Here is a 115,343-nt window from a genome sequence, read left to right on the forward strand (position 1 = left end):
AAGAAGATTAAACCGATTAATAATACTTTTACAATAGAGAAAGGTTCTCCGAAGATGAAAATCTCTGTAAGAACGATTCCGCCAGCTCCAATTCCTGTAAAGACTGCGTATACAGTGCCGACAGGTAAATCTTTATAAGCTCTAAATAATAAAACGAAACTTATTGTAATTAATAATGTAACACCAGCCCATTCAAGTGGTGCCTCTGCGTGTTTTAATCCAATTACCCAAAAGATTTCAATAATACCAGCTAAGATTACATAAATCCATGCCATATGTCATTTCTCCTTCCTACCAGTCGTTAGGTAAAGGGCTTAAAAACGACGCATTGCAAAGGAGCAATCCGTCAGTTTGAAAGTCCGCGCCAAAATACTTTCCAAGAAGCGTCTAAACGTGTCTCAAAACGATTTAAACCTGCGTATAGTAGTTCAACCATAAGACCGTCAAGTAAGCATAGAAAAGCCTCTAAGGCATCTTTTATTTCAATGTTATGCAGCTCATCTTTCTCACTTGCCCTTTTAAATACAGGGAATAAAAGTTTTCCAACGTTCTCAATGTGTACATTTGCTTTATCAATAATTTGTTCGCGAAATGCATCAGGCGGAAAATAAGAAGTTCGTAACCAAAACATTGATTCTTCACTTTCACCAAATCGTTTTGCGTAACCTTTTAATAAATGTAAGAGCAATTCTTCAGTGGACGAATTTGAAAATTTTTCAATATCATCTGTGAAGCTCTGTACATCTTTTTGAAGAGCAGCCTCTAAACATGTAAAGTATAACTCTTCTTTTCCTTTAAAGTGTGCGTAAATCGATGGTTTTTTAATCCCAACTTCTTGAGCAATATTTGCTAATGAAGTTCCTTCGTAGCCGTAGCGTGCGAAATGAGAAAGTGCTACAGCTTTAATGCGGTTTGCTGTCATTTTCATCCCCTACCTACCGTTCGTTAGGTTCATTATATGAGATGGAAAATATAAAGTCAATAGGGGAAAAGCTGAAAAAGAGCGTTATAGGTAACGCTCCTTTTTAGACTGTTTCTCGCTCAATTAAATGGAATGAAAGTTCTTCTGCGCTGCCGATAATTTGCTCACTTTGAATTTGTTTATGGAATAAAGAAAAAGCATGTGAGCCCATTGTGAGCCCGGGATGTTCAATAGTTGTAATTTCTAATGCTTTTGAAATTTCATGGTTATCAAATCCAAGGATAGCGAGGTCTTCAGGTATTCGAATGCTATGTTTTCGCGCCTCTGTTAATAAACCAGCTGCAACTTGATCGTTTGCTGTAAAAATAGCGGTTGGACGATTTTTCATGTTTAAAATACGATGAAGTATTTTTGCCCCGTCCTGCATCGTATAATATTGATGAAAAATCCAATCAGGGTGCACTGTTTTTCCTTCGTGACGAAGAGTATCGGCGAAAGCTTTTTTACGCTCGATTGAATTAACGCTTGTTTCTCTTGCTAAACAAATGCCGATTTTTTCATGGCCCTTACGGAGTAAATAGGAAGTACCAAGGCGGAATCCTTCATAATGATCTACAAAGACAGATGAAATGAGTGGATGTTTCATTTTTTCACATGAAATAATGGGGGCAAATTTTGCGAACGGTTCAATTTGTTCCCATGAACTCGTTCGAGAACAAATAATCATCCCGTCGAATTGTTTCATTTTCATCATTTCAAGAACACGAATTTCTTCAATGCTATCGTAATTCGTTTGGCATAAATTAATATGATATCCAGCTGCTAATGCTTCGTTTCCGATTCCTTCAATAATGGTACTGAAGTATGGAACATTAATGAAAGGGAGCATAACCCCGATTGTATATGTTTTTCCCTTTATTAAATGAATAGCATTAATATTTTTTGCATAGTTCAATTCTTCAACTGCATCTAGAACACGCTTACGTTTTTCTTCTTTTACGTAAGGGTGATTATTAAGGACGCGGGAAACAGTTGCTATGGATACACCAGCAGTTTTTGCAATCTGTTTTATATTGGCCATATGTATCACCTCTTTACTTAATTATAAGGGGAAAATAATAAGAATGAAAAAATCTTGACCTGAAAAGCTTTTCACAAACTATGTTATAAACATGACTTCTGTTATTCGCGTAACCTTTTTATTTGGGCGTGAGAGTAGCGGGGTCTTTTTTTGTATGTATGCAAAGAAGTTTTGTCAAAATGTGTGAGAATAACGTGGAAAGTTTTCGGAGGAGGCGTTTCATAACGAAGCGAATAGAAGAGAGTATAAACGCTTCGTTCGTTAAGAGAGCGGTATGAAAGGGCGGAAACAAATTGAAAAAAGGAATCGTTTGTTTCGTGTTTTCTAGTGTATTACTTAGCTCATGTTCATTTCAGCAAACAATGCAAGAAGAAAAAACATTTGTGGGAACAATAGGAGCGGCTAAGGACCGTGTTACGGATCCGATTCCGCTAAAGGAACTTCCAAAATATTTTCCGGCGAAGTTTAAAGTTCCAACGTTTTTACCTTATGACATTACGAGTGATGTGCATGGAGAGGTAAGAACGATGGGAAAGAAGAATGCTGTCTTAACGATTAAATATAAGCAACAAGAGAAAGAAAGGCATGATTATATAGAATTAACAGTGGCCAACTTTTCTTACAGTTTTCCATACCTCGTAGAAGAGAATCGATTTCAAGAACAAATGAAATTGAATAATGGAGCGCCTGCTTATTTTAAAAATAAGGATGATTACGAGCGAGGGGACGAATTTGCTACGCTTATATGGAAAGAGAAGGGGATTGAATATCAGCTATTATATCGTAATGTAGATGAGAAAGATGAAGATGTGATTAAACAAAATCTACTGTACATTGCGAACAATATGGAATGAAAAAAACTAGCTGAATTATACAGCTAGTTTTTGTATGTTATTTCTTTTTAATTTTGCCTGACCAAGATTTAAATCCACCTTTTAATTGGTAGAAATCTTTGTAGCCTTGTTTCTTTAAGTATTGAGCTGCACGACCTGTACGGAATCCGCTTTGGCAATATAAATAAACAGGTTGATCTTCGCGGAGTTCTTTGTAGCGAAGGCGAATTTGTGATAATGGAATGTTACGCGCGCCTAAAATATGTCCCGCGTTAAATTCATCTGCTTCGCGAATATCGATAAGCTGTGCTTTACGGTAGCCAGCGCGAAATTCTTCTTCTGAAAGTGTTTTAATTAATTTCTTCTGATAGAAATACATCCATACAGTGTAGCCGATGAATGCTGCAATTGCGGCTAGTATAATAATCAAGTTTGTTGACACGATGCTATCGCTCCCTTTTTTCTAATCCTACTTTCAATATTATAATGCCCATATGTATTTATGCAACAGATTCATTCGCATATAAGAAGAAATTTCGTATTCTTTCACAAATTTTGTCGAATTTGGTAGACTAGAGAATGTGAAAAATAATTGGTTATATGAGGTGCAGGATGGGAAAAGAAAAATGGTGTTATATTAACTCTGGTCAATGTTCACCAGCATTTAATATGGCGTTAGATGAATGTTTATTAAATTGGCAAAGTGAAAAGAAAATGTCGCCAACAATTCGTTTTTATGAATGGGAAGTGCCGACATTAACAGTAGGGTATTTTCAGCGTGTTGAAAAAGACATTAATATGGATGTAGTTAACGAAAAAGAATATGGTTTCGTTCGTCGTCAAACAGGCGGCAGGGGTGTATTACATGATAAAGAATTAACGTACAGTGTTATTGTGTCTGAAGATCATCCAAATATGCCAAAAACAGTTACAGAAGCGTATCGCGTTATTTCACAAGGGTTATTAGACGGTTTTAAGGCATTAGGATTAGAAGCGTATTATGCAGTTCCGAAAACAGAAGAGGATCGTGAGAATTTAAAAAATCCGCGTTCAGGAGTATGTTTTGATGCACCATCTTGGTATGAAATTGTAGTTGAAGGAAGAAAAATCGCAGGTAGTGCTCAAACACGTCAAAAAGGTGTTATTTTACAGCACGGTTCGATTCCGTTAGAAATAGATTTAGATGAGTTATACGATCTATTTTTATTCCCGAATGAACGTGTAAAAGAGCGTATGAAAAATATGTTTTCTTCTAAAGCGGTAGCGATTAATGAATTAACAGATCGTACATTTACGATTGAACAGTTAATTAAAGCGTTTGAAACTGGATTTGAAAAAGGATTAGATATAGAGCTTGTTCCGTATGAACTAACAGAAGAACAGCTTCATGAAGTTCAAACATTAGCAAAAGAGAAGTATGAAAGTAACGAATGGAATTATAAAAAATAAGGAGATGGCGACCGCCATCTCCTTATTTTTTATAGTAAATTAAGTACTTTTTCTACTTTGATTCCTTTATCTTGTAAAGAACGAAGGCGATTTACAACGTCCATAATTTCTTTGTCGAATGTAACGCTAATACCTTGGCTTTGTAGCTCTTCTTTTAATCCTTCAATAGAATCATCTATGTCGATGCCAAGCTCGTAATCTTGACAAACTTCAATTGTCTTTTTCACAAGTTTAACATAATTTTCTTGTAGTTTTGTATTTGTTTCAGTCAAAGCAGGTTGCTTCGGTTTTGCAGGAGTAACCGGAGCTGTCTCTTGCTTTTTAACTGGAGTAGGTACTGTTTTTTTCACAGGTGCTGGAGTAGATAATTCTACAGCTGCTTCAACACTTACTGGCTTCGGCGTTGGTACCGGAGTAGGTTTAGGTGCTGCAGCAGGTGTTTCTACTCGCGTAACAGGCTTTGGAGCTGGTGTAACTGCTTTTGGAGCTTCTACAACTACTTCTTTTTTCGGAGTAGCTTCTACAACTGTTTCTTCTTGCTCAGCAGCTTCTTTATTTTCTTTGCTCCACATAACGCGTTCAACTTCTAGAGAAACATTGTTTTTGTTCATCGCTGTTAATGTAACTTTACCAACCTCAGCGTTCCCAGTGAAATCAACAATTTTATAAATAACACTCTTGTTCCAATCCACGTTTCCGCTCAAAAATAATTCTTCGTTACATTTTGGCGTTAAGCCCTCGATTTTAATTTCTGCGTTTACACCGTTTTCACTATATACCATAATTAGCGAAGCATTTACATCTTCGTCTGCTAACATTAGTTCACGTACCATTTTGCCGGTGCGTACTTGCGTTTTCTTCTTAACTGACATCAAATTTCTCCTCTCAAAAATTCAGTAATAATAAAAAAATCGTATAACGAAAAATAATTGCTCACGAAGATTTATGATACCGATAATAAAAGCATCACGTCAACAATTAACTTTAATTATTTTGCATTTTTCTTATTTTCTTTATGAAATTTTTCAATTTGTAAAATTAGACAGAAGAAAAACAGCCTTTTGAAAGGCTGTTAAAATTTAGATGTTTTATATAAAAATTTGTACAGAATATAAAAAGAAAGTGTAATAAGAGCACCTTGCAAAATAGACAAATTATAAAAAAAGTATGGTTGTGTTTTGAAAAATACATTTGCAAAAACTGATAAGACAAAAGGTATAAATACTGATAATAAGAGGAGTGCTTTTTGTTTCCAGGAAACTAATATTGTAAAAGAGAAACGTCTAAATAAAGAAAAAGTTATGAAAGCACCAATTGTTAAAACGATAGCAGATAATATTGTTCCAGGAATACTAAATGGAATTCCTGAAGTATTTGTATTTGAAAATAGTTTTTGTATAAGAGTAGTGAATGTATCGTATCCAATTTGAACAGCTAATAATAAACTAACTGCAAACCCAATAACAGCAGCTTGTTGGAAAGAGTTTTGATGTTCCGAAGAGTTAATTAATTCATCGCAGTAAGCTTTTAAATCCTCTCCGAAAATATCATGTGCAGTTTTACCGTATTCTTGCGCTTCTAAAAGATGATCCAATATTTCTAGAAGTAATTCTTCCATTTGTTTTTGTGGAACGCTAGTAAGGCGTAAATAAATAAGCATATCACCATAAGCAGCTTCGTTTTCAGCTGTTAATAACTCTCTCTTTTCATTGTTTAACTTAACCATTTCTTTTTCAGTCATCATATCGTTACTCCTTTTTAAAGTCTAAATATTCTTTTTTGTAGAAGAGTTTATATAGTACATAGCAAGAGATGGCCAGTAAAGTGCCGATCCAAGGTGAGATTTGTAATGTAGTATAGGGCTGTTTAATAAATAAAAAGGAAATACCGATTAATAGTACCCATAGGCTATGGCGTATTAAAAAACTTCCTATGTGCCTCCAAATAGTTGTTTTATTTTTAAATAAGTCAGTGTTAATAAAGTCAAAGACAAAACGTATGATGAGATGTATGGACAGTATAAATGCAAGCAGATAAATGAAATCAATGTGTACAAATTTAAAACGGGTTTCATTTGAAAATAAAGGGAATACCAATGCAATTACGGAAGAAATTGCAAAGTATATTGCTAACAAATAACTAGTTATAAATAAAGGAATCGATAATTGTTCCCATAAACTTGGCTTCGGTAGGGCAGCAATTAGTTCGTCACAGTATGCCTGTAAGTCGTCGCCGAAAATATCATAAGCAGTTTTTTCTTCTTGCTGCGCTTCAATAAGGTGATCTAGAATTTCAATTAGCAGTTCTTCCGCATGGTATTCTGGCACTTTAGCCAAGCGGATGTATATTAACATGTCACTATAGGCGCTTTCATTTTCTGTAGTTAATAATTTACGCTTTTGGTTATTGAGTTCAATTAAATCCTTCGCCTTCATCGCTATCACTCCCCTTGTAATAAATTGTTTACCGTCGTTGAAACCATTCCCCAGCTTTGCTTAAATTCTTCAAGTTGTTCTAATCCCTTATCAGTTACGTGATAATATTTTCGCTTCGGTCCAAGAGAGGAAGCCTTTAATGTACCTTCAATAAGTTTCTCTTTTTGCATGCGTAACAATAACGGATATATGCTTCCTTCGCTTACGAATGTAAAGCCATGTTTATTTAATTTTGTACTCAGTTCATATCCGTACACTTCTTCTTGTGAAATGATGTATAGAATACACCCTTCTAGTACACCTTTTAACATTTGGCTGTGCATGATTTCACCACCTTTTATCCAGGTAACTTGCGTTGCAAGGTAGCTGATATCCAAATTATAACATTCAGTAACTTGCAACGCAAGTTACTGAAGTGGAAAACTTTAATCTGTGTTAATTTTACTTTGTTTCCCATACTAACGAGAGGAGGGAAGCATATGAAACCATTTATGCCAAAACTCGTTTACTTTGAACCGAGAGCACTCGAATATCCGATTGGAAAAGAGCTTTATGAGAAGTTTACGAAGATGGGATTAGAAATTCGTGAAACGACATCACACAATCAAATTAGAAACTTGCCAGGCGAAAATGAATTGCAAAAGTATCGTAATGCAAAAGCGACACTAGTCGTTGGGGTGAGGAAGACATTAAAGTTTGATACATCAAAGCCATCAGCTGAATATGCAATCCCGCTTGCAACAGGGTGTATGGGACATTGTCATTATTGTTATTTGCAAACGACACTTGGTAGTAAACCTTACGTAAGGGTGTATGTGAATCTAGATGAAATATTTGAGAAGGCAAAGCAATATATGGATGAAAGGGCCCCTGAAATAACAAGATTTGAAGCGGCATGTACATCAGACATCGTCGGAATTGATCATTTAACACATGCATTAAAGCGGGCGATAGAGTTTATCGGAGAAAGTGAACATGGACGTTTACGTTTCGTTACAAAATATTCGCACGTTGATCATTTATTAGATGCAAAGCATAATGGGAAAACGCGTTTCAGGTTTAGTATTAATTCACGTTATGTGATTAAAAATTTTGAACCAGGGACATCACCATTTGAAGAACGAATTGAGGCTGCACGTAAAGTAGCGGGTGCTAATTATCCTCTTGGTTTTATTGTTGCTCCACTTTATATGCATGAAGGGTGGGAAGAAGGGTACCGTGAATTGTTTGAACGATTGTACAATGCGTTAAAAGACATGACGATACCAAATTTAACGTTCGAATTAATTCAACATCGCTTTACGAAACCGGCAAAAAAGGTCATTCAAGAGCGTTATCCAAATACAAAGCTTGAAATGGATGAAGAGAAGCGGAAATATAAATGGGGACGATACGGTATTGGGAAATATGTATATCAAAAGGATGATGCGGAAGTATTAGAAGAAACAATACGAGGTTATATACATGAGTATTTTCCTGATGCAGAAATTCAATATTTTACATAAGGGGAATCTGTATCTGAATATGGATTCTTTTTTTGTTTTATATATTTAGGCTCGTTTCCACCTTGTCACGTTATTCTTTCTGGTGTATCATTTTATTGATTGCTTCGTACGGAATAAGCAAAATGAAATTGGATGGAGGAAACCGATGCCTACCCCTAGTATGGAAGATTATATTGAACAAATTTATTTGTTGATTGATGAAAAGGGTTATGCCCGTGTATCTGATATTGCTGAAGCGCTTAGTGTACATCCATCCTCTGTAACAAAAATGGTACAAAAATTAGACAAGGACGAATATCTAATTTATGAAAAATATAGAGGGCTTGTATTAACATCAAAAGGTAAAAAAATCGGAGAACGTCTCGTATATCGTCATGAATTGTTAGAACAGTTTATGCGCATTATCGGTGTGGATGAAAGCAAAATTTATAATGATGTAGAAGGAATTGAACATCATTTAAGTTGGGAATCAATTGACCGTATTGGTGATTTAGTACAGTACTTTGAACAAGATAAAGTTCGAGTAGAAACACTTCGTGGTGTTCAAAAAGCAAATGAAGAGAAAAGTAATTAAGGGGAACGTGTGGCGTTTCCTTTTTTATTTCAATCGAAAAGGACGGGAGAATAATGAAAGCAATTATTTTTGATTTTGATGGATTAATTGTGGACACAGAAACAATATGGTTTCACTCTTTCAGAGATGCTGTTCGTGAATACGGCGGCGAGTTACCTTTAGAGGAATTTGCAAAATGTATTGGAACGACAGATGAAGTACTTTATGCATTTTTAAAAGAGCAATTAAAAGAAAATTTTAATGAGCATACATTAAAGGAAAAAGTAACAATTTTACATAAAGAGAAAATGAAAATACCAGAAGCGCGTGACGGGGTAAAAGAATATTTAGAAGAAGCGAAAGAAATGGGATTAAAAATCGCATTAGCCTCTAGCTCATCTAGAGAGTGGGTCATTCGTTTTTTAGAAGAGCTACAGATTAGAGAGTATTTTGAAGTAATTAAAACGAGAGAAGATGTCGAGAAGGTAAAACCAGATCCAGCTCTTTATAAAGTTGCGATAGAAGAATTAGGAGTTGAACCATCGGAAGCTGTTGTGTTTGAGGATTCATTAAATGGATTGAAAGCAGCGATTGCAGCGGGATTAAAATGTGTCGTCGTACCTAATGATGTGACAAGAAATTTGCAATTTGAAAACCATCACCTTCGTATCGAAAGTATGAAAGAAAAAAGTTTGAAAGAAGTACTTCAACATATAAAGTGAAACTTTAATCAGTCGGGGCTTTTCTCATCCCCACTGATTATTTGCCCGTACTAATTGAGATAAAAAAAGACCGTATTTCCTAAAAGGAAGCACGGTCTTTCTTTTTGTTTTTTTTACCTTCAATGACAGTTAAATGAGATTGTTTTCTTTTTCTTTTCAACGATGGAGAATTACCCTTTTTCCCCTTGTCATCAGAAGCATTTCGTTTCAAGAAAGAATTACTTAGGGGTGCTACATTTTGTTTCCCGTGTTTGCGGTTCGATTGTTTCGCTGCACGCTTATATGAGCTTTGCGAATTTGCAGAACCACTAGAGTTTGTAAACATTTTGTAGAGTAAGTAAAAGATACCGACGACAGCTAACATGATACCAATGTTTTTCAATACTCCCATTGGATCTGTAATAACAGATGAAACAAGGCCGAATATTGCTAATCCGATAATAAGCACAAATATAGCGAATGTAAACGAACGACCGTTCATAAGGGACACCTCCTAAAAACATATATTAAAATTAGTATATTAACGATGAGGAAAGGAGTTGAACACCATTTTTAAATAATTATTGTTTGTTTTCTAAACGTAATAATTCTTCAAACGATGCGATTGCAACTTCCGCTTGATCATCTGTTGGTTCTTTCGTTGTTAATAGTTGCAGCCATAATCCTGGATATCCAAGTACTCGCAAAACAGGGACATCTCGTAATCGATTGGTAAATTGTAATACTTCAAAAGAAATGCCGAGAACAACTGGAATTAATAAAATTCGGTTTACTACCCTTGCCCAAAGTGGATCTGTAGGAACTAGGAAATAAACAAACATTCCAATAATGACTGTAAATATTATAAAGCTACTGCCACAGCGATAATGGAGGCGAGTTTGCTTTTGAACATTGTCTACAGTTAGTGGAAGATTATTCTCATAAGCATTAATTACTTTATGCTCTGCACCGTGGTACTGAAACACCCTCTTAATAAGTGGGGTTAAAGAAATAAAGTATATATAGCTCAATAGTAACATGAGCTTAATGACACTTTCGACAATGATTTGCCCTGTATGAGATGGGAAAATCGGTCTCGTTAGTTCAGCTAATAGTGCAGGAACTGCTGTGAAAATTACTTTACCGAATATGAATGATAAAACGCCAACTGCTGCAACTCCTAATACCATCGTTAATTTTGATTGTTCTTCTTTTGTATTTGCAATTTGTTCATCTTCTTCTGGGTGGACATCAAATCGTTCTGAAGCAAAGTTTAAATGCTTCGCTCCATTCGCACTTGCGTCCACGATAGCGGCAATACCTCGTATAAATGGAATCTTCTTTAGGATAGATAATGCTCTATTACGAACGCGTGGTAATCGATAAAATTCAATCGATTTATCTTTACGACGAACCGCTGTAACAGTATATTCTCTACCGCCAAACATAACTCCTTCTATGACTGCTTGCCCGCCATATATTTGTTTTGACTCTTCTGCCATGTTAACACCAACCTGTATTTGTTTCTCTCTTATGTAGAAAAAGAGGTAATTGTCATACTTGGTCCTGCCATTTTGAAATAAGACAATCACCGAGTTTCCTTTATTTTATCGACAAATACAAGCAGATGACAAGGGGAAATGTTACGAGAGTAGGACATTTCTTCTTCTTTTTATAGACAAATTTCGCAGAATTTAAACATGCTTCAAAATAGTTTCGGGCATACTATTGAGCGGAGGTGTCAATGTGAATCAAGAACAATCAACGATAAGGAACTTTGTACAAATTGGTTTATTTGGTGGCTTGTTTTGGGGAAGTATATGGTATTTCCTTCATATATTCTCGTTTACAGAAGCTGGACCTAATTATTTCCTTTTACCGTTTGCATTTGGAGATTGGAAAGAAGGGGTTTGGGGAAATGTACTAGGCATCGTTTGTATGGGACTTCTTTCAATTTTAGTGGCCTTGCTCTATAAAGCTTTTTTTAAAAAGTTTGAAGGCGTATTACCTGGTATACTATACGGTTTATTTTGGTGGGCATTATTATTTTTTGGAATGGGGATAATGGCACCAGTTATTAAAAGTGCACTTCATTTACCGAAAGAAACAATCATAACAACAGCATGTATCTTTATATTATATGGTGTCTTTATTTCATACTCTGTTGCATTCGAAGCGAACAATACAAATAGAGGAGAAGGGCTCGAGAAGACAAACTATTCAAACAAGTGATTCGTATGTTAAAATGTCGTATAGACATTCTTTAATATTAAGGAGTTTTAAGAAAATGAAAAAGTTACTCCTCGTAAATGGTCCTAACCTAAATCGCCTTGGTGTCAGAGAGGTAAATGTATATGGAGAAGGAACGTTAGCGACGCTTGAAACAGATATGAAACAAGAAGCAGAGAAAATGGGAGTGGAGTTAGAATGTTTTCAATCGAATCATGAAGGAGCTATTATTGATATTATTCATGAGGCTGATGACATATATGAAGGAATCATTCTAAATCCAGGTGCATTTACGCATTATAGCTATGCGATTCGGGATGCTATCGCAAGTGTTTCGATTCCAGTTATTGAAGTACATATTTCTAACATTCACGGGCGTGAGTCGTTTCGTCATGAGTCTGTGACAGCGGCTGTTTGTGCGGGGCAAATTGTTGGATTTGGTTTTTATGGTTATAAGCTAGCGTTATTTGCATTAATGGAGAAATTGAGGGAGGCATAAAGTAATGGAAAAGATCGAGAGATTAAGAAGTGCGTTTGATGATGCTGGTATTGACGGTATCGTATTAACGAATGAACATAGCCGTAGATATATGGCGAATTTCACAGGAACAGCTGGTGTTGTACTAATTTCAAAAGAACGTGCTCTATTTATTACAGATTTCCGTTATGTAGAGCAAGCTAGTAAGCAAGCGGTTGGGTATGAAATCGTGCAGCATGCAGGATTGATTCTTGATGAAGTTGCGAAACAAGTTAAAGAACTTGGAATTCAAAAACTAGGATTTGAACAAGATACCCTTACATATAGCTCTTACGTAACGCATAATGAAGCGATCGAAGCTGAATTTATCCCAACTTCTGGGCTTGTAGAAAAGTTACGCTTGATAAAGACTGATTCAGAGATTAAGATATTAAAGGAAGCTGCACAGATTGCAGATGCTGCCTTTGAGCATATTCTATCATTCATTCGCCCGGGAGTATCTGAAATTGAAGTGTCAAATGAACTTGAATTTTTCATGAGAAAACAAGGAGCAACATCTTCTTCGTTTGATATTATCGTTGCTTCAGGTCTTCGTTCGGCATTACCGCACGGCGTGGCATCTGAAAAAGTGATAGAAATAGGAGATTTCGTTACATTAGACTTCGGTGCTTATTACAAAGGATATTGCTCTGATATTACTCGTACGATTGCAGTCGGTGAGCCATCTGATAAATTAAAAGAAATTTATAATATCGTTTTAGAAGCACAACTACGCGGTGTGAACGGTATTAAAGCTGGTTTAACGGGCCGTGAGGCGGATGCATTAACGCGTGATTACATAACGGAAAAAGGATATGGTGAATACTTCGGACACTCTACTGGTCATGGAATCGGTCTTGAAATCCATGAAGCACCAGGTTTAGCGTTCCGTTCTGATACAGTACTTGAACCAGGTATGGCTGTAACAGTAGAACCAGGTATTTATATTCCAGGTGTTGGCGGGGTACGTATTGAAGATGATATCATTGTAACAAGTGAAGGTAATGAAGTAATAACGAAATCACCAAAAGAACTTATTATTTTGTAATACACAGGAGGATTTTTTTACATGATTTCAGTAAACGATTTTCGTACAGGTTTAACAATCTCAGTGGACAATGCCCTTTGGCAAGTAATGGATTTCCAACACGTAAAGCCAGGTAAAGGTGCTGCATTCGTTCGCTCTAAACTACGTAACCTTCGCACAGGATCTGTTCAAGAGAAAACATTCCGTGCAGGTGAAAAAGTAGAAAAAGCACACATCGAAAACCGTCGTATGCAATACTTATACGCGAGTGGTGAGTCTCACGTATTTATGGATAACGGAACTTATGAGCAAATCGAACTTGGTGAAAACCAAATTGAGCGCGAATTAAAATTCCTAAAAGAAAACATGGAAGTATCTATTATGACATACCAAGATGAAGTACTTGGTGTTGAACTTCCGAATACTGTTGAATTAAAAGTGTCAGAGACAGAACCTGGTATTAAAGGTGACACAGCTTCTAACGTAACAAAACCAGCTACATTAGAAACTGGTCTTGTTGTACAAGTACCAATCTTCATTAACGAAGGCGAAATGCTTATCATCAACACTGGTGAAGGTAAATACGTTTCTCGTGCATAGTAAAAAAGCACTCGTGATCATCACGAGTGCTTTTTTTATAGAAAGTAGGGTAGATAGTAAATGGCAGTTATAACAAAACTAACTAAGACAAGTGAAAGAGTACCCGCGATATATGGAGTGAAAATAATTTGAAATGGTTTTATTTCACCAGTCTCCACACCAGTTAATGTCTTACTTATTGCGTGATCTGTAATATTGTTTCTATGGTTACTCATAATAATTAACCACGTAATTGCAAATATTGCTAAGCTTCCTAGGAAAAAACTCTCCATAAAGGACCAAGAGACCATCTTGGAAAAAAGATAAATAATGGCTAATTCTACTATAATTGTTAAACTAATTTTTAATACCTTCATATTTTCCCCCCTCATTTTGTACGTCCAGCCAATTTAAAAAATTCTTGCGTGATACGACATGTAGTGAGCAAGGTGACTTTACTTCTTTCTCAAGTGCAGTATGTTCGCCTGGAAACTTGTTTTCCACATGCAATGAAATATAAGGTAGTTTTTCTTGTGCTCTTAACGAGCGAATGTTAGTCGTTTTAGCACCAGCGAATACGTATGTAAGTTGTAAGTCTAAGAAAGCGACTTTAAAGATTTCTTTTTTAGCGGCCTCATTATATCCTTTTCCCCAGTATGGATAGCCAAGCCAACTGCCAATGTGAGAGTGCTTTTTCTCATAATTAATATGTTTAAGTGTGGTGAGGCCAATTATTTCATTTTCTTCATTTACAATCACTCTCGATAAAGACTTCTTTTGGCGCTCTTCTTCTATTGCAAAAAGAAGAAATGCCTTCGTGTCTTCGACTTTTTCTACCTGTATTCCTAATGCATTTTTTACGTGTGGTTCACTTGATAGCTCAAAAATCACATTTGCATAGCGTAAATCAAGTGGTAATAAAGTAACGTGTGACATCGTTTATACCCCTTTTAAATTAAATATATCATAATACACCATAAAAAAATAAGAATATTCAGATTTAAACAAAGACGTTAGAGAAAAATTATGTTTTTACTTCTGAAATAGACAACCTCTGCATATGGTTGTACAAATATATTCTTTTTGAGCATACGGCAATAGTAACCGTTATGGGAGAAGGTGGGAGAATGAAACAGTGGCTAGCGGCAATGGAAACATCCGTGCTTGTGATGGGGTTACTTCGGTTGTTTTCAGGAAGCGCGGAAATATTCGCCGCTTTGCTTATGCTTTACGTGAATGATGCGAAAAAAGCATTGTTTATAAATGGTATGTTGGCGTTTGTTGGACCAACCGTATTAATTTTAACAATGACAATTGGCATAGCGAGTGTAGCAAGTGAAATTTCTTTCCTGAAACTCTTTTTTCTAGCGCTTGGAATTGGCTGCATTTTTATCGCGTTGTTGAAATAGTAAGTCGAGTATAGTGGGGAGAAGCTTATGAAAGAAGTATTAGAGGTATTACCAAAAACGATGAAACAGTTAGTTGAAGGTTGTAAGCAATACGATTCTCTAGAGGAAATTCGCGTTCGAATTGGAAGGCCACTAGAGTGTATCGCACATGGTGAAGTGTTTTTTTATGACTATGTTGCTACAGCGGAAGATGCAATCTACTTATTGAATAAATTGAGTCAATTTTCGATTTATACGATGGAAGAGGAATTGAAACGTGGATATGTGACACTACGAGGGGGACATAGAATTGGCCTGGCGGGAAAAGTCATTACAGAAAAAAGTGCAGTGAAAATGATCCGGGATGTCTCTTCGTTTAATATTCGTATTGCTCGTCAAAAAATAGGGATTGCTGAGCCACTTCTGCCATACCTTTATGCATCAAGATGGTTAAACACGATGGTAATTGGCCCACCACAAACGGGGAAAACCACATTATTAAGAGATGTGGCACGCTGCATGAGTCAAGGTGTTAGTGTTTCGGAAATTCCTTCTTGTAAAGTGGGAATTGTTGATGAACGATCAGAAATTGCCGGCTGTGTGAAGGGGATTCCGCAATATGACTTTGGCACGCGAGTAGATGTATTAGACGCTTGCCCAAAAGCTGAAGGAATGATGATGATGATTCGTTCTATGAGCCCAGATATTTTGATCGTAGATGAAATTGGACGTAAAGAAGATAGTGAAGCGATTATGGAGGCGGTGCATGCAGGCGTTCAGCTTTTTATAAGTGCACACGGATTTTCTTATGATGATGTTGTGAAACGTCCATCGCTGCAGGCGGTGCTGGAACTTGGCGTATTTGATCGGTTTGTGGAATTGTCAAAAGCGAGAGGGCCAGGAACGGTTATGCAAGTGAAAGATAAATATGGCAAGCCAGTATTACCGCATAGAAAGGCTCAAGGCATATGGTGAAAATATTTGGTGCGGTATTAATAGTTGCGGTCAGTGCCTTTTTCGGATTTTCATACGCTAAACGATACAGCGAGAGACCGCGGCAACTTAGATTATTGAAAGCGGCATTGCAATCATTAGAAGCGGAGATTATGTATGGGCACACGCCTTTATCTGAAGCGGCTGAGCGATTGGTTAAACAAATGCCGAAGCCATTAAATTGGATATTTCAAAGCTTTGCGAGGCGTCTAGAGAACGGGGAACAAACAGTTAGAGAGGCTTGGATCGATAGTTTGAAAGAGAACTGGACATTAACGGCGTTTAAACAAACCGAGTATGAAATACTGCAACAATTTGGTGAAACACTTGGACAACATGATCGTGAATCACAACAAAAACATATTCGGTTATGTATTACACATTTGGAGAGAGAAGAAGGAGAAGCAAAAGCTTTACAACTACAATACGAAAAAATGATAAAGAGTTTAGGAGTGTTAGCAGGGCTACTTATCGTAATTTTACTGCTATAGGGGGGAGAAAGGCGATGTCCATTGATGTTGGATTAATATTTCAAATCGCCGGAATCGGCATTGTTTTAGCTTTTATTCATACCGTACTAAAAGAATTAAAGCGAGAGGATATTGCAAATTGGGTTATCCTTGTCGGTTTTGTCGTTATTTTATTTCATGTTGCATTTTTAATTAATACTCTGTTCGACAAGATTAAAAGTGTCTTTCTCTTCCAGTAAAGGAGGCGGTTCGAATCGAAATTATACAAATTGTCGGATTAGGCCTCGTTGCTACGTTTTTAGCCGCTGTTTTAAATCAGCATAAATCTAGTATTACATCGTTATTTATTGTGTTCGTTGGTAGCGTAATGTTTCTTCTCTTAATCGATCAAATTCATTCTATCTTGCAAATGATTGAGAGAGTGGCGAGTGAAGCAAAGGTTAGCAACGTATATGTAGAAACATTATTAAAAATTATAGGGATTGCTTATATCGCTGAGTTTGGTGCACAAATTACAAAAGATGCTGGTCAAGGTGCAATCGCCTCGAAAATTGAATTAGCTGGAAAAATTTTGATTCTCGTTATGGCAATTCCCATTTTGACGGTTGTAATTGAAACAATTCTCGGATTTTTGCCTACGGGATAAGGGGGAGTGCATGTTGAGGAAGTTCGGAGCTAAGCTGCTGTTTGCTTGCTTCCTTTTCTTTTCTTTACCGATTGTTGTACAAGCTTCTCCTATAGAAACAAACGTCGTTGATCAACAATTGGATAAGCTCGGAATTGAAGATGTGAAGCAATTTTGGGACGGGCTTGTTACAAAGTACGGAGGCTATTTACCAGAGAGTCAAAAAGGAAGCTTTATGGAGTTTGTAAAGGGAGAAAAAGAGTTCTCCATAAAAGAGTGGATGATAGGTCTATTAAAATATTTATTTCACGAGCTTGTTGCAAATGGAAAGTTACTTGGAACTCTCATTATGCTTACGATTTTCAGTGCATTGTTGCAATCACTACAATCTTCTTTTTCAAAGAGTAGTGTAAGTAAAATTGCGGATGCAGTCGTATACATGGTACTTATTATTTTCGCCTTAAATAGTTTTTATGTTGTTATGACATATGCAAGAGAGACGATACAAACAATGGTAGATTTCATACTAGCATTATTACCAATTTTACTTGCACTCATAGCGACTGGTGGCGGTGTCGTGTCTGTAGCATTTTTCCATCCAATCATCATTTTCTTAATGAATACGAGTGGGCTTCTTATGAATTATATCGTTCTACCACTTTTATTACTTGCAACTATATTAAGTATTGTAAGCACGATGAGTGATCAATATAAAGTTACGAAATTGTCCAAGCTTTTGCAAAACGTTAGCGTTGGGATTATGGGTATCTTTTTGACGGTTTTCTTAGGGGTATTATCTGTACAGGGAACCGCTTCAGCTGTTGCTGATGGCATAGCTGTGAAAACTGCTAAATTTGTAACAGGAAACTTCATTCCTGTAGTAGGAAGGATGTTTACTGAGGCAGCGGATACCGTTATTAGTGCATCTGGATTATTAAAAAATACAGTCGGGATTATCGGGCTCGTCATTCTGTGCCTAATTGTCGCTTTTCCGGCGATTCAAATATTTTGTATCGCATTTATTTATAAATTCGCAGCGGCAGTATTGCAACCAGTTGGCGGAGGAGCAATTATTCAATGTTTAGATATTATCGGACGAAGTATCATTTACGTATTTGCTTGTTTAGCTATCGTGTCGTTTATGTTCTTTTTAAGTATCACGATTATTATTGCTGCGGGGAACATTACGCTCATGATGCGATAGGAGGTGAAGAGTATGCAATTTGTTACAGAGTGGATTAGAAATATTATCGTTTTTTTACTCTTAGCGACAATGCTTCATCTTATTCTTCCGAATTCAAATTTACAAAAGTACGTTAAATTCGTTGTAAGTCTATTGTTAGTTGTATTAATTTTAACGCCTCTATTTAAGTTGTTACAAACAGATGTAAATGAAGTTATCGCAAATTTCAATGAAGAAAAGTACGTAGCAGATGGATCAGTAAAAAATTCGATAGATTCGAAGAAAAAAGAAATACAAGCTCTAACACGTGCATATAGTTTAGAAGAGATGGCTACCAAAATGAAAAAAGACGTAGGAAAAGAGTTTGAGAAAAAGTATGGTATGACAGTCTCTGAAATACAAATAGTCGCAGTGAAACATGCAGAAGAAGTAAAGTCAGCGAAAGATATTCAATCTGTTGTTGTGATGTTGAAAGAAAAAGAGCGTAGTAAAAATGATGCAATCGAAACAGTAAAGTCAATTGAAATTAATACGAAAGAACCACCAAAAAAATTAGAAGAAACGAATGTAGAAATGGAAAATTTCTTTTCAAGCAGGTGGCAACTAGAGGATAAACAAATCCAAGTTCAGATGGAAGGGAGGACAGGTAGCGTAAATGGACAATAAAGATAAAAATTCGAGGTTCTCATTTTTTCGAAACTTATTGAATGGGGATGAAAAAGAAAGTAATGAGAAGGGGAAAAAAGTAACACCTAAATTTTTGCTTGTCCTACTCATACTTGGGATTGTGCTTATGTTTTCTAGTAATTTCTTTGCACCTAAAAAAGAAGAAGTGCCTGTGTTTAAAGAAAAGACAAGTCAAAACCAAGATAAAGATGTACCAACTTTCGGACAAAAAAACAATGATAATATGTCAAATGTAGAAAAATATGAAAAAGCGTATGAACAAGAATTGAAAGCTTCTTTAGAAGAGATAGCTGGAGTAAAAGACGTAACTATTAAAGTGAACTTAGATTCATCTGAAGAAAAAATACTCGAGAAAAATACAGTAAAACGCTCGCAAACAACAGGTGAAACTGATAAAGCAGGCGGTAAAAGGGAAGTAGAGGACGAGTCTCTTGATGAAAAGACCGTCATTATACGTGAAGGTGATAAAGAAACTCCAATTGTTTTGCGAACAGAGAAACCGCAAGTACGAGGTGTTCTTGTCGTAGCAAAGGGAGTGGATAATATACAAATAAAAGCAATGGTAAAAGAAGCTGTGACGCGATTGTTAGATGTACCATCTCATCGCGTTTCAGTATCACCGAAAAATTGATAGGGAGGAAATAAAGTGTTAAAAAAACAAACGGTTTGGCTATTAACGATGTTAAGTTTAGTGGTTGTACTATCTGTTTATTACGTAACAACTCCTGAAAAAATGAATACAGCAGCACCGGCAACGGGTGAAAAGATGGGACAAGAAAAGCAAGGTGCTGATAAAGCAGTTACAAAAGAAACAACGAAAGAAACTACAAATAAAGAGACAACAAAAGAAAGTACAAGCAAGGAAACTACAAATAAAGAAACAGACAAAAAAGAGAATGACAAAAAAGAAACAAGTAAAAAAGAGGCTAGCGTAACAGTTCAATCAAGCGATGAGAATTTCACAGCGCTACGTATGCAAATGGAAGATCAGCGTAGTGTAGAGAAAGAAAAGCTACAAAATGTAATGAAGTCATCGAAATCTTCAGCAGAAGAAAAGAGTAGAGCGAAAGATAATCTTGATGCAATCACTACAATGGAAACGAAGCAACAATTACTTGAGACAGTGATTAAATCTCAAGGTGGATATAAAGATGCTCTTGTAAGAGCTGATGGAACGGACATTAAAGTAACAGTTAAATCAGCAAAGCATTCACAAAAAGAAGCGAATAAAATTATTCAGCTTGTAAGAAGTGAAGGTGGTCCAAAAGATGTAGGTGTGAAATTTGATCCATCAGTAAAATAAATTGAAATTATAATAGGTGTTGCTGCTTCAAATGAGATAAAAGAATAATAGAAAAAAGCTATCGATTTCGATAGCTTTTTTCTATTTCATCTTTGTTGTATTTAGTCTTTTCAATTGGAAACGGGGAAATACGCTGTGAGTAAAAGATTAATGGTTCATGATAATGGTGATTACTTTTTCCAGATTTGACGTGGATGAAGAGGACAAATGCCCAAATCACTACGGCAGGCAAGAATAGAATGAGCCATATCATATGTCCACACCTCATTACAATAAATTTTATACACTTTGAACATACTATTCTTATATGAAGGAAGAATGAACGGCACGTAAACAAAAAAATAATATTTGGTAAAAATATGTTTTTTATCTTAGAAAAAAGAAGAGTGGTTAGGGAATTACGTGTTTACAATGTAAAAGTAAAAAATGTTTTTTTAGGAAGTGGTCTTGCCAATTTTGTGTGAAACTTGGTATTATTACTAGGTAATAATTTTTTAGTGGAATAATATTTTCACAGGAGTTTCGATTTATTATAAAGAAATATAAATTGGAATGTTTAAAAAATTTATCGTAAGATGGGAATAGTAAATATTTCTATTAGTAAATGAAATGAATTTTCTAATAGAATACATCGTATTTTTACAGTCAATCTAATTTTAGTGATGAGAATCTGTAAAAACGGGATAAACAAGAGTATGGGAGTGGATTTTACATGTTTAAAATTCAAGAAGTTCGTGAATTAATTAAATTAATTGATAGCTCTAATATTGATGAATTTGAATACAAAAAAGACGGTACAACAATTAAAATGAAAAAACGTGGTAATGAAGTAGTTACTGTGCAAGCACCTGTAACAAAACAAGTCATGCAACCAGCAGCACCTGTTGAAGTAGAAACAACAGTAGCGGCAGCACAAGTAGAAGTGCCAAAACAAGAAGAGAAAACAGCTGTTCAAAATGAAAACCTACATAAAATCACATCACCGATGGTAGGAACATTTTATTCCTCTTCTTCGCCTGATACACCTCAATATGTAAGTGTTGGGGACAAAGTATCGAAAGATTCTATCGTATGTATTGTTGAAGCTATGAAATTATTTAACGAAATTGACGCAGATGTAGAGGGCGAAATTGTTGAAATTCTTGTTAATAATGGACAGCTTGTTGAGTATGGACAACCGCTATTTCTTGTAAAAGCGTAATAAGGGAGTCTTTGTGATGATAAAAAAAGTATTAATAGCCAATCGTGGGGAAATTGCTGTACGAATTGTTCGTGCTTGTAAAGAAATGGATATTGAAACAGTTGCAATTTATTCAGAAGCAGACAAAGAGTCACTTCATGTGCAAATTGCAGATGAAGCGTATTGTGTTGGACCAACGATTTCGAAAGAAAGCTATTTAAATTTGACGAACATTATTAGTGTTGCGAAATTAACAGGTTGTGATGCAATTCATCCGGGATATGGGTTTTTAGCAGAGAATGCGGATTTTGCAGAATTATGCCGTGAGTGTAACTTGATTTTTATCGGTCCAAGCCCAGAAGCTATTTCAAAGATGGGCACAAAAGACGTTGCACGTGATACAATGAAAGAAGCAGGGGTTCCGATTGTACCAGGTTCACAAGGGATTATTAAAAATACCGAAGAAGCGATCGAGCTTGCTAATCAAATTGGATATCCAGTTATTATTAAAGCGACTGCAGGTGGCGGCGGAAAAGGTATTCGTGTTGCGCGCCATGAAGAAGAGCTTGTAAAAGGAATTCAAATTACACAGCAAGAAGCTAGTACCGCTTTTGGGAACCCTGGTGTATACTTAGAAAAGTACGTTGAAGATTTCCGCCATGTTGAGATTCAAATAATGGCAGATACACATGGAAATGCCATTCATTTAGGAGAGCGTGATTGTACAATTCAGCGCCGTTTGCAAAAACTATTAGAAGAAAGTCCATCACCTGCACTTGATGAAAATATTCGTCAGCAAATGGGTGACGCAGCAGTTAAAGCAGCGGTAGCGGTTGATTATACAGGTGCTGGTACGGTTGAGTTTATTTATGAATATAAAACGAAAAGCTTTTATTTCATGGAGATGAATACGAGAATTCAAGTTGAGCATCCAGTTACAGAAATGGTAACAGGGATGGATTTAATTAAAGAACAAATTCGTGTTGCTTCTGGAGAAAAGTTATCGTTACAGCAAGAAGAAGTACAATTTAATGGTTGGGCAATTGAATGTCGAATTAATGCGGAAAACCCTGCCAAAAAGTTTATGCCATCTCCAGGTAAAGTAGAAATGTACTTGCCACCAGGCGGATTTGGTATTCGCGTCGATTCAGCTGTATATCCGGGATATTCAATTCCGCCTTTCTATGATTCGATGGTTGCTAAATTAATTGTTCACGGAAAAACACGTGAAGAGGCAATTGCAAAAATGAAGCGAGCACTCAGTGAGTTTGTCATTGAAGGCGTGCATACAACAATCCCGTTCCATTTGCAATTGCTAGATCATCCTGATTTTGTAAAAGGTGAGTTTAACACGAAATTTTTGGAAGAGCATGAACTTGTGACGCAGTGATACATTAAAGGAGGTTTTTTTCATGGCTGAACATATGTTAGATATGGGTCAAGATACAACTCTTGGAAAAGTAGAAATTGCACCAGAAGTAATCGAAGTAATTGCAGGTATTGCAGCTGCTGAAGTAGAAGGTGTAGCGGCAATGCGTGGTAATTTTGCTACAGATGTTGTTGAGAAGTTAGGTAAGAAAAATCACGGTAAAGGTGTAAAGGTTGAGTTAGCAAACGAAGATATTATTGTTGACCTTTATGTTGTTATGTATTTTGGTGTAGCAATTCCAGTTGTTGCACAAAAAATTCAAGACAATATACGCCAGGCACTCTTTACAATGACAGGACTTGAGCCAAAAGAAGTGAATGTTCACATCGTTGGCGTAACATTCGAAACACAAAAAACAGAAATCGAACCAGTGTAAGAGTGAAAAAGGTGCCTAGTAACATAGGTGCCTTTTTTATCGTTGCATTTCTTCACAAATTAAAAACCTCTAAATTATTATACTATTTCAAAAAATAAGAAATATAAAAGAGAATGTTTCATTTTTCCAAAAAACGTACATTGTGATAAGATATGGAACTTGAAGTTAATCTTTTTATTATTTTTCAGCCTTGTACCCCGTGTGTGAAACGATAAATTGTGTTATTATCATTGTATTATAAGGTTGGAAAATCAATGAAAACTACAAGAGTAAGTGAATTGACGGCTTATAAATTATAATAATATAACAAAGCATAAGGAAAGACTTGAAGTATAAAGGAGAGTTACAATGAAACGTAGGACGGCTAGAGAAAGAGCTATGCAAGCATTATACCAAATGGATATTACAGGTGAATTAGAACCGAAAGTAGCGGTGGAAAATACGCTAGATGAAGGTGAAGAAACAAATGAGTTTCTAGAATCACTTGTTGTAGGATTTGTAGACAACAAAGAAGAGATTGACGCAGCAATTCGTCAAAATTTAAAGAAGTGGAAGCTTGAGCGTATTAGTATTGTCGATCGCAGTATTTTACGTGTAGCTGTGTATGAAATGAAATACATGGAAGAAATTCCACACAATGTAACAATTAACGAAGCGATTGAAATTGCAAAAACATTTGGGGATGAGGAATCTCGTCGTTTTATTAACGGCGTTTTATCTAATATAAAAGATACACTGTAATTTCTTTAAGGGGGAATCTTAAAATGGTAGCAGTAATCATCAAAGGAAATGAAGTTGCGGAGAAAAAACGAGCACAATTAAAAGAAGAAGTTGTGAAGTTAAAAGAGCAAGGGATTGTACCAGGATTAGCAGTTATTTTAGTTGGAGAAGACCCAGCATCGCGTTCTTATGTAAAAGGAAAAGAAAAAGGCTGTGAGCAAGTAGGAATTTATTCAGAGCTAATTGAACTTCCTGAAACGATTACTGAGGAGCGTTTGCTTGCTGAAATCGATCGCTTAAATGGAGACGACCGTATTAATGGCATATTAGTACAATTACCTTTACCAAAACATATTGAAGAAAAAGCTATCATTGAAAGAATTTCACCTGAAAAGGATGTAGATGGATTTCACCCAATCAGCGTTGGACGTATGATGACGGGACAAGATACATTCCTTCCATGTACACCGCACGGTATTGTGGAATTAGTAAAAGAAACAAATCTTGATATTTCTGGAAAACATGTTGTTGTAATCGGAAGAAGTAATATTGTTGGTAAACCGGTGGGACAACTGTTTTTAAATGAAAATGCGACTGTCACATATTGTCATTCAAAGACGCAAAATATAAAAGAATTATCGAAGTTAGCTGATATTTTAATCGTAGCTGTTGGAAGAGCGAAGATGGTAACAGCTGATTATATTAAAGAAGGTGCAGTTGTAATTGATGTTGGTGTTAACCGTTTAGAGACAGGAAAACTTTGTGGTGATGTTGATTTTGATAACGTATTAGACGTTGCAGGATACATTACGCCTGTGCCAAAAGGAGTCGGCCCAATGACTATTACAATGCTTCTTCACAACACTGTGGCGTCTGCAAAGCGTGCAGGTGTTGTTTGTCAATAAGTTGAATCGGCTATGAGGAGAGAGCAATGGAGAAACAATATTTAACCGTTACAGCATTAACACGCTATATTAAAACAAAAATAGAGTATGATCCGCATTTGCAGTCTGTTTGGTTAAAAGGAGAAATTTCCAACTTCAAATATCATAGCCGTGGTCATATGTATTTTACATTGAAAGATGAAAATGCAAGAATTGCAGCGGTTATGTTTGCGGGTCATAATCGTAACATTAAATTCAGACCGGAAAATGGAATGAAAGTACTTGTAAAAGGAAAGATTTCTGTTTACGAGGCGAGTGGTTCTTATCAAATTTATATTCAAGACATGCAGCCTGATGGAATTGGAAACTTGCATTTAGCTTATGAGCAATTAAAAGTTCGTTTAGAGGAAGAGGGCTTGTTTTCTCAAGTTTATAAAAAAATAATTCCTCCGTATGCTAAAACAATAGGTGTAATCACGTCGCCAACAGGAGCAGCGATTCGCGATATTATAACAACAATTAAACGTCGTTACCCAATTGGGAATGTTATTGTGTTTCCAGTACTTGTACAAGGGGAGTCAGCAGCTCCCTCGATTGTACAAGCGATTCGTACAGCGAATGAAATGGGAGATATTGACGTTTTAATTGTAGGACGTGGTGGAGGCTCTATTGAAGAATTATGGGCCTTTAATGAGGAAGTAGTTGCAAGAGCAATTTTTACAAGTGAGATTCCGATTATTTCGGCTGTAGGCCATGAAACAGATTTTACAATCGCAGATTTTGTTGCGGATTTACGTGCACCAACACCGACTGCAGCAGCTGAGTTGGCGGTACCTAATATTATAGAGTTACAAGAAAAGGTATTACAAAGAACTCTGAGATTGCAAAGAGCAATGAGAGAGAGAGTACATAAAAAAGAAGAAAAACTACAAGTGTTACAAAAATCTTATGCGTTCCGTTATCCAAGGCAAGTGTATGAACAAAAAGAAGAGCAGCTAGACAGGGCTCTTGAACAACTTGTTTTAGCGAAAGAGCGTTATATAGATAAAAAAGTAAATCAATTAAAGCAACTTTCATTTTATTTAGAAAAGCACCACCCATCTCAAAAAATTATACAAACGAAAACGGCAATTGAAACGTTGCAAAAGCAATTGCAACGTGAAATGCAAACCTTACTTCAGATGAAGGAGTTTGCATTTGTGAGAGCTGCTCAAAAGCTTGAAGCATTAAGTCCACTCAAAGTAATGATGAGAGGGTATGGGCTTGTATATGATGAAGAGAAGCAAGTGTTAAAAAGTGTGAAAGATGTTAGCCTTGGAGATGCTGTTTCAGTTCAATTACAAGATGGAATACTAGATTGTAGCGTATCAAGCATAGAGGAGCGTGAATTGAATAGTGGAAAATAAGTTAAGTTTTGAAGAAGCAATTTCGCAACTTGAGCATCTCGTTTCTAAGCTTGAACAAGGTGATGTACCTTTAGAAGAAGCGATTTCTTACTTTAAAGAAGGTATGGAATTATCTAAGCTTTGTGATGAGAAATTGAAAGATGTACAAGAACAAATGGCAGTTATCCTTGGGGAAGATGGAGAGCTTAAACCGTTTACTGCTTTAGGAGATGAAGCATAGTGACACATATAGCTTTTGATGCTTTTTTGAAAGAGAGTAAAACTTTCGTAGAAGAAAAGCTTGTAAGCTATGCAAATGAATTACAATGTCCAAATGTGCTTCGTGAAGCGATGGCATATTCTTTGGAAGCGGGTGGGAAACGTCTCCGCCCGTTACTTTTATTTGCAACGTTACAAGCGTTTGGGAAAGAAAAAAATCTTGGAGTGGGTGCAGCTTGTGCCCTTGAAATGATTCATACATATTCGTTAATTCACGATGATTTACCTTGTATGGATGATGATGATCTAAGACGAGGAAAGCCTACAAATCATAAAGTATTTGGTGAAGCAATGGCAGTTTTAGCAGGAGATGGTTTGTTGACATATGCTTTTCAAGTTATTATGGCCTATGAGCATAAAGAAATCTCTGCTGAAAAAAAAGTAAGGCTTGTACTTGAACTTGCGAAAGCAGCAGGACCTGAAGGAATGGTTGCTGGACAAGTAGCAGATATGGAAGCTGAAGGAAAACGACTTACAATTAATGAATTAGAGTACATCCATAAGCATAAAACAGGTAAACTGCTTGAGTTTGCTGTACTTGCAGGAGCGATAATTTCTAATGCGACAGAAGAGCAAGAAGAGAAGCTACTTGCATTTGCGAAATATATCGGTCTAGCTTTCCAAATTAGAGATGATATTTTGGATGTAGAAGGAACAGAAGAAGAGATTGGAAAACCGATTGGTAGTGATGCTTCCAACGAAAAGAGCACATATACGACGTTATTTACTGTAGATAGAGCGAAATCTATTTTAGAGGAGACAATTGCAAAAGCAAAAGATTCTATTAGCTCCTTGCAATTACAAGATGAATATTTACTATCTATTTGTGATTTAATCGCAAAACGTAATAACTAATATAACAGCGTTTTCATTTGTTGAGTCATTCATCATTTTATGATATAAATGTAGGAAAAGGTTTTTCTTTTCTTGTTATTGGCAAAAATATATGTAGATTACATTGCCGTTATCACTTCGTGTTAGCGGCTATTTTTTTCATCGCGTAAAGAAATATGATGTATAATATGATAAGTGAAAAAAATGGAAGTGTTTTCTGAAAGCAGGACAAGATAAAAAGAATAGAAAGAGAATTTCTTGTGTTGTGTAAATGTTTCTTATAATATTTGACATGTTGACAGATTATGAAATGAAAGTGAGTGATCCGTGTGGATCTAACGCAAATTCAAAACCCTAGTTTTTTGAAAGATATGTCTATTAGTGAACTAGAGGGGTTGAGTGAGGATATTCGTAAGTTTTTAGTTGAAGAGCTCTCTCAAACAGGTGGACATATTGCACCTAATTTAGGTGTAGTAGAACTCACAATTGCTCTGCATAAATTATTTGATAGTCCGAAAGATAAGTTTTTATGGGATGTAGGACATCAATCCTATGTACATAAAATTTTAACAGGGCGTGCCAAAGAATTCGGCACATTAAGGCAATACCAAGGTCTATGTGGTTTCCCAAAACGCTGCGAGAGTGAGCATGATGTTTGGGAAACTGGTCATAGTTCGACGTCACTATCTGCTGCAATGGGAATGGCTCTAGCGCGTGATTTAAAGAAAACGGAAGAATACGTTATACCAATCATTGGAGATGGTGCATTAACAGGCGGAATGGCTTTAGAGGCATTAAACCATATTGGTCATGAAAAAACGGACATGATTGTTATTTTGAATGACAATGAAATGTCAATTGCACCAAACGTCGGTGCGCTTCATAATGTACTTGGTCGTTTACGTACCGCAGGGAAGTACCATTGGGTAAAAGATGAATTAGAGTATATATTGAAGAAAATCCCAGCAGTTGGCGGGAAAGTTGCTGCGACAGCAGAGAAAATAAAGGATAGTCTAAAATATTTACTAGTATCAGGCGTCTTTTTTGAAGAATTAGGCTTTACATATTTAGGTCCGGTCGATGGGCATGATTATGAAAAGTTATTCGAAACGTTGCAATATGCAAAGAAAACAAAAGGCCCAGTACTTGTTCATGTAATCACGAAAAAAGGAAAAGGTTATAAACCAGCTGAGAGTGACGTTATTGGAACTTGGCATGGAACAGGACCGTATAAAATCGAGTCAGGTGACTTCGTTAAACCGAAGGAAGTTGCACCAGCATGGAGTGCTGTTGTTAGTGAAACAGTGCTTAAGCTAGCGAGAACGGATGAACGTATCGTTGCAATTACGCCTGCAATGCCTGTTGGATCGAAACTTGAGAAATTCCAAAAAGAATTTCCGAATCGCATGATTGATGTAGGTATTGCAGAGCAGCATGCTACAACAATGGCGGCTGGTATGGCAACACAAGGGATGAAGCCATTCTTAGCAATTTATTCAACATTTTTACAAAGAGCATATGACCAAGTTGTTCATGATATTTGTCGTCAAAATTTAAATGTTTTCATTGGAATAGATCGCTCTGGATTAGTAGGAGCAGACGGTGAAACGCATCAAGGTGTATTTGACATCGCGTTTTTACGTCACTTGCCGAATATGGTGCTTATGATGCCGAAAGATGAAAATGAAGGTCAACATTTAGTCTATACGGCGATGCAATATGAAGATGGACCGATTGCTTTGCGTTATGCGCGCGGTAATGGACTTGGCGTTCATATGGATGAAGAATTAAAGGCGATTCCAATTGGTTCATGGGAAACGTTAAAAGAAGGCACACAAGCAGCAATTTTAACGTTTGGTACGACAATTCCGATGGCAATGGAAGCAGCTGAGCGTCTTGAAAAGGCTGGAGTTTCAGTCAAAGTAGTGAATGCTCGCTTTATTAAACCAATGGATGAAGCATATTTACATGAGCTTTTAGGAAAAAATATACCGATTTTAACGATTGAAGAAGCTTGTTTAATCGGAGGTTTTGGAACAGGAGTAGTTGAATTTGCATCTGAAAATGGATACCATAGTGCATTAATTGAGAGAATGGGTATTCCAGACCGTTTCATAGAGCACGGTAGTGTAACAAAATTATTGGAAGAAATTGGTTTGACGACAGATGCTGTTGTAGACCGTATTCATACAATGATTCCATCAAAACAAAAAAGGGCGTAACAAATGAGCGTAAAAAAAGAAAGAGTAGATGTACTATTAGTAGAGCGAGGACTTATAGAAACGCGTGAGAAGGCTAAACGTGCTGTTATGGCAGGGCTCGTATATGCGAATGAAATGAGACTCGATAAGCCAGGAGAGAAAATCTCACAAGATACAGAGATTACGGTGAAAGGGCAAGTTATGCCATATGTAAGCCGTGGTGGTTATAAACTTGAAAAGGCATTAGAGACATTTCAACTTGATTTACAAGATAAAGTTATGATAGATATTGGTTCATCAACTGGTGGCTTTACAGATTGTGCGCTTCAAAATGGAGCGAAGTTATCTTATGCATTAGATGTAGGATATAATCAACTTGCGTGGAAATTGCGTCAAGATGAGCGTGTTGTTGTGATGGAACGAACGAACTTCCGTTACGTGACACCGGCAGACTTAGAGCGCGGTTTACCTCAGTTTGCAAGTATCGATGTTTCATTTATATCATTAAAGCTAATATTGCCGGTTTTAAAAACAATGCTTATGTTAAATGGTGACGTAGCTGCATTAATTAAACCGCAGTTTGAAGCTGGACGAGACCAAGTTGGGAAAAAAGGCATTGTTCGTGATAGAAAAGTACATGAAGCTGTCGTGGAAATGATTGTCGATTTTGCTCTGAAGGAAGGCTATGATGTCGAAGGTTTAACATTCTCGCCAATTACGGGCGGGGATGGTAATATTGAATTTTTAATCCATCTAAAATGGCATGGAGAGCGTGAGAATGGCGAAAATCATTCGCCGGTTTCTATTGAGCAAGTTGTTACAGAAGCGCATGACGTTCTAAAACAAAAAGGGAAAGGGGAATAACATATGTTGTTCCTCTTTTTGTTGTAATTGTATAATGATTGTAAAAACAATTGTGTACAAGAAACGAATTATACGTTAACATAAATAAGTGAAGTATACCAATGTTTAAACTATGGTAAGAGATAGTGTGAGGTGCAAATGTATGAATAAAGGTCAGCGCCATATTAAAATCAGGGAAATTATTGCGAACAAAGAAATTGAAACACAAGATGAACTAGTTGATATTTTACGTAATGAGGGATTTAATGTAACGCAAGCAACAGTATCGCGCGATATTAAAGAACTGCACTTAGTTAAGGTGCCATTACATGATGGACGCTATAAATATAGCTTACCAGCAGATCAACGATTTAACCCGTTGCAAAAATTAAAACGAAATCTAGTGGATTCATTTGTAAAATTAGACACGGCAGGACATATGCTTGTGCTAAAAACATTGCCTGGTAACGCTCATTCACTTGGGGCACTTATTGATCATTTAGAGTGGGATGAGATTATCGGAACCATTTGTGGTGATGATACTTGCTTAATTATTTGCCGTACACCTGAAGATACAGGTGTTGTCTCTGATCGTTTCTTAAATATGCTGTAACAAAAAAATCTTGTTTACTTTCCTCTGTAAAGTGGAAAGTAAACAAGATATTTTTATTGGTTAAAAATATGAATTATTAAATGCAATATAATATTTTCTTTAAATAAAGTTAGAAAATAGGTGGATTGACCCGTAAAACGAATGTTTGGTACAATGGAGCGGGTTAGATGAGTAATTTATACATATAAACATATAGTATAACTATTTGAATGAAGAGTACTTAAAAAAAGCCCTTAGTAGGGGATTAGTTTATAACGAGGTGAATGGGGCATTGTTATCGGAATTATCGATCAGAAACTTTGCTATTATTGAGGCATTAAATATTTCTTTTCAAAAAGGTTTAACCGTTTTAAGTGGTGAAACAGGAGCCGGAAAATCGATTATTATTGATGCGATTAGTTTGCTTGTTGGCGGCCGTGGTTCAGCGGAGTTTGTTCGATATGGAACAGAAAAGGCTGAAATAGAGGGTTTATTTTATGTAGAAGATGATAAACATCCATGTATCGCAAAGGCGGAAGAATTAGATATAGAAATAGAAGATGGCATGATTATTTTGAAACGTGATATTGCTGCGAACGGAAAAAGTGTATGCCGTGTAAATGGGAAGCTTGTTACACTTAGTATATTAAAAGAGATTGGAAAAACGCTTGTTGATATACATGGACAGCATGAAACGCAAGATTTAATGAATGAAGAGCGTCATATGTTTATGCTAGATCATTTTGATGGAGATCGTATTGTTAAACAATTAGACACATATCAGAACGTATACGGGGACTATGAAAAATTAAAAAAACAGCTGAAATCTTTAAGTGAAAATGAACAACAAATGGCTCATCGTCTAGATTTAATTCAATTCCAACATGAAGAAATTCGTAAGGCAGATTTAAAAATGGATGAAGAATATGAATTGACTGAGGAACGATTGAAAATATCCAATTTTGAAAAGATTTATAAAGCGTTAGGGGATGCGTATCGTTCGTTGAGTGGGGACAGCCAAGGGTTAGATCATGTAAGGAATGCAATGAGCCAAATGGAGAGTATTACGCATTTAGATGAGGCGTATCAAGAAAACCATGATTCAATTGCAAATAGCTATTACTTATTAGAAGAAGTTGCATATCAGCTTAGAGAAAAGTTAGATATGATGGAATATGATCCGAAACGTTTAGATGAAATTGAAACACGGTTGAATGAAATCCGTATGTTAAAGAGAAAGTATGGAAATACTGTAGAAGAGATTTTAGCGTATGCTGATAAAATTGAACAAGAAATTTTTACAATTGAAAATAAAGACGTACATATTGAAACGACGAGAAAACAGCTAAAGGAATTAGAAGGTGTTATCTTAAAAGAAGCAACGTTGTTAAGTGATATGCGTCATGAACTGGCAGACCATCTTACAAACGCTATTCATCAAGAATTAAAAGAATTATATATGGAAAAAACAAAATTTGAAGTGAGAATAATGAAGCGGGAAGGAAATGCAGAAGAACCTCTTGTGGAAGGAACACCGGTGAAACTTACGGCGGATGGCTACGATCACGTGGAGTTTTATATTTCAACGAACCCTGGTGAACCGTTAAAGCCGCTTTCAAAGGTTGCTTCTGGCGGAGAGTTATCTCGTATTATTTTGGCTTTAAAAAGTATTTTTTCTAAGCATCAAGGTGTTGCTTCAGTTATTTTTGATGAAGTGGATACAGGTGTGAGTGGTCGGGTTGCACAGGCTATTGCGGAAAAAATCTATCGTGTATCGGTAAACTCGCAAGTACTTTGTATTACGCACTTACCTCAGGTAGCTTCAATGGCGGACTCGCATTTATTTATTAGAAAACAAGTGGCGAATGATCGGACGATTACATCTGTTACGGTGCTAAGTACGGATGAAAAAGTAACAGAAATTGCTCGGATGATTTCTGGTGTAGAAATTACAGATTTAACGACAGAGCATGCGAAAGAGTTACTTACGCAAGCACATCATTTCAAACAGACAGCAGAGGCTATCCAGTAATGGATAGCTTTTTTTCTCAAATGATGATTTCTTAATTCTTCCGGTTATAAATAAAGCACTGCAAGGAGAGATTAAAAAGTGAAGCCAAGAGGCTGAATGTGGGGTAGGAGCGAGGAGAGTGAACAAATTGAAATTAGAAAGATTTCGAAAAATAATAGGTCTTTGTCTCCTTGTTTCTTTAGTTTTTATTGGGTGTTTTAAACCGCTTCGAACGTTTATTTCATCCCCGAAGCAACTTGTTGTTTTTGAAGGACAACAATCAGAAATAGCATCATTACCAGTTTTTAAGGCTTCATCTACAAATCGTAATGTGTTTACAGTAAGTTCAAATGAACAAGAGCTTATGGTGAATTCTCACCAAAATGGTGAAGCTGATATGGTGTTTCAACTCGCTGGTTTTCCAGTGAAAAAAGTAAATGTAAAAGTATTAAAAGATTTTAAAGTTATCCCCGGTGGACAATCGATTGGTGTGAAATTGAACACAAAAGGTGTACTTGTTGTAGGCCATCATTTAATTCAAACTGAAAAGGGTAAAGTATCTCCTGGTGAAACAGCTGGTGTACAAATTGGGGATATGATTACTGCAATTAATGGGAAAACAATTGAAAGAATGAGTGATGTAGCACCATTTATTCATAATAGTGGAGAAACAGGTGAACCGCTTAATCTTGTTTTGCTAAGAGATGGAAAATACATTCGTACTAAGTTAACGCCACAAAAAGACAGCGGGGAATCGTCGTATCGTATTGGTTTATATATTCGTGACTCGGCAGCTGGAATTGGAACAATGACATTTGTTCATCCGGATTCCATGAAATACGGGGCACTTGGTCATGTCATTTCTGATAATGATACAAAAAAGCCAATTCAAGTAGAAGATGGACAAATTATGCGCTCGACCGTAACCTCTATTGAAAGAGGAAGTCACGGGAATCCAGGAGAAAAATTAGCAAGATTTTCACCGGATCGTGAAGTGATTGGTAATATTACAATAAATAGCCCGTATGGTATCTTTGGAAAATTAAATACAAATATGACAAACGGCATAATGGATAAAGCAATGCCTATCGCATTATCCCATCAAGTAAAAGAAGGACCAGCGAAAATATTAACAGTTATTGATCAAGATAAAGTTGAAGCGTTTGATATTGAAGTTGTTAGTACGGTACCGCAAAAGTTCCCAGCTACAAAAGGTATGGTTATAAAAGTGACAGACAAACGTTTACTAGCAAAAACGGGTGGTATTGTACAAGGGATGAGTGGAAGTCCAATTGTACAAAATGGGAAAGTAATTGGTGCTGTTACACATGTATTTGTAAATGATCCAACGTCAGGATACGGTGTTCATATTGAATGGATGTTACATGAGGCTGGAATTAATATTTATGATCAAGAGAAAAAAGCGAGCTAATGCATATTAGCTCGCTTTTCTATTGAAAAATTCGTTGAAATTTTGTAAAAGCTCCGCAAGAGCTGTTTTTTGTTGTAAAATATAAGAAAAGGGTTGAACGTTTCGTTGTAATTCTATGATGGAATGTGTTGCGAAAGAAAGTAAATGGGCGATAAATATATTTTTTTGTGTTTTTATCGGAAAGTAAGAAACTTTAAAAGGGAATTTTCACACAATTGTCGAACAATTCATGTAGCCTAGAAGCTTACACATGTCGGAAGAATCGATTCGGTAAGGGAGGAAAAACTGTGGAGAAAATTAAAGTATGTCTTGTGGATGATAATAAAGAATTGGTATCAATGCTAGAGAGCTATGTTGCTGCTCAGGATGATATGGAAGTGATCGGAACTGCTTACAATGGTCAAGAATGTTTAAACTTATTGACAGACAAGCAGCCTGATGTACTCGTTTTAGACATTATTATGCCACATTTAGATGGTCTAGCTGTGCTAGAGAAAATGCGACATATTGAAAGGTTAAGACAACCAAGCGTTATTATGTTGACAGCATTTGGACAAGAAGATGTGACGAAAAAAGCGGTTGATTTAGGTGCATCATATTTCATATTAAAACCATTTGATATGGAGAATTTAACGAGTCATATTCGTCAAGTGAGTGGTAAGGCAAATGCTACCATTAAACGTCCATTACCATCTTTCCGATCAGCAACAACGATCGATGGAAAACCGAAAAACTTAGATGCGAGTATTACAAGTATCATTCATGAAATTGGTGTACCCGCTCATATTAAAGGGTACATGTACTTACGAGAAGCAATCTCTATGGTGTACAATGATATCGAATTACTAGGATCTATTACGAAAGTATTATATCCAGATATCGCAAAGAAATATAATACAACAGCAAGTCGTGTCGAGCGCGCAATCCGTCACGCAATTGAAGTGGCTTGGAGCCGTGGGAATATTGATTCTATTTCGTCCTTATTTGGTTATACTGTATCAATGTCAAAAGCAAAACCTACGAATTCCGAGTTCATCGCAATGGTTGCGGATAAGCTAAGACTTGAACATAAGGCTTCGTAAATGTTGTCGTATTAATTTCATAACAAAATTTAATAACCAACGAATTACATATGTAGGCAATAAAGTACATAGGTAATTGGCGGTTAATTTAAAAACCTTCTAATTATTGGATTGAAATTTAGATTTCAATAATTAGGAGGTTTTTTGTTGTATGAATAACTTTCAATTGTAGATTAATAGAATAAAGATTAAAGCAAAGTTGAATGATTATTTAATAAAATCTATGGTACGATCTACCCTTAATAAATTTGAAAATGCATGAAAAAAGAAGCGGATTTAATAACGACGTATATAGAACGTCCTTATTTATCATATAGAGACTTAGGGTGTTTACATGGGATAACTCACCCTGAAAGAGTAAGGCGAATACTTGATTAAGCAAAGAGGAAATTAAGGGAGGCTATATTTTGGTAGGATTCTCGTATTTATTTGCTTTATATAGCAGACTGTTTCGTTTCAACTTCTTTAAAAGGAGTGGGATTAAATTTTTTGGGTTAGAAAATCCGAATATTTAGTACAGTAAAATAGTTTCACGTGACATAATTCGTTTGTAAAATATTGTATGGAGAAGGGGTAGCGTGACGCAAATAAAGGTTACGCCAGAACGGCTAGAACGGTCAGCAAAGCTTGTTCTTGAAACTAAAAATAGGTTAGAACAAATACATAAAGATTTATATAACCAAACGGAATACGTAGCTTCAATGTGGAATGGTGCAACGAGTCAAAGGTTTTATCAGATGTTTAATGAAACAAAACCTCAAATGTTTAATGTGTTTCGGGAATTTGATAAGATTGCAGAAGAACTAATGCATGCTGCTGAAAAGTTTCGTAATGCTGATGAACGTTATGATGGTAATTTAGTTGATGGAAATTTATCAGATGAAAAGGTAGAAGAAGGGGCAATGTGCGGCAAACCCTCTGAAAAATCTATGCTTAGAAAGATTGGGACGGTATATACGTTGGTTCTGGGCAAGTTATTGGGGGGATTGTAGAAGGATTTGATTCACTAGACGATACAGTAACAAAAGAAAACATTAAGTATGCTATAGGTCACCCTATAGAGACAACCTTTACTGCTTGGAATGCTGTTTCGGATTCATTTATGAATGATTTTTGGCATGGTGATGCGGAAAGTCGTACAAAATGGGGAACGAGTGTTTTTATGTGGCTTGGATTGGGATGGCTTGGGGATAAAGGAATAAGTAAAGTAGGGAAAGTAACTACACTCGCAAAAGGTGCGAATCTAACAAAATTCTCAGAAGGTATCTCGTCTGTTTCGAATCAATTACCATTGAAAGACCGTTTTGCATTTGCAGGTACTAGTGGCTTTGGTAGCAATCAGATAAAAACTTTTGAAGCTTTACAAGAAGCACGTGATACATTTATGTTTTCCGAAACTGGTGGAAGAAGTAGAGTTAAAGGTGTACAAGAAGTAATAAAAGATTATGCGGATAAAGTTCTTGATAGAGTAGATGTAAAAACTGATTATCCCGATTCGTATACAGCATCCAAAGTATTACGTGAAGAACTTAAGGGTGCAGGGATTGAACCACCTCCATATTCTAATGCAGCACATCACATCGGACCTTGGAATGATAAAAGGGCGGCACAGGTACAAGAACTATTAGAAGAGTTTGGAATACATCCTGATTCTGCTGCTAACGGAGTGTTTTTACCATATAAAGTAAATGAATATGTGACTACTGAAGTGTTACATATAGGTAATCATAGTACGGATTATATGAAAGAGGTAACTAAGGTACTAAAAGAAGTTAAAGAATATGGTGGTACTCAAGCAGACGCTGTTGCAGCTTTACATGACATAAGAACACGTTTATTAGATGGCGGCTTAAAATTAAATAGCCCGAAATAATTTATGAATAGATTAAATATAAAGGAGAAGGAAAATGAAAATTTGGGAATTGAAGAGTTCATCTGATAACTATGAGTCTTTCCAACTATTAAATTATAAAAAGGATAAGAAATATTTTGAAGGAAAATTCAACTCCACTACAATTTTACTAGATTCATGGGGAGAAATATTTATTGAATGTCTAGAAGAAGGAAATCATAGTGATTTTCCTTATTTTTGGGGAGAAACTGGTGCACCAATGGTTAGCGAACAAGCGAAAAAATTATTAGAACCTTTAATAGGCGTTAACGTTGAGTTTCTTCCACTTATTAACAATACAACAGGTGAAGTATATTATGTAGTTCATGTTTTAAATGTATTAGATGCAATTGATAGTGATAAAGCAATTTTTAAAAAACTAATTACAGGTTTAATAATAGGGTGTGAAAAATTTGCATTTACTCCTAATGTTATTCAAAATGAAGTGATTTTTAAAATATATGTAAATAAAAGGATTCATCCTACTGCTGTTTTTGTATCTGAAGAATTTAAAAATACAGTGTTAGAAAGTGATTTAAAAGGTTTTGAATTTGTAGAGGTATGGGATTCAGAAGCAAACATGTAAAAGACAGTCCTAAAATAACTGACAGGAGTTAGTAACATGGACGCAAAGGTTTCTAAACAATTATGAGGGAAATGAAAAGGAAATTTTTGAACAGATTCAAGCTGAAGCAATGGTTAAATGTAAACAATGCGAAGAAATGATAGAGGCTTTTTATTTTGTTGTTCCATGCATTCATAATTTTAGTGGGTAAGTTATCCATGATATAATAGATGATAATAAAAAGCCCTGCAAAACAGGACTATATTATTCTTCGTCTTTATTTTGTTTTTCTAATTCAACTAACTTTTGGATTAAAATATGCTGTGGCATATGCATAAGTTGTTCAAGTGGAACACCTAACGCTTTTGATAGGCGGACTGCAGTGTCTGGAGAAATTTGTAATGGTCTCATAGAAGTACCTCCTTTTTCGTATAGTATAGCATAAGATTGGGGGAGTGAGGATGACTCTTATATTTGCACATCGTGGTGCAGCGGGAACGTATCCGGAAAATACAATGATTTCATTTGAAGCGGCGGAGGCTTTCGGAGCAGATGGAATTGAACTCGATGTTCAATTCACGAAAGATGGAAAAGTTGTCGTTATTCATGATGAAACGGTGGATCGGACAACAAATGGAAAAGGTGCGGTTCGAAATTATTTATATGAGGATTTATGTAAGTTGGATGCGAGTTATAAATTCGGTGACAAAGTAGGTTTTTGCAAAATACCTCTTCTAGAAGAGGTGTTAGAATGGCTCGCAAAAACGAAATTGCTACTCAATATTGAACTGAAAAATAATAAAATTCCATACAGAGGTTTAGAAGAAGAGGTTATAACACTTGTACGTAAGTTTAGTCTAGAGGATCGGATTGTATTTTCTTCTTTTAATCACTATAGTATGAAGCGATGTCATATGATGGCTCCTGATATTCAAACAGCTATTTTGTATCGCGAAGGTTTGCATAGCCCGTGGGCATATGCAAAAAAGATGGGTGCTACTGCAGTACATCCGAATTATCGTTATCTTCAAGATGCTATCGCTGAATTAACGATGGAAAGTGGTGTGGAGGTTCGTCCTTACACGATAAATGAAGAAACGCTTATGCGTAAATATTTTGATATGAATATATCAGCGATTATTACTGATTATCCTGAAACAGCAAGAACTTTATTATCGATAAAAAAATGAGACCTAATATAATGGTCTCATTTTTTATTTATGATATGTGAAAACTTTGTTTTATCTTCTGAAGCGTGCTTGTACTTTATTTCTCTTACGATCTCTGTGTAAGACGAAGCCGCCGAAGATATAAAACCCGAGTGCAAAGCAAAGAGCGCCGATTAAAAATTGTAACCATAATATAGGGATTGGGGAGAACAAAATCCCAAATACAGTATCTCTCATTAGTTTAATACCAAGCACGGCTAATGAAATGGGGATGAGTGCTAATAATAGAGCGAGGTAACGCTGCATATAAACGCTCCTTTTCAGATTATTTTGTATATTTTAATGATGTTATATGGAATGGGGGTTTGTCAAGAGGTTGCTGAACGAGTAAGATAAGAATGTGAAAAATTTTGCAGAGATACTTCGGGAGGAAGTGTAATGTATGAAACAAAATGTGTTAATTGTTGGAGCAGGTGAAGGTGGGAGTACGCTGCTGAGTCTGTTGCAAAATTCGAATATATTTCAAATTATAGGGGTTATTGATATTAATCCAATTGCGAAAGGATTACAAATCGCAAAGGAATATGGGATTTCGATTGGTGATAGTGTAACTCCGTTTCTTTCTATGCATATTGATGTAATGTTTGATATGACAGGTGATTATGATTTACATAAAGTGTTATTGGGAAGTAAGCATAAAGATACTCTTCTTATACCAGGGGATATTGCGAAAATTGTTACGAGATTAGCGCATGAGAAGGAAGGCTTGATCGGACAGTTAGAGGAACAAACGCAACAAGGAGAATTAATTTTAAATTCTACACATGACGGTATGATTGTTATTGATCGAGAGGGAAAAGTCCGTCTGTTTAACAAAAGCGCAGAGCGTATTATCGGATATAAAAAAGAAGAAGCGGTAGGGAAATATATTTTAGAAGTTATTCCAACGAGTAAGTTGCTTCGTATTATACGTACGAAACAAATAGAAGTGAACTATGAACTGACGTTAGAAAATGACAAGAAGATCATTACAACGCGTATACCGATATTAAAAGAAGGCGGAGAGGTTCAAGGGGCATTTGCGATTTTTAAAGATATTACAGAAGTTGTAGATTTAGCGGAAGAAGTTACAGACTTAAAAGAAATTCAAACGCTACTCGAGGCAATTATTAACTCATCTGAAGAAGCGATTTCGGTTGTCGATGAGAAAGGAAGAGGGTTAGTTATAAATCCTGCTTATACGAAGTTAACGGGTTTGACGGAAGAAGATATTCTGGGGCAGCCGGCTACAACTGATATTGTAGAAGGTGAAAGTATGCATATGAAAGTACTCCGGACACGCCGGGCGGTACGAGGAATACATATGAAGATTGGGCAAAAGAAGCGGGATGTAATTGTAAATGTAGCGCCGGTTATTGTTGATGGAATATTGAAAGGGAGCGTCGGGGTAATTCGCGACGTATCAGAAATTCAAAAGTTAACAAATGAATTAAATAGGGCAAGACAAATTATTCGAACGTTAGAGGCGAAATATTCATTTGATGATATTGTTGGCGATTCAGATGAAACGACGGCAGCTATTGAACAAGCAAAACTTGGAGCGAATACACCAGCAACAGTATTACTTAGAGGGGAATCTGGTACAGGGAAAGAGTTATTTGCACACGCTATTCATAACGGTAGTAATCGAAAATACAATAAGTTCGTACGAGTAAACTGTGCTGCTATTTCCGAGACATTATTAGAAAGTGAATTATTCGGTTATGAGGAAGGCGCGTTTTCTGGAGCGAAAAGAGGCGGGAAACGAGGGTTCTTTGAAGAAGCGAATAATGGAAGTATTTTTTTAGATGAAATCGGAGAGTTATCTGCAAATACGCAAGCGAAGCTTCTTCGTGTACTACAAGAAAAAGAAATTGTGAAAGTAGGGGGAACGAAAGCGATACCTATTAATGTTCGAGTGATCGCTGCGACGCATGTGAATTTAGAAAAAGCTATTTTAGAAGGGAAGTTCAGAGAGGACTTATATTATCGTTTAAATAAAATCCCGATTCAAATTCCTTCCCTTCGTCAGCGTAAAGGAGACATACCAGCGATTGCAGAAAGGTTAATTCAAAAAATTAATCAAGATTATGGTCGTAATGTAGAAGGGCTCACCGATTCAGCCATTTCGTATTTACAATCATATGAATGGCCAGGAAATGTTAGGGAGCTTGAAAATATTTTAGGGCGAGCTGTTATCTTTATGAATTATAACGAGATATATATTGATGTACATCATTTACCGCCTTTACATAAAGAAGAACAAGTAGAGACGAAACAAAATAATTTATTACCTGAATTAGAAGAGAAGGCCCTTGAACACCTAGTGACAGAATTTGAGGGGAATATTATCCGTGAATATTTAGATAAATTTGACGGGAACAAAACGAAGACTGCAAAAGCGTTAGGAATTTCAGTTCGAAACTTATATTACAAGCTAGAAAAGTACGACTGTGCAAAAAATAGCATGCAATAAATTGCGTACCGTGCAATTTATTGCATGGTATACAAAAAGTGACAAAACAAGACAGAATATTTCGTTGTTTTCCAAAGTATTGATTTTACTGCATTTTGAATGCGTTTTCATTATTGGTAAGACCACTTTTAAAAGTTGGCACGGTATTTGCTTAATGAATAGACGAGGGACGACGGAAAGGGTTGATTACAAAATATGAAGTTAGAACATTTAATTGATCAAGCGGCAGGACAGCCTAAAAAAACTGTGGCTGTAGCAGTAGCTGAAGATCATGAAGTAATTGAAGCTGTAGCGAAAGCAATTAAATTACAGCTAGCTCAATTTCGTCTATATGGAAATCAAGAAAAAATAATGGGGATGCTACAAGAGCATGGATTACAAACTTCAGAACATATTGAAGTGATTGCAGCAAAGTCAAGTGCTGAGGCTGCAGAACTTTCTGTTAAAGCTGTAAGAAATGGCGAAGCAGATGTGCTTATGAAGGGGAACATCCCAACTGCAAATATTTTGAAAGCCGTATTAAATAAAGAGTGGGGACTTCGTAAGGGCAGCGTACTTTCACACGTTGCAGCGTTTGAAGTTCCAAATTACGATCGTCTTATTTTTGTTACAGATGCAGCGATGAACATTGCACCTGATGTAACACAAAAAGCTGCTATTATACAAAATACTGTAGAAGTTGCCCGGGCAATAGGAATAGATTTGCCGAAGGTAGCGCCAATTGCAGCGGTAGAGGTTGTTAATCCTGCGATGCAAGCGACAATTGATGCAGCGATGTTAACTCAAATGAATCGCCGCGGACAAATTAAAAATTGTGTCGTTGATGGACCACTTGCTTTAGATAATGCAGTATCACAAATTGCAGCAGAACATAAAGGCATAGTAAGTGATGTAGCAGGTAAGGCAGACATTTTACTCGTCCCAACGATTGAAGCTGGAAATGTGCTATATAAATCACTCGTATACTTTGCAGATGCAAAAGTAGGAGCTATGATTGCTGGCGCTAAAGCACCGATTGTTTTAACATCACGTGCTGATTCAGCAGAAACAAAAGTATATTCATTAGCATTGGCAGTTGCGACTGCTTCAAAATAAACCAAATAGGGTAAAACAATTAGGGGGAAACGACAATGACATTAGAAATCTTCGAATACTTAGAAAAATATGATTATGAGCAAGTGGTATTTTGTCAAGATAAAGAATCTGGTTTAAAAGCAATCATTGCAATCCATGACACAACACTTGGACCAGCTCTTGGTGGAACAAGAATGTGGACATATGATTCTGAAGAAGCGGCGATTGAAGATGCATTGCGTCTTGCAAAAGGGATGACATACAAAAATGCAGCAGCTGGTTTAAACTTAGGTGGTGCAAAAACAGTAATTATCGGTGATCCACGTAAAGATAAAAGCGAAGCGATGTTCCGTGCATTAGGACGCTACATTCAAGGACTAAACGGACGTTACATTACAGCTGAAGATGTTGGTACAACAGTAGATGATATGGATATTATCCACGAAGAAACTGACTTTGTAACAGGTATTTCACCTTCATTCGGTTCTTCTGGTAACCCATCTCCAGTAACTGCATACGGTGTTTACCGTGGTATGAAAGCAGCTGCAAAAGAAGCGTTCGGTACAGATAGTCTAGAAGGAAAAGTAATTTCTGTTCAAGGTGTTGGTAACGTAGCATATCACCTATGCAAACATTTACACGCTGAAGGAGCAAAATTAATCGTTACAGATATTAATAAAGAAGCTGTACAACGTGCAGTAGAAGAATTCGGTGCAACAGCAGTTGAGCCAAATGAAATTTACGGTGTTGAATGTGATATTTACGCACCATGTGCATTAGGTGCAACAGTTAATGATGAAACTATTCCACAACTTAAAGCAAAAGTAATCGCAGGTTCTGCAAATAACCAATTAAAAGAAGATCGTCACGGCGACATCATTCATGAAATGGGTATTGTATACGCACCAGACTATGTTATTAATGCAGGTGGCGTAATTAACGTAGCAGACGAGTTATATGGATACAATAGAGAACGTGCACTAAAACGTGTTGAGTCTATCTATGACACAATTGCAAAAGTAATCGAAATTTCAAAACGTGATGGTATAGCAACTTATGTAGCAGCAGATCGTCTAGCTGAAGAGCGCATTGCAAGTTTGAAAAACTCTCGTAGCACATACTTACGCAACGGTCACGACATTATTAGCCGTCGCTAATCATTCATATATAACTTTTACAAAAGGTGTGGTTACCTCTTATGAGGTTTCCACTTCCTTTTAAATTTATTAGTGGAGGTAGCAACATTGTCTGTAAATCGAATTCTTGTTATTAACCCAGGTAGTACATCCACAAAAATTGGTGTTTTTGATAATGAAAGACCTGTTCTAGAAGAAACGATTCGTCATGACGTAGAACAGATTGGAAAATATAAGCGAATTATCGACCAATATGAGTTTCGTAAAGAAACGATTTTAGAAGTTCTACATTCTCATGGTATTAACATTTCAAAATTAAACGCTGTTTGTGGGCGTGGTGGATTACTTCGTCCAATCGAAGGCGGTACGTATACAGTAAACGATGCGATGTTAGAAGATTTGAAAAATGGGTTTAGTGGTCATCACGCTTCAAACCTCGGAGGCATTTTAGCCTATGAAATTGCTTCTGGATTAAATATTCCTGCATTCATTGTGGATCCTGTCGTTGTAGATGAGATGGAGCCGATTGCTCGTATAAGTGGTATTGCTGGTATGGAACGCAAAAGTATCTTCCATGCATTAAATCAAAAAGCAGTTGCTCGTAAAGTAGCTGACCAATTAAATCACAAATACGAGGATTTAAATTTATTAGTTACACATATGGGCGGCGGTATTACAGTTGGTGCTCATAAAAAAGGTAAAGTTATCGATGTAAATAATGGTTTAAACGGAGAAGGACCATTTAGCCCAGAGCGTGCTGGTACAGTACCAGTAGGACAGCTAGTTGAAATGTGTTTCTCTGGTGAGTATTACCGAGACGAAATGGTGAAACAGCTTGTCGGACAAGGTGGGCTTGTAAGTCTAATCGGTACAAATGATGCAATTAAAGTAGAACAAATGGTTGAAAAAGGTGATCCTGAAGCAACTCTTATTTATAAAGCAATGGCATATCAAGTTGCAAAAGAAATTGGCGGAGCTAGTGCTGTGCTTCACGGGAAAATCGATGCAATCGTATTAACTGGTGGACTTGCATACAGTAAAATTCTTGTCGATGAAATAAAAGAACGAGTGGACTGGATTGCAGATGTTATCGTACATCCAGGAGAAGATGAGTTAGAAGCGTTAGCAGAAGGAGCACTTCGTGTATTACGTGAAGAAGAAGCGCCGAAAGAGTATGTTGTAAGAGAAAAACAAACAGTAGCTAGGGGTTGAGATAATGGCAAGAGAATATGATTTAGTCATCGTTGGCGGCGGTACAGGTGGATATGTTGCTGCTATTCGCGCATCACAACTAGGATTAAAAACAGCACTTGTTGAAAAAGAAAATCTTGGTGGTACTTGTTTACACAAAGGATGTATTCCTAGTAAAGCTCTTTTACGTAGTGCAGAAGTATACGCGACTGCTAAAAAAAGCGAAGAGTTCGGAGTTATTGCAAGTAATGTAGAGCTAAACTTTGCAAAAGTACAAGAGCGTAAAGAGAAGATTGTAACGCAGCTCCATAAAGGCGTTCAACATTTAATGAAACAAGGTAAAATTGATGTGTTTGAAGGTATTGGCCGTATTCTTGGCCCATCTATTTTCTCTCCGATGCCAGGGACAATTTCAGTTGAACTTGCAAGTGGAGAAGAGAATGAAATGTTAATTCCAAAAAATGTACTTGTTGCAACGGGTTCTCGTCCAAATTCATTACCAGGTTTAGAGTTAGACGGAGAGTATGTAATGTCTTCAAATCATGCCCTAAATATGGAAACGCTTCCTAGTTCGATCATTATCGTTGGTGGTGGTGTAATTGGTATTGAGTGGGCATCTATGCTTGCTGACTTCGGTGTAGAAGTTACAGTGTTAGAGTATGCAAAAACGATATTACCACTAGAAGACCAGGACGTTTCAAAAGAAATGCAACGTCTGTTCAAGAAAAAAGGTATTAAAGTGGTGACTGGTGCAAAAGTATTACCAGAAACATTGGTAAAAGATAATGGAGTAACAATTCAAGCTGAACATAACGGTGAGAATAAAGAATTTAAAGCAGAAAAAATGCTTGTATCTGTAGGAAGACAAGCCAATACGCAAAATATTGGTTTAGAGAATACGGATATCGTTGTGGAAAAAGGATACATTCAAACAAATGAGTTTTATCAAACGAAAGAATCTCATATTTACGCAATTGGAGATGTAATCGGTGGCTTACAACTTGCTCACGTTGCTTCTCATGAAGGAATTGTTGCAGTAGAACATATCGCAGGGAAAGAAGTTACACCAATTGATTACTCTATGGTATCAAAATGCGTATATAGCAGTCCAGAAGTTGCTTCTGTTGGTTTAACAGAACAAGAAGCGAAAGAAAAAGGCTATAAGTTAAAAGTAGGTAAGTTCTCATTCCGCGCAATCGGAAAAGCACTTGTATACGGAGAATCAGATGGATTTGTAAAACTTGTAGTTGATGAAGAAACAAATGACATTCTTGGTGTTCATATGATTGGACCACATGTAACAGATATGATTTCTGAAGCTGGTCTTGCAAGAGTACTTGATGCAACACCTTGGGAAGTAGCACATACAATTCATCCGCATCCATCATTATCTGAGGCGATTGGTGAAGCAGCACTAGCTGTAGATGGAAAAGCGTTACACGCATAAAAATGTGGATTTAGGAGGTTATGAAAAATGGCAGAAGTAAAAGAAAAGCGCCATGAAGAGCTTGGCTTAAGTGATGAGCAAGTATTAGAAATGTTCCGTACGATGTTACTTGCACGTAAAATCGACGAACGTATGTGGTTATTAAACCGTGCAGGTAAAATTCCATTCGTAATTTCTTGTCAAGGACAAGAGGCTGCACAAGTTGGAGCAGCGTTCGCTCTTGATAGAGAGAAAGATTATGCATTACCATACTACCGTGATATGGGTGTTGTACTAGCGTTTGGTATGACAGCTAAAGAGCTTATGTTGTCAGCTTTCGCGAAAGCTGGAGATCCAAACTCTGGTGGTCGTCAAATGCCTGGTCACTTCGGTCAAAAGAAAAATCGTATTGTTACAGGTTCATCTCCAGTAACAACACAAGTACCACATGCAGTTGGTATTGCGCTAGCTGGAAAAATGGAGAAGAAAGATTTAGTAACGTTCGTTACATTTGGAGAAGGTTCTTCAAACCAAGGTGACTTCCATGAAGGGGCAAACTTTGCTGGTGTACACAAACTACCTGTTATTTTCATGTGTGAAAATAACAAATATGCAATCTCTATTCCCGTTGAAAAACAATTAGCATGTAAAAACGTATCAGATCGTGCAATTGGTTACGGTATGCCTGGATATACAATAGACGGAAATGATCCGCTTGCAGTATATAAAGCTGTAAAAGAAGCAGCAGACCGCGGCCGACGTGGTGAAGGCCCAACTTTAATTGAAACAGTATCATATCGTTTAACAGCACATTCTAGTGACGATGATGATCGTGTTTATCGTGATAAAGAAGAAGTAGAAGAAGCAAAGAAAAAAGATTCAATTATAACATTTGCAGCTTATTTAAAAGAAGCTGGCGTGTTAACTGAGGAATTTGAAAAACAAATGTTAGACGAAATTATGCATATCGTAAATGAAGCAACAGAATATGCAGAAAATGCTCCGTATGCAGCACCTGAAGATGCATTGAAGCACGTATACGCAGAATAGGGGGGAACGTTTCATGGCTGTAATGTCTTATATTGATGCTATTACATTAGCGATGCGCGAAGAAATGGAACGCGATGAGAAAGTATTCGTTTTAGGAGAAGATGTTGGTAAAAAAGGTGGCGTGTTTAAAGCGACACACGGTTTATATGATCAATTTGGTGAAGATCGTGCACTTGATGCACCGCTTGCAGAATCTGCAATTGCTGGGGTAGCAATTGGTGCGGCAATGTATGGTATGCGCCCAATCGCTGAAATGCAGTTTGCTGATTTCATCATGCCAGCAGTAAACCAAATTGTTTCTGAGGCAGCAAAAATTCGTTATCGTTCTAACAACGATTGGACTTGTCCAGTTACAATTCGTGCGCCATTTGGCGGGGGTGTTCACGGTGCATTGTATCATTCACAATCTGTAGAAGCGATGTTTGCAAACCAACCGGGTTTAAAAATTGTTATCCCTTCTACACCATATGATGCAAAAGGCTTATTAAAAGCAGCAATTCGTGATGAAGATCCAGTATTATTCTTTGAACATAAACGTGCATATCGCTTAATTAAAGGTGAAGTGCCGGAAGATGACTATGTATTACCAATCGGAAAAGCAGATGTAAAACGTGAAGGTGATGATATTACTGTTATCACGTACGGATTATGTGTTCACTTTGCTCTTCAAGCAGCTGAGAAATTAGCACAAGATGGCATTTCTGCACACATTCTTGATTTACGTACTGTGTATCCATTAGATAAAGAAGCAATCATTGAAGCTGCTTCTAAAACAGGTAAAGTTCTTCTTGTAACAGAAGACAATAAAGAAGGAAGCATTATGAGTGAAGTGGCAGCAATTATTGCTGAAAATTGTCTGTTTGATTTAGACGCACCAATCGCACGTCTTGCAGGCCCAGACGTACCGGCAATGCCATATGCACCAACAATGGAAAAATTCTTTATGGTAAATCCAGATAAAGTTGAAAAGGCAATGCGTGAACTTGCGGAATTTTAATCGGGGGGACTATACATGGCTGTAGAAAATATTACAATGCCTCAGCTCGGGGAGAGCGTTACAGAGGGCACAATTAGTAAATGGCTCGTTAATGTTGGCGATCACGTAAATAAGTATGATCCGCTTGCAGAAGTAATGACTGATAAAGTAAATGCAGAAGTACCATCTTCTTTCACTGGTATTGTGAAAGAGTTAATCGCTGGTGAAGGCGATACGTTAGCAGTAGGTGAAGTTGTTTGTGTCATTCAAGTAGAAGGCGCAGATGAAGTAGCTGCAACAGCTGTTGAGGAAAAAACGAAAGAAGAACCAAAGGCAGAAGTAACTACGCCTGAAAAAGCACCGAAAGCGAAACAACCAACTGATGGAAAACCACGTTTTTCACCAGCTGTGTTAAAACTTGCGGGCGAGCATAATGTTGATTTAGATCTAGTAGAAGGTACAGGATCAAATGGACGTATTACTCGTAAAGATATTTTAAAGCTAGTGGGATCTGGAAATATTCCGCAAGCTGGTGCGAAAAAAGAGGAAGCTGTAGCAGCGGTAGTAGAAGCGCGTCCAGAAGCACCAAAAGCAGCGCCGGTAGCACAAAAAGTAGAAGCTGCGAAACCAGTTTCTGTTCCAACAATGCCTGGCGATATCGAAATTCCAGTAACAGGCGTGCGTAAAGCAATTGCAGCGAACATGTTACGTAGTAAACACGAAGCGCCACATGCTTGGATGATGATTGAAGTAGATGTGACAAACCTTGTGTCATACCGCAATTCAATTAAAGGCGACTTTAAAAAGCGTGAAGGCTTTAACTTAACGTTCTTTGCTTTCTTCGTAAAAGCAGTTGCACAAGCGTTAAAAGAATACCCTCAAATTAACTCAATGTGGGCTGGCGATAAAATCGTTCAGAAGAAAGACATTAACCTTTCTATCGCTGTTGCAACAGAGGAAGAGTTATTTGTACCAGTAATTAAACAAGCGGACGAGAAAACAATTAAAGGTATCGCTCGTGAAATTACAGAACTTGCAGGAAAAGTACGCACGAAATCGTTAAAAGCGGACGAAATGCAAGGCGGAACATTTACAATTAATAACACAGGATCATTTGGTTCTGTTCAATCTATGGGCATTATTAATTACCCACAGGCGGCTATTTTACAAGTTGAATCAATTGTAAAACGACCAGTAATTATGGATAATGGTATGTTCGGTGCTCGTGACATGGTTAACTTATGTTTATCACTTGATCATCGTGTACTTGATGGTTTAATTTGTGGTAAGTTCTTAGGACGTGTAAAAGAAATTTTAGAAAACACGTCAGAAAATAATACGTCTATATATTAATAAAAAGCTCGCTTAGGCGAGCTTTTTATCATCTTATTTCTTCTTCTGCTCCTACTATATGTACAACACTTTTCCCAGTAATCTTACAATGGACGATTATGTATTAGGAATTTACGAAAATACATTGCTGATATATGGTATATAGATATAAAATAAGAAAAGAATAATTTTTTTGGCAAATCTTACTGATGAAACTGTAGTATAATATATTGTATTGTATGAAAAAGAGAGTTATTCTATATAAGTGTTTTATAGATAATGTGTAATCAGTCGTCAAAACATGAAGAATGTTGACTCCTGGTTTTTTATTTTGCTGTAACAATGTTTCAGGAGGATGTCATGAAAAGAAGTACCGAGTTTTTTAAGAGTTTAGATGTAAAATTAATTTTAATTTTGTTTGCGTTATGTGTTACGAGTATAGCCGCTATATATAGCAGTCAGCAAACTGGACAGTACGGAGAGGCAAACTTTGCTTTGAAACAAGGTGTTAACTACATAATTGGGGTTGTATTATTACTCCTTGTTGCAAGCATCGACTTAGATCAATGGCAAAAATTGTCTTGGCCGCTTTATATCGCTGGGTTTGGTTCACTTATTCTTTTGAAAATACTACCGGTTTCCAGTTTCACGCCTGAAAAATTGGGTGCAAAAAGATGGTTTGTTTTTCCAGTAGCTGGACAAATTCAGCCGTCTGAGTTTTTCAAAATTTCATTGCTTCTCGTAGTAGCAAGTATAGCAGTGAAACATAATGCGCAGTATATGGCAAGGACATTCCAAACGGATTTAAAATTAGTAGGTAAAATTATGCTAGTATCACTTCCGCCTATGGCTGTTGTATATAGCCAACCGGATACAGGTATGGTGTTCTTATATGCTGCTGCAATTGCATGTATTTTATTTATGTCAGGTATTCAAAAGAAATTGATAGCATTATGTACAGTTATTCCGGTGACCATATTATCTGCGTTAATATTTATTTACTTAAGGTATGAGGATTTCTTCTTTAATAATTTAGTTACTTTACTAAAACCTCACCAACAATCACGTATTTTAGGTTGGTTAGATCCATTTGAACATACAGATCAAGGTTACCAAACACAGCAATCGATTTTAGCTGTAGGTAGTGGAGGTATGGAAGGAAAGGGATTTGGCGAAGGGAATGTTTATATCCCGGAGAAGCATACTGACTTTATTTTCGCTACAATTGCCGAAGAAGGTGGATTTATAGTAGCGGCGTTAGTTGTGTTCTTGTTCCTATTACTACTATATCGAACAATTATTATCGGTTATTCTGCTGATAATTTATTTGGTACATTATTATGTGCTGGATCAATAGGAATACTAACGGTTCAAATATTCCAAAATATTGGTATGATTGTTGGATTAATGCCTGTAAAAGGTATCGCATTACCTTTCTTATCATATGGGGGAAGTTCCTTATTCTCAAATATGATTATGATGGGGCTCATATTATCGGTACGGAAAACGTATAAAAAATATATGTTTTCAGTTAAGTAAAAAAAGCTGGTTCGTTTAAAAACGAATCAGCTTTTTTTACATATATGCCCTTAAACGTTGCAAACTAAGACAGAATTGTAGTTTGTGACGTTTAAGGAGTGCAAAGTTATGCATATTTTTGAAGGAGCACGGCATCTTTCTAATGGCGAATGGGTTATCCGAGCGATTATAGCTTATATATTTTTAATTCTTGTTGCGAAAGCGATGGGGCAAAGGTCCATTGCACAACTTCGTTTTTTAGATGTTGTATTAGTGTTATTGCTGGGTGGGAATATTTCTAACGCATTATCTGATGAAAAGGTTGGATTACTCGGTTCAATGATTACAACGTTCATACTCGTTGTATTACATATTGTAGGCTCTGTTTTAATGTTGAAATGGGATAGGTGGAGACGTTTTTTAGAGCCTGCACCTATTATTCTTATACACAATGGTTCCATTGATTTTAGCAATTTGAAAAAGGCGAGGATTACGGTGGAATATTTATTTTCGGAACTTCGCATGCGAAATGTGAGCGATATTCAAACGATTAAATTAGCATTGTGGGAAGCGAGCGGTGTGGTTTCTATATTTCAGTATCCAGAATATGAAGCAGTTTCGCGGCTTGATCTTAAAGTGGCGGGGAAAAAATCTCCAGTTTCTTTTGTATTAGTAAAGGATGGGAGGGTTCAGCAAGATGTTCTTGCTTTATTAGGAAAAACAGAAGAGTGGGCGAGAGAATTTCTAGAGAAGAGTGCAGAAGTCGAATCCATTATGTTAGCTACAGTAGATGAAACACATAAAATAAATATTTTGTTAAAAAAATGAAAAATATAAGCATTTTGTCGTTTCATACATATGATACAATAGTGTGGACAACGAAAAGGGGGGGATACGATGGGATATGTAGAAGAATTACGAAAAATAGTTGGTCATCGCCCTTTAATTTTAGTTGGTGCTGTTGTACTCGTTATAAATGAAAGCGGATATGTATTATTACAGCAAAGAACAGAGCCTTACGGAAAATGGGGGCTGCCTGGTGGGTTAATGGAGCTTGGTGAATCACCAGAGGAAACAGCTTACCGTGAAGTGTACGAAGAGACAGGAATAGAAGTAAAGAACCTTCGATTAATCAATGTATTTTCTGGAGCGAACTATTTTACAAAATTAGCAAACGGTGATGAATTTCAATCTGTAACGACAGCTTATTATACCGATGAATATGAAGGGAACTTTGTTATGAATAAAGAAGAAGCGGTTCAGCTTAAATTCTTTCCAGTAACAGAACTACCGGACTATATTGTAGGATCGCATAAAAAAATGATTGCTGAATATATGAAAATTATGGAAAAAAAGATATAATAATAATGAAAGAAATACAAAAACACAGATCTGGTTGGTAGTCCAGACGCATGATTTCATGTCAGTAACCTTCCCCTCCGGGATGTCCAGTATTTCTAATGTTTTTTAGGAGGGGCTGTCGATGGAGTTGACAGTATATCATGATGGTCAATTTTTTGTAGGAATTATTACATGTAAAGAAAAAGGGAAATTGTATGGTGCGAGGTATATTTTTGGAACGGAACCGTCAGACGAAGAAGTGCTTATATTTGTAAATGGTCCACTGTTAGCATATTTTCAGCACTTTGCAAGATGTGGTGTGGAAGTTAAAGAAAAACAGCGTCCAAAAAATATAAAGCGTATCATACGACAAGCAGCAAAAGAAGTAAATGTAAAACGTTTTACAAAGGCGCAGGAGGCAATTAGCTTATCTTATGAACTGCATAAACAAGAAAAGAAAGTGCAATCTAAAGAGAAACGAGAAGCCGAAAAGCAAAGAAGGCGTTTAATAAAAGTACAAAAGGCAAAGCAAAAACATCGTGGTCATTAAGAAAAGGTGTTAGAGCAGGGCTCTAACACCTTTTCTATGCTGAAATACAAGTAAACTTACTTGTATTCTCTAAACATTAACTGGTAAGATACAAATAGGTAGAATTAGAGGAGGGAAAAGATTGATTAACTTTAACTTTTTTATGAATGATGTTGTTCGTCAAGCGCGTGAGGAGATCGTTTCTGCTGGATATACAGAATTAACGACACCAGAAGCAGTTGAAGAAGCATTTAAAAGAAATGGTACAACACTTGTAATGGTAAACTCTGTATGTGGCTGTGCAGGTGGCATTGCTCGCCCTGCTGCTGCACATTCCGTACATTATGATAAACGACCTAACCACCTTGTAACGGTATTTGCGGGTCAAGATAAAGAAGCAACAGCAACAGCTCGTGAATACTTCGAAGGATATCCACCTTCTTCTCCATCATTCGCTTTATTAAAAGATGGAAAAATTGTAACGATGGTAGAACGTCATGAAATTGAAGGTCATGAACCAATGCAAGTAATTGCAAAACTACAATCTTACTTCGAAGAAAATTGCGAAGAACTATAAGGAAGAGAAAAAGCGGTACGTTCACGAATAAGTGGACGTACCGCTTTTTTATTTATTTTTTATAATGATTAGACATGCATAGGGTTGTTATTTTATACATGTTTTTATGCATTGAAAATGAACTTAATAATGTTTTTGTGTTTATTTTTATTTTAAATCTTGCATAAAAATAAAAGTGCTGATACAATACAAACATCGAATAAATATTCTATTAAACTTTTAAATATACATTATTAGGGGGAAGAAAGATGAAGAAGTTATTATCAATATCGTTTGCACTTATTTTAATTGTAAGTATGTTCAGTGCTTGTAGTAATGGGGAAGAAAAGGCGGCGGATAGCAAAAATAAAAAAGTACTCGTTATGGGGACTTCAGCAGACTATAAACCGTATGAATACGTGGAAGCTTCAAAAAGTGATGAAATTATCGGTTTTGATGTTGATATTGCCAAATATATCGGAAAAGAACTTGGATATGAAGTGAAAGTGAAAGACATGGATTTTGGCGGTTTATTAGCATCTCTTAGCTCAGGAAAAGTTGATTTCGTTATGGCAGGTATGACACCAACTGCAGAGCGTAAAAACAATGCTGATTTCACAGATATTTATTTTGTTGCTAAAAATATGATTGTTTCAAAAAAGGGCTCTAATATTAAATCATTAGAAGATTTAAAAGGTAAAACAGTAGGGGTACAAACAGGATCAATTCAAGAAGAAAAGGCAAAAGAATTTCAGAAACAAGTCGATTTCAAAGCTGAGGGACGTGACCGTATACCAGAAATTGTACAAGAAATTAAAGCTGGTCGTTTTGACGCTGCAATTATAGAAGACACAGTTGCAAAAAATTATTTAGAAAAAATGAAAGAATTACAAGGGGTTGAAATTCAAGAAGCACCAGAAGAAGTAGGTGCAGCAATTGCCCTTCCAAAAAACAGTGATAAAACAGAAGAATTTAATAAAGTAATTAAGAAAATGCAAGAAAATGGAGAAATGGATAAATTAGTGAAGAAATGGTTTGGCAGCGGAAAATAAGCTGCCTTTCACCTTTCTGTGAGGGGAATGAAAAGGATGAATCTAGATTTTTCGGCAATTACGCCTTCAATACCATATATATTAAAGGGCTTAGAAGTTACATTGAAAATTGTAGCTGCATCAGCTTTAGCGGGATTTATTTTAGGGACGTTATTAGCACTTTGCAAAATTGCTAGAATACGAGCATTAAATATTGCAGCAGATATATATACTTCAATATTTCGTGGTACACCACTTGTATTGCAATTAATGATTATTTATTTCGGTGTTCCGCAAATGATTGGATATGAGATACCAGCCTTTTTAGCAGCTGTACTTGCATTTAGCTTAAATTCAGGTGCATATATGTCAGAAGTAATTCGTGCCGGCATTCAAGCGGTCGATAAAGGACAAACAGAAGCAGCGATGGCTTTAGGGATTCCTTATGGGAAAATGATGAGAAATATTATTTTTCCTCAAGCTTTAAAAAATATATTACCAGCACTTGTAAATGAGTTTGCAACTCTTACGAAAGAATCGGCTGTAGTAACTGTAATTGGAGCAACAGATTTAATGCGCCGTGCTTATATTGTAGGCGGTGAAACATTTAAATATCTTGAACCATTACTGTTTGTTGGACTTATTTATTATATATTAGTAATTATTCTTACATTAGTCGGGAAGGCAATTGAAGGGAGAATGAAGAAAAGTGATTAAAATTGACAACCTTCATAAATCATTTGGAAAAAATGAAGTATTAAAAGGAATTACAACAACGATTGAAAAAGGAGAAGTTGTTGCAATTATCGGACCGTCTGGATCTGGAAAATCAACATTTTTACGCTGTATGAATGTATTAGAAGCGCCGACAGATGGTCACATTTGGATTGGAACGGAAGAAGTAACGAATCCGAAAACGAATATTATGCACGTTCGTGAAAATGTCGGAATGGTATTTCAACATTTTCACCTATTCCCTCATATGACTGTATTAGAAAATATTACTTATGCCCCTATCAATGTAAAAGGAGTGACGAAGCAAGAGGCTGAAAAAAAAGCTGAGAAACTTTTAGAAAAAGTAGGGTTATTAGATAAGAAAGATGCATATCCCAATCGTCTTTCAGGAGGACAAAAGCAACGTGTAGCAATTGCGAGGGCACTAGCGATGGAACCGGAAGTTATGTTATTTGATGAACCGACCTCTGCGCTAGATCCAGAAATGGTGAAAGAAGTGTTAGAAGTTATGAAATCATTAGTTACGACAGGAATGACAATGGCAATCGTTACACATGAAATGGGATTTGCAAAAGAAGTAGCAGACCGCGTACTCTTTTTAGATGGTGGAAAGCTTGTAGAAGATAGTGCACCAGCAGAATTTTTTGCAGCACCGAAAAGTGAGCGTGCGCAACAATTTTTACAAAAAATATTGTAATATGTCAAGGTTACGTGAATAATAGGTAGAAAAGGATGACATTGTGTCATCCTTTTTTTATACTAACTGTAAATACGTTTATACATATAGGAGCAATGCTATGTTCAGAATTGGATACCGTACAGTAAAAACAGCAATAGGGACAGGCGCCGCAGTTTTTATTGCTCAGTTATTAGGGTTAGAATTTTATAGTTCAGCGGGTATTTTAGTTATATTATGTGTACAAAATACGAAACGTAAATCACTTCAAGTGTCGTTACATCGTTTTTTAGCTTGTGTATTATCAATGGTATTCGCGTTTTGTATTTTTGAAACAATTGGATATACACCACTTGCAATTAGCATATTATTACTTACATTTATTCCGACTGCAGTTATGCTTAAAATTCAAGAAGGTATTGTCACGAGTTCAGTTATTGTGATGCATTTATATTCATTGAAACAAATTACATGGCTTATTGTTGGAAATGAAATTGCGATATTAACGATAGGGATTAGCGTGGCTTTATTAGTGAATATGTATATGCCAAGTAGTGAAAATAAGCTAAAAGAGTATCAGGATAAAATAGAAAGTAATTTTAAAACAATTTTGTTTGAAATGGTCGTGTATTTACGAAACAGAGAAAGTAGTTGGAGCGGGGCGGAACTTATTGAAACTGAAAATATGCTAAATGAAGCAAGGGATTTATCGTTTAAGAAACTTGAGAATGCATTTATGCGAGAAGATGGCTATTACTATCGTTATTTTAATATGCGCATGCAACAGTTCGAAATTTTAGAGCGGATGATACCATTAGCAGCTTCTTTATCATGGACATATGAACAAGCTGACATGATTGCGGATGTTGTTGAAAACATTGGAAATGCCATTAGCCCGGAGAGTACTGGGGTTATTTCCTTAAGACAGCTTCAAGAAATGCGAGAATTATTTAGAGACATGCCATTGCCAGTTACACGTGAAGAATTTGAGATACGTGCGAAACTTGTTCAACTTGTGTATGAAATGGAGCAATATTTACTCATTAAAAGTCGCTTTAAGGGAAAGGATAATATAAAAGAACTTATATAGAAGGTAGGAATTACATATGCCGTATCTTCTCTCTTTCATACTATGTCTTTCTTTATCACCGATCTGGCCTCTTGGTGATAATCCGCGTACAGGAGATCCTTTTATTATTGTAAATAAAGCGACGAATAAGTTAGCTTATATTGACGATGGGAAAATCCAAAAGGTTTTTCCAGTAGCGACAGGAAAAACGAATGAATTAACCCCAGAAGGAACTTTTGATATTGTAATGAAGGCGAAGGATCCGTACTATATTGCAAAGGATATTCCAGGTGGATCACCAAAAAATCCACTTGGATCAAGGTGGATTGGATTTAATGCAAGAGGAACTGATGGGAGTAAATATGGAATACATGGAACAAACCAACCTAGTTCAATTGGAAAGTATATTTCACAAGGATGTATAAGAATGAAGAAAAACGATGTGGAATATTTATTTGATCGTATTCCGATTGGAACGAAAGTATGGATTGTGAAATCGAAAAAATCATTTCAGCAATTGGCAAAAGAAAAAGGTGCCATTGCATATGAAAAAGTCGACACAAAAGTTGGCTTTTTCTTTTATTATAAGTTGTCTTGACATGTGTACATAACCATGCGTTAATGAAAATATAGAAAGATAAAGTGAAACTTTAATCAGTGGGAGGTTATTCCCCGCTGATTATTAGCCCACACAAATCGGGGTAAAAATAGATAAAGGGGTTGCTTATATGTACTTGAATCTGAAAATTTCTTATATGCAGTTTTTTGTGGGTTTTCTATTTGTTATTACATTCATATTGGCAACTTTTAATATATGTTCTTACGTTGTAGCGATTGTATTTATGGCATTACTCAATCTTACTTTTGTTATTGGGGCATTTCAGCAGAAACAATATACAAGTTTTGTAATAGCGCTTGTAATGGCTTTTTCCTTTAGCATTGTAGCAGTTGTACTATATATAAAATAAAATGTTCAATACAAAATAGACTATCTCGATTTCGAGATGGTCTATTTTGTATGTGTAAGCAGTAAAAAAAGGACGAGTGAATCGTCCTTTTTACCAAAACATACTTGCGCCAGTAAGTAATGTTGTTACAAGCATAGAAATTAGCATTATATAAACCATAATTTTTTGAGCTTTTTTATGCATAGTTAAACCTCCTTGCAAATCAGTACAATTTCATTGTAACGAGAAATGAAATTATGGACAAGGGGAGAGAAAGGACAAAATTCGGGAGGGGGGTGCAAAATATTACAGGAAATTTGAGCATACGTAGAGAATATGTTAAAAGGTAGATTATTAGTTTTTGTTATGCAAGCATGAAGAATGGAGATACGATGATGAAAATATACGAAACAGAGCGTTTACATTTAAGAGAAATTGATGAGTCGTATGCGGAAAAAGTTCTTCAATATTACGACAAAAATCGTGAGTTTTTAAAAGCGTGGGAAGAATATAGACCAGAGGATTTTTTCACGTTAGATTATCAAAAGAAAAAGTTACAAAAGGATAGAAAAGAGTTCGCGGAAGGTAAAATCATCAGACTGTGGATTTTTAAAAAGGGTGATGATACAAAAATTATTGGATGTATTTCATTTAATCTAATTGTTCGCGGAATTTATCAATCTTGTGTACTTGGCTATAAATTAGATAAGGAAGAATTGAATAAAGGTTATACAACAGAAGCGCTTAGAAAAGCAATTCAAGTTACCTTTAAAGAATTTCATTTACATCGTATAGAAGCACCGATCATGCCGCGTAATTTAGCATCTATACAAGTAGTGACGAAAATAGGATTTCAATATGAAGGTGTATCTCGAAAAATGCTAATGGTTAATGGTGTTTGGGAAGATCATATGCGCTGGGTGTTGTTAAACGAGTAATAGAAAGCAGATGGTATCTAGATGTGTGAACCATCTGTTTTTTGTCTTGTATTTCGAAACTTTTGCGAAATTCTGTTATAATTAATATTGTTACATACATAATGGTAGTGCAGGAGGCGCAGTCTTATGATTAATCAAGAACGTTTAGTAAATGAATTCATGGAGTTAGTACAAGTAGATTCTGAAACAAAATTTGAAGCAGAAATTTGCAAAGTGTTAACAGAGAAATTTACTGCTTTAGGTGTAGAAGTATTTGAGGATGACACGATGGGCGTGACTGGTCATGGTGCAGGTAACTTAATTTGTACTTTACCAGCAACAAAAGACGGTGTTGATACAATTTATTTCACTTCTCATATGGATACAGTAGTTCCTGGTAATGGAATTAAGCCTTCTATTAAAGATGGATATATCGTATCAGATGGGACTACTATTTTAGGAGCGGATGATAAAGCTGGTTTAGCATCTATGTTTGAAGCAATTCGTGTTTTAAAAGAGAAAAACATCCCTCATGGTAAAATTGAGTTTATTATTACAGTTGGAGAAGAATCTGGTCTTGTTGGTGCAAAAGCGTTGGATCGCGAGCGCATTACAGCAAAATATGGTTATGCATTAGATAGCGATGGAAAAGTTGGTGAAATCGTAGTTGCAGCGCCAACACAAGCGAAAGTGAATGCGATTATTCGTGGGAAAACAGCGCACGCTGGCGTAGCACCAGAAAAGGGTGTATCTGCAATTACTATCGCAGCAAAAGCAATTGCAAAGATGCCACTTGGTCGTATCGATTCTGAAACAACTGCAAATATTGGGCGTTTTGAAGGTGGCACACAAACAAATATCGTTTGCGATCATGTTCAAATTTTTGCGGAAGCTCGTTCTTTAATCAATGGGAAAATGGAAGCGCAAGTTGCAAAAATGAAAGAAGCATTTGAAACAACTGCAAAAGAAATGGGTGGCCATGCAGACGTTGAAGTAAATGTTATGTACCCAGGTTTTAAGTTTGCTGATGGAGATCACGTTGTAGAAGTTGCGAAACGCGCTGCTGAAAACATTGGCCGTACACCTTCTCTTCACCAAAGTGGTGGCGGAAGTGATGCGAACGTAATCGCAGGACACGGTATCCCAACAGTTAACTTAGCAGTTGGTTATGAAGAAATTCATACAACAAATGAAAAAATTCCTGTTGAAGAATTAGCGAAAACAGCAGAGTTAGTTGTAGCTATTATTGAAGAAGTAGCGAAGTAATTAACTAGAAAAAGCGTGTAAATCAATTGTGATTTACACGCTTTTTTATTTTGATTCAATTGCTTTCACAAGACGGATAAGCCAGTATAAGAAAATCCATGGGAGTACATAAGTTGTTGCGATGCTAAGTAAACGAGGAAGGAGTCCAGCCACATTAATATTGAACATCGGAAGTAGCAAATAATTGATTAAGATAATTAAAATAATAATAACGAATGTATAGTTGAGCTTATTATTTGGTTTCATAATAAGTCACTCCTTTTACAATAATATCCATACTTCGTATTAAGTATAGCAAAAATAAGGATAAAAAGAATAAGTAATTATTATATTGTACATGAATTTGATATAATAAAGGAACGGATGTTCTTTGGAGGAGATGAGTATTATGCGAGAAATGTATCCGAAAAATGGTCGTGTTATTTTACATGTAGATATGAATTGTTTTTTCGCATCTGTCGAAATTGCTCATGACCCATCATTACAAGGAAAGCCATTAGCGATTGCGGGGAATGAAAAAGAGAGAAAAGGGATTATCATAACATGTAGTTATGAAGCGAGAGCATATGGAATACGTACGACGATGCCCCTTTGGGAAGCAAAGCGATTATGCCCGCAATTAGTTGTGAGGCGTCCTAATTTTACACTATATCGCGAAGCTTCATTTCAAATGTTTCAAATACTTTCCCGTTTTACAGAAAAAATACAACCAGTTTCGATAGATGAAGGGTATTTAGATATTACAGATTGCTATGCACTCGGTTCGCCTCTTGAAATAGCAAAGATGATTCAAGGGGCGTTATTAACAGAGTTACAGCTTCCGTGTAGTATTGGAATTGCTCCAAATCTTTTTCTAGCAAAGACCGCTTCAGATATGAAAAAACCACTTGGTATTACTGTGCTTCGAAAACGTGATATTCCAGAAATTATTTGGCCACGATCAGTTGCAGAGATGCATGGAATCGGAGAGAAAACAGCTGAAAAATTAAATGATATTCATATACAGACAATTGAACAATTGGCAAAGGGAGACGAGCATATCATTCGCGCTAAAATTGGAAAGCACGGTGTTGATTTACAAAGACGTGCAAAAGGTATGGATGATAGGGAAGTTGATCCGAGTCAAATGGGACAGCATAAAAGTGTCGGTAATTCGATGACCTTTTCAAAGGATATGGATGAAGAGAAAGAATTACTTGATATGTTAGAACGTTTATCAAAGTCAGTGAGTAAAAGGTTACAAAAGCGAACCCTTGTCAGCTATAATATACAAATTATGATTAAATACCATGATAGGCGAACAGTAACACGGAGTAAGCAATTGAAAAATGCGATTTGGGAAGAATGCGATATTTTTCAAGCAGCATCCCGTTTATGGAAGCAACATTGGGACGGTGATTCCGTTCGTTTACTAGGTGTTACAGCTACTGAAATAGAGTGGAAGACAGAATCGGTGAAACAATTAGATTTGTTTTCATTTGAAGAGGATGCGAAAAAAGAACCGCTACTTGCTGTCATTGATCAAATTAATGATAAGTATGGAACATCGCTTTTACAGAGAGGTAGTCAACTACTACGTAAGCAAGAGAAGTCGTTTCAACAAAAGTTAGAAAATAAGTTTATGTAGAAGGTGTCATGAAGCAGTAAATATCATGGCACCTTTCATATTTAACTCGCTTCTAAATCTAAAGAAGTCTTCCACCCAGCAGCAGTAACGCCAGATTCTAATAACATTCTACTTACTATTTTTTCAATTAAGATAGCCGCATTTGTCTTGCAATGTAATGTAGCCTGTATACAGACTTTTTGATTAGAATCTACATCATCACTATATAACTCTTTTAAACCGAGACCCTCTGTACTTACCATATGCATAAGTAAAAAACGAATATGTGCTTCATTTTCTTCTGAACAAGTAAGAGAAAGGAAGTAGTTTGTTTGTTCAGGTGATTCTTCTTTTGATTTTTTATTCATAAAGAGAGCGATTGGGCGAAGTAGTATATTTGCTAGTAAAACGCCGGCTGCACCTAATATAGCTGCAAGAAGGAAGCCAGCGCCTGTAAGAGTGCCAACAGCAGCTGCGCACCATAAAGTAGCCGCAGTATTTAGTCCTCTAATACTAAAACCGTCGCGGATAATAACGCCGCCTCCTAAAAAGCCAATCCCACTAACAACTTGGGCAGCGATACGTGATGGGCTAGCATCATGATCAAGCATGACGGATAATAAAACAAATATACAGGCACCAAGTGATACGAGAGCATTTGTCCGCAAACCAGCCATTCGATGTCTCCATTGTCTTTCCATTCCGATGCAAGCTCCTACAATGATTGCTATCAATAATCTTAATACAATGTCATACCATACCATCATGGTCACCTCCGTACATATAAGTACGTGTTATGTTTTTTAGAATGAGTGGGGAGTACCCACTCATTCTTATTTTTACAACCAGCTATGAAACTTTTTAATATAAACTCTTTTCAGAAATTGTGTTAAGAAAGCATAACCTAATAATATTCCTATTAGCCACGGGAAGTAGCATAGTGGTAATGCTTGTAAACCAACTGCTGCACCAAGTGGTGAGAACGGAATATAAATTCCCATTGCCATAATACAAGCGGTTAATAAGAGAACTGGTATTGATGCAGTACTTTGGATGAACGGAATTTTCTGTGTTCTAATCATGTGGACAATTAATGTTTGAGTTAGTAACCCAACGACAAACCAACCGGATTGGAATAGCGATTGTTCGCTAGGTGTATTTGCACCGAAGACATTCCACATGATTACGTATGTGATAATATCAAATATGGAACTAATTGGACCGATGCAAATAATGAAGTTCCGTAAGTTTGCAGTATCCCATTTTCTCGGTTTTTCTAAAAACTCTTTATCCATTTTGTCCCATGGAATAGACAGCTGTGAAATATCATAAAGCAAGTTTTGAATTAAAAGGTGAATGGCAAGCATCGGTAAAAAGGGAATGAAAGCACTCGCTACTAACACACTAAATACATTTCCAAAGTTTGAGCTAGCCGTCATTTTAATATATTTTAAAATATTTCCGAACGTAGTGCGTCCTTCTAAAATACCAGCTTCTAATATAGTTAAACTTTTTTCAAGCAGAATAATATCGGAAGACTCTTTTGCGATATCGGTTGCAGTATCAACAGATATTCCAACGTCAGCATCACGTAGTGCTACGGCATCGTTAATACCATCCCCCATATAACCTACTGTATGACCGTTCCCTTGTAAGACACGAATAATGCGAGATTTTTGCATTGGATTTAGTTTTGCGAACACTGTTGTTTCTTCGGCTAGTTTTGCTAATGCTTTATCTGGTAAAGGATCGATCTCGTAGCCAAGGATAGGCTCTCCAATATTTAATCCCACTTCTTTACAAACTTTTTTTGTAACAATTTCATTATCACCAGTTAAAATTTTTACTTGTACACCATGTTTCTGTAATGCTTGAATAGCAGCAGCTGCAGATGGTTTCGGTGGATCTAAAAAGCCAATGTATCCAGCGAGAATCATATTAGTTTCATCTTTTACAGCGTACTCTTTATCATTTAGTTTTCTATCTTTTTTATAGGCTACAGCAATCACACGCATACCTTCGCCATTCAATTTCTCGCTTAGTTGTTTGACATTTGAACGTATTTCCTCGGTAAGTTGAACAACCTGTCCATTCGATTCAGTGTAATTACAAATTGATAAAATTTCTTCTACGGCACCTTTACAAACCATTGTATGTTCACCTGAGATATCTTTGACGATGACGGACATGCGACGGCGAGCAAAATCAAATGGAATCTCATCTAGTTTTTGAAACGTTGAAGGGTCGAACTTTTGTTTTTCTTCTGTATGCTCAATAACAGCTTTATCTATTAAATTTTTCAATCCCGTTTGATAGAAGCTATTTAAATAGGCAAAGTGTAATACACGATCACATTCATTTCCGTTAGGATCTAAATGACGAACTAGGACAACTTTATCTTCTGTTAAAGTTCCAGTTTTATCTGTACAAAGAATGTTCATCGCACCTAAGTTTTGAATAGAATTTAGCTGTTTTACAATAACTTTTTGCTTAGACATGTTAACAGCACCTTTAGCTAAATTAGCAGTTACAATCATTGGTAACATTTCAGGTGTAAGACCAACTGCAATAGCGATAGCGAAGAAGAAAGCTTCTTGCCAGTCACCTTTTGTGAATCCATTAATAAGAAGGACAATGGGGGCCATAATAAGCATGAATGTAATTAAGAGCCAGCTTACTTTGTTTACACCTTTATCAAAGCTTGTTTCTGTGCGCTGTCCAATTACTTTATTCGCTAAAGAGCCGAAATACGTATCGGTACTTGTTGAAACGACAACAGCTTTTGCGCTACCGCTTACAATATTCGTACCCATAAAGCAAAGGTTTTCCATATCGAGTGGATTGAAATTTTTTTTCATATTTTTCGGTAACATATGCTTATTTTCTGTATGGTAGCAGTTTTCGTATTTTTCTACAGGAAGTGCTTCCCCGGTTAATGAAGACTGATTAACAAATAAATCTTTAGCTGATAAAATACGCACATCAGCTGGAACGATGTCACCGGCTGAAAGTGAAATAATATCGCCAGGTACAAGTTCTTCAATTGGAATTTCTATTGTATAATTTCGATTTAAATTCGTTACGTTTTTTGTTTCGTGTACAAATCCATCTATTCTAAAGACGCTCGCGGTTGTTCGAACCATAGCCTTTAACTTATCTGCGGCTTTTTGAGAGCGGAATTCTTGTGAAAAGCGAATCGTTGAACTTAGCAGTACCATTACAGATACGACAATTGTTCCTTGTATGTCATCTGTGAAAAAAGAGAGTGCTCCAAGAGCTAATAAAACAAAAATAAATGGATTTTTAAATGCCAGCAGAAATTGAATGTACCACGGCAATGATTTATTATGAGCAATTTCGTTCGGACCATATAAAGAAAGTCTACGAGACGCTTCTTGTTTCGAGAGTCCATTTTCTGTTGTTTCTAGAAGTTTTAATGCAGAGTTTATATCTTGTGTTGCAACTTCCACTAATACTTTGTTATTTGTTTGCATGCTATCTCGATTGTAAGCATGCTTCGTTTCTTGTCTGTTTAAATTTAACATTGGTAGTTCCTCCTTTTTCATGAAGGAGGAAACAATCTGTTACTCGACTATTTAAAATTGGGAGGAACAGTTTCTTTCCTACCTACATGGTGAAAAATTAACGTAAAACATATGGGTATCTGGGCCGAATCATCACTTGTCACTGTTCCTCACCTCCGTACAATTAGTAGTTTCTGAATATGCTATGTTTGTTTCATAGTAAGGTGCATAAAGACATAAAAAGACCTTTACTCACAACGAGTAAAGGTCTGAATTCGTAGTCAAAAAGAGTCAACAACAAAGACTGTTAGTAAACATAGATAAAAACAGTTTTTGTGTATGACAAAACATACGCACCTCTCCCTCGTTGAGTTTTAGCACTGTATAGCATAGGTACTGAAACCAGCTACGTTAAAAAAGGCCTTCATTCCGACCTTTCCTGTTGACCCATTGGCGTCTCTCGACATTTTTGGGCAGCAGCGTTTCTCTATACAGGAGCCTCACCTAACAGAGACCATATTCAATTACATGTTGAATGTTAGCACTGTAAATTTGTAGTGTCAATATCTTTTTTTTGAAAAATTAAATAGATTTATGATGGCTATATAGTAGGAAATAAGAGGAGTATTTTTGAAATAAGGTGGGAAAATAAATACTTTAATGAACATAAATAAAAAGCACTGATTACAGTGCTTTTTATTATAGATTATGAAATTGTAGCATTTTCAAAAATGACAATTTCTGAACTATTTGTCGTTGAAACGCGTTGTGCGTAATATGTTAAAGCTGAAGAAATATATGTTGGTAACGTCTCATTTGTATGAGATGTTGTATATTCATGAATTAATTCTTTTAAAGTCGTCCACTCTAGTTGTGCTGGGTGATCAGAAACGAAAGAACTTACCCAGCGATCAAATGAAGATGAAAAATCAGTTTGTAAACGAAATACTTCTTTCATAATAAAACGCTCCCTTGAAATGTGATAGTATTATTCTACTACAAAACACGAACGATTGTTAAGTTTTTTATTTATAATGTTCGTGTTATATAGTTGTCTAGATGATTGGTTATGCAAATTCAATTTGCCATTTGAAATAACATTCCGTAAGATGAGAGATAGATTATATAAAGAGCTGGAGGAAAGAAAGTGGAATTTGTATTTTTAGGAACTGGTGCAGGTGTTCCTTCGAAAGGAAGGAACGTTTCGGCAATTGCTTTGCAATTGTTAGAAGAACGAGGACAGACTTGGTTATTTGACTGTGGTGAAGCGACTCAGCATCAAATTTTACATACATCTGTGCGCCCAAGACGCATTGAAAAAATATTTATTACGCATTTACATGGCGATCATATTTTTGGATTGCCAGGTTTATTAGGAAGCCGTTCGTTTCAAGGTGGAACAACACCGTTAACAGTATACGGGCCAAAAGGAATTAAACAATTTATTGAAGTAGCATTATCAGTAAGTACGACACATGTAAAATATCCACTTGAAATTGTTGAGATAACAGAAGAAGGTACTGTGTTTGAAGATAATGAATTTTATGTGGAAACGAAAAGATTGTCACATGGTATTGAATGTTTTGGATATCGTATTGTAGAGAAGGATATACAAGGTGCTCTTTTAGTCGATAAATTGCTGGAGATGGGTGTGAAACCCGGTCCACTCTTTAAACGTTTAAAAGATGGAGAAGTAGTTGAGTTAGAAAATGGTACGATACTAAATGGAAAAGATTTTATCGGTCCACCTCAAAAGGGAAGAATTATTACCATTTTAGGTGATACAAGATACTGTGAAGCGAGTAGAGAGCTGGCACAAGGCGCAGACGTACTTGTTCATGAAGCAACTTTTGCGGCAGAAGATGAACAACAAGCGTATGACTATTTTCATTCCACATCTAAGCAAGCTGCGAGTATTGCACTTCAGGCAAATGCAAAACGATTAATATTGACTCATATTAGTTCTCGTTATCAAGGAGATACATATAAGGAATTATTGAAAGAGGCAAGAGAGCTATTTTCTAATACAGAAATAGCTACGGATTTAAAATCATTTCCAGTAGAAAGATAATAATGTTGTGAAAAAATGGTGACGAAAGGTTGCCATTTTTTATTTCTAAAAAAATTTTAAAATAAAACTGTTATAATTTTATGTTTATATTGGATGACACAGAAAGTTTTAAAGAAGTGAAGATATAGGATGAAAATACATAATACCGATTATCTAGAAAAACTGTTATATAAGTCAGACGACTTACGAGTGGTACAAATAGCAAAAAAAGATTTTTATTCAGAACTTTTAAAATTCATTAAAAGTAAGCGTTTTATTAAAAACAAGCTATAATGAGGGCAGATTATAATTTATTGTAGGCTACATGCGTTTTAGCCATTTGTCTTAACAAGTGAAGTTGACTAAGCAGAGAGAGCAACATAGAGATTATAAAAGGATATTACTATTATTTGTACTAAGTCTTTTTTCACTCTTTAGCTTTAAAGCACCAAAAGGTATGAAAGCAATGGGAGTTTCACTTGTTTATGCTATGCTTGTAAGGGGTTCTGTGTTAAACTTTGGATTGCTACCAGACTTTATTGTGGATTATCTTATATTATTTTTAAATGAAGGTAATGCTAAGTTTCGTATTTATTATTATAACTGGTATTATTTCAAGATACATTGGTTCATTGTTATTCAAAAACTATCCAATTCGTACAACGGAACAAATTTGTGGTACGACTGGAAAAGCAACCGTTTCGGTAGCTTAATAGAATAGTAGAAAATAATTTTTTCATAGAGGTTTAGGGGGAGTTATGATGAAGTATCGCTCAGTGTTTGATATTATTGGTCCAGTTATGATCGGCCCATCAAGTTCACATACAGCAGGCGCGGCAAGAATGGGGCAAGTTGCTCGTCAGTTGTTTCGTCATGAGCCAGAGAGAGTTAGCATTTCATTATATGGTTCATTTGCAAAAACATACCGTGGTCACGGTACGGATGTAGCGCTAATCGGTGGAATACTAGGATTTGAAACAGATGATTTACGTATTCCAAGTGCGTTAGATATTGCAAAAGAACGCGGGATTGAAGTGGAATTCATTGAAGAAGATGCAAATGCTCCGCATCCAAATACAGCGAAAATTCGTCTGTATAAAGGTGAAGAGGAAATTGAAGTTGTTGCTTGCTCAATTGGTGGCGGTAAAATTGAAGTTGTAGAATTAAACGGATTCGATCTTCAATTAACAGGCACGAGTCCAGCACTACTTATTGTAAATAATGATCGCTTCGGTGCTATCGCAGCTGTAGCTTCAATTCTTGCTAAGCATGAGATTAACATTAGTACAATGAGTGTTTCTCGTAAAGAAAAAGGAAGAAGAGCGCTTATGGTCATTGAAACAGATGAATTATTAGCAGATGAAGTAATCGCGGAAATAAATGGGCAACAAAATATTTGTCAAGTAACTATTATGGATTAATTGCAGGGGGGACACACCATGTTTCGGAACGCAGCGGAACTAGTGGCGCAAGCTAAAGAGCAAAATGTAAAAATCGCAGAAATTATGATTCAATGTGAAATGGAAACAAGAAGTATCACACGTGAAGAAGTAATTGCTGGAATGGAAAAGAATTTAGTCGTGATGGAGCAAGCAGTAGAACGCGGTATTCGTGGTGTAAAATCACCAACTGGTTTAACTGGCGGGGATGCTGTGAAAGTCCAAGCGTATATGCAGAGTGGAAAAGGCTTATCTGGAGATACGATTTTGGACGCAGTGAGTAAAGCTGTCGCAACAAATGAAGTAAATGCGGCGATGGGAATCATTTGTGCAACACCAACAGCAGGATCTGCTGGAACAGTGCCAGGTGTACTTTTTGCACTGCAAGAAAAATTACAGCCGACACGCGAAGAAATGATTGAATTTTTATTTACAGCAGGAGCTTTCGGTATGGTTGTTGCGAATAATGCTTGTATTTCCGGCGCTGCAGGAGGTTGCCAAGCTGAAGTAGGTTCAGCAAGTGGAATGGCAGCGGCAGCCGCAGTTGAGATGGCTGGTGGAACACCAGATCAAGCAGCTACAGCGATGGCAATTTCATTAAAGAATATGCTTGGTTTAGTGTGCGATCCTGTTGCAGGGCTTGTAGAAGTACCTTGTGTAAAACGTAATGCAGCAGGAGCTGCGAATGCGATGATTTCAGCTGATTTATCATTAGCTGGTGTAACTAGTACAATTCCATGTGATGAAGTTATTGAGGCGATGTTTAGAATTGGACAAACGATGCCAGTAGCACTTCGTGAAACAGCAGAAGGTGGACTTGCAGCAACACCAACAGGTCGTCGTCTGCAAGAAGAGATTTTTGGTAAGAGTAATAACTAGAAGCATATGATTAAAATAAAAACGGAGCTCAAATAAAATTGAGCTCCGTTTTTTATGTTTCTTCTGCTATTTTTTCTAATGTTTTTCCAAGATCATGTGATCGTTTCGTTGCTTGTGTAATACATGAGATTAATGCTTGTTGAAAATTATGCTCCTGTAACACTTCAATACCTGCTTCGGTAGTTCCGCCAGGAGAAGTAATTTCTTTTCGCAAAATAGAAGGGTGTTTTTCGCTTGCTTTTAGCATTTCAGCAGCACCAATCATCGTCTGAAGAATAAGTGATTTTGCAACATCTTCTTTTAAACTAATTTTTTTTGCGGCGTCTTCCATCGCCTCTACTACGTAATAAATATAAGCTGGTCCACTTCCAGACAATGCAGTGACAGCATGCATATCTTCTTCCTCTACAACAGAGACGAGACCGATTGTTTCAAATAACGATGTTGCAATGCGAATATGTTCTTCCGTTGCATGTTCTGAAGGTGAGATAGCAGTAGCGGACTTTAAAATAGCCGCAGATGTATTTGGCATCGCACGAATAATCGGAACGTCTTTTTGAAGTAGGTTTCTAATTGAATGAGTAGAAACACCTGCTAACAACGAAATAATAAGCAAGTCATTATTTATGTATTCTTTAAGAGGAATCATCGCTTCTGCGACATCTTTTGGCTTCATAGCTAGAAAAAGAATATTTGCATCAGCAAGTAATTCTTTTTTGTTATGTGTACCTTTGACACCGTATGTTTTACGTAACTCCTGTAATCTTGTCTCATTAGAACGATTACTTACAGTGATATGTTCCCCTTTAACAACATTTGCGTTTAATAAACCACCAATAATCGCTTCGGCAATAGAGCCTGCACCGAGAAAGGAAATGTTTTGAATAGACATGATGTTCCTCCTTTAAATTTGGTTAGAAATACTTATAAATGTACATAAATTCGTTTTTTTATGGAAAACACCTCTTTTTATCTGAAAATAATGACAAATTTATAGGGAAGTTGTAAACTGAAGAGGTATTCATTTTTGAACCGGAAAAAGACAGGGGGGCTAAGCATGACGGCGATTCATCGAATGGAGATTCCTGTTCCATTTGCAGTTGAGACAGTGAATGTGTTTTTAGTTGAGGGAGAAGCATTAACGTTAATTGATACAGGGACAAATACAGAAGAAGCAAAGAAGGCACTAGAAAGCCAATTAGGTGCATTAGGGTATAAGATAGAAGATATTGAAACGGTAGTTATTACGCATCACCATGCGGATCATTGTGGACTTTTAAATACATTTTCTGAAAAAGTAAAGATTATTGGACATCCTTGGAATGAACCTTGGATCACGCAGAATGCCGAATTTTTAAAGAGGTATCATGAATTTTTTAAAGAGACGGCCTTGCAGTTCGGCGTTCCAGCAGCATTTTTGAATGGTGAGGCATTATTGACGACGAAGACACTTAAATATTCTTGTAATAGGTCGTTAACACATACCGTGAGAGAGGGAGATCGTATAGATTCGTTACCTGGATTTACAGTGATTGAAACCCCAGGTCATGCTTCTACTCATATTTCATTATATAGAGAATCAGATGGAATATTAATTGGTGGAGATGCTCTCATTAGTCATATTTCTTCAAATCCAATATTAGAACCACCATATGAAGGGCAAACAGAAAGAGCGCATCCTTTGTTGCAGTATAATCAAACGTTAAAACGTTTAAGTGAAATGAATATTTCACGTATTTTATCCGGGCATGGGGAAGATGTTCTGAATGTGAAACAACTTATTGAAACAAGATTACAAAAGCAAGAGACACGTGCTTTTAAAGTGCTGGAGCTATTAAAGGAAAAGCCAATGACAGCATTTGAAGTATGTGTAAAACTATTTCCGGTATTATATAAAGAGCAATTGCCACTTACTATCTCAGAAACTGTTGGACAATTAGACTTTTTAGCATATAATCAACAAGTGATGATTGATGAATCTTCACCACAATTGATTTATTATGCAAAGTAGGTGACAGCAATGACGGGACGTTTACAGGACAAAGTAATCGTCATTACAGGTGCTTCTAGTGGAATTGGAGAGCAAGTTGCAATGCAAGTTGCAGAGCAGGGAGCAACTCCAGTATTAATGGCTCGAACAGAAGAGAAGCTACAAGCATTAGCAGACAAAATTAAAGCAACTTATAATACGCCTTGCTATTACTATGTATTAGATGTAAGTGAAGAAACGAAAGTACAATCTGTTTTTTCAAAGGTATTACAAGAAGTAGGACGTATTGATATATTGGTAAATAATGCTGGGTTTGGTATTTTTAAAACGTTTGAAGATGCTTCAATGGATGAAGTAAAGGATATGTTTCAAGTCAATGTATTTGGATTAGTAGCTTGTACGAAAGCGATATTACCTTATATGGTAAAAAGGAACGAAGGACAAATTATTAATATTGCTTCATTGGCTGGAAAAATTGCAACTCCGAAGTCGAGTGCTTATGCAGCAACAAAACACGCTGTATTAGGATTTACGAATAGTTTGCGTATGGAGTTATCTAACACAAATGTGTATGTAACAGCAATTAACCCAGGACCGATAGACACGAACTTTTTTGAAATAGCCGATCAATCAGGTACATATGTGAAAAATATGGGACGTTACATGTTAAAGCCAACATATGTAGCAGAACAAATCGTAAAGGCGATGCAAACGAAAAAACGTGAAGTAAACTTGCCGAAGTGGATGGGAATGGGGCCAAAGCTCTACGCATTATTCCCAGGTTTATTTGAACGTGTTGCAGGCAAATCATTAAGTAAAAAATAGGAGATTTCCATATGGAAATCTCCTATTTTTTTATTTTCCAGTCACATAATCGTAAACGATATCCTCAACTGCCTCGTATACATCAATTTCAGTATTTGAATGAATCATCGTTTGAATATGTTTAATTAGCATTTCCTGATCCTCTTTTGAAACAGGATTACATTGATATTGCCGAAAACTTTTTGTAATCATTTTCTCAATTAATTTTTCATTCATGTTTTTCCCCACCTGTATGTATACATGTATTGTTTTATTGTACTTGAAGTGAAATAAAAATACTATTATACATTGTTTTTGTATAAAAATTAGATCGTATATATTGTTTTCTTAGTAAAATTAAGTTTTTTAAGTTTTAAAAATTTATAAATATTTAATTGACTCTATAAATATACAATATTATAATCATACTTAATTTAAAGAATCGATATGAGGAGGAGCTTATGAAAGTCGCAATTATTGGAGCAACTGGATATGGAGGCATTGAGTTAATTCGGTTATTAGAACAACATCCATATTTTTCGATAGCATCTCTCCATTCTTTTTCACAAGTTGGTGAGTGTATAACAAATGTATATCCGCATCTTCGAAATGTTCTTGTCCATACGTTACAAGAAATTGATGTGGAGGCAATAGAAAAGACCGCGGAAATTGTATTTTTAGCAACCCCGGCAGGAGTATCGGTAGAGTTAACTCCAAAATTATTACAGGTGGGTTTAAAAGTAATTGACCTATCTGGAGACTTTCGTATGATAGATCCCTCGTCATATGAACTGTGGTATAAAAGGCAAGCTGCACAGGAAGAAATTCTTAGGAAAGCAGTATATGGGTTAAGTGAATGGAAAAGGTCCGAGATTCAAAATGCAGATTTAATTGCAAACCCAGGATGTTTTGCTACAGCGGCATTATTAGCGATAGCGCCGTTAGTACGTATCGGCATGATTGAAGAAGATTCGATTATTATTGATGCGAAATCAGGAGTATCTGGAGCGGGCAAAACGCCAACAACAATGACTCACTTTCCTGAGTTATACGATAACTTGCACATTTATAAAGTAAATGAGCATCAACACGTTCCTGAGATTGAGCAAATGCTTGCAGAGTGGAATAGGGAAACGAATCCAATCACGTTTAGTACACATTTAATACCGATATCACGGGGGATTATGGTTACACTTTATGCGAAAGTGAAACGAGAAATGAAGATAGCACAACTTCAAAAATTATATGAAGAAACGTATGAACAATCGGCTTTTATTCGAATTCGCACGCAAGGAGAGTTTCCAAGTCCAAAAGAAGTGAGGGGCTCAAATTATTGTGATATGGGGATAGCTTACGATGAAAGAACAGGAAGAGTGACAGTCGTTTCTGTTATAGACAATATGATGAAAGGCGCAGCTGGGCAAGCGGTTCAAAATGCAAATTTATTAGCGGGACTAGAAGAAACAACGGGTTTACAGCATATGCCGCTTTATCTATAAGGGGGACATGATGATCAAAGTAGAGTCTATTACAAAATTAGAAAATGGTTCAATTGTAACGCCGAAAGGCTTTTCGGCAATCGGTACTGCAAATGGTTTGAAAAAGGAGAAAAAGGATTTAGGTGCAATCGTTTGTGATGTACCAGCATCATGTGCCGCTGTTTATACAACAAATCAAATACAAGCAGCCCCGCTGCAAGTAACGAAAGACAGTATAGCAGCTGAGGGGAAATTGCAAGCAATTATCGTCAATAGTGGAAATGCAAATGCTTGTACAGGAATGAAAGGATTACAAGATGCATACGAGATGCGTGCATTAGGGGCGGAACATTTTGGAGTGAAAGAAAACTACGTTGCAGTGGCTTCAACGGGTGTAATTGGTGTTCCTTTACCGATGGATATAATCCGAAAAGGAGTTGCAACTCTTATACCGACAAAGGAAGTAAGTGAAGCACATTCTTTTTCTGAAGCGATTTTAACGACGGATCTTATAACGAAAGAAACTTGCTATGAGATGATCCTTGATGGAAAAGAAGTGACCATTGCTGGTGTTGCTAAAGGTTCAGGCATGATTCATCCGAATATGGCAACGATGCTTAGTTTTATTACAACAGATGCCAATATAGAGCATGAAGTATTGCAAACAGCATTATCACAAATTACGAATCATACATTTAATCAAATTACAGTAGATGGAGATACTTCTACAAATGATATGGTCATAGTTATGGCAAGTGGATTATCGGAAACGAAACCAATAAATATGGAACATACAGATTGGGAAACTTTCGTATTTACTTTACAAAAGTTATGTGAAGATTTAGCAAAAAAAATTGCGCAAGATGGTGAAGGGGCTACGAAGTTAATTGAAGTAAATGTACTAGGGGCTAAAGCAAATGAAGAGGCAAAGAAAATTGCAAAGCAAATAGTTGGTTCGAGTCTTGTGAAAACAGCAATATACGGTGAGGACCCAAATTGGGGGCGAATTATTAGTAGTATTGGACAAAGTGAAGTAGCTATTAATCCAAATACAATTGATATTACTCTTCAATCTATCTCGGTATTAAAAAATAGTGAGCCTCAAACATTTTCTGAAGAGGAAATGAAAAAGAGATTACAAGAACATGAAATTATTATTGATGTTTATTTACATTTAGGAGAAGAAACAGGATCAGCTTGGGGCTGTGACTTAAGCTATGAATATGTGAAAATAAACGCTTGTTATCGTACATAAGGAGAGGGAAGATGAGCGATTATATTGTAGTGAAATGCGGCGGTAGTATGTTGAATCAATTAAATGATCTGTTTTTTGATTGTATAAAGAAATTGCAACAAAAGTATAAGGTAGTGATTGTTCATGGTGGTGGTCCAGAAATTGATGCCAAATTAATAGATTGTAACATCAAAGTAGAAAAAAGAGATGGGTTACGAGTAACACCAAAAGAAGTTATGGATATTGTTCAAATGGTGCTATGCGGAAGTACGAATAAAAAACTCGTAATGAATTTACAAAAGCATAATTTACTTGCGGTAGGTTGCTCAGGATGTGACGGCAATTTACTTCAAGTTCAACCTGTCAGCGAGGAGATAGGATATGTGGGAGAAGTAAGTTATGTCGAAACAGCCTTACTAAAAGGATTAATAAATATGAATTATATTCCAGTTATTGCTCCAGTCGGCATACATGATAATGAGATTTATAACATAAATGCGGATACCGCCGCAGCTGGAATTGCGGCCGCGCTATCCGCAAAAGAACTTATTTTTATTACAGATGTAGATGGAATAGTACATGAAGGAAAATTAGTAAAGAAAACGGACGAATTTGAAATTGATACTTTTATTGAAAAAGGAGTTATTACAGGCGGGATGATTCCGAAAGTACAGGCGGCACTAGCGTCATTAAAAATGGGAGTGCAAAAGATAAGTATTGTGAACGGTACAAAAGATTTTACTGAAGTTACGGGAGAGTGTATCGGAACGACAGTAACGAAAGGAGTGAGTATCGTATGACAAGTCATCTTTTTCAAACGTATGGGAGAAGAAATATTGAGTTTGTAAAGGGAAAGGGAACGAAAGTTATTGATAACAACGGTAAACAATATTTAGATTTTACGTCAGGGATTGGTGTATGTAATTTAGGACATTGTCACCCTACAGTGATGAAAGCTGTACAAGAGCAACTTAATGATATATGGCATATATCTAACCTGTTTACAAACAGCTTACAAGAAGAAGTCGCGTCATTATTAACAGAAAATATAGCATTAGATTATGTTTTTTTCTGTAATAGCGGGGCAGAAGCGAATGAAGCAGCTTTGAAGTTAGCGCGTAAGCATACTGGAAAATCTCTCGTCGTAACATGTCTGCAGTCTTTTCACGGTAGAACATTCGGAACGATGAGTGCGACGGGGCAAAATAAAGTGAAAGAAGGATTTGGTCCACTACTTCCGTCTTTTTTACATATCCCTTTTAACGATATAAAGGCATTAGAGGAAGTAATGAATGAAGAAGTTGCGGCGGTAATGGTAGAAGTTGTTCAAGGAGAGGGAGGAGTCATACCTGCCGCTCTATCTTTTTTGAAAGCAATTGAAACATTATGTAATAAGTTTGGCTCCTTATTTATTATAGACGAAGTACAAACGGGGATAGGAAGAACAGGAACACTATTCGCTTACGAACAAATGGGAATAAAACCTGATATCGTTACTGTTGCAAAGGCACTAGGAAATGGTATTCCTGTTGGAGCGATGATTGGCCGGAAAGAACTCGGAACATCGTTCACTGCAGGATCACACGGTTCAACTTTTGGCGGGAATTATATTGCGATGGCTGCAGCGAAAGAAGTATTACAAGTAAGTAAAAGACCATCGTTTTTTAAAGAAGTACAAGAAAAGGGCGAGTACGTATTAGAGAAGTTGCAAGAGGAATTACAACATGTCGAATGTATTCAAAATATACGTGGTAAGGGGCTTATGATTGGAATTGAGTGTAAGCATGAAGTTGCAAGTTTTATAGAACAACTAGAAGAAGAAGGACTTCTCGTATTACAAGCAGGACCTAATGTTATAAGACTATTACCGCCACTCATTGTAACGAATGAAGAGTTAGAACAGGCAGTATATATGATAAAAAAAGTAGTTTGTACAAAAAACGTATCAATCATATAAGGGGGAAGTTTCATGTCAACTGTACAAGTACCGAAATTAAATACGAAAGATCTTTTAACACTAGAAGAATTGACGCAAGAAGAAATTATTTCTTTAATTAAGTTCGCTATATATTTAAAAAAGAATAAGCAGGAGCCTTTATTACAAGGCAAAATATTAGGGCTTATCTTTGATAAACATTCAACGCGTACTCGCGTATCTTTTGAAGCAGGAATGGTACAGCTCGGAGGACATGGAATGTTTTTAAGTGGAAAAGAGATGCAAATTGGAAGAGGAGAAACCGTTTCAGATACTGCAAAAGTATTATCTCATTACATTGACGGGATCATGATACGTACATTCTCACATGCCGATGTAGAAGAGCTTGCAAAAGAATCGAGCATACCTGTTATTAATGGATTAACGGATGATCATCACCCTTGTCAAGCGTTGGCAGATTTAATGACGATTTATGAAGAAACAAATACATTTAAAGGAATTAAATTGGCTTACGTAGGTGACGGAAATAACGTATGTCATTCATTGTTGTTAGCGAGTGCGAAAGTCGGAATGCATATGACTGTTGCAACGCCTGTAGGGTATGAACCGAGTGAGGAAATTGTAAAAAAAGCGTTAGCGATTGCTGAAGAAACAGGAGCTGAAATTGAAATTTTGCATAATCCTGAATTAGCGGTGAGTGAAGCTGATTTCATTTATACTGACGTTTGGATGAGCATGGGGCAAGAGGGAGAAGAAGAGAAATATACTTTATTTCAACCTTACCAAATTAATAAAGAACTTGTTATGCATGCGAAGCAAACATATCGTTTCTTACACTGTTTACCTGCCCATCGTGAAGAAGAAGTAACAGGCGAGATTATAGATGGACCACAGTCTATCGTTTTTGAGCAAGCTGGTAATCGATTACATGCGCAAAAAGCATTATTAGTAAGTTTATTTAAAAATGTAGAAGAGCCTTCCTAAATGATGTACACCTCCAATTGTTAGACACGAATAACAATTGGAGGTGTATTTTTTTATGTCTAAATTCTTACTAGAAGAAAAGGTAAATGAAAAAAGGTATTCCCTTCAGTATAAACAGAAAGTGCTTAATTATATGGACAGAAAAGGGACATATAATAGAGAAACAGTTGGTTAATTTTTTGTCTAACTTTTTGGGTCCAGTTCACTAGGAAGGCTCTTTTCTTTACTTCACATACACATAGGATTTATTTGCTGTTAAGTAGGTTTTATGTTATACGAAGATTTTTGATAGGTCTGAAAAATCTGTATTTATATTTTTTGCTTTTTATCTCATAATTTTAATTGGGAGGGGGAGGAAAAAACTGGTTCAAATTAAAATAACACCTGAAATGCTAGAAGAAGTTGCGAATCATGCAAGTAATACCCGAATCGCATTAGAATCTATACATAATAATTTATGTAATGAAATAGATCAATTGTGTTTTCAGTGGATTGGTGCCTCCAATCAACAGTTCATTAAAATGTTCAATGATGCGAGACCAAAAGCTTTTACATCTATTCATTCACTTGTAAAAGAAGAAGAAGATTTGAAATGAATTGTCGAAAAATTCCGTAATACAGATAATCAAGATGTTACAATGGAACAAGGGGCGATGTGTGGACCACTATCATCAGAAAAAGAGGATTTTGATGGTGAAAAACTTGCTAGGGATATAGTTGGTGAAATAAGTGGTGAGTATGATATTCGTCGTGCTTGGAATGGTATTGATCCATCTACTGGCGAAAAACTATCTACTTTGGATAGAGTATTTGCAGGAGGAATGGCAGTAGCAGGGCTTACACCTTTTGGAAAGATAGCTAAAGTAGGAAAAGGGGTCAAAATGACTGCTAAGGCTACTGAGGCTGTGAATAAGGCTAAAAAAGTACCTGTGGAGAAAGTCAATGGAGTTAATGGTGCGGATAAAGCTCTGTTGACTAATGAAGGAAAAGTTGGAACCTATAAACAACTTGTGAAACAAGGGACTACTTTTGATAATATTACTCCACATCATATGCCTTCTGCAGAGAAAATGAAACAAGCTGGTATAAAAAGGAATGATGATGTGAGTATGAATATGGAACAACCTCATCCTGGAACTGGTGGGAGACATGGTGAAACATATACATATGGTCTATCAGGAGAAAAATCGAAGGCGTATTTAAACCTTAGCTTTCGTGATACCTTATCTCATGATATCTTGGATGCGCGAAGAAATTATATAAAAGATGGTTTATATACTGACGATATAAGAGAAGGTTTACGAGGAGTTATTAAAAGAAACAAAGAGCTGTATCCGCATTTATTTGATAAATAAAACATGGAAAGGACGATTATCTTTGGATATAAAGAGTCATTTAAAAAGATTATACGATAATCGTTTATTAGAAAGTGAGAATGAGATACGAGATTTTAATGAGTCATTAATGGAAGTAATAGCGTATAACGAAGTCTCTGTTATTACAGATTTATGTTTAGTTTTGGATGATGAGACTGAGCAATTTGAGGTTATGTTTGGTTTGATTCATGGAATAGAGAGCTTATATAAAAATAACATAGAAGAAGGACTTGTATGTATTGCTAAAGCTTTTCCGAAGATGATTAACTCAGCTAAAGAATGGGTAGAAATTTTACATTATAGAATTCTTAATCACTCTCAAGTAAGATTAGCATATGGAAAAGTACTTTCGGGATTTGATCCATCAATTACGATTAGTATTAAAGAATTATTGATTGATATAAAAAATGAAGACCCTGATATGTTTAGTGAATCTGTTAATGAGGTAATTAAGAGCATCTAATGTTTAAAGTTGGAAGGACATATAAGTACATAGGGCTAAGCTAACAGAAAAGAATTTATTATTGGAGTGGAAAGAATAAGCTATTAAAAAGTACATACTCCATGATGGTTGTACCATCATGGAGTACTTAGTGCAATGATAGAATAGAAAAACGAAGTACGAGCTTAGGCGAGATGACATTTTACTGGATGATGAATATAAACACATGGAATGGATATAAAACTAATGAACTCGTACAAACTCGTAAGTTTTAACGTAGTAGTTGTCATGACATATAAAGGCTGTTAAACTGTTACTACAAAACTTGAAAATCTATACTATTTAAAAACAGATGAACTTAAAGCACTGGGTTGTCGATTAAAGACAACAAGTGTTTTTTTCGTCTTGATATAAAAATAAATGACATGGGACAAACATTAGGAGAATAAATAAGAAAAAAGCTGCCCAACTAAAGTGCACCTCAAATTTTTAGACACAAATAACAATTTGAGGTGCACTTTTTATATTGAAATGTCATATGTATATTTAGTTAACCATTTTTATATCATTTATAATAGAAAGAGAACACTAAATTTGTTATTCAGTGCGTGTAAGGACATACTACATATAAAAATATAGTTAAAGAGATGATGAATTTGAAAACACCTAAGAAAACATATTCGTTTTTCAAGCGGATGTGGAGAATATTAAAGTTTCAATATTTTAAGTTGCTTCGATCACCAGAAGGAGCAAAGAAAGTATCGTTAGGGTTTGCTATTGGATTTGGTTTAGAAATGTTGGTAATTTATACGGCATCGCTCGTATATTTAATATTTTATCCAATTGTCAGGTTAGCAAAAGGATCTTTTCCAGCCGCAGTCATTGGTAATATTATTGGGAAAATATCGTTTCTCCCAGTATTTTTATTTCCGTTTGCGTATGCGCTAGGGAAAATGATTTATCCATTTCATGTACAACAAATACATCATGAACCATTTACGATATCGGACTTGTTTTCAAGTCACATTTTTACGATGTTAAAGAGCTTATTACAGAGTGAAGTGTATGTATTGATTGGTATGACGATAATAGGAGTTGTGTTTGGGGTAATTTCATATTTCGTTGTGCATTATTTATATGAAAAAAATCGTAAGTTACGTTTGAAGAACAGAAAGAAAAAAGTGAGAGAACCACTTGTACAAATATAAAGAATGGCACATTCATTTTCTCCTTTGAATATGTTTAAGAAAAAGGGGGAGAGAATGGATGTATTATTACTATGTACCTCAAGTATACCCATATATAAATTATTATCCTGTAAATGATATGAGACAGCAATTTGGAGTGTATCAACAGCAACAATTTCAGCAATTGCCACAAATACCACCACAACAACCTACGCAAGATCAAAAACCATATTTAACGACATGGCCATATTCAAATGTATACTACGGTAACTATTATGAATCATAAAGCTGCTTCTATTTAGAAGCAGCTTTATGCGTTTGTTTTCAAAATTAAATTTTGAATGGTTTTAAGAGAATGAATGAGCTTTTCACGCTCTTCCTCAGATAATGTTTGAAAATTTTCTTTTAGTTTGTCTAAAATGAATTGCTGATACTGATTTACTAGCAATTTCCCTTCAGTTGTTAGGGAAATTAAAATGACCCGTCGATCTTTTTCGCTATAATGACGCTCTATTAGTTCTTCTTGAATAAGTTTGTTTAATAGAGGGGTCATATTAGGCCGTGAAATCGCTAGCCGCTTGCCAATTTCTGAAACTGCTAATGTACCATTTTCATGCAAAAGCAGTAACACTTGCGTATGTGATGGCGGCATATGTCTTTGAGAAGAAAACTCTCCAGGAAGCATAAATTTGCGATAAAAAAGAGGCACTAGCGAAAGAAGATGATCAACAATACGTTCCCACTCGCGTGATTCCATACAACGGCCCCCTTCCACTATCATTGTAACAAAAAAGACAAGGTATAAAAATAGAATTGTTTCACGGTCACCTTAATATTTGTAGGATAACACTTGTTTTGTAAATGTATTGGCAATAATTGCATAACCGTTATCATTTGGGTGTACTTGGTCAAATAGTAACTCTTTTTTATCATTCGATATTAATTTGCGAATTGGTAAAACAATCGACGGTTGATGTGCTTTTGAAATAGAATAAATAGAATCATTCCAACCATCTAAAAACATATCTGCATAACTTGCGATGGAGTCATCGAGTTGTAAAGGGTTATAGAGTTCAGATAGAATGAGTAAAGCATTCGGATTTTGATCTCGAACGGTCTTTACAATATTTTTTACATCCGTTTCAAAACGGGCTTTTTCCTTATTTAACATTTTAATACCATCTATAATACCTACATCACGATTTAAGCGGAATAAATTATTTCCTCCAATATTAATAGTAATTATATTTGCTTCCCTAATCTTTTGTTGAACTTCTTCTGACTGGACTTTTTTAGCGAGCCGATCTGTAGTGAGACCATTTACACCGAGGTTTTCTACCGTAATTGGTTTATGAATTTGTCCTTCTAGTTGCCTAGAGGCTAATTCGGCAAATCCCCCTTGTGTTGAGCCATATCCTTTTGCAAGTGAATCACCTAATACGAGGTGATAAAAAGAGCTGTTCGTTTGTTTATCAATCCAATTTGGGGCAGATGTTTTTTCTGTTTTCCCTTCATTTTCTTTTTGTTTTGTCTCATCGTTCTTTTCAAAATTAGAATAAGAAATGATTAGAAGGAGGAGACAAACAATTGTTAAGATGACTTTTTTCATAAATTCATCCTCCTTGTAATTGGTAATTGTATCATATTCATCAGTATAAGCAATGTAAGGGCATAGTATATGTTTATGAAAACTTTACAATAACTTTACAGAAAATTTGTAGAAGTATGTCAAAAAATATTGACGATATGAAAGCACTTTAGATATGATAATGTCAGATAAGGTGAAGATCATCGCTCTAATAGAAGAAAAAGGTATGTGGTTAGAGACTGATTGAGATTCACTTCATTATTTTGGGGTAATTGTATAAGGGGGATTTTTTGTGAAAAAGTCAAAAAAAATGCTAGCTGGAGCAACACTTGCTATTGGTGTTATAGCGCCGCAAGTATTGCCAACAACGGCTCATGCAGAGGAAAAAACTGGGGAGAGTACAGTTAACTTACGAATTTTAGAAACATCAGATATTCACGTTAACTTAATGAACTACGATTATTATCAAACGAAAACAGATAATAAAGTAGGTCTCGTACAAACTGCAACACTTGTTAATAAAGCGCGTGAAGAAGCGAAGAACTCTGTCCTATTTGATGATGGGGATGCATTACAAGGTACGCCACTTGGGGATTATGTGGCGAATAAAATAAATGATTCGAAAAATCCGGTTGATCCGAGTTATGTACATCCATTATATCGTCTAATGAATTTAATGAAGTATGACGTCATTTCTCTTGGAAACCATGAATTTAACTATGGCTTAGATTATTTAAACAAAGTAATTAGTAAAACAGAATTCCCGGTTATTAATTCGAACGTCTATAAAGACGATAAAGATAATAATGAAGAGAACGACCAAAATTACTTTAAACCATATCATATTATTGAAAAAGAAGTAGAAGATGAATCTGGTCAAAAGCAAAAGCAAAAGGTGAAAATTGGTGTAATGGGATTTGTTCCACCTCAAGTTATGAACTGGGATAAAGCAAATTTAGAAGGAAAAGTTAAAGCGAAAGATATTGTGGAAACAGCGAAGAAAATGGTACCGAAAATGAAAGAAGAAGGTGCAGACGTTATCGTTGCACTAGCGCATTCAGGTGTTGATAAGAGTGGATACAACGTTGACATGGAAAATGCGTCGTATTATTTAACGGAGGTTCCTGGTGTAGATGCAGTATTAATGGGACACTCACATACTGTAGTAACAGATACATTTAATGGTGTTCCTGTTGTAATGCCAGGTGTGTTCGGAAGTAATTTGGGGATTATTGATATGCAATTGAAAATGGTAGACGGAAAATGGCAAGTACAAAAAGAGCAATCTAAGCCACAAGTTCGTCCGATTGCTGATAGTAAAGGGAATCCATTAGTACAATCTGATCAAAAATTAGTTAATGAAATTAAGGATGATCATGAAGCGACTATTAACTATGTAAATACAGCTGTAGGAAAAACGACAGCGCCAATTAATAGTTATTTTTCATTAGTACAAGATGATCCTTCTGTACAACTAGTGACAAATGCACAAAAATGGTATGTAGAAAAGCTATTTGCTGAAAACGAACAATATAGTAAATATAAAGGAATTCCAGTATTATCTGCAGGAGCACCATTTAAAGCGGGTGGCCGAAACGGTGCTACATATTATACTGATATTCCAGCTGGAACGTTAGCAATTAAAAACGTAGCGGATTTATATGTATATCCAAATACATTATATGCTGTAAAAGTAAATGGTGCACAAGTGAAAGAATGGCTTGAAATGTCTGCTGGTCAGTTTAATCAAATTGATCCAAAGAAAACAGAAGAACAGCCGTTAGTAAATATAGGCTATCCTACATATAACTTTGATATTTTAGATGGCTTAAAATACGAAATTGACGTAACGCAACCAGCGAAATACGATAAAGATGGAAAAGTTGTAAATGGAAATACGAATCGTATTATAAATATGACGTATGAAGGTAAGCCTGTAGCTGACAATCAAGAGTTCATCGTCGCTACAAATAACTATCGTGGAAGTAGCCAAACGTTCCCAGGTGTAAGTAAAGGGGAAGTTGTATACCAATCACAAGATGAAACACGTCAAATTATTGTGAAGTACATGCAAGAAACACCAGTTATTGATCCAGCAGCCGATCAAAACTGGACATTTAAACCGATTGTTGCAGATAAATTAAATACGACATTTGATTCTTCACCAAATGCACAAAAGTATATAAAGACAGATGGGAAAATATCATATGTTGGACCATCTGAAAATGAGTTTGCTAAATATGCAATTGATATAACGAAGAAGAATGATGATAAGGAAACTGGTGGAGAGAACCCAACGACGCCACCAACAGGTGAAGGCAATAACGGAGGAAACCCAACGACACCGCCAACAGGTGAAGGCAATAACGGAGAGAATCCAACAACACCGCCAACAGGTGAAGGCAATAACGGAGAGAATCCAACGACACCACCAACAGGTGAAGGCAATAACGGAGAAAATCCAACGACACCACCAACAGGTGAAAGTAATAATGGAAATGAACCAAAACAAGATGGAAATAATGCAGGATCTGGACAAACTACAACGGATAATCAAAACTCAAAAGAAACAACAGCTGTAAGTGAAAATAAAGAAGAACGTGATTTACCGAAAACAGGTACAAGTGTTGTTTCTACAATTGGAGCGGGTCTTGCGTTTGTAGGAGCAGGTTTACTTATGTTATTTAGAAGAAAGAAAGCAAATAGATAGTAAAGTATTGTACAAAAAAAGGATTACCAATTACGGTAATCCTTTTTTATGTTTATATTATGAAACTGTTACTGCTTTTTCTTTTTTCCAAGAAAGACCGAATCCAGTAAATCCAACAATAATAGTTACGACTGGACAAGCTAAACAGAAGATTGCGTATGGAACATAATCGATGGTTGGAACGCTAAGGACGTTTGTTAAGAACACACCACTTACGCCCCATGGTACGAGCGGATTAATCACTGTACCTGCATCTTCTAATACTCGTGATAAATTACGACGTTCTAAACCGACTTCATCGTACTTGTTAGCAAATGCTTGTCCTGTTAAAACGATGGATAAGTACTGCTCACCAAGTAAGAAGTTTACACCAATTGCAGTTGAAGCAGTAGAAATAATTAAGCGTGTACTAGTTTTTACAAAGCTAGAGATGATATTCATTAGCTGCGTGATGATACCCATTCCTTGTAATAATCCTCCCATACAAAGAGCTAGGAAAATAAGAGCAATTGACATCATCATACTTTGTAAACCACCGCGAGATAATAAGCTATCAATATCTTTTATACCAGTTTTAGAAACGTAACCGTCTTGCATAATTTTCATTAAATCAGCTAAAGAAGTACTAGGTTTAAAAATAAAGAGAATAATGATCCCTACTACGATTCCAGCAAGTAATGTTGGAACTGCGGGAACTTTTTTAAATGCGAATAAAAATAGTAATAAAATTGGAATCAGTGTAACGATAGAAATTGTTGCGTTTTTTTCTAGCGTATTAATAAAATTTGAGAAATCAACGTCTCCCCCAGTGCCACTTCCTAAAATGAAAAATGCGACAAAAGCAATAATGAAAGCAGGAACTGTTGTCCAAAGCATGTTACGAATATGTTCAAATAAATCTACACCCGTTACAGCAGGAGCTAAGTTTGTTGTGTCAGATAAAGGGGACATTTTGTCTCCAAAGAATGCACCAGAAATAATTGCACCAGCGATAAGAGCTGGGTCGTATCCAAGGGCAGTGCCCATTCCCATAAAGGCAAGTCCTACAGTTGCAGCAGTTGTAAATGCACTACCAATACTTGTTCCAACGATTGCACAAACAACAAAAACAGTTGGGACGAAAATTTTAGGAGATACAAGCTGGAAGCCGTATACCATTAAGGTTGGAATTGTTCCAGCAGCGATCCAAACACTAATTAATACGCCTACAAGTAAGAAAATAAAAATAGATGGAATACCAGCTGAAATACTACTGATCATCCCTTTTTCCATAGTAGACCAAGAGATTTTTTTCATAAATCCAAATGCTAATAAAAGAACGATACCAAATAAAATTGGGATGTGTGGTGAAACTTCTAATTGGATAACACTAAAGCCAATACAGAAAAAGATAAATAATGTTAAAAGAACAGATTCAATTTTTGAAACCATTGTTTTTCCCTCCTAAGTAATCTAAAATAGATCTTTTTTATATAAAATTCGCCAATATTGTATATTTCCTTCTAAATTTTAGAATTTTGTGACAAATTACCGGTAATTGTTTTTCATCATAAAGTATAAATAATCGGGATTTATCAAGCTTTGTATCTCTCCTATTTCAAATTTTTAGGATAATCGCTTAACAAAGATTGGAATAAAAAAACGTCCCTGCATATAATTATGCAGGGACGAAGAAATCGCGGTACCACCCTAGCTTGTGAAATGAATGTATCACAAAATAAAGGGTCATATGATATGCGCTAATAAAATAAAAACGCCCCTGCAATATATGCAGGGACGAAAAAATTCGCGGTACCACCCTAAATTGTGAAACAGTGTCGTTTCACCACTCTTTAGACATAACGGTCTATAACCGTCTTTCACTACTCCTTACGTTTCGCAAAAGAAGCTCCAGGGGGTAATTCATAAATCGCTCTGTACTGGTTCGCACCGACCACCAGCTCTCTGAAATCAGAAATCGAAATACTACTAAATCCTATCAACGCCGATTCATATGATGTTAGTTAAATTTTTATCATATATTAGTCTTACATGTCAATAAAAATGTTCAATATTTTTTTAGGGAAATAAAGGAGAAATGTTTTTCATACTGTAAAAACGTGCGTTATAATGAAATTGAAAGGGGAGGAAAGAGTGAAGAAAAAAATAATTCTTTTTACCACCTTACTAGTCGTTGGCGGAAGTGCTGGAATTTACACAGCTTTTGCAGCTGAATCAGTGCAATCGAAACAAAAGCAAATACAGCAGTCAGAAGTGAAGAAAGTGAAAGAAACTGAAGAGAAGAAATCGATGGAAAAAGCAGCTGCGAAACTAGGAGTTTCTACTGAGGGGAAAACAAAAGAAGAGGTTACAAAAGAAGTAGATACCGCTAGATTTGAGCAGCGTCATGATTTGTTAATTGAGCATGCTAAGCAACTTGGAATTGATACAGAAGGAAAAAAAGATGAAGAGATCATTTTAGAAATTGGAAAGATACAACATGGAAAGTAGAACAACTTATCGTATGATAAGTTGTTCTTTTTTAAGAACCATTTGATTTAAAAATAATTGACAGTCATTTAGATTTAATGTTAACTATATTTATAAACTAGTTAACATAAGGGGTGGCAATTGTGACTGTTAATAGTAATGCGACTGAAAAATCGTCTTATACATATAAAGAATTATCGGATAAAAATAAAGCTTACGTATGGCATCCATTTACACAAATGAAAGATTATTTAGAAGAAGATCCTGTCATTATTGAACGTGGAGAGGGAAGAAAGCTATACGATGTAAATGGAAATGAATATTGGGATGGTGTCTCATCTATTTGGTTAAATGTTCATGGGCATCAAGTACCGGAACTAGATGAAGCAATTCGTGAGCAATTAAATAAAATTGCACATTCTACTATGCTAGGACTTGCTAACGTTCCATCTATTTTATTAGCAGAAAAAATAATTGAAGTTGTACCAGAAGGTTTGAAGAAAGTATTCTATTCAGACTCTGGTTCTAGCGCCGTTGAAATTGCAATTAAGATGGCCTTTCAATATTGGCAGCATAAAGGAAAACCGAAAAAACAAAGATTTGTTACATTAAAAGAAGCATATCACGGTGATACAATTGGTGCTGTTTCCGTAGGAGCAATAGACTTGTTTCACCAAGTGTATAGTTCGCTTTTATTTGAAGCAATCAAAATGCCTTATCCGTATACATATCGTTCTCCTTATGGAGATAATAAAGAAGAAATTGTGAAAAAACATTTAGAAGAAATGGAAGAATTGCTGAAAGAAAAACATGAAGAAGTAGCAGCTATTATTGTGGAGCCATTAATGCAAGGTGCTGGTGGGATGATTACAATGCCAAAAGGATACTTAAAAGGGCTTCGCGATTTATGTACAAAATACAATGTATTATTTATTACAGATGAGGTAGCGACTGGATTTGGGCGTACCGGGAAAATGTTTGCATGTGAACACGAGGATGTGACGCCAGACATTTTAACTGCGGGAAAAGGCCTAACAGGTGGTTATTTACCGGTGGCAATTACGGTAACGACAGATGAAATTTATAATGCCTTTTTAGGGGACTATGAAGAACAAAAAACATTCTTCCATGGTCATAGTTATACAGGGAATCCATTAGGGTGTGCCGTAGCAATTGCAAATTTAGAACTATATGAAAAAACTAATTTAATAGAAGATGCTGCGCATAAAGCAGAATATGTAGCAGCACAATTAGAAGCCCTTAATGAATATAAGCACGTAGGAGATATTCGTCAGTGTGGGCTAATGGTTGGCATTGAACTTGTGAAAGAGAAGGAAACGAAGGAATCGTTTGAATGGACAGAAAGAGTCGGTGTTCAAGTATGTAAACGCTCAAGAGAGTTAGGGATGATTTTACGTCCACTCGGTAACACTATTGTATTTATGCCTCCTCTTGCTTCTACAATTGATGAGATTGATGAGATGTTACGCATTTTATATAAAGCAATCTCGGATGTTACGGAGGGAGAGTAATGAGTGGTTTTTTTATAACAGCAACGGATACAGAAGTTGGTAAAACGGTAGTGACAGGAGCATTGGCAGGTATATTTCGAGAGCGTGGACATAATGTTGGTGTATATAAACCGTTGCAAAGTGGACATGTTGCATCAAATATTGAGGGTGATGCAGCAAGATTAAAAGCGTTATCGGGTGTACCGACAAAAGAAGATAAAATTTGTCCTTATTCCATTGAAGAACCACTTGCTCCGAGACTTGCTATGAAAAGAGCTGGAAGGACAGTAACGTTAAAAGAAATTACTGATCACTATAATGAACTATTAAAAGAGTTTAACAGCCTATTTGTAGAAGGGGCTGGTGGGCTTGCCGTCCCATATACAGAAGATGCTTTAGTGATTGATTTTGCAAAAGAATTACAGCTTCCTCTTATTGTAGTAGCGCGTCCTACGCTTGGGACAGTTAATCATACTATTTTAACAATTTCTTATGCAAAAGCACATGGATTAAAAGTAGCAGGTGTAATTTTATCTGGATGTAAAGAATATGAAAAAGAAAGAGTGCAAGAAAATAAAATAATGATTGAGGAGTTAAGTGGCGTGCCGGTTTTAGGGTTATTACCATTCCTTGAAGGAGAGTTTACAAAGGAAGAATTATTAGAATCGGCAAAAGAGCATATTATGATTTCAAAATTAGAGGAGCTCATCCAAAATGAATCAAATGTGGCGCGCGCATCTTCAATCTAAAGTAGAACAATTAAAGGAGCAAGGGCAGTATCGTAATTTACATGTAACAGAGCGATCCGAAGAGACATGGCTTATTCGAAATAAGAAAAAGATGCTAAATTTAGCATCGAATAATTATTTAGGATTAGCTGGAGATGAAAGGTTGAAAGAAGCTGCTATTGCCTGTACAAGAAAATATGGAACTGGAGCGACAGCATCTCGTCTCGTTGTAGGAAATTATCCACTGTATGAAGAGGTTGAGAGAAGTATATGCGATTGGAAAGGCACTGAAAAAGCCTTAATTGTAAATAGTGGATATACCGCGAATGTTGGGGCGATTTCTTCGTTGGCCTGCCGCCGCGATATTGTTTTTAGTGACAAATTAAATCATGCAAGTATTGTTGATGGGATTATATTAAGCGGAGCAGAGCATAAAAGATATCGCCATAATGATTTGGATCATTTAGAAAAGATGTTGCAAATAGCGTCACCAGAAAAGAGAAAATTAATCGTAACAGATACGATTTTTAGTATGGATGGAGATATTGCATATTTGAGAGGCTTAGTTCAGCTTAAAGAGAAATATGGGGCAATCATTATAGTTGATGAAGCACATGCAAGTGGAATATATGGAATCGGTGGAGCTGGATTATCTCATATAGAAAAAGATATCGCTCAAAAAATTGATATACATATGGGGACGTTTAGTAAGGCTTTAGGGTGTTATGGTGCGTATTTAACGGGTGATTCCATTTATATAGAGTATTTACAAAATATGATGAGAAGCTTGATTTTTACTACAGCTTTACCACCAGGAACATTAGGGGCGATACGAAAAGCAATTGAAATTGTGAAAGAAGATAACGAAAGAAGAGAGCGACTTATAGAGAATGGTGCATATTTCAGGACGCATTTACAAGAAGCTGGTTTTGATATTGGGAATAGCTCAACTCATATTGTACCGATTGTAGTTGGGTCAAATGAAAATACTTTACGGTTTAGTGAAAGGTTACAAGAGGTAGGTATCGCAGCCATTGCAATTCGTCCGCCGACTGTTCCGGTTGGTAGTTCTCGAGTCCGTTTTGCAGTTACGTCACAACATACAATAGCAGATTTAAAATGGGCTATTCAGCATATTATACGCATTGGTAAAGAAGAGGGGTTTTTAGTATGAAAGAGCTAAAGCTTATTTTTATTCCAGGATGGGGAATGGAAGAAGGTGTTTGGACTTTAGTTCTGTCGTATTTTAAAGGATATTCTGTTCAATGCATAGATTGGCGTAACGTGAAAGAACAAAGTGAATTTGCGGGGCGAATAATAGATGTAGCGCAGGACGAAAATGTAATTTTAGTTGGATGGTCACTAGGAGCATTAGCAGCAGTACAAGCTTATAAAAAGATTAAGGCCCAAGGTATGGTACTAATTGGTGGTACCACTAAATTTACCAATACAAGTGACTATACAAGTGGATGGAATTCCTTACATGTAGAACGTATGAAAAAGAATTTAAAGAGAAAGAAAGAAGATACTTTGAAGCGTTTCTATGAAAATATGTTTACAAAAAGTGAGCTGAGGGAGAATACAAGTTTTGAAGAGATTGCGCTGAAGTTTAAAGGAGACTCGATTCAGTCTTTACAATTAGGCTTAGATTATTTAATAGAAACAGATATGAGAAACGAATTAACAAGTGTCAAAGTCCCTTTATTACTTCTTCATGGAGAACAGGATGTGATATGTCCATTATCCGCAGCTCATAGTATGACAGAGAATACGAATGCTACGTTAAAGGTAGTAAGCGAGGCGGGGCATGCATTATGCGTAACGAATTTTGAATATTGCGCAAACGAAATCATTCAATTTGTAGAGGGGATACGACATGATCAACAAAACGTTACTGCAAAAACGGTTTAACGGGGCGGCTGTATCCTACGATCAATATGCAAATGTACAAAAAAAGATGGCGCATTCGTTACTTTCTACATTGAATCGGCGATACAGTGAAACATCATCGATACGTATTTTAGAACTTGGATGCGGGACAGGATATGTAACAGAGCAATTATCAAATTTATTTCCGAAAGCGCATATTACAGCTGTGGATTTTGCCGATGAGATGATTGCAGTCGCGAAAACTAGAAAAAATGTGGGAAATGTGATGTTTCGATGTGAAGATATTGAACAATTAAAATTAGAAAATTCATATGATGTCATTATTTCAAATGCTACATTTCAATGGCTTAATGATTTAAAAGAGACAGTGAAAAATTTATTTAACTATTTGTCTGAAGAAGGAATGTTATTATTTTCCACGTTCGGTAATACGACTTTTCAAGAATTGCATACGTCTTTCCAGCGTGCTAAGAAAGAAAAGGGGATACACAATTGTACTTCAATAGGACAACGATTCGTTTCGAAAGAACAGTTAGTGAATATATGCAAAAATCCATTAGGAAATGTACATGTTTCTGAAACGTGTTACATAGAAAGCTTTACAGAAGTTAGGGAGTTTCTACATTCTATTCGAAAAGTAGGGGCAACCAATAGTAATGAAGAGTCTTACTGTCAAAGCCCTTCACTCTTTCGTACGATGCTTCGTATATACGAAAGAGACTTCACGGGAGAAGAAGGGATAATGGCAACATATCATGCTTTATTTACGTATATAACAAAAGAGGGGAAGAGATGAAATGAAACAAGTACAAACAAAAAGGGATTGGAAAAAACTTGCATACGACGTAGTAGAAGAGAAAATGATTACGAAAGAAGATGCAATAGCAATATTAGAAGCTGATGATACAGAAGTTTTAGAAATTATGAATGCTGCCTACATCATTCGTCATCATCATTTTGGTAAGAAAATAAAATTGAATATGATTATTAATACGAAATCTGGCTTATGTCCTGAAGATTGTGGGTATTGTTCACAGTCTATTATTTCAGAAGCACCAATTGATAAATATGCATGGTTAACGCAGGAGAAGATTGTAGAAGGAGCACATGAAGCAATTCGCCGTAAAGCGGGTACATATTGTATTGTAGCATCTGGCCGTCGCCCGACAGATAAAGAGGTAAATCACGTAATTGGGGCTGTGAAGGAGATTCGTGAAACGACAGATTTGAAGATTTGTTGCTGTTTAGGTTTCTTAAACGAAGATCAAGCAGGACGCTTAGCAGAAGCGGGTGTTCATCGTTATAACCACAACTTAAATACGCATGAAAACAATTATGATAGCATTTGCTCAACTCATACGTATGACGATCGTGTTGATACAGTTCAAAAAGCGAAACAAGCTGGTATTTCACCATGCTCTGGGGCGATTTTTGGAATGGGAGAAACAATTGAAGAACGTGCTGAAATAGCATTTGAATTACAACGTATAGATGCAGATTCTATTCCGTGTAATTTCCTCGTTGCTGTAAAGGGTACACCGCTTGAAGGACAAAAAGATTTAACACCTGTAGAATGTTTAAAAGTATTGGCGATGATGCGTTTCGTAAACCCAACAAAAGAAATTCGTATTTCAGGAGGTCGCGAAATTAATTTACGTTCTGTACAGCCACTCGGCTTATTTGCAGCAAACTCTATTTTCGTAGGGGATTACTTAACAACAGCTGGACAAGAACCGACTGCGGACTGGGGTATGATTGAAGATTTAGGTTTTGAGATTGAGGAATGTGCACTATAAGATAGAGGAAAAAGCAAACTTGTAAAAGAGTTTGCTTTTTTTGTAAATAAAATGTAATAAAAGGCTATTATCACTTGATACGAATGGATTTTGAGTGAGAAAAAGAATTTTTGTGGACGAATTTTCCAAGCCCTAGTTGTACATAGTAAATATGTATTTTATATTGGGTTGGAGGATTTTACATGCACAAATACATATTAGCGATTATGACCTGTCTAATTTTAATAAAAGCAATAAGTACTGATCCAGTTAAGGCCGCTGAAAATCCTGAACAAAAAGAGATGTACCAAAGAATTGAACAACATTTTCGAACGAAAGCTGAACATTTTGGATTGAAAACGGAAGGGAAAGATTTAAAGGAAGTACGAAAAGAAATTACTATTATAGAAGAAGCGAAAAAAAGAGAGAATGTATGGAGAACAGCGCAAGCACTTCGTATAAAGACAGAAGGAAAAACGATGAATGAATTAATAAAAGATGTACGAAAAAAAGCGAAAAAATAAAAAGAGGCCGCAGCCTCTTTTTTTATGCCCATTGTTTTGATAAGTGAGCCATTTCAATGGCAGCAACGGCTGATTCATATCCTTTATTACCAGCTTTCGTACCTGCACGTTCAATCGCTTGTTCAATGGTTTCTGTCGTTAATACACCGAAAATAACTGGAATGTCCGTTTGTAGTGATAAAGACGCAACACCTTTTGCTACTTCATTACAAACGTAATCGTAATGTGTTGTAGCACCACGGATTACGGTACCTAATGTAATAACAGCATCATATTTTCCGCTATTTGCCATCTTTTTAGCGATTAAAGGAATTTCAAATGCACCAGGAACCCATGCAACATCAATATCATTCTCTTCTACACCGTGACGCTTTAATCCATCTAAAGCTCCGCCAAGTAACTTGCTTGTAATAAACTCATTAAAGCGCCCAACAACAACCCCAACTTTTAATCCTGTACCAACTAAATGACCTTCGAATACCATAATTTATCTCTCCCTTAATTATAAGTTTAGTAAATGTCCTAATTTGTTTACTTTCGTTTGTAAATACGTTTTATTTTCTTCTTTTGTTGGCATTTGCAGCGGTACACGCTCGGTTACTTCTAAATCGTAACCTTGTAAGCCAGCAATTTTTCGTGGATTATTCGTTAATAATCGTAAACTTTGTAAGCCTAAATCTTTTAAAATTTGAGCCCCAATACCGTAATCACGAAGATCAGCTGGGAACCCAAGTTTTTCATTTGCTTCTACAGTATCTAACCCTTCTTCTTGTAACTTATAAGCACGCAGCTTATTAAGAAGACCAATACCTCGTCCTTCTTGTCTCATATAGAGAAGAACACCTTTACCTTCACGCTCAATTTGAGCAAGTGCAGCATGTAGCTGTGGTCCGCAATCACAACGGCACGAACCAAATACATCGCCTGTTAAGCATTCAGAATGAACGCGTACAAGTACAGGTTCGCCTGTTGAAATATCACCTTTTACGAGTGCAATATGTTCTTTCATATCTAATGAGTTAGAATAGCCAATTGCATGAAAAGTACCGAAATCTGTAGGTAATGTAATTTCCACTTCTCTCGTCACAAGTGTTTCGTGATGACGGCGATAAGCAATTAAATCTTCAATTGTAATCATTTTTATATCGAATTGTTTTGCACACTGCATTAAATCAGGTACACGTGCCATCGTCCCATCTTCATTTATAATCTCGCAAATGACGCCAGCTGGCTCAGTTCCGCAAAGTTTTGCTAAATCGACAGCAGCTTCTGTATGACCCGCGCGGCGAAGGACGCCACCTTCTTTCGCGATTAATGGAAAGATGTGTCCAGGACGGTTAAAATCAGTTCCTTTAGATGCGGGATTCAATAATTCCTGTATTGTTGTAGCGCGCTCATGAGCACTAATGCCTGTTGTTGTAGAAACGTGATCGATGCTTACTGTAAAGGCAGTATGATGCGAATCCGTATTATGAGAAACCATTGGTTCTAACTGTAGACGTTCTGCGTACCCTTCCGTAATCGGTACGCAAACGAGACCACGACCGTGTGTAATCATAAAATTAATCGTTTCTGGTGTAATGTACTCTGCTAAAGCAATAAAATCGCCTTCATTTTCTCGGTTTTCATCATCACATACGATAACGACTTTTCCTTGTTTTAAATCTTCTAGAGCTTCTTCAATACGATGAAACATTGTGCTTCCCCCTTATAGAAATCCGTTTTCTTGTAAAAAGCTTTCGGTCATTGAATCAGTTCTTTTTACAGGTTTAGTAATAAAGCGTTCGATATATTTACCAATCATGTCACACTCAATGTTTACGATATCTCCAGCATTCTTGTCCCCGATAACAGATTCGCTTACTGTGTGCGGGATGAGTGAAATGGTAATAGAAGAATCGTCTATATCAAATATCGTTAAACTCGTTCCATCAACAGCAACGGATCCTTTATGCAAACAATAGCGTAGTAATTCATCAGAAATTGCTATTTTGTAATAGACGGCATTATAATGTTGTTTTTTAGTTAAAATCGTACCGATACCATCGATATGTCCGGTGACGAAATGTCCCCCGAATCGTCCGTTTGCAGCCATCGCCCGTTCTAAATTCACTTTGGAACTGGGCTTTAGCATACGAAGTGATGTTGCTTTCATTGTTTCGGGCATTGCGTCGACAGTGAATGAAGTAGTTGTAAAATTAGTTACGGTTAAGCAAATGCCGTTAACCGCGATACTATCACCCAGCTTAACATCCGATAAAATTTGATTTGCGCTAATAGTTAGTTTCATTGCTTCCCCGCTTTGAGTCATGCTTGATATCGTTCCTAACTCTTCTACAATTCCTGTAAACATTCCATCACCTCGCTTTTTAAGGTTGCAACAATTTTTATATCATTACCAATTTGTTTCATCTCTTGAATTGTTAAGGAAAGTGCGTCTTGTAACTTCGAAAAACCAGCTCCGCCAAATAAAGTGGGTGCATCTTTTCCACCAATTAATTTCGGGCTAATATAGGTCACAATTTCATTAAAACTATTTGTTTTTAAGAAGTTTGCATGCACCGTTTGACCACCTTCAACGAACAGAGAAAGAATTTGTTTTTCACCGAGTAGGGATAGGACATCTTGTATTTCAATTTGCTGTGTTTTCATTTGGAATACAGCTATATTGTTAGATTCATAAGACGCTATTTTCTCTTTATTTACATCCTTACCGACAATAATCCATGTCGGAGTTAAGCCATCTGTTATGACATGAGAAGATGGCGGCGTTCGTAAGTGGGTATCTAAAATAACACGTATAGGATGTTTACCTCCGTTTGGAATTCGTGTTGTTAAGTGTGGATTATCAGTTAGAACTGTATTCACACCGACTAGGATAGCATCATGCATATGACGATATTCGTGAACATCAGCGCGTGCTTCTTCGCCTGTAATCCACTGGCTTTCACCCGTTACAGTTGCTGTTTTTCCATCTAAGCTCATTGCTGTTTTTATTGTTACAAAGGGACGTTTCGTTTTCATATAGTGAAAAAAGTATCGATTTAATAAAGTGGCTTCCGCCTCAAGAACACCAGTAGTTACCTCGATTCCAGCTTCTTCTAATCTCCTTTTTCCATTGCCAGAAACGAGGGGATTGCAATCCAGGGTAGCAATTACAACGCGCTGAACTCCTTTTTCAATGAGTAATTCACAGCAAGGGGGTGTTTTTCCAAAATGGCTACATGGTTCAAGTGTTACATAAACAGTAGCGTCTTTTGCTCTTTCACCAGCCATGTGAAGAGCATGAACTTCAGCATGTTCTTCACCAGCATGCATGTGGGCACCTATTCCAACAATGTTTCCATCTTTTACAACAACAGCACCAACCATAGGATTTGGACTCGTTTGCCCAGTTGTACCTTGTGCTAACTGCAAGGCAATCCTCATATATTCTTGATCTGTCATTCTCTTCACCTCTCCTGAAAAAATCAAAAAACCCCAAGGATATAAAATCCTTGGGGTTTGGGAGACGTGATTTCTAGAAATATAGTTCGAATACGAAAGTATAGGAAAGAAACCTAACGATGACTGATATTTTGGCATAAGGAAAAAAACCTAGCAAAATATCGAATTTTTCAAACGCTAGTCGTATCTTTTTATTCCAGTATAGAAACATAAGTATACAAAATAAAACATATATAAAGATTCAAAATGAAACTTTATAAATATGCATACTGAAATAAAAGTGTATTCGCTATATAAAATTACTAGAAAACATATCCTTCTCCCATCCAGACTATACTGTCGGCCCTAGAGTTTCACTAGATCCACCGTTTTCGAGTTGAAAACGGGTCACGGACTTAGAAGTTTGCACTTCATCACCGCCGGTTGGGAATTTCACCCGACCCCGAAGGATGTTGTTTGCTCAAATTATAGCACAAAAAAAATAAAAGGCTAGAAAAAAATATTCGAATGTGAAGAATTGTGTGAAAATATATGTAGGCTGGAATGGGGAAAAAAGTATGAGAAATGTTGTAAGGAGAAGGGATATAACGGAGTTGCTAAAAAGAAAAAACATGCACAAAAAAATGTGCATGTTACGTACAAAACTATTCTGCCTCGGGTGCTCTAACAACAGACTCGAATTTGCCTTTATGCGAAGCATCGCAATAAGGCATGTTTTTCGATAAACCACAACGACATAAAGAAAATGCTGGTTTTGCTGGGAATACATTCCCTTGTGAGTCAACTAATTCCACGTCCCCTGTAACGCGAAAAGAGCCATTATCATTTACTTTAATTTGTACTTTTGCCAACCTTATCCCTCCTTCCCAAACGCTTAATCTCATCATATAATCAGGGAGAGTACTTGACAATACAAAAAGAGCACTTTATTTGAGAGAGAAGAGAGTGTTATAATAGTTTTTATAACTGACTAGAGTAAGGTGACGAAAGATGGATAAAAAATTACGAACACTACAAAATATTGCAAATGAGCGCACGTGGGCATCATTTTTGAATGATAATCATCCATATAGTTTACTTCATTGGTCAATCGCAGGTGTAGGACAAGAACCGAAAGATGTTTGGTTATTGCAAGATGAGGTGACCTTTCAAACGACGGAATTTCTGACGCTAGATGAGGCAATAAAGTGGATTTCTGAAAATATGGAACAAGTTACAGACGTTTTAGCGCAGTGAAAAAACAGGCTTATGCAAGCCTGTTTTTTGTTTCTTTTACATATGTGTTTAAAAATTGATCGATGGCAGCTTCGTACTCTTCTTTATTTTCATTATAAGAACAAGCGTGTGCACCATGTTCTGCAATATAAAGTTGTTTATTATTTTCCTTCGCTTCATAAAGTGATTTTGTCATATCAGATAAAATATAGTCATCATCTTTACTGTGTATAAAAAGAACAGGATTATTAATGTTTTTTATACAATCAATTGGTGAAACTTCACGGATTGTATAGCCGTCACGAACCTTTAAAAAGGCGTTTGCTAAAGGTAATAAAGGCCATTTGGGTAAATGGAATTCAACTTTTAAACGATGTTGTAACTGTCCGTAAAAATCCGAGAAAGGGCAATCTGCAATATAAAAATCGGCACCATCTTCTACAAGCCCTGCATATTGAAGAAGGGTTGCAGCCCCCATAGATTCACCATGAATTCCAAGGATAATATTTGTTCCAAAACGACCTTTTAGCCAGTCAACTACTGACTTTAAATCGTGTTTTTCATAGTACCCATAGCTTGTTGTTTTACCACCTGTTTTACCATGGCGGCGATGATCATAAATAAATACGTTATATCCTCTGCTTAAAAATAAGTTTGCATACTTAACGGAATTCATTTTATTTACAGTCACACCGTGGCAAAAAATCATAAATTTATTGGAATGCCCAGCTGGCATGTAGTATCCGTGAAGTTCGTATCCAAATTGAGAAGAGATGTGAATTTCTTCTTTTTGAATAGCGTGAAAATCGTCCAAATGAAAATGCTTTTTCGTTTCGCGTTCTAAAACTTCTTCCTCTGTCTTTTTCTTCAAGTACATAACTTTATTTGTAAAGAAAATCCCAATCGCAGTTATTGCACCTAGTATAGTAAACAATGCTGTAAAAAAACGTTTCATACTTTACCTCATCCTCCAAATACCTCTACATATGATACACTTACATTGTATCACAATGATATAAAAAGGGGAGAAATCGTATATGGTTCATATACAAAAAATTACACCAGAAATGAAAGAAACAATTCGGGTCTTTATGTGTGAAAGCTGGGGGAGTTCAATGATGGTCTCGCGAGGCAGAGCACATCAATTAGAACAATTACCTGGTTTTATTGCACTTAAAAATGACAGAATAGTAGGAATTATAACGTGTGAAATACTAAAAAGCATGTGTGAAATTGTATCGTTAGATAGTTTTGAGGAAGGAAATGGGATTGGAACAAAACTGGTGGATTGTGTATTGCAAATGGCAAGGGAAAATGAGTGTAAAAAAGTGTGGCTCATTACGACGAATGATAATATGAGCGCACTCCGATTTTATCAAAAACGTAATTTCATAATGACGAACTTATACATGGACGCCGTGAAGGAAGCACGAAAAATAAAAAAAGAGATTCCGTTTATTGGTCATGATAATATTGCAATTTTACATGAAATTCAGTTGGAGTATATTTTGTAAGAAAAGTGAAATTTGTGTAACAATTTTCAGAAATATAAAACAATATTCTTGACGAATGTTATATTTTGGTTTAGTTTAAAATTGTAATCTATTACCATATTAAGGGGTGACGATGTGGCAACTATACGTGATGTTGCAAAATTGGCTGGTGTTTCAGTTGCAACCGTTTCAAGAGTTATTAATGAAAAAGGATATGTCCATGAAGATACGGTAAAACAAGTAAAGCAAGCAATTGAAGAGTTACAATATAGACCGAATGCGACAGCAAAGCCTTTATTTAAACAACCTTCAACAATGATTGCATTACTGGTAGATACTTTGCATAATCCATCATACATCACTTTGCTCCGTTTCGTTGAGGAAATAGCATATAAAGAAGGGTATCAAGTAGTAGTTTGTAATATAGAAAATAAGAATAGATACATAGATATGTTGGCGCAAAATAACATCGCAGGCGTTATATTGACGAAATCTGTTTTTCAAAGTATAGGAGAAATCTCACTTCCTTTCGCTGTGCTTGAAGAACGACAATCTCTGACTAGTTATTATGAAAGTGGGCAGAAAGCTGTTTCTTTATTGAAAGAGAAAGGCTGCCAGTTTCTTGCTTATATTGGCGAGGGAGTAGAAAGTGAAGAAATGGAAGAGCATGTGGCAGGGTTTTTAGATACTGCTTGGAAAGAAGGACTTTCTTATCGAGAGGAAATTGTACAAGGGTATACGAATCAACAGTTTCTTGAATTGTTACAAAAACATCCATACATAGATGGGGTTGTAGCTTCAAGTGATAAGATTGCTATTGAGCTAATCAGGGCGGCGAAAACGCTTAATATTCATATACCAGATAAGTTGCAAATCATTGGATTTAACGGGAGTGCAGAGGGTGAATGGATAAGCCCATCATTAACGACGATTGGAAGTTATATCGAAGAAAATGGGGAAATAGCATTTCAGCAGTTAATAGGAAAAATAAAGAAGAAACAAGTGGGACAAGAAGAAGTGGAAACAGAATTTAGATGTATTGAGAGAGAAACAACAAAGTAAAAGGTGCGTTGATAAAACGCACCTTTTATAGTGTAATTGCGGCAATAAAGCCGAATATAAGTAACGGTATATTATAGTGTAGAAAAGTTGGTACACATGTATCCCATATATGGTGATGCTGACCATCAGCATTTAAACCGGACGTTGGTCCAAGTGTACTATCAGATGCTGGAGAACCTGCATCACCTAGTGCACCAGCTGTACCGATAATTGCGATTGTTGCCATTGGACTAAATCCAAGCTGGACGCATAAGGGTACGAAAATTGTTGTTAAGATTGGGATGGTTGAAAAGGAAGAACCAATTCCCATCGTAACGAGAAGTCCAATAACGAGCATAAGAAATGCAGCAAGCGGTTTATTATTTCCGATTATATGTGCACTCGTTTGCACAAGAGATTCAACATGTCCAGTTTTTCGAAGAACAGCGCCAAATCCAGCGGCAGAAATCATAACAAATCCGATAAAGGACATCATACGCATTCCGCTCGTTAAAATAGCATCGGCTTCTTTAAGAGGGAGACTACCGCTAACTGATAAGACGATAATACCTGCTAAAGCACCGAAGATCATTGATTCTGTTGCTAATTGAACAGTTAATGTAGCGATTATTGATAATAAACCAAAAGTAATGCTTCTTTTTGTATAGGGAACGATTTCATTCTGTGTAGCATGAACTTGTTCCGTTTCATACGTACGTGGTTTTCGGTATGTAATGAAAACCGCTACACATAATCCAATAATCATACCGATTGCTGGAATAGTCATTGCTTTTGGAATAAGAGCGACATCAAATGTAAGCCCGCTTTGCGCAGCATTTGTTTGCAATACGTCATGATAAATTTTTCCGAATCCTGCTGGGACCCACATGTAAGGGGTAATTAATCCAAATGTAATAAGACATGTTACAAGCCTACGATCCACCTTCAGCTCATTTAATACTTTTAAAAGTGCTGGAATTAAGATCGGGATGAAGGCGATATGAACAGGGATAATATTTTGTGAGAAACAAGCCATTGTTAAAATGATAAATAATATGAGTATTTTAGAATAGACTTGTTTTTTCGTGTCTTGTTCGTTGCCAATCCATTTTAAAGCTGATTGGATCATTGCATCAGGAAGTCCTGTTTTTGAAAGTGAAATAGCAAATCCACCGAGCATTGCGTAGCTTAATGCGATAGGAGCACTGTTCCCAAGACCAGTTGTAAAAGTACTAATTGTTTCTGAAATACCGAGTCCACCGATAAGTCCGCCTGTTAAAGCTCCAACGATGATGGCGACAATGACTTGGACACGTAACAAACTAAGCACTAGCATGACTGCTACTGCGATGAGTACAGCGTTCATAATAAATGTAATCTCCCTAATTTTTATTCTGTTAAGGCAAGCAAATGTTTGCAGTGACATATACTTGCGACATATTATTATAAGATGTTTTTTATGAAATGTAAAAGAGCCTGTCGTTATGCATGTTGAAAAGATAGCTCTTGTTTAATTGATTGTAAAGATTGAGCGAATAGTTCAGGCTCTTCTAAATCTGGAGAGTGTGCCGAGTTTGGAAACCAAATCATTTTTTTAATCGGAGCGTGAATAATATCGCAATATTGTTGAACGAGTGCGTAAGGAGTTTGATAATCATAGCGACCAGAACAAAAATAAACCGGAACAGATAAACTTGAAATAGACGAAAAGAAATCGATTGTTAGCATCTCTTCCCATAAAACTCCTGACTTTAAATTTCCTGCGAGAAATTTGAACCAATCTAATAGCGTATATTCAGGAGAAAAGAAACCTTTTCGTATGAAAGAAAAGGAAGATCCGTTTTGGATTGCTCCGCCGAATGTGCCAAGCCACTTTCTTTGAATGATGAGACGTCGTGTATCTAAAAAGGGCGGTTTCCCTAATTTTAAAAGAGAAGCTAATGCTTTTTTATGGTCATGTTTTTTTGCAGAGCTAATTAAATGTTGATATAGTAATTCTTCGTTTTGCTTCATATGTACGATTTGACCGATGCCGATATATGCTTCTATATATTCAGGGCATTGACTAGCGACTTTTAGTCCGATAATACTTCCCCATGAATGACCGGCAAGAATTAATTTTTTCTTATTGAACCTTTTAAGAAGATATTGAATGACTTCTTTTGCATCTGAAACAAATTGATCAATCGTAAAATTTGTTTGGATATCTCGCAATAAAAAGGATTTACCAGCCCCGCGTTGATCCCAATTAATAACGATAAAGTGCTTTTCTAACTCTTTTTGAAAATGACGAATAAAGCCAATTTGTGCCATACCAGGCCCGCCGTGACAGCATAATAAAATAGGCTGTTCCACGTTTTGCCCGCGTATAAGGAGAGATTGTTTCCGGTCATTAATCATAACGCTTTCTATCGTAGCGATACTGTTAGGGATTAATTGCTTCTTTTCGTTATAAAACTGAGGTGTATAGCTACGAAAAAGCATATGTAAACCTCCTTTTCTTAAATGGTATGAAGCGCACAGGCTCTTTCTTTTGCATATACTACTAGAAAATCATTGTATCATAACATACTGGTCAGGTTTCAAGTTTAGGCGATTAAGAGAGGAGGGAGAATGTGACGATTGGAGAAATTATTGATTCTTTAAATAGACGCGAATCAATCGCAATTATAGCAAAACGGCTTGAAATGAGCCCATATACATTATCAAAGAAATTAAGAATGATTGGATATGAATATGATGGAGAGCAGAAAAAACGCATCTTTATAGGTGATGGAGAAGAGCCGCGTCATTTACAAATCCAAGAAGCTACTGCCCTTCAATATGCAAAAACGGATTATCAATTACTAATTTATGAACAATTGCAAAGTATTTATGAATTGTTAAGAAAAAGAGAAGAAGTAAGCGTGCCGATTATAAGTGGAATTTCAGAGAAAAAGAAACGAACCTTTTCTATTAATACGGAAATATTAGCGAGATTAGATGTTATATCCGAAGTTAAAGGGATTCAAAAGTCTAAAATTGTAGAAGAGGCACTACAGGAATTTTTGCAACGATATGATTTTAATGAGGTATCACATTTAGATAAATGAAGAAAAGGATACTATGTTCAAAGTAAGAACGAGTATCCTTTTTCAGGTTCATGTATATTACGAAAAAGTTAAAGGGTATGTGCGTATAATTTGTAATGAAAAGTGCTCCTTTTATAGGGAACGACATTTTCCATTTACAGCACATACAGTTATTTGAAAAATATTTAATTTAATTTTTGAATCCGTCCATCAATAATCGGCTGAATCGGTTCTTTCAATTGTTTTACATAATCGACTAACGCTTCAAAGTCGTTTGGACCCGTTTCAGCATTTTTTCCATTTTTAAATGATACGAATCCATCACCACCCGAAGCTAGGAAAGCATTTGCAACTACGCTATACGTTTTCGTAGAAACTAATTCTTCACCATTTGTTAAACGGATATTAGTAACCTTTTCACCATTCGGTTTATTTGCATCCCAAGTATATTGGATACCTGAGATTTGGAGCATTCTCGTTGCACCTTTTTGCCATTGTTGATTTAAAATCTCGCGAATATCTTGACCTGTTAAATCTACTTTAATTAATTGATTCCCGAAAGGCTGAATACCGTATAATTCGCCCCATGTAATATCTCCAGCGTCTAAGTCATTACGAATGCCGCCAGGATTCATAAGAGCGATTTGCGCTTGCATTGTTTGTCGCTGTGCATCGGCAATTACATTTCCAAGAGTGGACTCACCAGCATCGTTTTGTTTACGGTCGATAGCTGCTGTAGATTTTCCGACAACTTCATTTACAAGCGGTGCGATTTTTTCTTTATATTGGTCTAGCTTTTGTTTTACTTGTTTATCAGGCTCTACACCTTCATGATATGTTGTAATAACTTCAGCTTTTTTCTTAACAATATCTTTTGTTTTACGATCAATTGTTACATCTACATCTGAGAAAGCCGTTCCGTAAGAGTTCGCTTGGACGATAAGTTTATTATTAACTGTACCATTTACATACGTATGACTATGTCCACCAAAAATAACATCAACTACTGGATCTGTTTCATTTGCAATTCGAGTGAGGTCTCCATTTGTTACACCAGACTCATCAGTTGTTCCGCCGACATGCGCAAGGACTACGATAGATTTAACGCCGAGACGCTTTAATTGTTGCGCTGATTTATTAATAGCCTCTACTTCGTCAGTGATTTCTACATTTTTAAGCATAGTAGGCATAACGACATTTGGCGTATCCGTTGTAACAACTCCAATGAATCCTACAGGAACTCCGTCAACCATTTTTACAGTAAATGGTGGTAAAAATAAGCGGCCAGTTGATTTGTTATAGAAGTTTGCAGCGACATAAGGGAAGTTTGCTCCTTTGAAATTCCCTGTTTTTTCATGGTAACCACCGTAAATGAGGCGTTTCATTTCATCGATACCTTCATCGAATTCATGGTTTCCGATTGTACCAACATCAAACTTTAAGTCATTTAAAAATTCAATTGTTGGTTCGTCTTGTAATAATGCGGAAACTGGTGGGCTGGCGCCGACAATATCACCGGCATGTACTAGAAGTGTATTAGGGTTTTGTTTTTTACGTTCTTTTAAATAAGTAGCTAAATAATCAGCGCCGCCAGCTTCTTTATTGTTAATTTTTTTTACAGTGTCTAGTTGTCCATGGAAATCGTTAATACCAAGCATTTGTACGTCTATGTATCGGTTTTGTTCAGCAGGAGTCTGAGATGGAGGAGCGGCGAACACGCTTGAAAAAGTCATGGTGCTTAAAATAGCGACAGCAGGAATAATTTTTTTCCACATAATTAATTTCTCCTTTTTTTATAATCTGACATCATACGACATAATTTTAATAGATTACTAGGATTATATCTACAATAAAATTTAGTTTTTTCGAAAAATTAACATATTTACAAAAAAAGAATAATAGAGAATCGGGTAGTAATACACCTTTTTTATTGTCGATTTCACTGTGTATCCTCTATAATGGAGAAAAAAGTAAAAGGTGAGTAGTATGAAGAAAAAGAAGCAAAGACAAATGCAAAGACACTCTCAAATGAATCAACCAGAGAAAGAATCGCTTACACTAGGTGATCAATTGAACGATTCGTTAATGCAACAATTAAAGAATAAGAAAAAAGAGTTGCAAGTGAGAGAAGAGAAAAAAGAGGCAGCAGAGCAAGAAAGAAAACGTAAAGAACAAAAAGAACGTGAAAAGAATAAATCATTTGAAGAACTGTTAAGTGAAAGTAACCTTACTTGGAAAGACTTTAAATAATAAAAAATGATCAGTGAGATGCCACTGATCATTTTTTTGACGAGTTTGTAAGAAAAGGGGAGTTAGAATGAGGAAAATTGTAGTCGTTCCGTATGAAAATCATTGGAGTGAGAAATTTCAAATGGAGGCCGAAAGATTAAAATTGGCAATGCCAGAAACGGTGAAAATCCATCATATTGGTAGTACATCAGTGCCAGGACTTGCGGCAAAGCCTATCATTGATATGATAATGGAAGTAGATAGTATTGAAAGAGTAGATCATTGGAATGAAAAGTTTGATGAGCTTGGTTACATTGTGAAAGGAGAAAATGGTATTTCAGGTCGTCGTTTTTTTATTCATGGAACTGAGGAGAAACGCTCGTATCATTTGCATGTATTTGAAAAAGGAAATCCTGAGATTACAAGGCATTTAGCATTTCGTGATTATATGATGGTTCATTGTGAAGAAGCAGAAGCGTATGCGACTTTAAAGAAAGAACTAGCTGAAAAATATACATATGATGGCACGTTGTATACAGAAGGAAAAAATGAATTTGTACGTGATGTTGATGAAAAAGCGAAAGAATGGATAGAAAGTAACGTGAACGACTGAGTTCATGTTACTTTCTAAAGAGGTATAAAATTATTATGTAAACTGTACGTATGTTTTGACATTTTGAATGAATCTTGTTGAAATAAAGTTATGGTTTATAAAAATGTAAGAATGAAAGGGAGAAAGACTGTGCATATTCCAACAACTACACTTCATAATGGTGTGAAAATGCCGATGATTGGTCTAGGCGTTTATAAAGCGAAAGAAGGCGACGAAGTTAAACAAGCAGTAAAAACAGCGTTAGAAGTTGGATACCGTTCGATTGATACAGCAACTGTATATGAAAATGAAAGCGGTGTCGGAGAAGCAGTTCGTGAATCTGGAATCCCGCGCGAAGACTTGTTTATTACAACAAAAGTTTGGAACGACGATCAAGGGTATGAGGAGACTCTTGAGGCGTTTGAAAAAAGTTTAAAGAAATTACAAATGGACTATGTAGATTTATATTTAATCCATTGGCCGATAAGAGGGAAGTATGTTGATACGTACCGTGCTCTAGAAAAGCTATACGAAGAAGGTAAAGTGCGTGCCATTGGTGTTTCTAATTTTCATAGACATCATTTAGAACTGTTATTACCAAATTGCAAAGTGAAGCCGATGGTAAACCAAGTGGAACTTCATCCAATGTTAGCACAATTTGAATTGCGTGATTTCTGTCAAGGTGAGCAAATTCAAATGGAAGCTTGGAGTCCTTTAATGAGGGGCGGCGAAGTATTTCAGCATCCAATTATTCAGGATATTGCTAAAAAATATGAGAAGACACCTGCACAAGTTATATTAAGGTGGGATATTCAAAGTGGGATTGTGACTATTCCTAAATCTGTTACGCCATCTCGTATTAAAGAGAACTTTACTATTTTTGATTTCTCATTAACTGAAGAAGAGATGGATCAAATTAATACGTTAAATCGTAATTTACATGTAGGAACGAATCCTGATAAATATGATACGTTATAAAAAAAGACTGCCGCCTAGTGTTGGGGGCAGTCTTTTGCTTTTATCGGTATCAATATTTTAGCGATGCAAAGCATATGAATCATACTTAACAATTTTTTGAAGTTGTACATATTCTTCTTTTGTTAAAGATAACTGTTGGCTAGCCTGTACATTTTCCTGCAATTGTTGAATAGAGCTTGCACCAGGTATAACAGCTGCAACAGTTTCGTTATGTAAGCAATATTGAATAGCTGTTCCTGTTAAAGAGCTTTCCCCGATTATTTCTTTTGCACTCGCGAGTGTCGTATATAATTCATCGTAAGAATAAGAAAGGTAATCTTTTTCTTTTACTCTTTCTATCTTTCTTGCATTATTGTCAGTTAGAATTCCTTTTGCAAGTGGTCCACGAGCAATAATGCTAATTTGATGTTCATTTAGAAGTGGGAACCATTCTTCAGGGCGACGATTTAAAAGGCTGTATTCCATTAGTACACTAACGATATTTGAACGTTTGGCATACTCTCGGATGACATTTGGACGTATAGAAGAAATACCGTAATGGCGAATGATACCTTCTTTTTTTAATTCTTCAAAGGCTTCAATTGTTTCATCTATAGGATCTTCAATCGTCCCGCCGTGAAGTTGATAAAGATCAATATAATCAGTTTGAAGTCTACGTAAACTTTCTTTCACTTCAGCCTTTATGTAATCCTTAGAAGGATCCCAAGACCAGCCGTTTTTTTCTTCTGTCCATCGATTTCCAACCTTTGTTGTAAGAACAATTTGGTCTCGTTTTCCCTTCAATGCTTTTCCGACAAATTCTTCGTTTAATCCATAATCATATAAATCCGCTGTATCAAAAAAATTGATTCCTAAATCGATTGCTTCATCGATAATGCCCATAGCTTCTGTTTCAGATGTACCGAGAGACATACAGCCAAGTCCCATTTCTGTAACAAACAAATCTGAATTTCCTAATTGACGTTTTTTCATAGGTCAACCTCCTTATCTTTATTGTACGCAAGGGAAAAGAGGTTGACAAATGTTTACTTTTTACTTGCTTTAATCCACTCTTGTACAGTTGTATACTCTTTGCCGTATTGTTTTAGTTTATGACGAATTTGCCATGCTTTTCCGACTAAAGTGACGCGATTTGGTAAAATATAAACTTTCATTTCTATCACGCTCCTTTCAATGTGGTAAAATGTATGAGTAAAGAATAGGAAATAGAACAGGGAGATGAAGTAGTATGAGTAATCTTGCAGAAAGAACAGTAAAAACTGAACCGATTTTTGATGGTAGAGTTATAAAAGTTCGTGTTGATGAAGTAGTATTACCAAATGGAGAAATGAGTAAACGTGAAATCGTAAATCACCCTGGGGCAGTTGCTATTATTGCTATTACTGATGAAGGGAAAATTGTACTTGTCGAGCAGTATCGTAAAGCTCTTGAAAAGGCAATTGTGGAAATCCCTGCTGGGAAGTTAGAACCTGGAGAAAAGCCAGAAGTAACAGCAGTTCGTGAATTAGAAGAAGAAACAGGATATGTATGTGAAAATATGGAGCTTATTACATCTTTTTATACATCACCTGGCTTTGCAGATGAGATTTTATATGTATATAAGGCGACAGGGTTAAAACAAAAAGAAAATAAAGCAGCTTTAGATGAAGATGAATTTGTGGAGTTAATGGAAGTGTCATTAGAAGAAGCCATTGATCTTATGAAAGACCTTCGCATTCATGATGCGAAGACGATGTTCGCTGTGCAATATTTACAATTACAAAAATAAAACACTCGCCTTAGGCGAGTGTTTTTTTAATTAATTTTTGCATATACACGTGCATCGCGTAAGCTACCATCTGGTGCTAGGAAATCATTTTCCATAGTACCTTCTAAAATAAATTCTAGACGTTCTGCTAAGTTACATGCTTTCACGTTTGTTGCATCAGTACGAATTTCAATTCTTCTAGCACCTAGCTTATCAAAAGCGAATTGAATCGCACCTTTAACAGCTTCAGTCATGTAGCCTTGTTTTGTATAGGCGCTATGTAACCAGAAGTGAAGTGAAAACTTTGGAATGTCCCAGTTTTCAGGCTTAAGAGTAATAGCTCCGATGAATGTACCAGATACTTTATCGTATAAGTGAAAATCAAGTGTTTCACGAAGTAAAAACTGTCCGTGAGCTTCGCGAACAATTTCTTCCGCACTCTCTTCTGTTTCAGCTGTAATTGGCATCCACGGTAATAAGTCTTCTAGAGAAGCTTGGATTGCTTCATATACTTCTGTACCGTCACCCGGAAACGGCTTACGTACTTGCAATCGCTCAGTTTGAAATAACGTTGGAAAATCTAATAATAATGGTTTCAAGAGAAATCCCTCCTATTCTCTACTATTTAGTTTAGCAAAGTAGAGCGGAATTTCAATGTTAATTCGTCATACTTTTTTTCTTTCTTTCATACATTTTTAGTAAGAGTGTGAACGGAGGGAAGGAAAATGTGGCGAAAAACTTGGCAAGACCGTGTAATGTCTCACATACAGGAAAACTCTTCATTATATATATTTAATGCTGTTTTATTATTGATGGGGGTAATATTTGGAGCGATTCTTGTGAATAGTTTACAAATAAACCAAAAGCAAGATTTATCATTTTATTTACAACGTTTTTTTGGACAAGTTTCTAAAGGAGAATTTGCAATCGCGGGCGAAATGTTTCGAGAAAGTTACTTTTCGCAATTAAAATACATCGGCTTTATTTGGATTTTGGGGATTTCGATTATTGGGTTACCACTCATTTTCATCTTATTATTTTTAAAAGGAGTAGTTGTTGGATTTACAGTAGGTTTTTTAGTAAGTCAGCACGGATGGAATGGATTATTGTTAGCGTTTGTGTCTGTATTGCCGCAAAATTTAATTATAATTCCTGTATTTCTCATTATGACAACAATTGCTGCAAGCTTTTCCTTACGCATGATTAGACATCAGTTTATTAGGAAAATAACCGAGCCACTATTACCATTATTAATTCGTTATACATGTTTCTTTCTAGTGATCGGAGCGGTGTTAGCTCTTGCTTCTAGTGTTGAGGCATATGCATCACCAGTTTTAATGAAAGAAGTCGTGGAGGCTATTAACAAACAATAAATACTTTTTGAGAATAATTATCAATTTGTTTTTATTGTTTTTCTTTTGACAGAAGCCCTTCTTCTGATATAATGGTGTAAGAGTGGCGAGGAGGGAGTAGTACCGAATGGAAGAAAGAATTGAACGAATTAAGAAGCAATTACATGCAGCGAGCTATAAATTGACACCACAACGTGAAGCAACAGTTCGTGTGCTGCTAGAGAATGAAGAAGATCATTTAAGCGCAGAAGATGTATACCTCCTTGTAAAAGAAAAGTCGCCAGAGATCGGATTAGCAACCGTCTATCGAACTTTAGAGTTATTGTCTGAGTTAAAAGTTGTCGATAAGATTAACTTCGGAGACGGTGTTTCGCGCTATGACTTACGCCAGGAAGGTGCACAGCGTTTCCACCATCATTTAATCTGTACACAATGCGGTGCTGTACAAGAAATACAAGAAGATTTACTTGGTGAAGTGGAGAATAAAGTAGAACGAGACTGGAGCTTTAAGGTGAAAGATCATCGTTTAACATTCCATGGGATTTGTAAAAATTGTCAAGAAAATGAAACGGATGAAAAATAACCTTTTCCTATTTAACTAGGAAGAGGTTTTTTATTTGAATAAGGTATAAATTGGTGAAAGCTTGGCATATGTTGTAATAACTTATATTTTGGAGGAATTTACAATGCGCCGAGCTTTAAAATTAACTTTTGATGGGATGAAAGTATTTTTATTATTTACGAGTTGTACGATTTTGTTTTATTTCGCTATACTATGGATAAATGAAGAATATGAAAGTTACCATCGTTATGAAAAGCCAAAAGAAGAGACTGTAGAAAAAGTATCAGGGAATGAGGAGCCGGCAAAGGATGCTTTCGTAAATAGAATGATGTTTTTCTATGAAAATGGGGAGTAGTGTATATTGGAAGATCAATTAAAAGATTTTATTCATTATATGATTGTTGAAAAAGGGTTAGCGAAAAATACAGTTGTATCTTATGAACGTGATTTGAAAAGCTATGTGAAGTATTTGCAAAATGTAGAACAGACGAAGACATTCCATGAAGTGACGCGCATACACATTGTTAACTTTTTGCAGTATTTAAAAGAAAACGGAAAATCTTCAAAAACATTGGCACGTCATATTGCATCGATTCGTTCGTTTCACCAATTTTTACTTCGTGAACGAGCGGTGGAGCATGACCCATCGGTACATATTGAAACGCCGCAAGGGGAACGGAAATTACCAAAAGTATTATCGATTGACGAAGTAGAAGCATTACTTCAGACTCCGAAAGCGGTGAGCGCTTTTGGGATTCGTGATAAGGCAATGTTGGAGTTATTGTATGCAACAGGACTTCGTGTTTCAGAATTAATTGCATTAAATTTAGAAGATGTACACTTGACTATGGGATTTGTCCGCTGCATAGGGAAAGGGAATAAAGAAAGAATTATTCCATTAGGAAGCTTAGCAACGGAAGCAATTCAAAAGTATATTGAAAAAGGAAGAAGAGAACTGATGGGTAAAAAAGCAGTAGATGCACTCTTTTTAAACCATCATGGTAATCGATTATCAAGACAAGGGTTTTGGAAAATTTTAAAACGATTAGCGAAAGAAGCAAATATTGAAAAAGAGCTTACACCGCATACGTTACGTCACTCGTTTGCTACGCATTTATTAGAAAATGGGGCAGACTTACGTGCCGTGCAAGAAATGCTTGGACATGCAGATATTTCAACGACGCAAATTTATACGCATGTTTCAAAAGCTAGATTAAAAGATGTATATAAACAGTTTCATCCGAGAGCATAGTTATTATGCTCTTTTTTCATAGATTAAGAAGAGTAAATCGTTTCACAGAAACTTCACAAACATTTCGTATATTGTTTTCAGCAGAAGACTGGAATATTACAATGTTTTTCCTCTATACTAAAGAAAGTATGAAGGAGGAAATGATGATGAAAAAACTTATTATGACGTTATTTATCGCGATGCTAGCATTGGCTGGCTGTAATACAAACAAAGAAGAACCGAAAAAAGAACAGAAACTTGAAGCTGTAAAAGTAGCAGTTCAAACGAATCCGAAGGAAATTAAACCTGGTGAAAAAACAGAAGTACAAGCACTTGTTACACAAGGAAAAGAAAAAGTAACGGATGCTGATGATGTAAAGTTTGAAATTTGGAAAACAGGCGACGAAAAACACGAGATGTTAGACGGTAAGCATAAAGGAAAAGGTGTTTATGCTGTAGAGAAAACATTCGAAACTGATGGAGTATATCATATTATTGCTCATACAAATGCACGTGAAATGCATGTTATGCCAGAAGTAAAAGTGGCTGTGGGAAATGCAAAAGTTGAAGATGCGAAAAAAGAAGAAGGCCATGGAGACCATAAAAGTGATACGATGATACACCTTATGGCTGGTGATATTAAAGCAAATGCTGAGTCAACAATGAAAGTTCATTTAAAACAAAAAGAAGAGGCACTAACTGGTGCTGAAGTACAACTTGAAATTTGGAAAGACGGCGTTGAAAAGCATGAATTTATTCCAGCAAAAGAGGGGAATAAAGGCGAATATGAAAGTAAGTATACTTTCAAAGAGAATGGTGCTTATAAAGTGAAAGTTCATGTAAGAAAAGGCGAATTACATGAACACAAAGAAGAAACAGTAGAAGTAAAATAAAAAGCAGCTCTTTAGAGCTGCTTTTTATTTTTATATTAGGAAATATGTTATAAAATAATTAGCACTTCTTCGCAGAATGGATTACAATAGAAGTGTGAATAAAATAAGAAATTCTACGAAAATGTATTAAAAAGAAAGCGTAAACATGTTATGATATCAATATCAGATGTCTGACATCTGACTTAGAAAAAACTAGAAATGTTTTTGATTCGTTTGAAAGTAAAACGAAAAAGTTAGAGAATGATTTAAAGCAGTACTGTTTAATAATGAGGACGAAAGATAATTCCCATTGATAACAGTTTCACTTTATAGCGTTTTGAACATACTACAAGAAGTAGAACTGAACATATAGGAGGTTGCAGTTATGAATAAATATAAACGTATATTCCTAGTCGTGATGGACTCTGTAGGAATCGGTGAGGCACCTGATGCTGAGCAGTTTGGTGATTTAGGTTCTGATACAATTGGTCATATCGCTGCACATATGAATGGATTAAACATGCCAAACATGGTGAAATTAGGTCTTGGTAATATTCGTGAAATGAAAGGGATCTCTAAAGTAGAGAAACCGCTTGGATATTATACAAAAATGCAAGAGAAATCTACCGGTAAAGATACAATGACAGGTCACTGGGAAATTATGGGCCTTTACATTGATACACCATTCCAAGTATTCCCTGAAGGATTCCCAAAAGAATTACTTGATGAATTAGAAGAAAAAACAGGCCGT

130 protein-coding genes, 2 pseudogenes, 2 riboswitches and 1 other annotated feature (2 of these 135 only partly in view) are annotated in these 115,343 nt (G+C 36.2%); of the genes and pseudogenes, 95 read left to right on the plus strand and 37 right to left on the minus strand.

The window, feature by feature from the left end; genetic code table 11:
* The 3 genes from JDS80_RS01525 to JDS80_RS01535 all read right to left on the minus strand — a co-directional run.
* Positions 1-275: the 5' portion of a DMT family transporter gene (locus tag JDS80_RS01525; RefSeq protein WP_071728414.1), read on the minus strand. It extends 58 nt beyond the left edge of the window; 275 of the gene's 333 nt are visible here — the first part of the coding sequence; the start codon lies at positions 273-275; its stop codon lies off the left edge, out of view.
* Positions 276-346: 71 nt separating this feature from the next.
* Positions 347-928 carry a TetR/AcrR family transcriptional regulator gene (locus tag JDS80_RS01530; RefSeq protein WP_071747103.1) on the minus strand — a complete coding sequence of 194 codons (582 nt, stop codon included), beginning with the start codon at positions 926-928 and terminating at the stop codon, positions 347-349.
* A gap of 97 nt (positions 929-1,025) precedes the next feature.
* A complete protein-coding gene (locus JDS80_RS01535) occupies positions 1,026-2,003 on the minus strand; it encodes a LacI family DNA-binding transcriptional regulator (RefSeq protein ID WP_199636857.1) in 978 nt (325 codons plus the stop codon).
* Between the two features lie 317 nt (positions 2,004-2,320).
* Between JDS80_RS01535 and JDS80_RS01540 the strand changes: the two genes are divergently transcribed.
* Positions 2,321-2,857, plus strand: coding sequence for a DNA polymerase III subunit delta (locus JDS80_RS01540; RefSeq protein ID WP_142347450.1), 537 nt, complete (start codon positions 2,321-2,323; stop codon positions 2,855-2,857).
* A 37-nt stretch (positions 2,858-2,894) separates the two neighbouring features.
* Here the strand turns inward: JDS80_RS01540 and JDS80_RS01545 are convergent, their stop codons facing one another.
* Positions 2,895-3,278, minus strand: coding sequence for a rhodanese-like domain-containing protein (locus JDS80_RS01545; protein ID WP_071747101.1), 384 nt, complete (start codon positions 3,276-3,278; stop codon positions 2,895-2,897).
* 170 nt (positions 3,279-3,448) lie between these two features.
* On the opposite strand from JDS80_RS01545, the gene JDS80_RS01550 reads away from it, so the two are divergent.
* On the plus strand, positions 3,449-4,285 hold the full coding sequence (locus JDS80_RS01550) for a lipoate--protein ligase family protein (RefSeq protein WP_071747100.1): 837 nt from the start codon (positions 3,449-3,451) through the stop codon (positions 4,283-4,285).
* A gap of 29 nt (positions 4,286-4,314) precedes the next feature.
* On the opposite strand, the gene JDS80_RS01555 is transcribed toward JDS80_RS01550, so the two are convergent.
* The 4 genes from JDS80_RS01555 to JDS80_RS01570 form a co-directional block, all read right to left on the minus strand.
* The gene (locus JDS80_RS01555; protein ID WP_098888852.1) at positions 4,315-5,157 is read right to left on the minus strand and encodes a hypothetical protein; all 843 of its coding nucleotides are present in this window, start codon (positions 5,155-5,157) and stop codon (positions 4,315-4,317) included.
* A 200-nt stretch (positions 5,158-5,357) separates the two neighbouring features.
* The gene (locus tag JDS80_RS01560; protein ID WP_098888862.1) at positions 5,358-6,026 is read right to left on the minus strand and encodes a DUF1048 domain-containing protein; all 669 of its coding nucleotides are present in this window, start codon (positions 6,024-6,026) and stop codon (positions 5,358-5,360) included.
* 7 nt (positions 6,027-6,033) lie between these two features.
* Entirely contained in the window at positions 6,034-6,720 is a 687-nt protein-coding gene (locus tag JDS80_RS01565) for a DUF1129 family protein (protein WP_071747097.1), read from the minus strand.
* A 5-nt stretch (positions 6,721-6,725) separates the two neighbouring features.
* Positions 6,726-7,043, minus strand: a complete 318-nt coding sequence (locus JDS80_RS01570) for a PadR family transcriptional regulator (RefSeq protein WP_000556083.1) — start codon at positions 7,041-7,043, stop codon at positions 6,726-6,728.
* Positions 7,044-7,199: 156 nt separating this feature from the next.
* Here JDS80_RS01570 and splB point away from each other — a divergent pair, with 156 nt between their 5' ends.
* The 3 genes from splB to JDS80_RS01585 all read left to right on the plus strand — a co-directional run bounded on the left by splB (position 7,200) and on the right by JDS80_RS01585 (position 9,500).
* Complete coding sequence (splB, locus tag JDS80_RS01575) at positions 7,200-8,225, plus strand: spore photoproduct lyase (protein WP_199636858.1); 1,026 nt, start codon at positions 7,200-7,202, stop codon at positions 8,223-8,225.
* A gap of 145 nt (positions 8,226-8,370) precedes the next feature.
* Positions 8,371-8,799: a transcriptional regulator MntR gene (gene mntR / locus JDS80_RS01580; RefSeq protein ID WP_071747095.1), complete on the plus strand. Its 429-nt coding sequence runs from the start codon at positions 8,371-8,373 to the stop codon at positions 8,797-8,799.
* Positions 8,800-8,852: 53 nt separating this feature from the next.
* Positions 8,853-9,500 (plus strand): HAD family hydrolase, encoded by a 648-nt coding sequence (locus JDS80_RS01585; RefSeq protein ID WP_199636859.1) that lies wholly within the window; start codon positions 8,853-8,855, stop codon positions 9,498-9,500.
* A gap of 79 nt (positions 9,501-9,579) precedes the next feature.
* On the opposite strand, the gene JDS80_RS01590 is transcribed toward JDS80_RS01585, so the two are convergent.
* Together JDS80_RS01590 and JDS80_RS01595 are read right to left on the minus strand one after the other, a co-directional pair.
* Positions 9,580-9,981 (minus strand): SA1362 family protein, encoded by a 402-nt coding sequence (locus JDS80_RS01590; RefSeq protein WP_002129056.1) that lies wholly within the window; start codon positions 9,979-9,981, stop codon positions 9,580-9,582.
* Positions 9,982-10,060: 79 nt separating this feature from the next.
* Positions 10,061-10,981, minus strand: a complete 921-nt coding sequence (locus JDS80_RS01595; RefSeq protein ID WP_071747093.1) for a DUF1385 domain-containing protein — start codon at positions 10,979-10,981, stop codon at positions 10,061-10,063.
* Positions 10,982-11,225: 244 nt separating this feature from the next.
* On the opposite strand from JDS80_RS01595, the gene JDS80_RS01600 reads away from it, so the two are divergent.
* Genes JDS80_RS01600 through efp form a run of 4 tightly spaced genes read left to right on the plus strand, consistent with a single transcriptional unit; the run spans position 11,226 to position 13,852 of the window.
* On the plus strand, positions 11,226-11,711 hold the full coding sequence (locus tag JDS80_RS01600; protein WP_071771641.1) for a YqhR family membrane protein: 486 nt from the start codon (positions 11,226-11,228) through the stop codon (positions 11,709-11,711).
* 55 nt (positions 11,712-11,766) lie between these two features.
* Positions 11,767-12,207 carry a type II 3-dehydroquinate dehydratase gene (aroQ, locus tag JDS80_RS01605; RefSeq protein ID WP_071747091.1) on the plus strand — a complete coding sequence of 147 codons (441 nt, stop codon included), beginning with the start codon at positions 11,767-11,769 and terminating at the stop codon, positions 12,205-12,207.
* 4 nt (positions 12,208-12,211) lie between these two features.
* Positions 12,212-13,273 (plus strand): Xaa-Pro dipeptidase, encoded by a 1,062-nt coding sequence (pepQ, locus tag JDS80_RS01610; RefSeq protein ID WP_071747090.1) that lies wholly within the window; start codon positions 12,212-12,214, stop codon positions 13,271-13,273.
* 21 nt (positions 13,274-13,294) lie between these two features.
* Positions 13,295-13,852 (plus strand): elongation factor P, encoded by a 558-nt coding sequence (gene efp / locus JDS80_RS01615; protein WP_000626521.1) that lies wholly within the window; start codon positions 13,295-13,297, stop codon positions 13,850-13,852.
* Positions 13,853-13,887: 35 nt separating this feature from the next.
* On the opposite strand, the gene JDS80_RS01620 is transcribed toward efp, so the two are convergent.
* Together JDS80_RS01620 and JDS80_RS01625 are read right to left on the minus strand one after the other, a co-directional pair.
* Positions 13,888-14,208 (minus strand): hypothetical protein, encoded by a 321-nt coding sequence (locus JDS80_RS01620; RefSeq protein WP_199636860.1) that lies wholly within the window; start codon positions 14,206-14,208, stop codon positions 13,888-13,890.
* Complete coding sequence (locus JDS80_RS01625; protein WP_199636861.1) at positions 14,189-14,767, minus strand: GNAT family N-acetyltransferase; 579 nt, start codon at positions 14,765-14,767, stop codon at positions 14,189-14,191. The genes JDS80_RS01620 and JDS80_RS01625 overlap by 20 nt, the downstream gene beginning before the upstream one ends.
* Before the next feature lie 191 nt (positions 14,768-14,958).
* Between JDS80_RS01625 and JDS80_RS01630 the strand changes: the two genes are divergently transcribed.
* The 9 genes from JDS80_RS01630 to JDS80_RS01670 are packed head-to-tail and all read left to right on the plus strand — an operon-like array spanning position 14,959 to position 20,480.
* The gene (locus JDS80_RS01630; protein ID WP_000816054.1) at positions 14,959-15,240 is read left to right on the plus strand and encodes a YqhV family protein; all 282 of its coding nucleotides are present in this window, start codon (positions 14,959-14,961) and stop codon (positions 15,238-15,240) included.
* Between the two features lie 27 nt (positions 15,241-15,267).
* Positions 15,268-16,194 carry a stage III sporulation protein AA gene (gene spoIIIAA / locus JDS80_RS01635; RefSeq protein WP_199636863.1) on the plus strand — a complete coding sequence of 309 codons (927 nt, stop codon included), beginning with the start codon at positions 15,268-15,270 and terminating at the stop codon, positions 16,192-16,194.
* Positions 16,188-16,703, plus strand: coding sequence for a stage III sporulation protein SpoIIIAB (gene spoIIIAB / locus JDS80_RS01640; RefSeq protein WP_199636865.1), 516 nt, complete (start codon positions 16,188-16,190; stop codon positions 16,701-16,703). The genes spoIIIAA and spoIIIAB overlap by 7 nt, the downstream gene beginning before the upstream one ends.
* 14 nt (positions 16,704-16,717) lie before the next feature.
* The gene (gene spoIIIAC / locus JDS80_RS01645; protein ID WP_000020914.1) at positions 16,718-16,921 is read left to right on the plus strand and encodes a stage III sporulation protein AC; all 204 of its coding nucleotides are present in this window, start codon (positions 16,718-16,720) and stop codon (positions 16,919-16,921) included.
* Between the two features lie 23 nt (positions 16,922-16,944).
* The gene (gene spoIIIAD, locus JDS80_RS01650; protein ID WP_079998460.1) at positions 16,945-17,328 is read left to right on the plus strand and encodes a stage III sporulation protein AD; all 384 of its coding nucleotides are present in this window, start codon (positions 16,945-16,947) and stop codon (positions 17,326-17,328) included.
* 10 nt (positions 17,329-17,338) lie between these two features.
* A complete protein-coding gene (gene spoIIIAE / locus JDS80_RS01655) occupies positions 17,339-18,511 on the plus strand; it encodes a stage III sporulation protein AE (protein WP_071747085.1) in 1,173 nt (390 codons plus the stop codon).
* Between the two features lie 12 nt (positions 18,512-18,523).
* Positions 18,524-19,156 carry a stage III sporulation protein AF gene (gene spoIIIAF, locus JDS80_RS01660; RefSeq protein WP_199636867.1) on the plus strand — a complete coding sequence of 211 codons (633 nt, stop codon included), beginning with the start codon at positions 18,524-18,526 and terminating at the stop codon, positions 19,154-19,156.
* Positions 19,146-19,808, plus strand: coding sequence for a stage III sporulation protein AG (gene spoIIIAG / locus JDS80_RS01665; protein ID WP_199636869.1), 663 nt, complete (start codon positions 19,146-19,148; stop codon positions 19,806-19,808). The genes spoIIIAF and spoIIIAG overlap by 11 nt, the downstream gene beginning before the upstream one ends.
* Positions 19,809-19,823: 15 nt before the next feature.
* A complete protein-coding gene (locus JDS80_RS01670) occupies positions 19,824-20,480 on the plus strand; it encodes a SpoIIIAH-like family protein (RefSeq protein ID WP_199636870.1) in 657 nt (218 codons plus the stop codon).
* Positions 20,481-20,538: 58 nt separating this feature from the next.
* Here the strand turns inward: JDS80_RS01670 and JDS80_RS01675 are convergent, their stop codons facing one another.
* Positions 20,539-20,733 carry a DNA recombination protein RecO gene (locus JDS80_RS01675; protein WP_071747081.1) on the minus strand — a complete coding sequence of 65 codons (195 nt, stop codon included), beginning with the start codon at positions 20,731-20,733 and terminating at the stop codon, positions 20,539-20,541.
* Between the two features lie 459 nt (positions 20,734-21,192).
* On the opposite strand from JDS80_RS01675, the gene accB reads away from it, so the two are divergent.
* The 16 genes and pseudogenes from accB (at position 21,193) to JDS80_RS01755 (ending at position 38,205) form a co-directional block, all read left to right on the plus strand.
* Complete coding sequence (gene accB, locus JDS80_RS01680) at positions 21,193-21,681, plus strand: acetyl-CoA carboxylase biotin carboxyl carrier protein (protein ID WP_000472877.1); 489 nt, start codon at positions 21,193-21,195, stop codon at positions 21,679-21,681.
* Between the two features lie 16 nt (positions 21,682-21,697).
* Positions 21,698-23,050 (plus strand): acetyl-CoA carboxylase biotin carboxylase subunit, encoded by a 1,353-nt coding sequence (gene accC, locus JDS80_RS01685; protein WP_071747080.1) that lies wholly within the window; start codon positions 21,698-21,700, stop codon positions 23,048-23,050.
* A 22-nt stretch (positions 23,051-23,072) separates the two neighbouring features.
* Entirely contained in the window at positions 23,073-23,465 is a 393-nt protein-coding gene (locus JDS80_RS01690; protein ID WP_000807630.1) for an Asp23/Gls24 family envelope stress response protein, read from the plus strand.
* Positions 23,466-23,813: 348 nt separating this feature from the next.
* Positions 23,814-24,206, plus strand: a complete 393-nt coding sequence (gene nusB / locus JDS80_RS01695) for a N utilization substance protein NusB (protein WP_000830246.1) — start codon at positions 23,814-23,816, stop codon at positions 24,204-24,206.
* A 23-nt stretch (positions 24,207-24,229) separates the two neighbouring features.
* Positions 24,230-25,090: a bifunctional methylenetetrahydrofolate dehydrogenase/methenyltetrahydrofolate cyclohydrolase FolD gene (gene folD, locus JDS80_RS01700; protein ID WP_199636872.1), complete on the plus strand. Its 861-nt coding sequence runs from the start codon at positions 24,230-24,232 to the stop codon at positions 25,088-25,090.
* A gap of 26 nt (positions 25,091-25,116) precedes the next feature.
* Entirely contained in the window at positions 25,117-26,475 is a 1,359-nt protein-coding gene (gene xseA, locus JDS80_RS01705) for an exodeoxyribonuclease VII large subunit (RefSeq protein ID WP_071747078.1), read from the plus strand.
* Positions 26,465-26,695: an exodeoxyribonuclease VII small subunit gene (xseB, locus tag JDS80_RS01710; RefSeq protein ID WP_000428422.1), complete on the plus strand. Its 231-nt coding sequence runs from the start codon at positions 26,465-26,467 to the stop codon at positions 26,693-26,695. The genes xseA and xseB overlap by 11 nt, the downstream gene beginning before the upstream one ends.
* A complete protein-coding gene (locus tag JDS80_RS01715) occupies positions 26,695-27,588 on the plus strand; it encodes a polyprenyl synthetase family protein (protein WP_071747077.1) in 894 nt (297 codons plus the stop codon). Before xseB ends, JDS80_RS01715 begins: the two co-directional genes overlap by 1 nt.
* 308 nt (positions 27,589-27,896) lie before the next feature.
* Positions 27,897-29,789, plus strand: coding sequence for a 1-deoxy-D-xylulose-5-phosphate synthase (dxs, locus tag JDS80_RS01720; RefSeq protein WP_199636874.1), 1,893 nt, complete (start codon positions 27,897-27,899; stop codon positions 29,787-29,789).
* A 3-nt stretch (positions 29,790-29,792) separates the two neighbouring features.
* Positions 29,793-30,632: a TlyA family RNA methyltransferase gene (locus tag JDS80_RS01725; protein WP_071771635.1), complete on the plus strand. Its 840-nt coding sequence runs from the start codon at positions 29,793-29,795 to the stop codon at positions 30,630-30,632.
* 142 nt (positions 30,633-30,774) lie between these two features.
* Positions 30,775-31,224 carry an arginine repressor ArgR gene (gene argR / locus JDS80_RS01730; protein ID WP_001032581.1) on the plus strand — a complete coding sequence of 150 codons (450 nt, stop codon included), beginning with the start codon at positions 30,775-30,777 and terminating at the stop codon, positions 31,222-31,224.
* A gap of 271 nt (positions 31,225-31,495) precedes the next feature.
* Positions 31,496-33,235, plus strand: a complete 1,740-nt coding sequence (recN, locus tag JDS80_RS01735) for a DNA repair protein RecN (protein WP_071771634.1) — start codon at positions 31,496-31,498, stop codon at positions 33,233-33,235.
* Between the two features lie 118 nt (positions 33,236-33,353).
* Entirely contained in the window at positions 33,354-34,646 is a 1,293-nt protein-coding gene (gene spoIVB / locus JDS80_RS01740; RefSeq protein WP_071747073.1) for a SpoIVB peptidase, read from the plus strand.
* Positions 34,647-34,933: 287 nt separating this feature from the next.
* Positions 34,934-35,728, plus strand: coding sequence for a sporulation transcription factor Spo0A (gene spo0A / locus JDS80_RS01745; RefSeq protein ID WP_000411416.1), 795 nt, complete (start codon positions 34,934-34,936; stop codon positions 35,726-35,728).
* Positions 35,729-36,306: 578 nt separating this feature from the next.
* Positions 36,307-37,601: pseudogene (locus JDS80_RS01750) on the plus strand (WXG100 family type VII secretion target).
* 34 nt (positions 37,602-37,635) lie between these two features.
* A complete protein-coding gene (locus JDS80_RS01755; protein WP_199636876.1) occupies positions 37,636-38,205 on the plus strand; it encodes an imm11 family protein in 570 nt (189 codons plus the stop codon).
* Between the two features lie 243 nt (positions 38,206-38,448).
* Here the strand turns inward: JDS80_RS01755 and JDS80_RS01760 are convergent, their stop codons facing one another.
* Entirely contained in the window at positions 38,449-38,595 is a 147-nt protein-coding gene (locus JDS80_RS01760; RefSeq protein ID WP_001247671.1) for a YycC family protein, read from the minus strand.
* 50 nt (positions 38,596-38,645) lie between these two features.
* Between JDS80_RS01760 and JDS80_RS01765 the strand changes: the two genes are divergently transcribed.
* Positions 38,646-39,374 (plus strand): glycerophosphodiester phosphodiesterase, encoded by a 729-nt coding sequence (locus JDS80_RS01765; RefSeq protein WP_199636882.1) that lies wholly within the window; start codon positions 38,646-38,648, stop codon positions 39,372-39,374.
* Between the two features lie 51 nt (positions 39,375-39,425).
* On the opposite strand, the gene JDS80_RS01770 is transcribed toward JDS80_RS01765, so the two are convergent.
* Positions 39,426-39,659 (minus strand): DUF2627 domain-containing protein, encoded by a 234-nt coding sequence (locus JDS80_RS01770; RefSeq protein ID WP_001190193.1) that lies wholly within the window; start codon positions 39,657-39,659, stop codon positions 39,426-39,428.
* A gap of 136 nt (positions 39,660-39,795) precedes the next feature.
* Between JDS80_RS01770 and JDS80_RS01775 the strand changes: the two genes are divergently transcribed.
* The 19 genes from JDS80_RS01775 (at position 39,796) to JDS80_RS01865 (ending at position 58,476) form a co-directional block, all read left to right on the plus strand.
* Complete coding sequence (locus tag JDS80_RS01775; protein ID WP_199636884.1) at positions 39,796-41,868, plus strand: sigma 54-interacting transcriptional regulator; 2,073 nt, start codon at positions 39,796-39,798, stop codon at positions 41,866-41,868.
* A 195-nt stretch (positions 41,869-42,063) separates the two neighbouring features.
* Positions 42,064-42,963, plus strand: a complete 900-nt coding sequence (yqiS, locus tag JDS80_RS01780; protein ID WP_199636885.1) for a phosphate butyryltransferase — start codon at positions 42,064-42,066, stop codon at positions 42,961-42,963.
* Positions 42,964-42,998: 35 nt separating this feature from the next.
* Entirely contained in the window at positions 42,999-44,099 is a 1,101-nt protein-coding gene (locus JDS80_RS01785) for a leucine dehydrogenase (RefSeq protein ID WP_071747067.1), read from the plus strand.
* A gap of 87 nt (positions 44,100-44,186) precedes the next feature.
* On the plus strand, positions 44,187-45,290 hold the full coding sequence (gene buk, locus JDS80_RS01790; protein ID WP_060632217.1) for a butyrate kinase: 1,104 nt from the start codon (positions 44,187-44,189) through the stop codon (positions 45,288-45,290).
* 4 nt (positions 45,291-45,294) lie between these two features.
* Positions 45,295-46,716, plus strand: coding sequence for a dihydrolipoyl dehydrogenase (gene lpdA / locus JDS80_RS01795; RefSeq protein WP_199636887.1), 1,422 nt, complete (start codon positions 45,295-45,297; stop codon positions 46,714-46,716).
* Positions 46,717-46,743: 27 nt separating this feature from the next.
* Positions 46,744-47,745: a 3-methyl-2-oxobutanoate dehydrogenase subunit alpha gene (gene bfmBAA, locus JDS80_RS01800; protein WP_000852549.1), complete on the plus strand. Its 1,002-nt coding sequence runs from the start codon at positions 46,744-46,746 to the stop codon at positions 47,743-47,745.
* A 13-nt stretch (positions 47,746-47,758) separates the two neighbouring features.
* A complete protein-coding gene (gene bfmBAB, locus JDS80_RS01805) occupies positions 47,759-48,742 on the plus strand; it encodes a 3-methyl-2-oxobutanoate dehydrogenase subunit beta (protein WP_000290071.1) in 984 nt (327 codons plus the stop codon).
* 15 nt (positions 48,743-48,757) lie between these two features.
* A complete protein-coding gene (locus JDS80_RS01810; RefSeq protein ID WP_199636889.1) occupies positions 48,758-50,074 on the plus strand; it encodes a dihydrolipoamide acetyltransferase family protein in 1,317 nt (438 codons plus the stop codon).
* Between the two features lie 339 nt (positions 50,075-50,413).
* The gene (locus JDS80_RS01815; RefSeq protein ID WP_199636891.1) at positions 50,414-51,592 is read left to right on the plus strand and encodes an FtsW/RodA/SpoVE family cell cycle protein; all 1,179 of its coding nucleotides are present in this window, start codon (positions 50,414-50,416) and stop codon (positions 51,590-51,592) included.
* Between the two features lie 108 nt (positions 51,593-51,700).
* Positions 51,701-52,399 carry a DUF421 domain-containing protein gene (locus JDS80_RS01820; protein WP_199636893.1) on the plus strand — a complete coding sequence of 233 codons (699 nt, stop codon included), beginning with the start codon at positions 51,701-51,703 and terminating at the stop codon, positions 52,397-52,399.
* A gap of 69 nt (positions 52,400-52,468) precedes the next feature.
* A complete protein-coding gene (locus JDS80_RS01825) occupies positions 52,469-52,933 on the plus strand; it encodes an NUDIX hydrolase (RefSeq protein WP_071747063.1) in 465 nt (154 codons plus the stop codon).
* A 121-nt stretch (positions 52,934-53,054) separates the two neighbouring features.
* On the plus strand, positions 53,055-53,462 hold the full coding sequence (locus JDS80_RS01830; protein ID WP_071747062.1) for a YjdF family protein: 408 nt from the start codon (positions 53,055-53,057) through the stop codon (positions 53,460-53,462).
* A 142-nt stretch (positions 53,463-53,604) separates the two neighbouring features.
* Positions 53,605-54,018: a BrxA/BrxB family bacilliredoxin gene (locus JDS80_RS01835; protein WP_002008492.1), complete on the plus strand. Its 414-nt coding sequence runs from the start codon at positions 53,605-53,607 to the stop codon at positions 54,016-54,018.
* Between the two features lie 248 nt (positions 54,019-54,266).
* The gene (locus JDS80_RS01840; protein ID WP_071747061.1) at positions 54,267-55,049 is read left to right on the plus strand and encodes a transporter substrate-binding domain-containing protein; all 783 of its coding nucleotides are present in this window, start codon (positions 54,267-54,269) and stop codon (positions 55,047-55,049) included.
* A gap of 36 nt (positions 55,050-55,085) precedes the next feature.
* Positions 55,086-55,745 (plus strand): amino acid ABC transporter permease, encoded by a 660-nt coding sequence (locus JDS80_RS01845; RefSeq protein ID WP_001046912.1) that lies wholly within the window; start codon positions 55,086-55,088, stop codon positions 55,743-55,745.
* Complete coding sequence (locus tag JDS80_RS01850; RefSeq protein ID WP_071771622.1) at positions 55,738-56,460, plus strand: amino acid ABC transporter ATP-binding protein; 723 nt, start codon at positions 55,738-55,740, stop codon at positions 56,458-56,460. The genes JDS80_RS01845 and JDS80_RS01850 overlap by 8 nt, the downstream gene beginning before the upstream one ends.
* A gap of 100 nt (positions 56,461-56,560) precedes the next feature.
* The gene (locus tag JDS80_RS01855; protein ID WP_071771621.1) at positions 56,561-57,529 is read left to right on the plus strand and encodes an aromatic acid exporter family protein; all 969 of its coding nucleotides are present in this window, start codon (positions 56,561-56,563) and stop codon (positions 57,527-57,529) included.
* Positions 57,530-57,545: 16 nt separating this feature from the next.
* Positions 57,546-58,106: a L,D-transpeptidase gene (locus tag JDS80_RS01860; RefSeq protein WP_071747058.1), complete on the plus strand. Its 561-nt coding sequence runs from the start codon at positions 57,546-57,548 to the stop codon at positions 58,104-58,106.
* 130 nt (positions 58,107-58,236) lie between these two features.
* Positions 58,237-58,476 (plus strand): DUF3894 domain-containing protein, encoded by a 240-nt coding sequence (locus JDS80_RS01865; RefSeq protein WP_199636895.1) that lies wholly within the window; start codon positions 58,237-58,239, stop codon positions 58,474-58,476.
* A gap of 90 nt (positions 58,477-58,566) precedes the next feature.
* Here JDS80_RS01865 and prli42 read toward each other — a convergent pair whose 3' ends face one another.
* Positions 58,567-58,659, minus strand: coding sequence for a stressosome-associated protein Prli42 (gene prli42 / locus JDS80_RS01870; RefSeq protein ID WP_000549036.1), 93 nt, complete (start codon positions 58,657-58,659; stop codon positions 58,567-58,569).
* 188 nt (positions 58,660-58,847) lie between these two features.
* On the opposite strand from prli42, the gene JDS80_RS01875 reads away from it, so the two are divergent.
* Together JDS80_RS01875 and JDS80_RS01880 are read left to right on the plus strand one after the other, a co-directional pair.
* Positions 58,848-59,393 (plus strand): GNAT family N-acetyltransferase, encoded by a 546-nt coding sequence (locus JDS80_RS01875; protein ID WP_071747056.1) that lies wholly within the window; start codon positions 58,848-58,850, stop codon positions 59,391-59,393.
* A gap of 126 nt (positions 59,394-59,519) precedes the next feature.
* Positions 59,520-60,638, plus strand: coding sequence for a tripeptidase T (locus JDS80_RS01880; RefSeq protein ID WP_071747055.1), 1,119 nt, complete (start codon positions 59,520-59,522; stop codon positions 60,636-60,638).
* A 45-nt stretch (positions 60,639-60,683) separates the two neighbouring features.
* Here the strand turns inward: JDS80_RS01880 and JDS80_RS01885 are convergent, their stop codons facing one another.
* The gene (locus JDS80_RS01885; protein WP_071747054.1) at positions 60,684-60,884 is read right to left on the minus strand and encodes a hypothetical protein; all 201 of its coding nucleotides are present in this window, start codon (positions 60,882-60,884) and stop codon (positions 60,684-60,686) included.
* A 142-nt stretch (positions 60,885-61,026) separates the two neighbouring features.
* Between JDS80_RS01885 and JDS80_RS01890 the strand changes: the two genes are divergently transcribed.
* On the plus strand, positions 61,027-62,265 hold the full coding sequence (locus tag JDS80_RS01890) for a DNA polymerase IV (protein WP_071771618.1): 1,239 nt from the start codon (positions 61,027-61,029) through the stop codon (positions 62,263-62,265).
* Positions 62,266-62,306: 41 nt separating this feature from the next.
* On the opposite strand, the gene JDS80_RS01895 is transcribed toward JDS80_RS01890, so the two are convergent.
* The 3 genes from JDS80_RS01895 to JDS80_RS01905 all read right to left on the minus strand — a co-directional run bounded on the left by JDS80_RS01895 (position 62,307) and on the right by JDS80_RS01905 (position 66,726).
* The gene (locus JDS80_RS01895; RefSeq protein WP_199636897.1) at positions 62,307-63,008 is read right to left on the minus strand and encodes an MgtC/SapB family protein; all 702 of its coding nucleotides are present in this window, start codon (positions 63,006-63,008) and stop codon (positions 62,307-62,309) included.
* A gap of 75 nt (positions 63,009-63,083) precedes the next feature.
* Entirely contained in the window at positions 63,084-65,789 is a 2,706-nt protein-coding gene (gene mgtA / locus JDS80_RS01900) for a magnesium-translocating P-type ATPase (protein ID WP_199636899.1), read from the minus strand.
* A 330-nt stretch (positions 65,790-66,119) separates the two neighbouring features.
* Positions 66,120-66,287: riboswitch (M-box (ykoK) riboswitch) on the minus strand.
* A 187-nt stretch (positions 66,288-66,474) separates the two neighbouring features.
* A complete protein-coding gene (locus tag JDS80_RS01905) occupies positions 66,475-66,726 on the minus strand; it encodes a DUF3932 family protein (protein ID WP_002145851.1) in 252 nt (83 codons plus the stop codon).
* Positions 66,727-66,915: 189 nt separating this feature from the next.
* Between JDS80_RS01905 and rnz the strand changes: the two genes are divergently transcribed.
* The 4 genes from rnz to sdaAA all read left to right on the plus strand — a co-directional run bounded on the left by rnz (position 66,916) and on the right by sdaAA (position 70,136).
* Entirely contained in the window at positions 66,916-67,839 is a 924-nt protein-coding gene (gene rnz, locus JDS80_RS01910) for a ribonuclease Z (protein WP_071747050.1), read from the plus strand.
* Positions 67,840-68,176: 337 nt separating this feature from the next.
* Positions 68,177-68,539, plus strand: a complete 363-nt coding sequence (locus JDS80_RS01915; RefSeq protein WP_206774443.1) for a hypothetical protein — start codon at positions 68,177-68,179, stop codon at positions 68,537-68,539.
* A gap of 40 nt (positions 68,540-68,579) precedes the next feature.
* Positions 68,580-69,239, plus strand: coding sequence for an L-serine ammonia-lyase, iron-sulfur-dependent subunit beta (gene sdaAB, locus JDS80_RS01920; RefSeq protein WP_002088527.1), 660 nt, complete (start codon positions 68,580-68,582; stop codon positions 69,237-69,239).
* 18 nt (positions 69,240-69,257) lie between these two features.
* Positions 69,258-70,136 (plus strand): L-serine ammonia-lyase, iron-sulfur-dependent, subunit alpha, encoded by an 879-nt coding sequence (gene sdaAA / locus JDS80_RS01925; protein ID WP_098888588.1) that lies wholly within the window; start codon positions 69,258-69,260, stop codon positions 70,134-70,136.
* A 52-nt stretch (positions 70,137-70,188) separates the two neighbouring features.
* Here the strand turns inward: sdaAA and proI are convergent, their stop codons facing one another.
* Positions 70,189-71,028 carry a pyrroline-5-carboxylate reductase ProI gene (proI, locus tag JDS80_RS01930; RefSeq protein WP_199636901.1) on the minus strand — a complete coding sequence of 280 codons (840 nt, stop codon included), beginning with the start codon at positions 71,026-71,028 and terminating at the stop codon, positions 70,189-70,191.
* Between the two features lie 165 nt (positions 71,029-71,193).
* Here proI and JDS80_RS01935 point away from each other — a divergent pair, with 165 nt between their 5' ends.
* Complete coding sequence (locus tag JDS80_RS01935) at positions 71,194-72,147, plus strand: MBL fold metallo-hydrolase (protein ID WP_199636903.1); 954 nt, start codon at positions 71,194-71,196, stop codon at positions 72,145-72,147.
* Between the two features lie 9 nt (positions 72,148-72,156).
* Positions 72,157-72,951: an SDR family oxidoreductase gene (locus JDS80_RS01940; RefSeq protein WP_199636905.1), complete on the plus strand. Its 795-nt coding sequence runs from the start codon at positions 72,157-72,159 to the stop codon at positions 72,949-72,951.
* 30 nt (positions 72,952-72,981) lie between these two features.
* On the opposite strand, the gene JDS80_RS01945 is transcribed toward JDS80_RS01940, so the two are convergent.
* The gene (locus JDS80_RS01945) at positions 72,982-73,167 is read right to left on the minus strand and encodes a YqzH family protein (protein ID WP_071771607.1); all 186 of its coding nucleotides are present in this window, start codon (positions 73,165-73,167) and stop codon (positions 72,982-72,984) included.
* Positions 73,168-73,391: 224 nt separating this feature from the next.
* On the opposite strand from JDS80_RS01945, the gene argC reads away from it, so the two are divergent.
* The 9 genes and pseudogenes from argC to JDS80_RS01990 all read left to right on the plus strand — a co-directional run bounded on the left by argC (position 73,392) and on the right by JDS80_RS01990 (position 81,853).
* Complete coding sequence (gene argC, locus JDS80_RS01950; RefSeq protein WP_199636907.1) at positions 73,392-74,429, plus strand: N-acetyl-gamma-glutamyl-phosphate reductase; 1,038 nt, start codon at positions 73,392-73,394, stop codon at positions 74,427-74,429.
* 10 nt (positions 74,430-74,439) lie between these two features.
* Complete coding sequence (gene argJ, locus JDS80_RS01955; RefSeq protein ID WP_199636908.1) at positions 74,440-75,663, plus strand: bifunctional glutamate N-acetyltransferase/amino-acid acetyltransferase ArgJ; 1,224 nt, start codon at positions 74,440-74,442, stop codon at positions 75,661-75,663.
* A gap of 11 nt (positions 75,664-75,674) precedes the next feature.
* The gene (argB, locus tag JDS80_RS01960; RefSeq protein WP_199636910.1) at positions 75,675-76,442 is read left to right on the plus strand and encodes an acetylglutamate kinase; all 768 of its coding nucleotides are present in this window, start codon (positions 75,675-75,677) and stop codon (positions 76,440-76,442) included.
* The gene (gene argD / locus JDS80_RS01965) at positions 76,439-77,599 is read left to right on the plus strand and encodes an acetylornithine transaminase (RefSeq protein WP_199636912.1); all 1,161 of its coding nucleotides are present in this window, start codon (positions 76,439-76,441) and stop codon (positions 77,597-77,599) included. Before argB ends, argD begins: the two co-directional genes overlap by 4 nt.
* 12 nt (positions 77,600-77,611) lie before the next feature.
* The gene (gene argF, locus JDS80_RS01970; RefSeq protein WP_199636914.1) at positions 77,612-78,562 is read left to right on the plus strand and encodes an ornithine carbamoyltransferase; all 951 of its coding nucleotides are present in this window, start codon (positions 77,612-77,614) and stop codon (positions 78,560-78,562) included.
* A 362-nt stretch (positions 78,563-78,924) separates the two neighbouring features.
* Positions 78,925-79,518 (plus strand): annotated as a pseudogene (locus tag JDS80_RS32050) (WXG100 family type VII secretion target); the annotation flags it as partial.
* Positions 79,519-79,939: 421 nt separating this feature from the next.
* A complete protein-coding gene (locus JDS80_RS01980) occupies positions 79,940-80,401 on the plus strand; it encodes an Imm30 family immunity protein (protein WP_199636916.1) in 462 nt (153 codons plus the stop codon).
* Between the two features lie 635 nt (positions 80,402-81,036).
* Entirely contained in the window at positions 81,037-81,588 is a 552-nt protein-coding gene (locus tag JDS80_RS01985; protein WP_199636918.1) for a DUF2062 domain-containing protein, read from the plus strand.
* 58 nt (positions 81,589-81,646) lie between these two features.
* Positions 81,647-81,853, plus strand: a complete 207-nt coding sequence (locus tag JDS80_RS01990; RefSeq protein WP_071746999.1) for a hypothetical protein — start codon at positions 81,647-81,649, stop codon at positions 81,851-81,853.
* 24 nt (positions 81,854-81,877) lie between these two features.
* Here JDS80_RS01990 and JDS80_RS01995 read toward each other — a convergent pair whose 3' ends face one another.
* Positions 81,878-82,324 (minus strand): MarR family winged helix-turn-helix transcriptional regulator, encoded by a 447-nt coding sequence (locus tag JDS80_RS01995; RefSeq protein WP_002111682.1) that lies wholly within the window; start codon positions 82,322-82,324, stop codon positions 81,878-81,880.
* 72 nt (positions 82,325-82,396) lie between these two features.
* On the minus strand, positions 82,397-83,176 hold the full coding sequence (locus JDS80_RS02000; RefSeq protein WP_199636920.1) for a GDSL-type esterase/lipase family protein: 780 nt from the start codon (positions 83,174-83,176) through the stop codon (positions 82,397-82,399).
* Positions 83,177-83,447: 271 nt separating this feature from the next.
* On the opposite strand from JDS80_RS02000, the gene cpdB reads away from it, so the two are divergent.
* Positions 83,448-85,865, plus strand: a complete 2,418-nt coding sequence (cpdB, locus tag JDS80_RS02005; protein WP_199636922.1) for a bifunctional 2',3'-cyclic-nucleotide 2'-phosphodiesterase/3'-nucleotidase — start codon at positions 83,448-83,450, stop codon at positions 85,863-85,865.
* A 57-nt stretch (positions 85,866-85,922) separates the two neighbouring features.
* Here cpdB and nhaC read toward each other — a convergent pair whose 3' ends face one another.
* On the minus strand, positions 85,923-87,296 hold the full coding sequence (nhaC, locus tag JDS80_RS02010; RefSeq protein WP_071771597.1) for a Na+/H+ antiporter NhaC: 1,374 nt from the start codon (positions 87,294-87,296) through the stop codon (positions 85,923-85,925).
* Positions 87,297-87,634: 338 nt separating this feature from the next.
* Positions 87,635-87,856, minus strand: a binding site (T-box leader).
* A gap of 142 nt (positions 87,857-87,998) precedes the next feature.
* Here nhaC and JDS80_RS02015 point away from each other — a divergent pair.
* From JDS80_RS02015 to JDS80_RS02050, 8 genes are all read left to right on the plus strand, one after another.
* The gene (locus tag JDS80_RS02015) at positions 87,999-88,355 is read left to right on the plus strand and encodes a hypothetical protein (RefSeq protein ID WP_071747017.1); all 357 of its coding nucleotides are present in this window, start codon (positions 87,999-88,001) and stop codon (positions 88,353-88,355) included.
* 122 nt (positions 88,356-88,477) lie between these two features.
* Positions 88,478-89,866: an adenosylmethionine--8-amino-7-oxononanoate transaminase gene (gene bioA, locus JDS80_RS02020; RefSeq protein ID WP_199636924.1), complete on the plus strand. Its 1,389-nt coding sequence runs from the start codon at positions 88,478-88,480 to the stop codon at positions 89,864-89,866.
* Entirely contained in the window at positions 89,866-90,594 is a 729-nt protein-coding gene (gene bioD / locus JDS80_RS02025; protein WP_071746994.1) for a dethiobiotin synthase, read from the plus strand. The genes bioA and bioD overlap by 1 nt, the downstream gene beginning before the upstream one ends.
* Positions 90,560-91,747 carry an 8-amino-7-oxononanoate synthase gene (gene bioF, locus JDS80_RS02030; RefSeq protein ID WP_199636926.1) on the plus strand — a complete coding sequence of 396 codons (1,188 nt, stop codon included), beginning with the start codon at positions 90,560-90,562 and terminating at the stop codon, positions 91,745-91,747. The genes bioD and bioF overlap by 35 nt, the downstream gene beginning before the upstream one ends.
* On the plus strand, positions 91,744-92,484 hold the full coding sequence (locus JDS80_RS02035; protein ID WP_199636928.1) for an alpha/beta fold hydrolase: 741 nt from the start codon (positions 91,744-91,746) through the stop codon (positions 92,482-92,484). Before bioF ends, JDS80_RS02035 begins: the two co-directional genes overlap by 4 nt.
* Entirely contained in the window at positions 92,450-93,259 is an 810-nt protein-coding gene (gene bioC, locus JDS80_RS02040; protein WP_071746991.1) for a malonyl-ACP O-methyltransferase BioC, read from the plus strand. The genes JDS80_RS02035 and bioC overlap by 35 nt, the downstream gene beginning before the upstream one ends.
* Position 93,260: 1 nt before the next feature.
* A complete protein-coding gene (bioB, locus tag JDS80_RS02045) occupies positions 93,261-94,259 on the plus strand; it encodes a biotin synthase (RefSeq protein ID WP_199636930.1) in 999 nt (332 codons plus the stop codon).
* A gap of 182 nt (positions 94,260-94,441) precedes the next feature.
* Complete coding sequence (locus JDS80_RS02050; protein WP_199636932.1) at positions 94,442-94,762, plus strand: hypothetical protein; 321 nt, start codon at positions 94,442-94,444, stop codon at positions 94,760-94,762.
* 22 nt (positions 94,763-94,784) lie between these two features.
* Here the strand turns inward: JDS80_RS02050 and ribH are convergent, their stop codons facing one another.
* The 5 genes from ribH to JDS80_RS02075 all read right to left on the minus strand — a co-directional run bounded on the left by ribH (position 94,785) and on the right by JDS80_RS02075 (position 99,060).
* On the minus strand, positions 94,785-95,246 hold the full coding sequence (ribH, locus tag JDS80_RS02055) for a 6,7-dimethyl-8-ribityllumazine synthase (protein ID WP_000230892.1): 462 nt from the start codon (positions 95,244-95,246) through the stop codon (positions 94,785-94,787).
* 18 nt (positions 95,247-95,264) lie between these two features.
* Positions 95,265-96,458 (minus strand): bifunctional 3,4-dihydroxy-2-butanone 4-phosphate synthase/GTP cyclohydrolase II, encoded by a 1,194-nt coding sequence (gene ribBA, locus JDS80_RS02060; RefSeq protein ID WP_071746989.1) that lies wholly within the window; start codon positions 96,456-96,458, stop codon positions 95,265-95,267.
* A gap of 12 nt (positions 96,459-96,470) precedes the next feature.
* On the minus strand, positions 96,471-97,115 hold the full coding sequence (gene ribE, locus JDS80_RS02065; RefSeq protein WP_071746988.1) for a riboflavin synthase: 645 nt from the start codon (positions 97,113-97,115) through the stop codon (positions 96,471-96,473).
* Positions 97,097-98,209 (minus strand): bifunctional diaminohydroxyphosphoribosylaminopyrimidine deaminase/5-amino-6-(5-phosphoribosylamino)uracil reductase RibD, encoded by a 1,113-nt coding sequence (gene ribD / locus JDS80_RS02070; RefSeq protein WP_199636934.1) that lies wholly within the window; start codon positions 98,207-98,209, stop codon positions 97,097-97,099. The genes ribE and ribD overlap by 19 nt, the downstream gene beginning before the upstream one ends.
* 310 nt (positions 98,210-98,519) lie before the next feature.
* A riboswitch (FMN riboswitch) is annotated at positions 98,520-98,663 on the minus strand.
* A gap of 190 nt (positions 98,664-98,853) precedes the next feature.
* A complete protein-coding gene (locus tag JDS80_RS02075; protein WP_001151582.1) occupies positions 98,854-99,060 on the minus strand; it encodes a CDGSH iron-sulfur domain-containing protein in 207 nt (68 codons plus the stop codon).
* 139 nt (positions 99,061-99,199) lie between these two features.
* On the opposite strand from JDS80_RS02075, the gene JDS80_RS02080 reads away from it, so the two are divergent.
* Positions 99,200-99,445 (plus strand): DUF2552 family protein, encoded by a 246-nt coding sequence (locus JDS80_RS02080; RefSeq protein ID WP_071746986.1) that lies wholly within the window; start codon positions 99,200-99,202, stop codon positions 99,443-99,445.
* A gap of 10 nt (positions 99,446-99,455) precedes the next feature.
* Here the strand turns inward: JDS80_RS02080 and JDS80_RS02085 are convergent, their stop codons facing one another.
* The gene (locus tag JDS80_RS02085; protein WP_071771591.1) at positions 99,456-100,379 is read right to left on the minus strand and encodes an alpha/beta hydrolase; all 924 of its coding nucleotides are present in this window, start codon (positions 100,377-100,379) and stop codon (positions 99,456-99,458) included.
* Between the two features lie 82 nt (positions 100,380-100,461).
* Between JDS80_RS02085 and JDS80_RS02090 the strand changes: the two genes are divergently transcribed.
* Positions 100,462-100,938 (plus strand): GNAT family N-acetyltransferase, encoded by a 477-nt coding sequence (locus tag JDS80_RS02090; RefSeq protein WP_071771590.1) that lies wholly within the window; start codon positions 100,462-100,464, stop codon positions 100,936-100,938.
* A gap of 114 nt (positions 100,939-101,052) precedes the next feature.
* Positions 101,053-101,979: a LacI family DNA-binding transcriptional regulator gene (locus JDS80_RS02095; protein ID WP_199636936.1), complete on the plus strand. Its 927-nt coding sequence runs from the start codon at positions 101,053-101,055 to the stop codon at positions 101,977-101,979.
* Positions 101,980-102,004: 25 nt separating this feature from the next.
* Here JDS80_RS02095 and JDS80_RS02100 read toward each other — a convergent pair whose 3' ends face one another.
* Both JDS80_RS02100 and JDS80_RS02105 read right to left on the minus strand, forming a co-directional pair.
* The gene (locus JDS80_RS02100; protein ID WP_071771588.1) at positions 102,005-103,324 is read right to left on the minus strand and encodes a Na+/H+ antiporter family protein; all 1,320 of its coding nucleotides are present in this window, start codon (positions 103,322-103,324) and stop codon (positions 102,005-102,007) included.
* 116 nt (positions 103,325-103,440) lie between these two features.
* Positions 103,441-104,442, minus strand: a complete 1,002-nt coding sequence (locus tag JDS80_RS02105; protein WP_071746981.1) for an alpha/beta fold hydrolase — start codon at positions 104,440-104,442, stop codon at positions 103,441-103,443.
* 131 nt (positions 104,443-104,573) lie between these two features.
* On the opposite strand from JDS80_RS02105, the gene JDS80_RS02110 reads away from it, so the two are divergent.
* Positions 104,574-105,050: a ribbon-helix-helix domain-containing protein gene (locus tag JDS80_RS02110; protein WP_071771587.1), complete on the plus strand. Its 477-nt coding sequence runs from the start codon at positions 104,574-104,576 to the stop codon at positions 105,048-105,050.
* 164 nt (positions 105,051-105,214) lie between these two features.
* Here JDS80_RS02110 and JDS80_RS02115 read toward each other — a convergent pair whose 3' ends face one another.
* Positions 105,215-106,804: a bifunctional metallophosphatase/5'-nucleotidase gene (locus JDS80_RS02115; RefSeq protein WP_199636938.1), complete on the minus strand. Its 1,590-nt coding sequence runs from the start codon at positions 106,802-106,804 to the stop codon at positions 105,215-105,217.
* A 211-nt stretch (positions 106,805-107,015) separates the two neighbouring features.
* Between JDS80_RS02115 and JDS80_RS02120 the strand changes: the two genes are divergently transcribed.
* The 3 genes from JDS80_RS02120 (at position 107,016) to JDS80_RS02130 (ending at position 108,828) form a co-directional block, all read left to right on the plus strand.
* Positions 107,016-107,279 carry a YqkE family protein gene (locus tag JDS80_RS02120; RefSeq protein ID WP_002122262.1) on the plus strand — a complete coding sequence of 88 codons (264 nt, stop codon included), beginning with the start codon at positions 107,016-107,018 and terminating at the stop codon, positions 107,277-107,279.
* Positions 107,280-107,346: 67 nt separating this feature from the next.
* A complete protein-coding gene (locus JDS80_RS02125) occupies positions 107,347-107,871 on the plus strand; it encodes a GrpB family protein (protein WP_071771585.1) in 525 nt (174 codons plus the stop codon).
* 129 nt (positions 107,872-108,000) lie between these two features.
* A complete protein-coding gene (locus JDS80_RS02130) occupies positions 108,001-108,828 on the plus strand; it encodes an aldo/keto reductase (protein WP_071771584.1) in 828 nt (275 codons plus the stop codon).
* Positions 108,829-108,885: 57 nt separating this feature from the next.
* On the opposite strand, the gene JDS80_RS02135 is transcribed toward JDS80_RS02130, so the two are convergent.
* The gene (locus tag JDS80_RS02135; RefSeq protein WP_071746976.1) at positions 108,886-109,800 is read right to left on the minus strand and encodes an aldo/keto reductase; all 915 of its coding nucleotides are present in this window, start codon (positions 109,798-109,800) and stop codon (positions 108,886-108,888) included.
* Positions 109,801-109,853: 53 nt separating this feature from the next.
* On the minus strand, positions 109,854-109,982 hold the full coding sequence (gene mciZ, locus JDS80_RS02140; RefSeq protein WP_071746975.1) for a Z-ring formation inhibitor MciZ: 129 nt from the start codon (positions 109,980-109,982) through the stop codon (positions 109,854-109,856).
* 74 nt (positions 109,983-110,056) lie between these two features.
* Here mciZ and JDS80_RS02145 point away from each other — a divergent pair, with 74 nt between their 5' ends.
* On the plus strand, positions 110,057-110,596 hold the full coding sequence (locus tag JDS80_RS02145; RefSeq protein ID WP_000067049.1) for an NUDIX hydrolase: 540 nt from the start codon (positions 110,057-110,059) through the stop codon (positions 110,594-110,596).
* Between the two features lie 26 nt (positions 110,597-110,622).
* Here the strand turns inward: JDS80_RS02145 and JDS80_RS02150 are convergent, their stop codons facing one another.
* Positions 110,623-111,174, minus strand: a complete 552-nt coding sequence (locus tag JDS80_RS02150) for a GNAT family N-acetyltransferase (protein WP_199636940.1) — start codon at positions 111,172-111,174, stop codon at positions 110,623-110,625.
* A 126-nt stretch (positions 111,175-111,300) separates the two neighbouring features.
* Between JDS80_RS02150 and spoIIM the strand changes: the two genes are divergently transcribed.
* From spoIIM to deoB, 6 genes are all read left to right on the plus strand, one after another.
* On the plus strand, positions 111,301-111,948 hold the full coding sequence (spoIIM, locus tag JDS80_RS02155; protein ID WP_000269098.1) for a stage II sporulation protein M: 648 nt from the start codon (positions 111,301-111,303) through the stop codon (positions 111,946-111,948).
* A gap of 106 nt (positions 111,949-112,054) precedes the next feature.
* A complete protein-coding gene (gene fur, locus JDS80_RS02160) occupies positions 112,055-112,510 on the plus strand; it encodes a ferric iron uptake transcriptional regulator (protein ID WP_000392654.1) in 456 nt (151 codons plus the stop codon).
* Between the two features lie 103 nt (positions 112,511-112,613).
* The gene (locus JDS80_RS02165; RefSeq protein ID WP_001250436.1) at positions 112,614-112,844 is read left to right on the plus strand and encodes a YqzK family protein; all 231 of its coding nucleotides are present in this window, start codon (positions 112,614-112,616) and stop codon (positions 112,842-112,844) included.
* A 6-nt stretch (positions 112,845-112,850) separates the two neighbouring features.
* A complete protein-coding gene (gene xerD, locus JDS80_RS02170; RefSeq protein WP_000390077.1) occupies positions 112,851-113,741 on the plus strand; it encodes a site-specific tyrosine recombinase XerD in 891 nt (296 codons plus the stop codon).
* Positions 113,742-113,884: 143 nt separating this feature from the next.
* A complete protein-coding gene (locus JDS80_RS02175) occupies positions 113,885-114,613 on the plus strand; it encodes a FixH family protein (RefSeq protein ID WP_199636942.1) in 729 nt (242 codons plus the stop codon).
* A gap of 364 nt (positions 114,614-114,977) precedes the next feature.
* Positions 114,978-115,343 carry the start of a phosphopentomutase gene (gene deoB / locus JDS80_RS02180; RefSeq protein ID WP_199636944.1) on the plus strand. 819 nt of this gene lie beyond the right edge of the window, so the window shows 366 of its 1,185 coding nt (coding positions 1-366); it begins with the start codon at positions 114,978-114,980; the stop codon falls past the right edge of the window.

This window comes from Bacillus cereus group sp. N8, from assembly GCF_016483685.1.
Lineage (GTDB): Bacteria > Bacillota > Bacilli > Bacillales > Bacillaceae_G > Bacillus_A > Bacillus_A proteolyticus.

Bases quoted from the DNA above. Each gene is read 5' to 3' on its own strand.
- JDS80_RS01555 (WP_098888852.1), bottom strand. From the start codon at position 5,157: ATGTCAGTTAAGAAGAAAACGCAAGTACGCACCGGCAAAATGGTACGT.
- JDS80_RS01935 (WP_199636903.1), top strand. From the start codon at position 71,194: ATGACGGCGATTCATCGAATGGAGATTCCTGTTCCATTTGCAGTTGAG.
- ribH (WP_000230892.1), bottom strand. From the start codon at position 95,246: ATGGTATTCGAAGGTCATTTAGTTGGTACAGGATTAAAAGTTGGGGTT.
- JDS80_RS02120 (WP_002122262.1), top strand. From the start codon at position 107,016: ATGAAGAAAAAGAAGCAAAGACAAATGCAAAGACACTCTCAAATGAAT.
- JDS80_RS01890 (WP_071771618.1), top strand. From the start codon at position 61,027: ATGCGAGAAATGTATCCGAAAAATGGTCGTGTTATTTTACATGTAGAT.
- JDS80_RS02080 (WP_071746986.1), top strand. From the start codon at position 99,200: ATGGATAAAAAATTACGAACACTACAAAATATTGCAAATGAGCGCACG.
- argJ (WP_199636908.1), top strand. From the start codon at position 74,440: ATGATCAAAGTAGAGTCTATTACAAAATTAGAAAATGGTTCAATTGTA.
- pepQ (WP_071747090.1), top strand. From the start codon at position 12,212: ATGGAAAAGATCGAGAGATTAAGAAGTGCGTTTGATGATGCTGGTATT.
- mciZ (WP_071746975.1), bottom strand. From the start codon at position 109,982: ATGAAAGTTTATATTTTACCAAATCGCGTCACTTTAGTCGGAAAAGCA.
- JDS80_RS01530 (WP_071747103.1), bottom strand. From the start codon at position 928: ATGAAAATGACAGCAAACCGCATTAAAGCTGTAGCACTTTCTCATTTC.
- JDS80_RS02125 (WP_071771585.1), top strand. From the start codon at position 107,347: ATGAGGAAAATTGTAGTCGTTCCGTATGAAAATCATTGGAGTGAGAAA.
- lpdA (WP_199636887.1), top strand. From the start codon at position 45,295: ATGGCAAGAGAATATGATTTAGTCATCGTTGGCGGCGGTACAGGTGGA.
- JDS80_RS01570 (WP_000556083.1), bottom strand. From the start codon at position 7,043: ATGCACAGCCAAATGTTAAAAGGTGTACTAGAAGGGTGTATTCTATAC.
- sdaAB (WP_002088527.1), top strand. From the start codon at position 68,580: ATGAAGTATCGCTCAGTGTTTGATATTATTGGTCCAGTTATGATCGGC.
- argR (WP_001032581.1), top strand. From the start codon at position 30,775: ATGAATAAAGGTCAGCGCCATATTAAAATCAGGGAAATTATTGCGAAC.
- folD (WP_199636872.1), top strand. From the start codon at position 24,230: ATGGTAGCAGTAATCATCAAAGGAAATGAAGTTGCGGAGAAAAAACGA.
- JDS80_RS01775 (WP_199636884.1), top strand. From the start codon at position 39,796: ATGAAACAAAATGTGTTAATTGTTGGAGCAGGTGAAGGTGGGAGTACG.
- mntR (WP_071747095.1), top strand. From the start codon at position 8,371: ATGCCTACCCCTAGTATGGAAGATTATATTGAACAAATTTATTTGTTG.
- JDS80_RS02050 (WP_199636932.1), top strand. From the start codon at position 94,442: ATGCACAAATACATATTAGCGATTATGACCTGTCTAATTTTAATAAAA.
- accB (WP_000472877.1), top strand. From the start codon at position 21,193: ATGTTTAAAATTCAAGAAGTTCGTGAATTAATTAAATTAATTGATAGC.
- JDS80_RS01535 (WP_199636857.1), bottom strand. From the start codon at position 2,003: ATGGCCAATATAAAACAGATTGCAAAAACTGCTGGTGTATCCATAGCA.
- mgtA (WP_199636899.1), bottom strand. From the start codon at position 65,789: ATGTTAAATTTAAACAGACAAGAAACGAAGCATGCTTACAATCGAGAT.
- JDS80_RS01595 (WP_071747093.1), bottom strand. From the start codon at position 10,981: ATGGCAGAAGAGTCAAAACAAATATATGGCGGGCAAGCAGTCATAGAA.
- bfmBAB (WP_000290071.1), top strand. From the start codon at position 47,759: ATGGCTGTAATGTCTTATATTGATGCTATTACATTAGCGATGCGCGAA.
- sdaAA (WP_098888588.1), top strand. From the start codon at position 69,258: ATGTTTCGGAACGCAGCGGAACTAGTGGCGCAAGCTAAAGAGCAAAAT.
- JDS80_RS01550 (WP_071747100.1), top strand. From the start codon at position 3,449: ATGGGAAAAGAAAAATGGTGTTATATTAACTCTGGTCAATGTTCACCA.
- JDS80_RS01840 (WP_071747061.1), top strand. From the start codon at position 54,267: ATGAAGAAGTTATTATCAATATCGTTTGCACTTATTTTAATTGTAAGT.
- prli42 (WP_000549036.1), bottom strand. From the start codon at position 58,659: ATGCATAAAAAAGCTCAAAAAATTATGGTTTATATAATGCTAATTTCT.
- JDS80_RS01905 (WP_002145851.1), bottom strand. From the start codon at position 66,726: ATGAAAGAAGTATTTCGTTTACAAACTGATTTTTCATCTTCATTTGAT.
- JDS80_RS01940 (WP_199636905.1), top strand. From the start codon at position 72,157: ATGACGGGACGTTTACAGGACAAAGTAATCGTCATTACAGGTGCTTCT.
- xseA (WP_071747078.1), top strand. From the start codon at position 25,117: ATGGAGAAACAATATTTAACCGTTACAGCATTAACACGCTATATTAAA.
- JDS80_RS02035 (WP_199636928.1), top strand. From the start codon at position 91,744: ATGAAAGAGCTAAAGCTTATTTTTATTCCAGGATGGGGAATGGAAGAA.
- spoIIIAE (WP_071747085.1), top strand. From the start codon at position 17,339: ATGTTGAGGAAGTTCGGAGCTAAGCTGCTGTTTGCTTGCTTCCTTTTC.
- JDS80_RS01815 (WP_199636891.1), top strand. From the start codon at position 50,414: ATGAAAAGAAGTACCGAGTTTTTTAAGAGTTTAGATGTAAAATTAATT.
- spoIIIAG (WP_199636869.1), top strand. From the start codon at position 19,146: ATGGACAATAAAGATAAAAATTCGAGGTTCTCATTTTTTCGAAACTTA.
- JDS80_RS01835 (WP_002008492.1), top strand. From the start codon at position 53,605: ATGAATGATGTTGTTCGTCAAGCGCGTGAGGAGATCGTTTCTGCTGGA.
- spoIIIAF (WP_199636867.1), top strand. From the start codon at position 18,524: ATGCAATTTGTTACAGAGTGGATTAGAAATATTATCGTTTTTTTACTC.
- accC (WP_071747080.1), top strand. From the start codon at position 21,698: ATGATAAAAAAAGTATTAATAGCCAATCGTGGGGAAATTGCTGTACGA.
- aroQ (WP_071747091.1), top strand. From the start codon at position 11,767: ATGAAAAAGTTACTCCTCGTAAATGGTCCTAACCTAAATCGCCTTGGT.
- JDS80_RS01865 (WP_199636895.1), top strand. From the start codon at position 58,237: ATGTACTTGAATCTGAAAATTTCTTATATGCAGTTTTTTGTGGGTTTT.
- JDS80_RS01945 (WP_071771607.1), bottom strand. From the start codon at position 73,167: ATGAATGAAAAATTAATTGAGAAAATGATTACAAAAAGTTTTCGGCAA.
- argC (WP_199636907.1), top strand. From the start codon at position 73,392: ATGAAAGTCGCAATTATTGGAGCAACTGGATATGGAGGCATTGAGTTA.
- bfmBAA (WP_000852549.1), top strand. From the start codon at position 46,744: ATGGCAGAAGTAAAAGAAAAGCGCCATGAAGAGCTTGGCTTAAGTGAT.
- JDS80_RS01785 (WP_071747067.1), top strand. From the start codon at position 42,999: ATGACATTAGAAATCTTCGAATACTTAGAAAAATATGATTATGAGCAA.
- JDS80_RS01880 (WP_071747055.1), top strand. From the start codon at position 59,520: ATGATTAATCAAGAACGTTTAGTAAATGAATTCATGGAGTTAGTACAA.
- bioB (WP_199636930.1), top strand. From the start codon at position 93,261: ATGAAACAAGTACAAACAAAAAGGGATTGGAAAAAACTTGCATACGAC.
- JDS80_RS02085 (WP_071771591.1), bottom strand. From the start codon at position 100,379: ATGAAACGTTTTTTTACAGCATTGTTTACTATACTAGGTGCAATAACT.
- proI (WP_199636901.1), bottom strand. From the start codon at position 71,028: ATGTCTATTCAAAACATTTCCTTTCTCGGTGCAGGCTCTATTGCCGAA.
- bioC (WP_071746991.1), top strand. From the start codon at position 92,450: ATGATCAACAAAACGTTACTGCAAAAACGGTTTAACGGGGCGGCTGTA.
- JDS80_RS01860 (WP_071747058.1), top strand. From the start codon at position 57,546: ATGCCGTATCTTCTCTCTTTCATACTATGTCTTTCTTTATCACCGATC.
- JDS80_RS01820 (WP_199636893.1), top strand. From the start codon at position 51,701: ATGCATATTTTTGAAGGAGCACGGCATCTTTCTAATGGCGAATGGGTT.
- JDS80_RS01885 (WP_071747054.1), bottom strand. From the start codon at position 60,884: ATGAAACCAAATAATAAGCTCAACTATACATTCGTTATTATTATTTTA.
- ribBA (WP_071746989.1), bottom strand. From the start codon at position 96,458: ATGTTTCATCGTATTGAAGAAGCTCTAGAAGATTTAAAACAAGGAAAA.
- JDS80_RS02175 (WP_199636942.1), top strand. From the start codon at position 113,885: ATGATGAAAAAACTTATTATGACGTTATTTATCGCGATGCTAGCATTG.
- JDS80_RS02135 (WP_071746976.1), bottom strand. From the start codon at position 109,800: ATGAAAAAACGTCAATTAGGAAATTCAGATTTGTTTGTTACAGAAATG.
- JDS80_RS01875 (WP_071747056.1), top strand. From the start codon at position 58,848: ATGATGAAAATATACGAAACAGAGCGTTTACATTTAAGAGAAATTGAT.
- JDS80_RS01560 (WP_098888862.1), bottom strand. From the start codon at position 6,026: ATGACTGAAAAAGAAATGGTTAAGTTAAACAATGAAAAGAGAGAGTTA.
- JDS80_RS01990 (WP_071746999.1), top strand. From the start codon at position 81,647: ATGTATTATTACTATGTACCTCAAGTATACCCATATATAAATTATTAT.
- JDS80_RS01585 (WP_199636859.1), top strand. From the start codon at position 8,853: ATGAAAGCAATTATTTTTGATTTTGATGGATTAATTGTGGACACAGAA.
- JDS80_RS01725 (WP_071771635.1), top strand. From the start codon at position 29,793: ATGAGCGTAAAAAAAGAAAGAGTAGATGTACTATTAGTAGAGCGAGGA.
- JDS80_RS01825 (WP_071747063.1), top strand. From the start codon at position 52,469: ATGGGATATGTAGAAGAATTACGAAAAATAGTTGGTCATCGCCCTTTA.
- JDS80_RS01620 (WP_199636860.1), bottom strand. From the start codon at position 14,208: ATGAAGGTATTAAAAATTAGTTTAACAATTATAGTAGAATTAGCCATT.
- splB (WP_199636858.1), top strand. From the start codon at position 7,200: ATGAAACCATTTATGCCAAAACTCGTTTACTTTGAACCGAGAGCACTC.
- JDS80_RS01630 (WP_000816054.1), top strand. From the start codon at position 14,959: ATGAAACAGTGGCTAGCGGCAATGGAAACATCCGTGCTTGTGATGGGG.
- argB (WP_199636910.1), top strand. From the start codon at position 75,675: ATGAGCGATTATATTGTAGTGAAATGCGGCGGTAGTATGTTGAATCAA.
- JDS80_RS01995 (WP_002111682.1), bottom strand. From the start codon at position 82,324: ATGGAATCACGCGAGTGGGAACGTATTGTTGATCATCTTCTTTCGCTA.
- JDS80_RS02000 (WP_199636920.1), bottom strand. From the start codon at position 83,176: ATGAAAAAAGTCATCTTAACAATTGTTTGTCTCCTCCTTCTAATCATT.
- JDS80_RS01845 (WP_001046912.1), top strand. From the start codon at position 55,086: ATGAATCTAGATTTTTCGGCAATTACGCCTTCAATACCATATATATTA.
- spoIIIAC (WP_000020914.1), top strand. From the start codon at position 16,718: ATGTCCATTGATGTTGGATTAATATTTCAAATCGCCGGAATCGGCATT.
- ribD (WP_199636934.1), bottom strand. From the start codon at position 98,209: ATGACAGATCAAGAATATATGAGGATTGCCTTGCAGTTAGCACAAGGT.
- JDS80_RS02145 (WP_000067049.1), top strand. From the start codon at position 110,057: ATGAGTAATCTTGCAGAAAGAACAGTAAAAACTGAACCGATTTTTGAT.
- spoIIIAA (WP_199636863.1), top strand. From the start codon at position 15,268: ATGAAAGAAGTATTAGAGGTATTACCAAAAACGATGAAACAGTTAGTT.
- JDS80_RS01895 (WP_199636897.1), bottom strand. From the start codon at position 63,008: ATGGTATGGTATGACATTGTATTAAGATTATTGATAGCAATCATTGTA.
- bioD (WP_071746994.1), top strand. From the start codon at position 89,866: ATGAGTGGTTTTTTTATAACAGCAACGGATACAGAAGTTGGTAAAACG.
- ribE (WP_071746988.1), bottom strand. From the start codon at position 97,115: ATGTTTACAGGAATTGTAGAAGAGTTAGGAACGATATCAAGCATGACT.
- nhaC (WP_071771597.1), bottom strand. From the start codon at position 87,296: ATGGTTTCAAAAATTGAATCTGTTCTTTTAACATTATTTATCTTTTTC.
- fur (WP_000392654.1), top strand. From the start codon at position 112,055: ATGGAAGAAAGAATTGAACGAATTAAGAAGCAATTACATGCAGCGAGC.
- argD (WP_199636912.1), top strand. From the start codon at position 76,439: ATGACAAGTCATCTTTTTCAAACGTATGGGAGAAGAAATATTGAGTTT.
- JDS80_RS01675 (WP_071747081.1), bottom strand. From the start codon at position 20,733: ATGATATGGCTCATTCTATTCTTGCCTGCCGTAGTGATTTGGGCATTT.
- spoIIIAB (WP_199636865.1), top strand. From the start codon at position 16,188: ATGGTGAAAATATTTGGTGCGGTATTAATAGTTGCGGTCAGTGCCTTT.
- JDS80_RS01855 (WP_071771621.1), top strand. From the start codon at position 56,561: ATGTTCAGAATTGGATACCGTACAGTAAAAACAGCAATAGGGACAGGC.
- JDS80_RS01830 (WP_071747062.1), top strand. From the start codon at position 53,055: ATGGAGTTGACAGTATATCATGATGGTCAATTTTTTGTAGGAATTATT.
- JDS80_RS02115 (WP_199636938.1), bottom strand. From the start codon at position 106,804: ATGTGGAAAAAAATTATTCCTGCTGTCGCTATTTTAAGCACCATGACT.
- JDS80_RS01765 (WP_199636882.1), top strand. From the start codon at position 38,646: ATGACTCTTATATTTGCACATCGTGGTGCAGCGGGAACGTATCCGGAA.
- JDS80_RS01755 (WP_199636876.1), top strand. From the start codon at position 37,636: ATGAAAATTTGGGAATTGAAGAGTTCATCTGATAACTATGAGTCTTTC.
- JDS80_RS02090 (WP_071771590.1), top strand. From the start codon at position 100,462: ATGGTTCATATACAAAAAATTACACCAGAAATGAAAGAAACAATTCGG.
- JDS80_RS01565 (WP_071747097.1), bottom strand. From the start codon at position 6,720: ATGAAGGCGAAGGATTTAATTGAACTCAATAACCAAAAGCGTAAATTA.
- JDS80_RS01760 (WP_001247671.1), bottom strand. From the start codon at position 38,595: ATGAGACCATTACAAATTTCTCCAGACACTGCAGTCCGCCTATCAAAA.
- yqiS (WP_199636885.1), top strand. From the start codon at position 42,064: ATGAAGTTAGAACATTTAATTGATCAAGCGGCAGGACAGCCTAAAAAA.
- JDS80_RS02100 (WP_071771588.1), bottom strand. From the start codon at position 103,324: ATGAACGCTGTACTCATCGCAGTAGCAGTCATGCTAGTGCTTAGTTTG.
- argF (WP_199636914.1), top strand. From the start codon at position 77,612: ATGTCAACTGTACAAGTACCGAAATTAAATACGAAAGATCTTTTAACA.
- bioF (WP_199636926.1), top strand. From the start codon at position 90,560: ATGAATCAAATGTGGCGCGCGCATCTTCAATCTAAAGTAGAACAATTA.
- JDS80_RS01810 (WP_199636889.1), top strand. From the start codon at position 48,758: ATGGCTGTAGAAAATATTACAATGCCTCAGCTCGGGGAGAGCGTTACA.
- nusB (WP_000830246.1), top strand. From the start codon at position 23,814: ATGAAACGTAGGACGGCTAGAGAAAGAGCTATGCAAGCATTATACCAA.
- JDS80_RS01690 (WP_000807630.1), top strand. From the start codon at position 23,073: ATGGCTGAACATATGTTAGATATGGGTCAAGATACAACTCTTGGAAAA.
- JDS80_RS02165 (WP_001250436.1), top strand. From the start codon at position 112,614: ATGCGCCGAGCTTTAAAATTAACTTTTGATGGGATGAAAGTATTTTTA.
- JDS80_RS01625 (WP_199636861.1), bottom strand. From the start codon at position 14,767: ATGTCACACGTTACTTTATTACCACTTGATTTACGCTATGCAAATGTG.
- efp (WP_000626521.1), top strand. From the start codon at position 13,295: ATGATTTCAGTAAACGATTTTCGTACAGGTTTAACAATCTCAGTGGAC.
- JDS80_RS02105 (WP_071746981.1), bottom strand. From the start codon at position 104,442: ATGCTTTTTCGTAGCTATACACCTCAGTTTTATAACGAAAAGAAGCAA.
- JDS80_RS01590 (WP_002129056.1), bottom strand. From the start codon at position 9,981: ATGAACGGTCGTTCGTTTACATTCGCTATATTTGTGCTTATTATCGGA.
- spoIIM (WP_000269098.1), top strand. From the start codon at position 111,301: ATGTGGCGAAAAACTTGGCAAGACCGTGTAATGTCTCACATACAGGAA.
- JDS80_RS01770 (WP_001190193.1), bottom strand. From the start codon at position 39,659: ATGCAGCGTTACCTCGCTCTATTATTAGCACTCATCCCCATTTCATTA.